This is a genomic window from Clostridioides sp. ES-S-0006-03, from assembly GCF_020662275.1.
In the GTDB taxonomy this organism is placed as follows: Bacteria; Bacillota; Clostridia; order Peptostreptococcales; family Peptostreptococcaceae; genus Clostridioides.
In genome coordinates, this window is sequence record NZ_JADGMM010000005.1 from 1 (window position 1) to 115,343 (window position 115,343).

102 protein-coding genes, 1 tRNA gene, 2 rRNA genes, 1 other RNA gene, 1 pseudogene and 1 riboswitch (1 of these 108 running past the window's edge) are annotated in these 115,343 nt (G+C 28.4%); of the genes and pseudogenes, 97 read left to right on the forward strand and 10 right to left on the reverse strand.

The features are described from left to right. The 15 genes from IR151_RS07975 to IR151_RS08045 form a co-directional block, all read left to right on the forward strand. Positions 1-92: ribosomal RNA gene (locus tag IR151_RS07975) — 23S ribosomal RNA — on the forward strand; the annotation flags it as partial. Between the two features lie 115 nt (positions 93-207). Further along, positions 208-324 (forward strand): 5S ribosomal RNA (gene rrf / locus IR151_RS07980). 267 nt (positions 325-591) lie between these two features. Then, positions 592-2,613, forward strand: a complete 2,022-nt coding sequence (locus IR151_RS07985) for an N-acetylmuramoyl-L-alanine amidase (RefSeq protein WP_227433998.1) — start codon at positions 592-594, stop codon at positions 2,611-2,613. Between the two features lie 581 nt (positions 2,614-3,194). Next, a complete protein-coding gene (locus tag IR151_RS07990; RefSeq protein WP_227433999.1) occupies positions 3,195-5,210 on the forward strand; it encodes an N-acetylmuramoyl-L-alanine amidase in 2,016 nt (671 codons plus the stop codon). Between the two features lie 246 nt (positions 5,211-5,456). Beyond that, positions 5,457-7,373 (forward strand): hypothetical protein, encoded by a 1,917-nt coding sequence (locus tag IR151_RS07995; RefSeq protein ID WP_227434000.1) that lies wholly within the window; start codon positions 5,457-5,459, stop codon positions 7,371-7,373. Further along, positions 7,366-9,585, forward strand: a complete 2,220-nt coding sequence (locus IR151_RS08000) for an ATP-dependent helicase (protein WP_227434001.1) — start codon at positions 7,366-7,368, stop codon at positions 9,583-9,585. The genes IR151_RS07995 and IR151_RS08000 overlap by 8 nt, the downstream gene beginning before the upstream one ends. Positions 9,586-9,730: 145 nt before the next feature. Beyond that, complete coding sequence (locus IR151_RS08005; protein ID WP_227434002.1) at positions 9,731-10,561, forward strand: PD-(D/E)XK nuclease family protein; 831 nt, start codon at positions 9,731-9,733, stop codon at positions 10,559-10,561. Continuing rightward, the gene (gene addB / locus IR151_RS08010; protein ID WP_227434003.1) at positions 10,551-14,021 is read left to right on the forward strand and encodes a helicase-exonuclease AddAB subunit AddB; all 3,471 of its coding nucleotides are present in this window, start codon (positions 10,551-10,553) and stop codon (positions 14,019-14,021) included. The genes IR151_RS08005 and addB overlap by 11 nt, the downstream gene beginning before the upstream one ends. Then, entirely contained in the window at positions 14,021-17,848 is a 3,828-nt protein-coding gene (gene addA / locus IR151_RS08015; RefSeq protein WP_227434004.1) for a helicase-exonuclease AddAB subunit AddA, read from the forward strand. The genes addB and addA overlap by 1 nt, the downstream gene beginning before the upstream one ends. A gap of 46 nt (positions 17,849-17,894) precedes the next feature. Beyond that, complete coding sequence (locus IR151_RS08020) at positions 17,895-19,106, forward strand: exonuclease SbcCD subunit D (protein ID WP_227434005.1); 1,212 nt, start codon at positions 17,895-17,897, stop codon at positions 19,104-19,106. Beyond that, positions 19,093-22,620 (forward strand): AAA family ATPase, encoded by a 3,528-nt coding sequence (locus IR151_RS08025; RefSeq protein WP_227434006.1) that lies wholly within the window; start codon positions 19,093-19,095, stop codon positions 22,618-22,620. Before IR151_RS08020 ends, IR151_RS08025 begins: the two co-directional genes overlap by 14 nt. A gap of 132 nt (positions 22,621-22,752) precedes the next feature. After that, positions 22,753-24,006: a hemolysin family protein gene (locus IR151_RS08030; RefSeq protein WP_227434007.1), complete on the forward strand. Its 1,254-nt coding sequence runs from the start codon at positions 22,753-22,755 to the stop codon at positions 24,004-24,006. Between the two features lie 150 nt (positions 24,007-24,156). Continuing rightward, entirely contained in the window at positions 24,157-25,209 is a 1,053-nt protein-coding gene (gene ytvI, locus IR151_RS08035; RefSeq protein ID WP_227434008.1) for a sporulation integral membrane protein YtvI, read from the forward strand. An 88-nt stretch (positions 25,210-25,297) separates the two neighbouring features. Further along, complete coding sequence (gene pepT, locus IR151_RS08040) at positions 25,298-26,524, forward strand: peptidase T (protein WP_227434009.1); 1,227 nt, start codon at positions 25,298-25,300, stop codon at positions 26,522-26,524. Positions 26,525-26,733: 209 nt separating this feature from the next. After that, entirely contained in the window at positions 26,734-27,786 is a 1,053-nt protein-coding gene (locus IR151_RS08045) for a cell wall-binding repeat-containing protein (protein WP_227434010.1), read from the forward strand. Between the two features lie 372 nt (positions 27,787-28,158). Here IR151_RS08045 and yfcE read toward each other — a convergent pair whose 3' ends face one another. Continuing rightward, positions 28,159-28,725, reverse strand: coding sequence for a phosphodiesterase (yfcE, locus tag IR151_RS08050; protein ID WP_227434011.1), 567 nt, complete (start codon positions 28,723-28,725; stop codon positions 28,159-28,161). A gap of 23 nt (positions 28,726-28,748) precedes the next feature. Next, positions 28,749-29,549, reverse strand: a complete 801-nt coding sequence (locus tag IR151_RS08055) for an NAD(+)/NADH kinase (RefSeq protein WP_227434012.1) — start codon at positions 29,547-29,549, stop codon at positions 28,749-28,751. Positions 29,550-29,685: 136 nt separating this feature from the next. Between IR151_RS08055 and IR151_RS08060 the strand changes: the two genes are divergently transcribed. The 12 genes from IR151_RS08060 (at position 29,686) to IR151_RS08115 (ending at position 41,200) form a co-directional block, all read left to right on the forward strand. Further along, positions 29,686-30,546, forward strand: a complete 861-nt coding sequence (locus tag IR151_RS08060) for an ABC transporter ATP-binding protein (RefSeq protein ID WP_227434013.1) — start codon at positions 29,686-29,688, stop codon at positions 30,544-30,546. Continuing rightward, positions 30,546-31,241 carry an ABC-2 transporter permease gene (locus tag IR151_RS08065; protein WP_227434014.1) on the forward strand — a complete coding sequence of 232 codons (696 nt, stop codon included), beginning with the start codon at positions 30,546-30,548 and terminating at the stop codon, positions 31,239-31,241. The genes IR151_RS08060 and IR151_RS08065 overlap by 1 nt, the downstream gene beginning before the upstream one ends. Before the next feature lie 35 nt (positions 31,242-31,276). Then, positions 31,277-31,819 carry a hypothetical protein gene (locus IR151_RS08070; RefSeq protein ID WP_227434015.1) on the forward strand — a complete coding sequence of 181 codons (543 nt, stop codon included), beginning with the start codon at positions 31,277-31,279 and terminating at the stop codon, positions 31,817-31,819. A gap of 85 nt (positions 31,820-31,904) precedes the next feature. After that, a complete protein-coding gene (locus IR151_RS08075) occupies positions 31,905-32,372 on the forward strand; it encodes a YbaK/EbsC family protein (RefSeq protein ID WP_227434016.1) in 468 nt (155 codons plus the stop codon). Between the two features lie 695 nt (positions 32,373-33,067). Next, a complete protein-coding gene (locus tag IR151_RS08080; RefSeq protein WP_227434017.1) occupies positions 33,068-34,204 on the forward strand; it encodes an acyl-CoA dehydrogenase in 1,137 nt (378 codons plus the stop codon). Between the two features lie 56 nt (positions 34,205-34,260). Then, positions 34,261-35,043, forward strand: coding sequence for an electron transfer flavoprotein subunit beta/FixA family protein (locus tag IR151_RS08085; RefSeq protein WP_227434018.1), 783 nt, complete (start codon positions 34,261-34,263; stop codon positions 35,041-35,043). A gap of 17 nt (positions 35,044-35,060) precedes the next feature. After that, positions 35,061-36,071, forward strand: coding sequence for an electron transfer flavoprotein subunit alpha/FixB family protein (locus tag IR151_RS08090; RefSeq protein WP_227434019.1), 1,011 nt, complete (start codon positions 35,061-35,063; stop codon positions 36,069-36,071). 18 nt (positions 36,072-36,089) lie between these two features. Next, a complete protein-coding gene (locus IR151_RS08095; protein WP_227434020.1) occupies positions 36,090-36,887 on the forward strand; it encodes an enoyl-CoA hydratase-related protein in 798 nt (265 codons plus the stop codon). A 100-nt stretch (positions 36,888-36,987) separates the two neighbouring features. Next, a complete protein-coding gene (locus IR151_RS08100; RefSeq protein ID WP_227434021.1) occupies positions 36,988-37,833 on the forward strand; it encodes a 3-hydroxybutyryl-CoA dehydrogenase in 846 nt (281 codons plus the stop codon). A 91-nt stretch (positions 37,834-37,924) separates the two neighbouring features. Beyond that, the gene (locus IR151_RS08105; RefSeq protein ID WP_227434022.1) at positions 37,925-39,100 is read left to right on the forward strand and encodes an acetyl-CoA C-acetyltransferase; all 1,176 of its coding nucleotides are present in this window, start codon (positions 37,925-37,927) and stop codon (positions 39,098-39,100) included. Positions 39,101-39,278: 178 nt separating this feature from the next. After that, complete coding sequence (locus IR151_RS08110; protein ID WP_227434023.1) at positions 39,279-40,181, forward strand: RluA family pseudouridine synthase; 903 nt, start codon at positions 39,279-39,281, stop codon at positions 40,179-40,181. Between the two features lie 14 nt (positions 40,182-40,195). Then, positions 40,196-41,200 (forward strand): nucleoid-associated protein, encoded by a 1,005-nt coding sequence (locus IR151_RS08115; RefSeq protein ID WP_227434024.1) that lies wholly within the window; start codon positions 40,196-40,198, stop codon positions 41,198-41,200. Positions 41,201-41,361: 161 nt separating this feature from the next. Here the strand turns inward: IR151_RS08115 and acpP are convergent, their stop codons facing one another. Beyond that, the gene (gene acpP / locus IR151_RS08120) at positions 41,362-41,589 is read right to left on the reverse strand and encodes an acyl carrier protein (protein ID WP_227434025.1); all 228 of its coding nucleotides are present in this window, start codon (positions 41,587-41,589) and stop codon (positions 41,362-41,364) included. 171 nt (positions 41,590-41,760) lie between these two features. On the opposite strand from acpP, the gene IR151_RS08125 reads away from it, so the two are divergent. From IR151_RS08125 to ccpA, 5 genes are all read left to right on the forward strand, one after another. Further along, entirely contained in the window at positions 41,761-42,186 is a 426-nt protein-coding gene (locus tag IR151_RS08125) for a hypothetical protein (RefSeq protein WP_227434026.1), read from the forward strand. 47 nt (positions 42,187-42,233) lie between these two features. Continuing rightward, the gene (locus IR151_RS08130) at positions 42,234-42,440 is read left to right on the forward strand and encodes a hypothetical protein (protein WP_227434027.1); all 207 of its coding nucleotides are present in this window, start codon (positions 42,234-42,236) and stop codon (positions 42,438-42,440) included. A gap of 180 nt (positions 42,441-42,620) precedes the next feature. Next, positions 42,621-42,800: a hypothetical protein gene (locus IR151_RS08135; protein ID WP_227434028.1), complete on the forward strand. Its 180-nt coding sequence runs from the start codon at positions 42,621-42,623 to the stop codon at positions 42,798-42,800. Between the two features lie 33 nt (positions 42,801-42,833). Further along, positions 42,834-43,040, forward strand: coding sequence for a hypothetical protein (locus IR151_RS08140; protein ID WP_227434029.1), 207 nt, complete (start codon positions 42,834-42,836; stop codon positions 43,038-43,040). Positions 43,041-43,287: 247 nt separating this feature from the next. Next, on the forward strand, positions 43,288-44,310 hold the full coding sequence (gene ccpA / locus IR151_RS08145; protein ID WP_413926669.1) for a LacI family transcriptional regulator CcpA: 1,023 nt from the start codon (positions 43,288-43,290) through the stop codon (positions 44,308-44,310). Between the two features lie 122 nt (positions 44,311-44,432). On the opposite strand, the gene IR151_RS08150 is transcribed toward ccpA, so the two are convergent. Next, positions 44,433-44,834: a hypothetical protein gene (locus IR151_RS08150; RefSeq protein WP_227434031.1), complete on the reverse strand. Its 402-nt coding sequence runs from the start codon at positions 44,832-44,834 to the stop codon at positions 44,433-44,435. A gap of 211 nt (positions 44,835-45,045) precedes the next feature. Here IR151_RS08150 and IR151_RS08155 point away from each other — a divergent pair, with 211 nt between their 5' ends. The 3 genes from IR151_RS08155 to IR151_RS08165 all read left to right on the forward strand — a co-directional run bounded on the left by IR151_RS08155 (position 45,046) and on the right by IR151_RS08165 (position 47,603). Beyond that, positions 45,046-45,930, forward strand: coding sequence for a hypothetical protein (locus IR151_RS08155; RefSeq protein ID WP_227434032.1), 885 nt, complete (start codon positions 45,046-45,048; stop codon positions 45,928-45,930). 117 nt (positions 45,931-46,047) lie between these two features. Then, positions 46,048-46,228: non-coding RNA, 6S RNA (ssrS, locus tag IR151_RS08160), on the forward strand. A 184-nt stretch (positions 46,229-46,412) separates the two neighbouring features. Beyond that, on the forward strand, positions 46,413-47,603 hold the full coding sequence (locus IR151_RS08165) for a hypothetical protein (RefSeq protein WP_227434033.1): 1,191 nt from the start codon (positions 46,413-46,415) through the stop codon (positions 47,601-47,603). Between the two features lie 101 nt (positions 47,604-47,704). Here IR151_RS08165 and IR151_RS08170 read toward each other — a convergent pair whose 3' ends face one another. Then, positions 47,705-49,027, reverse strand: a complete 1,323-nt coding sequence (locus IR151_RS08170) for a polysaccharide biosynthesis protein (RefSeq protein WP_227434034.1) — start codon at positions 49,025-49,027, stop codon at positions 47,705-47,707. A 51-nt stretch (positions 49,028-49,078) separates the two neighbouring features. Next, positions 49,079-49,873 carry a histidinol-phosphatase HisJ family protein gene (locus tag IR151_RS08175; RefSeq protein ID WP_227434035.1) on the reverse strand — a complete coding sequence of 265 codons (795 nt, stop codon included), beginning with the start codon at positions 49,871-49,873 and terminating at the stop codon, positions 49,079-49,081. A 109-nt stretch (positions 49,874-49,982) separates the two neighbouring features. Between IR151_RS08175 and IR151_RS08180 the strand changes: the two genes are divergently transcribed. Genes IR151_RS08180 through IR151_RS08190 form a run of 3 tightly spaced genes read left to right on the forward strand, consistent with a single transcriptional unit; the run spans position 49,983 to position 53,079 of the window. Further along, the gene (locus IR151_RS08180) at positions 49,983-51,428 is read left to right on the forward strand and encodes a PLP-dependent aminotransferase family protein (RefSeq protein ID WP_227434036.1); all 1,446 of its coding nucleotides are present in this window, start codon (positions 49,983-49,985) and stop codon (positions 51,426-51,428) included. A gap of 27 nt (positions 51,429-51,455) precedes the next feature. Next, positions 51,456-51,665, forward strand: coding sequence for a DUF896 domain-containing protein (locus IR151_RS08185; protein ID WP_021383914.1), 210 nt, complete (start codon positions 51,456-51,458; stop codon positions 51,663-51,665). A 19-nt stretch (positions 51,666-51,684) separates the two neighbouring features. Then, complete coding sequence (locus IR151_RS08190) at positions 51,685-53,079, forward strand: aminopeptidase (protein ID WP_227434037.1); 1,395 nt, start codon at positions 51,685-51,687, stop codon at positions 53,077-53,079. Positions 53,080-53,236: 157 nt separating this feature from the next. On the opposite strand, the gene IR151_RS08195 is transcribed toward IR151_RS08190, so the two are convergent. Beyond that, positions 53,237-54,142, reverse strand: a complete 906-nt coding sequence (locus tag IR151_RS08195) for a selenium metabolism-associated LysR family transcriptional regulator (protein WP_227434038.1) — start codon at positions 54,140-54,142, stop codon at positions 53,237-53,239. Between the two features lie 363 nt (positions 54,143-54,505). Here IR151_RS08195 and IR151_RS08200 point away from each other — a divergent pair, with 363 nt between their 5' ends. The 24 genes and pseudogenes from IR151_RS08200 (at position 54,506) to IR151_RS08310 (ending at position 78,494) form a co-directional block, all read left to right on the forward strand. Next, the gene (locus tag IR151_RS08200; RefSeq protein ID WP_227434039.1) at positions 54,506-55,240 is read left to right on the forward strand and encodes a hypothetical protein; all 735 of its coding nucleotides are present in this window, start codon (positions 54,506-54,508) and stop codon (positions 55,238-55,240) included. Between the two features lie 253 nt (positions 55,241-55,493). After that, positions 55,494-56,675: a molybdopterin molybdotransferase MoeA gene (locus tag IR151_RS08205; RefSeq protein ID WP_227434040.1), complete on the forward strand. Its 1,182-nt coding sequence runs from the start codon at positions 55,494-55,496 to the stop codon at positions 56,673-56,675. 23 nt (positions 56,676-56,698) lie between these two features. Then, positions 56,699-57,232, forward strand: a complete 534-nt coding sequence (gene mobB / locus IR151_RS08210) for a molybdopterin-guanine dinucleotide biosynthesis protein B (protein WP_227434041.1) — start codon at positions 56,699-56,701, stop codon at positions 57,230-57,232. 128 nt (positions 57,233-57,360) lie between these two features. Further along, positions 57,361-57,636, forward strand: coding sequence for a PTS sugar transporter subunit IIB (locus IR151_RS08215; protein WP_227434042.1), 276 nt, complete (start codon positions 57,361-57,363; stop codon positions 57,634-57,636). A gap of 248 nt (positions 57,637-57,884) precedes the next feature. Then, a complete protein-coding gene (locus IR151_RS08220; protein WP_227434043.1) occupies positions 57,885-59,585 on the forward strand; it encodes an ABC transporter ATP-binding protein in 1,701 nt (566 codons plus the stop codon). Between the two features lie 336 nt (positions 59,586-59,921). Further along, a complete protein-coding gene (locus IR151_RS08225) occupies positions 59,922-61,109 on the forward strand; it encodes a hypothetical protein (protein WP_227434044.1) in 1,188 nt (395 codons plus the stop codon). A gap of 63 nt (positions 61,110-61,172) precedes the next feature. After that, a complete protein-coding gene (locus IR151_RS08230; protein ID WP_227434045.1) occupies positions 61,173-62,336 on the forward strand; it encodes a M20 family metallopeptidase in 1,164 nt (387 codons plus the stop codon). A gap of 162 nt (positions 62,337-62,498) precedes the next feature. Further along, a complete protein-coding gene (gene zupT, locus IR151_RS08235; protein ID WP_413926946.1) occupies positions 62,499-63,290 on the forward strand; it encodes a zinc transporter ZupT in 792 nt (263 codons plus the stop codon). Positions 63,291-63,403: 113 nt separating this feature from the next. After that, positions 63,404-63,946, forward strand: a complete 543-nt coding sequence (locus IR151_RS08240; protein ID WP_227434047.1) for a DUF2812 domain-containing protein — start codon at positions 63,404-63,406, stop codon at positions 63,944-63,946. A gap of 416 nt (positions 63,947-64,362) precedes the next feature. After that, positions 64,363-64,854, forward strand: coding sequence for an RNA-guided endonuclease TnpB family protein (locus tag IR151_RS08245; protein WP_413927356.1), 492 nt, complete (start codon positions 64,363-64,365; stop codon positions 64,852-64,854). Between the two features lie 22 nt (positions 64,855-64,876). After that, a pseudogene (locus IR151_RS20445) lies at positions 64,877-64,945 on the forward strand (hypothetical protein); the annotation flags it as partial. 183 nt (positions 64,946-65,128) lie between these two features. Continuing rightward, positions 65,129-65,842 carry a LytR/AlgR family response regulator transcription factor gene (locus tag IR151_RS08250; protein ID WP_227434048.1) on the forward strand — a complete coding sequence of 238 codons (714 nt, stop codon included), beginning with the start codon at positions 65,129-65,131 and terminating at the stop codon, positions 65,840-65,842. Continuing rightward, a complete protein-coding gene (locus IR151_RS08255; protein WP_227434049.1) occupies positions 65,836-67,218 on the forward strand; it encodes a sensor histidine kinase in 1,383 nt (460 codons plus the stop codon). Before IR151_RS08250 ends, IR151_RS08255 begins: the two co-directional genes overlap by 7 nt. Positions 67,219-67,472: 254 nt before the next feature. Beyond that, positions 67,473-68,156: a hypothetical protein gene (locus IR151_RS08260; protein ID WP_227434050.1), complete on the forward strand. Its 684-nt coding sequence runs from the start codon at positions 67,473-67,475 to the stop codon at positions 68,154-68,156. A 189-nt stretch (positions 68,157-68,345) separates the two neighbouring features. Next, entirely contained in the window at positions 68,346-70,718 is a 2,373-nt protein-coding gene (locus tag IR151_RS08265; RefSeq protein ID WP_227434051.1) for a glycyl radical protein, read from the forward strand. Between the two features lie 14 nt (positions 70,719-70,732). Beyond that, the gene (locus IR151_RS08270; RefSeq protein WP_227434052.1) at positions 70,733-71,635 is read left to right on the forward strand and encodes a glycyl-radical enzyme activating protein; all 903 of its coding nucleotides are present in this window, start codon (positions 70,733-70,735) and stop codon (positions 71,633-71,635) included. A gap of 20 nt (positions 71,636-71,655) precedes the next feature. Then, positions 71,656-72,207 carry a helix-turn-helix domain-containing protein gene (locus IR151_RS08275; RefSeq protein ID WP_227434053.1) on the forward strand — a complete coding sequence of 184 codons (552 nt, stop codon included), beginning with the start codon at positions 71,656-71,658 and terminating at the stop codon, positions 72,205-72,207. Between the two features lie 163 nt (positions 72,208-72,370). Next, positions 72,371-73,243: a metallophosphoesterase gene (locus tag IR151_RS08280; RefSeq protein ID WP_227434054.1), complete on the forward strand. Its 873-nt coding sequence runs from the start codon at positions 72,371-72,373 to the stop codon at positions 73,241-73,243. A gap of 163 nt (positions 73,244-73,406) precedes the next feature. Beyond that, entirely contained in the window at positions 73,407-74,387 is a 981-nt protein-coding gene (locus tag IR151_RS08285) for an SPASM domain-containing protein (protein ID WP_227434055.1), read from the forward strand. Between the two features lie 505 nt (positions 74,388-74,892). Next, positions 74,893-75,114 carry a hypothetical protein gene (locus IR151_RS08290; RefSeq protein ID WP_227434056.1) on the forward strand — a complete coding sequence of 74 codons (222 nt, stop codon included), beginning with the start codon at positions 74,893-74,895 and terminating at the stop codon, positions 75,112-75,114. Positions 75,115-75,618: 504 nt separating this feature from the next. After that, complete coding sequence (locus tag IR151_RS08295; RefSeq protein ID WP_227434057.1) at positions 75,619-76,488, forward strand: nitroreductase family protein; 870 nt, start codon at positions 75,619-75,621, stop codon at positions 76,486-76,488. 339 nt (positions 76,489-76,827) lie between these two features. Then, a complete protein-coding gene (locus IR151_RS08300) occupies positions 76,828-77,700 on the forward strand; it encodes an AraC family transcriptional regulator (protein WP_227434058.1) in 873 nt (290 codons plus the stop codon). A gap of 150 nt (positions 77,701-77,850) precedes the next feature. Further along, positions 77,851-78,048: a helix-turn-helix transcriptional regulator gene (locus IR151_RS08305; protein WP_227434059.1), complete on the forward strand. Its 198-nt coding sequence runs from the start codon at positions 77,851-77,853 to the stop codon at positions 78,046-78,048. A gap of 2 nt (positions 78,049-78,050) precedes the next feature. After that, on the forward strand, positions 78,051-78,494 hold the full coding sequence (locus tag IR151_RS08310; RefSeq protein ID WP_227434060.1) for a hypothetical protein: 444 nt from the start codon (positions 78,051-78,053) through the stop codon (positions 78,492-78,494). Positions 78,495-78,694: 200 nt separating this feature from the next. Here IR151_RS08310 and IR151_RS08315 read toward each other — a convergent pair. Further along, positions 78,695-78,777 (reverse strand) — tRNA-Leu (locus IR151_RS08315). Positions 78,778-79,116: 339 nt separating this feature from the next. Here IR151_RS08315 and polA point away from each other — a divergent pair. From polA to IR151_RS08445, 26 genes are all read left to right on the forward strand, one after another. Then, complete coding sequence (gene polA, locus IR151_RS08320; protein WP_227434061.1) at positions 79,117-81,765, forward strand: DNA polymerase I; 2,649 nt, start codon at positions 79,117-79,119, stop codon at positions 81,763-81,765. An 8-nt stretch (positions 81,766-81,773) separates the two neighbouring features. Beyond that, complete coding sequence (coaE, locus tag IR151_RS08325; protein WP_227434062.1) at positions 81,774-82,376, forward strand: dephospho-CoA kinase; 603 nt, start codon at positions 81,774-81,776, stop codon at positions 82,374-82,376. Further along, positions 82,369-82,923, forward strand: a complete 555-nt coding sequence (locus IR151_RS08330) for a lytic transglycosylase domain-containing protein (RefSeq protein WP_227434063.1) — start codon at positions 82,369-82,371, stop codon at positions 82,921-82,923. The genes coaE and IR151_RS08330 overlap by 8 nt, the downstream gene beginning before the upstream one ends. Next, positions 82,923-84,641, forward strand: coding sequence for an ABC transporter substrate-binding protein (locus tag IR151_RS08335; protein WP_227434064.1), 1,719 nt, complete (start codon positions 82,923-82,925; stop codon positions 84,639-84,641). Before IR151_RS08330 ends, IR151_RS08335 begins: the two co-directional genes overlap by 1 nt. A 78-nt stretch (positions 84,642-84,719) precedes the next feature. After that, on the forward strand, positions 84,720-84,932 hold the full coding sequence (locus IR151_RS08340) for a heavy-metal-associated domain-containing protein (RefSeq protein ID WP_227434065.1): 213 nt from the start codon (positions 84,720-84,722) through the stop codon (positions 84,930-84,932). Between the two features lie 200 nt (positions 84,933-85,132). Then, positions 85,133-85,732: a hypothetical protein gene (locus IR151_RS08345; RefSeq protein ID WP_227434066.1), complete on the forward strand. Its 600-nt coding sequence runs from the start codon at positions 85,133-85,135 to the stop codon at positions 85,730-85,732. Between the two features lie 232 nt (positions 85,733-85,964). Next, a complete protein-coding gene (locus IR151_RS08350; RefSeq protein ID WP_227434067.1) occupies positions 85,965-86,336 on the forward strand; it encodes a VOC family protein in 372 nt (123 codons plus the stop codon). 131 nt (positions 86,337-86,467) lie between these two features. Next, entirely contained in the window at positions 86,468-87,751 is a 1,284-nt protein-coding gene (locus IR151_RS08355; RefSeq protein WP_227434068.1) for a C40 family peptidase, read from the forward strand. Positions 87,752-87,857: 106 nt separating this feature from the next. Then, positions 87,858-88,802 carry a hypothetical protein gene (locus tag IR151_RS08360; RefSeq protein WP_227434069.1) on the forward strand — a complete coding sequence of 315 codons (945 nt, stop codon included), beginning with the start codon at positions 87,858-87,860 and terminating at the stop codon, positions 88,800-88,802. Positions 88,803-89,017: 215 nt separating this feature from the next. After that, positions 89,018-90,355: an electron transport complex subunit RsxC gene (rsxC, locus tag IR151_RS08365; RefSeq protein WP_227434070.1), complete on the forward strand. Its 1,338-nt coding sequence runs from the start codon at positions 89,018-89,020 to the stop codon at positions 90,353-90,355. A 22-nt stretch (positions 90,356-90,377) separates the two neighbouring features. After that, complete coding sequence (locus tag IR151_RS08370) at positions 90,378-91,355, forward strand: RnfABCDGE type electron transport complex subunit D (RefSeq protein ID WP_227434071.1); 978 nt, start codon at positions 90,378-90,380, stop codon at positions 91,353-91,355. Further along, positions 91,355-91,924 carry an RnfABCDGE type electron transport complex subunit G gene (locus tag IR151_RS08375; protein WP_227434072.1) on the forward strand — a complete coding sequence of 190 codons (570 nt, stop codon included), beginning with the start codon at positions 91,355-91,357 and terminating at the stop codon, positions 91,922-91,924. The genes IR151_RS08370 and IR151_RS08375 overlap by 1 nt, the downstream gene beginning before the upstream one ends. Before the next feature lie 12 nt (positions 91,925-91,936). Then, entirely contained in the window at positions 91,937-92,530 is a 594-nt protein-coding gene (rsxE, locus tag IR151_RS08380; RefSeq protein ID WP_227434073.1) for an electron transport complex subunit RsxE, read from the forward strand. A gap of 14 nt (positions 92,531-92,544) precedes the next feature. Next, positions 92,545-93,120 (forward strand): electron transport complex subunit RsxA, encoded by a 576-nt coding sequence (rsxA, locus tag IR151_RS08385; RefSeq protein ID WP_054269663.1) that lies wholly within the window; start codon positions 92,545-92,547, stop codon positions 93,118-93,120. 15 nt (positions 93,121-93,135) lie between these two features. Beyond that, positions 93,136-94,107 carry an RnfABCDGE type electron transport complex subunit B gene (locus tag IR151_RS08390; RefSeq protein ID WP_227434326.1) on the forward strand — a complete coding sequence of 324 codons (972 nt, stop codon included), beginning with the start codon at positions 93,136-93,138 and terminating at the stop codon, positions 94,105-94,107. A gap of 219 nt (positions 94,108-94,326) precedes the next feature. Next, positions 94,327-94,911 (forward strand): Maf family protein, encoded by a 585-nt coding sequence (locus IR151_RS08395; protein WP_227434074.1) that lies wholly within the window; start codon positions 94,327-94,329, stop codon positions 94,909-94,911. Between the two features lie 44 nt (positions 94,912-94,955). Further along, on the forward strand, positions 94,956-95,615 hold the full coding sequence (radC, locus tag IR151_RS08400) for a RadC family protein (RefSeq protein ID WP_227434327.1): 660 nt from the start codon (positions 94,956-94,958) through the stop codon (positions 95,613-95,615). A 70-nt stretch (positions 95,616-95,685) separates the two neighbouring features. Beyond that, entirely contained in the window at positions 95,686-96,747 is a 1,062-nt protein-coding gene (locus IR151_RS08405; RefSeq protein ID WP_269469188.1) for a rod shape-determining protein, read from the forward strand. 9 nt (positions 96,748-96,756) lie between these two features. Continuing rightward, positions 96,757-97,650, forward strand: a complete 894-nt coding sequence (gene mreC / locus IR151_RS08410) for a rod shape-determining protein MreC (protein ID WP_227434075.1) — start codon at positions 96,757-96,759, stop codon at positions 97,648-97,650. Between the two features lie 15 nt (positions 97,651-97,665). Next, a complete protein-coding gene (gene mreD / locus IR151_RS08415) occupies positions 97,666-98,154 on the forward strand; it encodes a rod shape-determining protein MreD (protein ID WP_227434076.1) in 489 nt (162 codons plus the stop codon). An 11-nt stretch (positions 98,155-98,165) separates the two neighbouring features. Next, positions 98,166-101,144, forward strand: a complete 2,979-nt coding sequence (locus tag IR151_RS08420) for a penicillin-binding transpeptidase domain-containing protein (RefSeq protein WP_227434077.1) — start codon at positions 98,166-98,168, stop codon at positions 101,142-101,144. Between the two features lie 98 nt (positions 101,145-101,242). Then, on the forward strand, positions 101,243-101,926 hold the full coding sequence (gene minC / locus IR151_RS08425; protein ID WP_227434078.1) for a septum site-determining protein MinC: 684 nt from the start codon (positions 101,243-101,245) through the stop codon (positions 101,924-101,926). Positions 101,927-101,949: 23 nt separating this feature from the next. Further along, positions 101,950-102,747 (forward strand): septum site-determining protein MinD, encoded by a 798-nt coding sequence (minD, locus tag IR151_RS08430; protein WP_227434079.1) that lies wholly within the window; start codon positions 101,950-101,952, stop codon positions 102,745-102,747. A 17-nt stretch (positions 102,748-102,764) separates the two neighbouring features. After that, a complete protein-coding gene (minE, locus tag IR151_RS08435) occupies positions 102,765-103,049 on the forward strand; it encodes a cell division topological specificity factor MinE (RefSeq protein WP_054273171.1) in 285 nt (94 codons plus the stop codon). 84 nt (positions 103,050-103,133) lie between these two features. Beyond that, positions 103,134-104,264: a rod shape-determining protein RodA gene (gene rodA, locus IR151_RS08440; RefSeq protein ID WP_227434080.1), complete on the forward strand. Its 1,131-nt coding sequence runs from the start codon at positions 103,134-103,136 to the stop codon at positions 104,262-104,264. Positions 104,265-104,304: 40 nt separating this feature from the next. Next, positions 104,305-104,718 carry a methylglyoxal synthase gene (locus IR151_RS08445; protein ID WP_227434081.1) on the forward strand — a complete coding sequence of 138 codons (414 nt, stop codon included), beginning with the start codon at positions 104,305-104,307 and terminating at the stop codon, positions 104,716-104,718. Positions 104,719-104,863: 145 nt separating this feature from the next. On the opposite strand, the gene IR151_RS08450 is transcribed toward IR151_RS08445, so the two are convergent. After that, positions 104,864-106,057 (reverse strand): FprA family A-type flavoprotein, encoded by a 1,194-nt coding sequence (locus IR151_RS08450; protein ID WP_227434082.1) that lies wholly within the window; start codon positions 106,055-106,057, stop codon positions 104,864-104,866. Between the two features lie 307 nt (positions 106,058-106,364). Here IR151_RS08450 and IR151_RS08455 point away from each other — a divergent pair, with 307 nt between their 5' ends. From IR151_RS08455 to IR151_RS08495, 9 genes are all read left to right on the forward strand, one after another. Continuing rightward, positions 106,365-108,209, forward strand: coding sequence for a TIGR03960 family B12-binding radical SAM protein (locus tag IR151_RS08455; protein ID WP_227434083.1), 1,845 nt, complete (start codon positions 106,365-106,367; stop codon positions 108,207-108,209). Position 108,210: 1 nt separating this feature from the next. Next, a complete protein-coding gene (locus tag IR151_RS08460; protein WP_227434084.1) occupies positions 108,211-108,909 on the forward strand; it encodes a TIGR03936 family radical SAM-associated protein in 699 nt (232 codons plus the stop codon). Positions 108,910-108,928: 19 nt separating this feature from the next. Continuing rightward, positions 108,929-110,350: an Rne/Rng family ribonuclease gene (locus IR151_RS08465; RefSeq protein ID WP_227434085.1), complete on the forward strand. Its 1,422-nt coding sequence runs from the start codon at positions 108,929-108,931 to the stop codon at positions 110,348-110,350. Positions 110,351-110,450: 100 nt separating this feature from the next. Continuing rightward, a complete protein-coding gene (gene rplU, locus IR151_RS08470) occupies positions 110,451-110,762 on the forward strand; it encodes a 50S ribosomal protein L21 (RefSeq protein ID WP_003419082.1) in 312 nt (103 codons plus the stop codon). A 14-nt stretch (positions 110,763-110,776) separates the two neighbouring features. Further along, positions 110,777-111,094, forward strand: a complete 318-nt coding sequence (locus tag IR151_RS08475; protein ID WP_227434086.1) for a ribosomal-processing cysteine protease Prp — start codon at positions 110,777-110,779, stop codon at positions 111,092-111,094. 13 nt (positions 111,095-111,107) lie between these two features. Next, on the forward strand, positions 111,108-111,398 hold the full coding sequence (rpmA, locus tag IR151_RS08480; protein WP_003419086.1) for a 50S ribosomal protein L27: 291 nt from the start codon (positions 111,108-111,110) through the stop codon (positions 111,396-111,398). A gap of 110 nt (positions 111,399-111,508) precedes the next feature. Then, positions 111,509-112,786 (forward strand): GTPase ObgE, encoded by a 1,278-nt coding sequence (gene obgE, locus IR151_RS08485; RefSeq protein ID WP_227434087.1) that lies wholly within the window; start codon positions 111,509-111,511, stop codon positions 112,784-112,786. Between the two features lie 29 nt (positions 112,787-112,815). Further along, complete coding sequence (locus IR151_RS08490) at positions 112,816-113,184, forward strand: YhbY family RNA-binding protein (protein ID WP_227434088.1); 369 nt, start codon at positions 112,816-112,818, stop codon at positions 113,182-113,184. A 93-nt stretch (positions 113,185-113,277) separates the two neighbouring features. Further along, a riboswitch (SAM riboswitch) is annotated at positions 113,278-113,384 on the forward strand. A gap of 103 nt (positions 113,385-113,487) precedes the next feature. Beyond that, positions 113,488-114,690 (forward strand): homoserine dehydrogenase, encoded by a 1,203-nt coding sequence (locus tag IR151_RS08495; protein WP_227434089.1) that lies wholly within the window; start codon positions 113,488-113,490, stop codon positions 114,688-114,690. Between the two features lie 131 nt (positions 114,691-114,821). Here IR151_RS08495 and IR151_RS08500 read toward each other — a convergent pair whose 3' ends face one another. After that, positions 114,822-115,343: the 3' portion of a tyrosine-type recombinase/integrase gene (locus IR151_RS08500; RefSeq protein ID WP_227434090.1), read on the reverse strand. Its footprint extends 45 nt past the window's final position; the window shows 522 of its 567 coding nt (coding positions 46-567); its start codon lies off the right edge, out of view — the gene reads right to left on this strand; its stop codon occupies positions 114,822-114,824.

The following is a 115,343-nucleotide window of genomic DNA, read 5'->3' on the forward strand; positions in this document are numbered from 1 at the left end:
ACCCCAGAAAGACTATCTGGTTGATAGGTCGAAGGTGTAAGTGCAGCAATGTATTTAGCTTATCGATACTAATAGGTCGAGGACTTGACCAATATTTATTTGATGTTCATTAATTAAAATATATATGTAGTTTTTAGAGTGCTAACTCTAAAGAATCTAGTTTTACTAGTTTCAATAACTTAATAGTAATATTAAGCATAAAGATTATGTGGTTACAATAGCAGAGAGGATACACCTGTTCCCATTCCGAACACAGAAGTTAAGCTCTCTAGCGCTGATGGTACTTGGTGGGAAACTGCCTGGGAGAGTAGGACGTAGCCACGTAATTTTTTTTGCATAAAATTTTATAAAAATCTAATTATTATATGTTTTTATTTGTCTTTTATAGATTTTTTTGGCAATAAATGATATAGTGAATATAATTAAATATTTAAATATTTAATTTTTTTTGTTTTTTTGTAAGTTTATTTTTATAACTTTCTTTAAAATTTTTGGGAGATACACTTTGACATATGTTTTAAAAGTAATTTTAACAGTAAGTAGGATAAAAAATAAATAAAATAGAAATTTGTGTTAAATAAGGAGATTAATATGAAAAAAGATGCAAGATTGATAACAACAGGAATTCTTTCAATGGCAATTGTTGCACCTACAATGGCATTTGCTACTGAGTCTAATGCTATGGAAAATAATGCTAACTTAAATATAAATTTGGAGAAAAAAAGTATAGTTTTAGGAAGTACATCAAAAGTAAGTGTGAAGTTTAAAGAAAAGCCAGATGCTGATAGCATTACTTTAAAATATAAATGTTATGACATGCCACTAGATACAACTCTGAACTACAATCAATCAACTGGATTATATGAAGGAACAATCAACTACAATAAAGACCCAGAATATTTAAATGTATGGGAATTACAGGGTATAACAATAAATAGCACAACTAATCCTAAGACTTTAGATAAACAAGAATTAGAAGCTATGGGATTAAATTTAAAAGATTATGATGTAACACAGGAATGTATAATTGAAGACATAACTTCAAGAAAAGATGTAAGTAAATATATGAGAAAAACTTCTGCTCCTATAACAGAACTTACAGGAAGTGATAGATATGAAACAGCAGTTAAGATAAGTAAAGAAGGCTGGAAAAATGGTTCAGATAAAGTAATTATAATAAGTGGAGATGTAAGCATCGACGGTATTATATCAACTCCATTAGCTACTACATATAATGCACCAATACTTTTAGTTGAAAAAAACAGTGTACCAGCCAGTGTAAAAGCAGAATTAAAGCGTCTAAATCCTAAAGATATAATTATAATTGGAGATGATAATTCTATTTCTAAAACTACTGCTAATCAAATAAAATCAACTGTAAGTGCTAGTCAAACACGTTTGAATGGTTCTAATAGATATGAGACATCTTTATTGATAGCAAAAGAAATAGATAAAAATCATGATGTAGATAAAGTATATATAACAAATGCAAATGGTGGAGAAGTAGATGCACTTACTATTGCAGCAAAAGCAGGTCAAGATAAGCAACCAATTATATTAAGTGATAAAGACAGTCTTACAAATGATACATATAAGTGGCTACAAAGTGAGGATTTACAAAGTGCTTACTTTATAGGTGGTCCTCAAATGTTATCAACAAATGTTATCAATAAAATAAATGATATAACTAAAGATAGTGTTACTAAAAATAGAGTATATGGAGCAGATAGACATGAAACAAATGCAAATGTAATAAAAACATTCTATACAGAGGATGAATTAGAAGCTGTTCTAGTTGCTAAGTCAGATGTACTTGTTGATGCTTTAGCAGCAGGGCCATTGGCTGCTAGTTTAAAATCTCCAATACTTATAACACCAAAAACATATGTATCTGCATATCATAAGGATAATTTAGAAGCTAAATCTGCTAATAAAGTGTATAAGATAGGAGGCGGATTAACTTCTAAGGTAATGAATTCTATAGCATCATCATTATCTAAGCATAATACAACACCAACAGACCCAGGAACTAGTAATGGAGCAAAAACAGTTATGATTGACCCAGGTCATGGTGGCTCGGATACTGGAACAACAGGTAAACCATTAGGTGGAATTAGAGAAAAAGATTATACTTTAAATACTTCACTTGCAACAACTGAGTATTTACGTTCAAAAGGAATAAATGTAATTATGACAAGAGATACAGATAAGACTTTATCACTTGGAAATAGAACTGCCCTATCTAACTCTTTAAGACCAGATTTATTTACAAGTATACACTATAATGCATCTGATACAACTGGAAATGGAGTAGAAGTATTTTATAAACTTGCAGACAAAAATGGTGGAACTACTAAAACTGTAGCTACAAACATATTAAATAGAATTTTAGAGAAGTTTAATCTTAAAAATAGAGGTATAAAAACAAGAACACTATCAACTGACCCTACAAAGGATTACTTGTATGTTTTAAGAACTAATGATATGCCAGCTGTACTTGTAGAATGTGCATTTTTAGATAATGAGAAGGATATGAGTTTATTGAATTCATCATCAAAAGTAAAGGACATGGGTACACAAATAGGTAAAGGTATAGAAGAGTCATTAAAATAGTACATAATGAAAATACTTAAAAAACTCAGCATAAATTAATTTATGACTTTAGATTTAGTTTAAATCCATAAAATAAAAATATAATTCTGTTAGTAATAAAGACTATGTATAAGTTGTTGCAGATATAAGTGCAAATAGTGTATACATAGTCTTTTTGTGTTGAAGTTTTGGTTGCTAAGTCTCAGGTGTAATTATAGAGATGTATTTAACTTCTAGGTATTAATAGGTCGAGGACTTGAATAATATTTATATGATGTTTATTTATTAAAATATATATGTAACATTTAGAATGCAACTTTGAAAAATTAATTTTATTGACTTATAAAAATTTGATATAAAACTCTACAAAATATAATCATTATATGTTTTTATTTGTCATTTATAGATTTTTTTAGTAATAAATGATATAGTGGAAATGAGCAAATATATTTAATTATGTTTATTTTTTGTAATTGTTTATTTTTTGTAATTTAATTTTTAATAAATTTTTGCAAATTTAGATAAGCACACTTTGCTGTGTTTTAAAAAATTAAAAGATAAAAAAAGCAAGGTGAAAATCTATGTTAAGTAAGGAGATTAATATGAAAAAAAATACGAGATTAATAACAACAGGAGTTCTTTCAATGGCAATTGTTGCACCTACAATGGCATTTGCTACTGAGTCTAATGCTATGGAAAATAATGCTAACTTAAACATAAATTTGGAGAAAAAAAGTATAGTTTTAGGAAGTACATCAAAAGTAAGTATAAAATTTAAAGAAAAACCAGATGCTGATAGCATTACATTAAAATATAAATGTTATGATATGCCACTAGATACAACTCTGAACTACAATCAATCAACTGGGGTATATGAAGGAACTATAAATTATAATAAAGACCCAGAGTATCTAAATGTTTGGGAGTTACAAGGGATAACAATAAATAGCGCAACTAATCCTAAGACTTTAGACAAACAAGAATTAGAAGCTATGGGATTAAATCTAAAAGACTACAATGTAACACAGGAATGTATAATTGAAGATATAACTTCGAGAAAAGATGTAAATAAATATTTGAGAAAGACTTCTGCACCTATCACAGAACTTACAGGAAGTGATAGATATGAAACAGCTGTTAAAATAAGTAAAGAGGGATGGAAAAATGGTTCAGATAAAGTAGTTATAATAAATGGAGATGTAAGCATAGATGGTATTATATCAACTCCACTAGCAACTACATATAATGCACCAATACTTTTGGTTGAAAAAAATAATGTGTCTGATAGTGTAAAAGCAGAATTAAAGCGTCTAAATCCTAAAGATATAATTATAATTGGAGATGAGAATTCTATTTCTAAAACTACTGCTAATCAAATAAAATCAACTGTAAGTGCTAGTCAAACACGTTTGAATGGTTCTAATAGATATGAGACATCTTTATTGATAGCAAAAGAAATAGATAAAAATCATGATGTAGATAAAGTATATATAACAAATGCAAATGGTGGAGAAGTAGATGCACTTACTATTGCAGCAAAAGCAGGTCAAGATAAGCAACCAATTATATTAAGTGATAAAGACAGTCTTACAAACGATACGTATAAGTGGTTACAAAGTGAGGATTTACAAAATGCTTACTTTATAGGTGGTCCTCAAATGTTATCAACAAATGTTATCAATAAAATAAATGATATAACTAAAGATAGTGTTACTAAAAATAGAGTATATGGAGCAGATAGACATGAAACAAATGCAAATGTAATAAAAACATTCTATACAGAGGATGAATTAGAAGCTGTTCTAGTAGCTAAGTCAGATGTACTTGTTGATGCTTTAGCAGCAGGACCATTGGCTGCTAGTTTAAAATCTCCAATACTTATAACACCAAAAACATATGTATCTGCATATCATAAGGATAATTTAGAAGCTAAATCTGCTAATAAAGTGTATAAGATAGGAGGCGGATTAACTTCTAAGGTAATGAATTCTATAGCATCATCATTATCTAAGCATAATACAACACCGACAGACCCAGGAGCTAGTAATGGAGCAAAGACAGTTATGATTGACCCAGGACATGGTGGTTCAGCACCTGGAAATTCATTTGGAGGAATGATTGAAAAAGATTACAATTTAAATACTTCACTTGCAACTACTGAATATTTACGTTCAAAAGGAATAAATGTAATTATGACTAGAGATACAGATAAGACTTTATCACTTGGAAGTAGAACTGCTTTATCTAACTCACTTAAACCAGACTTATTTACAAGTATACATTACAATGGTGATAATAATAGAAAAGGTCATGGAGTAGAAGTGTTTTACAAGCTTAAAGATAAAAATGGAGGAACTTCTAAGACTGTGGCTACAAACATATTAAATCGAATTTTAGAGAAATTTAAACTTACAAATAGAGGTATAAAAACAAGAGTACTTACTAGTGACCCTACAAAAGATTATTTATACGTTTTAAGGACCAATGACATGCCAGCTGTACTTGTAGAATGTGCATTTTTGGATAATGAGAGTGATATGAAGTTAATAAATTCACCTGCAAAAGTAAAAGAAATGGGCACACAAATAGCTAAAGGAATAGAAGAATCATTAAAGTAATTAAAAATAGAGTGATTAAAGTTTAATATAAATTTATGATTGTGAGTTTATATTAAAGCTATAATTTGAAGTATGGGTGTGTAAATATATAAAGACTATATATACATTGTTGCATATACAAATGCATAACAGTGTATATATGGTCTTTTTTGTAGTTAAATGCAATAATTTGATTGTATTTTGAAAAATGCACAATATGATATAATTATATAATATACACTTAATTTAATTAAGGAAGGTGATTATGTGGAATATTTATTAAAAAAAAGCAGTCTAAAAAAAGATGAAAATGAATCCTTAGGTAAATATAAGGAATTATTGAATAGAACTGAAAATAACTCAAGAAGTATTATTTTATTAGTACCAAATAACAATACTAGAATAAGATATGAGAGGTCATTAGAATTAGATTATAGTGAAGAATTAAAAATAACAACATATATAGGATTTGTAAAAAAAGAATTATTAAAATATTGGGCACTTATAATAGAGAAATGTGAAGGAATAAATAAAAAATCTATATCTCCAACATTTATATCAAATAGTTTAAGTGAATATTTAATAATTAAAAAAGTTAAGGAAAAAAGAGTGAAAGAAGGATATTTCGAAGATATCACAGGAACGAATAAATCAATCGCAAAAAGTATAATTACAAATATAAGTAAGTCCGCATTTAATTTAATTGACTTTGATTTTATTGGAGAAAAAATATATTCATCAAAGAAAAATAGAAATAGTATATATAGATTTTCATATACTCAGATGGATGAAATTATATCATATTATATAAATACACTACTTTCAAATTCAATGTTAGATAATGCACTGAGTGTATATCTATATAATAATTACCTTCTTAATGATGAGTTTTATTTAAAAAATTTACTTAAAGAATTGAGATATATAGTAGTTGATAGTCTTGAAAATTCAAGTAATGCAGAAGTAGATTTTATTGAAAAGGTGTCAAGCAATGCATTAGAAAGCTATATATTCTTTGATTTTAGTAAAGATTATTCTGTATTTAATAATATTGACATGGGTTATATAAATGAAAAGATAATATCTAAAATTAAATTTAAAGAAGAAATTAACTTTGAAAAAAGTAATATAAAAATAGAAGATTTATATTTATTACCCTCAAGTATAGAATTAAATCAATCAAGTCAACTATATAATGAAATGTTAGATTTAGTGAGCGAAAAGGTTGTAACACTTATAGAAAGTGGAGTATCTCCAAAAGATATAGCAATTATATCACCTATAAACAATACAATATTGGAGTATCAAATTAGAGATTCTTTGAAAGAAAAAAATATAGATGTTTTTAACACTAAAAAAGATAAAAAAGCTATAGATTACCCATATGGAAATGCTTTAGTGGTTGCAACTTGCATATTTTATGGATATTTAGACTTTATAAAAGATGAAGAATATATAAGTTTTTTAGAGACTCTTTTAGACATAAACAGAATAAAAGCATTTAAGATTTTTAAAGAAACAAGGTATTTAGAAGTTGATAAAATAGGAGGATATAATCAATATCGTGATATTTTACAGTATATTGAAGAAAAAAAGAAAAGTGATATAAAAATACATGAATTTTTAATTCAATTTTATATAGATAAAATGTTAAATTTAAAAGATGGTAAAAAGAATGTTGGTCTATGTAAACAGATAATAACTGAAAGTGAATCATTTAGTGAAAGTGCAAACCTACTTGGATTGAAAGAAGAAAAGATTTTTATAGAAGCTTTAAAAACGACAATAAATGATTATTATTCTGTTATTGATATAGAAGAGTTAAAAAGCAAAGATAAAATAGTAATAACAACTCCTTATTCATATATATCATCAAATATAGATAGAAGTGTCCAGATATTGGTAGATATAGGAAGTAATTCTTGGAATATGAAAATAGAAAAAGATATAAGTAATTTAATTGTACTTAGAAAATCTTTTGAAGAGAAAAAAATTTATACAAATGAAATGGAAGAGTACTACAAGAAATATTATCTATATAATACAATATATAATTTATTGTTAAGTGCAAAGAAAGTTTATGCATATAAGAGTGAATACACAATTAATGGTTATATTCAAGAAAGTATGCTATATAGTATACTTTTGAAACTCTCACATAAAGGAGATAAAATTTATGATTAATATAAACTATAGAGAAGACCAAATACCAATAATAAATTATGAGGATGGAACTATGGCAGTTCCAGCAGTTCCTGGGGCTGGCAAGACATTTATAATAACCAATTTAGTAGCTAAACTACTCCTTGAACAGAAACATAAAGGTGGTAAAATATTAGTTCTTACATATATGAATAGTGCTGTAAATAATTTTAAAGGTAGAATAAAAAAAATACTTGAAGAAAACAAAATAGACGATATTAACTCATATGAAGTAATGACTATACATAGTCTAGCTGTAAAAATAATAAAGGAAAAACCCGAAATAGTAATGCTAAGTGAAGATTTTAATATAGCTGATGATTTACAAAAAAGTATTATATTAAATGAATGTATAAATAAATTTAGATTTGATGGAGGAGAAAGAGCATTTAGATGGTTTCTAAAGGAGCAAAAAGATGAGAGATGGAAAGAGATAACTCTTGAAGCTTGGGAGAGAGGTTTTTTTGAATTTGTAGGAAATGCTATAAGTGAACTTAAATACAAGGGAATTTCTCCAGATAAGCTTGAAGAGATACTATCAAGAGGACACAAAGGCATGCTTAAAGTGATTTTGCCAATATACAAATTGTATGATAGAAAATTAAAGCAAAATGGCTTACTAGATTATGATGATATATTAATTTTAGCAGAAAAAACCTTATGCTTAGATGAAGGACTTAGAAAAAAATTCCAAACTAGATATAAATATATTTTTGAAGATGAATGTCAAGATTCAAATGAAATACAAGGGAATATAATAAAAATTATATCAAGTGAAAATAATAATTTAGTTAGAGTGGGAGATATAAATCAGAGTATAACAGGTACATTTTCATCATCAGACCCCAGGTTTTTTAAAGAATTTATAAAAAATGCAAAGTGTTGTTATAGGATGGATATGTCAAATAGAAGTTCAAAAGATATACTAGATTTAGCAAATTCACTTGTAGAATATGTCACAAAAGAATTTAAACAAGAGGAATGCAGATATGCTCTTGAGGATATGCAAATAAAAACTGTTCCAACTGGAGTTGGATATAAAGAAAACCCTAAGCCAGAGCATTATAATATAAATGTAAAATGGTATAATAGTTGGAAAAATGAAATAGAACAAACTGCTAAATATGTTAAAGGTATAAAAAAGAAATATCCAGATAAGAGTATAGGAATACTAGTTCCATTTAATGAACAAGTTACACAAGTTGCTAAGGAACTTAGAGAGTATAGTCTAACCTTTGAAGAATTGGGTCCAAATTCTTTAAGTAAAAGAAAGGTTATAAATAGCATAGCTTCTATTATAGATTTTATGCTAAACTGCGATGATATAGAAAAGTTAATAATCGTACTTGATAAGGTTTTTATAAATACAGACAATGAAATAGAAGAAAAGAATTTTTTAGACAGATTAAAAAAATATACAACAGAAGAAATTATATATGATTTGAAATTTAATAAAGATAAATTTGAATCACTAGAAATTAATGAAGAAAGCGATATATATACAAGTTTTAAATATGGTATAGATATTATAAAACAGATATTAGAATACCCAATAATAAGGTTAGACCTGCTGATACTGTTTATTGGTAAAAAGCTCAACTTAGAAAAAGAGGATAAAGCAGTATTAGATTATATATCTTTTTATATAAAGTATTTAGTTTCGGAAAATATATATATGGACTTAGAAGATGTTTACAATGTTCTATTTGATGTTAAAAATAAGGTGTTTAATCATATAATAGATGTAGTTTATGAGATAAATGGATATGAGCCAGAACCTGGTAGCATAACACTATGTAATTATCATAAATCAAAGGGGATGGAATGGGATTGTGTGTTTTTATTAGGTCTTGTTGAATATAATTTCCCTGACAATATTACTCAGAAATTTCAGAGTGATAAATGGTACTTAAAAGAAAAATACAAAAATCCAATGGCTATTATTAAGTCAGAAATTGAATCTATATTAAAAGGTAGTATTTCAACTGATTACGCTTATCAAACTAAAATTGATTCTATAAATGAGAAGATTAGACTTTTATATGTAGGAATCACTAGGGCAAAGGAGATGTTAGTACTTTCAGGGAGTGCTTATAGAGATGAAAATGATATAGGTAATAAAAGAAAAGAACAGAATCCTTGTGTTTATTTAAGAAGGTTGAATCAATATATTATTGAGAAAAGGTCAAATTAACATATAGATGAGTTAAGTTGATATATTATTGAAAGAAATATAAGTTAATATATGATGAGTTTAGCTTATATACTGTTGAAAGAATGCCAAATTAATATATAATAAATAGTTATTAAAAAATAAAGTTAAGAGAGAAGTGATATGATTGAATGATAAATTAAAATATTTTTCTTATAGTCAAAATTCAATTAACACATATAAATCGTGCCCACTAAAATTTAAATATAAGTATATTGATAAAATAAATTGGAAAAATGATGATATAGGTAGTAGAGAATATTATGATAGTTTAAAAACTGGAAGAGACTTTCATTTAATTTGTGAAAGATACTTTAGTAATATACCACTTGGAATCTATTTTAATGAAGATGATAAAAATAGTAAAAGATTTTCAAAATGGATTGAGAATATAAAAAAAATTGTTCCTATAGAAAAAGAAAAAATGTATTTACCAGAATATGAAGTAAGGATGAATTTAAATGGGGACATATTACAAGCAAAGTATGATTTAATTGTAGTTGGAAAAGGCAATATAGAGATATGGGACTGGAAAACTGAGTCTAAAAAGATTAACTATAAAAATGTGGAAAGTAGGATTCAAACAATAGTTTATATGTTTTTGGCAAAAGAAGTTATACCAAAAGTTTTAAAAATAGAAGTAAATGTTAAAGATATAAGTATGAAATATTACCAACCTGAATTTGATGATTTGCCAATTAATATCTCATATGATGAAGAAAAACATGAAGCAAATAGAAATAAGATTCAAAACTATATAAACATGATAAAAAGTACTAATTATGAAGAACATACATACGAACACAATCTATACAATGATATAGAAAAGGTATATAATAAAGAAGAACGTATGTGCTATAGAAATAAAAGTCATTGTAAGTATTGTGAGTTTAATAAATTATGCAATGACAAAGAAATAGATTATAGTATTTTGGAGGCGGAAATTTATGGGACTTAGGTTTATATTAGGTAGATGTGGAAGTGGAAAATCTACATATATATTAGATGAAATTAAAAAAGAATCTCAAAAAAATGAAATGACATCTGTTATACTTTTAGTTCCAGAACAGTATACATTTGAAGCTGAAAATAGAGTAAGCAAACTATTTTTAGGAAGAGAAAAGGACAAGTACTTAAGAGTTAGAGTGCTTAGTTTTAAAACACTGAGTAACATAGTTTTTTCTCAAACAGGAGGATTAACAGATGTAAATATAAATTCTAGTGGAAAAGCAATGATGGTGTATCGAGCGATAGAAGATGTAAGTGAAGAGTTAAATGTATTTTCAAAATCAAAGTCGCAATCTGGTTTTGTAAGTTCAATTACAGATATGATATCAGAAATGAAACAGTACAATATAAGTCCTGAAATGTTAGAAAATATATCTGGAGAATTAGAAAATGAGACATTAAGTTTAAAGTTAAAAGATATAAGTAAGATATATAATTCTTTTGAAGGAAAATTACATGAAAATTATATAGATGCTCAAGATATGTTGACTTCATTATCAGGTAAAATAGAATTGAGTAACTATTTAGAAGGAGCTTATGTTTATATAGATGAGTTTACAGGTTTTACACCAAATCAATACAATGTTATAAAAAGTATATTAAATAAAGCTAAAGATGTTAATATATCTTTGACTGTAGATAATGTTAATTATATTGGATATAGCAAAGCAGATGTATTTTCTAGAACTAAGTTTACTTATTCAAAATTAACTCAATTATGTAATGAAGAAGGAATAAAAATATTACCACAAGTAAATTTAAATACAGGCACTATAAAAAGATTTGAAGGAATTCAAGAGTTACAACATTTAGAAAAGTTTTATAATGCTTATCCATATAAAACATATATAAATCCAACTAAAAATATAAAAATAAAAGAATTTAATAATCTATATTCAGAGGTAGAAGAAATAGCTAAAGAAATTGTACATTTGGTTAGAGACAAAAATGTTAGATATAGAGATATAACTCTTGCTACAAGAGACTTAAATAGATATGATTTTTTGGTACATTCTATATTTAATGAGTATAACATACCTAACTTTATAGATAAAAAGAGAGAAGCAAAAAGTAATCCAATAGTTATATTAATTATTTCGGCTCTAGAAATGAAAAACAGACGATATGGATATGAAACTATGTTTAGGTATTTAAAGAGTGGTCTTATAGGAATTGATAATGATGATATAAATTTACTAGAAAATTATGTACTAGCCAATGGGATTAAAGGTAAGAAATGGTTTGATGAAAAGTGGGATTATAGAATAACACAAAGTCTTACTAATGAAGAAAGTGAATTTGAGGTAGAATTAAAAGATAAAATAAATAAAATAAAAAATAGAGTATTAGAGCCAATAATAAATTTACAAGAAAAATTAAAGGGAAAAAACAGAGTAAAAGAAATTTGCAAGTATATATATGAGTTTTTACTAGATATAAATATGCCAGAAACTATAGAGAGTTTAATAGTAAATTTTAAGGATAAAGGAGAACTCGATGTTGCTAATCAGTATTCACAAGTTTGGGATATAGTAGTAGATGTTTTAGACCAAATGGTGGAACTTATGGGTGAAGAAATAATATCCTTAGAAAAATTTATAAAATTAATAACTCTTGGTTTTGATGAGTATGAGTTAGGGCTAGTTCCTCCTAGTATAGACCAAGTACTTGTAAGTAGTGTGGACAGAATGAAAAATCCAAATACAAAATACTTATACTTAATAGGAACTACAGATGGTGTATTTCCTTTAATTACAAAAGATAGTGGAATATTAAGTGATAATGATAGGGAGAGTCTTGGAAATAAAGGTATTGAAGTTGACATAGATAGTAGAACTAGAAGTTTTGAAGAACAATTTTTAGTATATAAAGCCCTTACTTCAACATCTGAAAATCTAATTATAACATATCCTATATCTGACCATGAGGGTAAGACACTTAGACCTTCAATAATTGTATCAAGATTGAAGAAAATATTCCCAAATGTAGAAAATAAAAGTTATTTGATAGAAGAAGATAAAAGAACTAATGAAGATATACTTAAAAAAATAACTGTAAAATCACCTACATTTAACGAGCTTATAAGTGTAATAAAAAACTACGATAGTGATGAGTATAGCAAAGAAGAAATGAATAGTATCTGGTTAGATATATATAGATACTATCTAAAGGATGAACTATATAGTTCTATAACAAAAAAAGTTATAAAAGGTCTTAGTTATACCAATCAAGTTCATAGGATTGAAGAGAAAAAAATAAGGTCATTATATAAAAGTAATTCTCTTAGTGTGTCTAGGCTTGAAAAATATGCAGAGTGTCCATTTGCTTATTTTATACAATATGGCCTTAAAGCCAGAAAGCGTAAAGAGTATTCATTTACACCACCAGATTTAGGAACCTTTGTTCATAATATTTTAGATAGATTTTCAAAAGAACTATCACAAGATAATTTATTGTGGAAAGATATTGATGAAGAATATATAGAATTAAAGGTAGGTATTATAGTTGATGAAATAATCTCAAAGATACCAGGATATATATTAAATAGTTCTGAAAGATATAAATATCTTGCGTATAGATTGAAGAATATGCTTACAACAGCTATAAATATAATTAGCCAACAGATAAAACAAGGTTCATTTGAACCTGTAGATTATGAAGTTAAATTTGGTAAAGACGGTAAATACCCTCCTATAAAAATAGTTTTGAATAATGGAGAAGAAGTAAATTTAATCGGTCAAATAGATAGAGTAGATGAGTTTGAAGAAGGTGAAAACAAATATATAAGAATAGTAGATTATAAATCAGGTAATAAAGCTATAAGTTTAACAGAGATATACTATGGTCTACAATTACAATTACTTGTATATCTTGATGCAATCCTTGAAAGTGTAAAAGAAGAAGAAGATATAAATTTAAATCCAGCAGCAATATTATATTGTAGAATAAATAATCCAATAGCAAAGTTTAATGAAGATAAAGATGACGCTGAAATTCAAGAAGCAATATTAAAAGAGCTTAGAATGAAAGGACTTGTGGTAAAAGATTCTCATATAATAAAAGAGATGGATAAGTCATTGATAGATGGAAAAAGAAAAAATTCATTAGTAATACCAGTAGGTCTTACAAAGGATGGAAATGTAGGTAAAAGCACATCTACAGTAAGTTATGAAGATTTTAGGTTACTTAGAAAATATGTAAAACATGCGATAAAGGATTTATGTGAAGAAATGTTGAGTGGTGAAATAAAGATATCTCCATATAAACATAAAGAGGGAACATCATGTGATTTTTGTGATTATTCAGCTATATGTCAATTTGATTCCACTATGAAAGATAATAAATATAAAATTTTAAATAATAAGAGCAATGAAGAGATAATAAAAATGATGGAAGGAGATGTTGATTGATGAGTTCTCCTAAATGGACAAAAGAGCAAACAGAAGTTATAGAAAGTAGAGACTGTAACTTACTTGTTGCAGCTGCTGCTGGGTCGGGAAAAACAGCAGTACTGGTTGAACGTATAATTCAAATGATAACAAGTAGAGAAAATCCAATTGATATAGATAAATTATTAGTAGTTACATTTACTAATGCGGCTGCATCAGAAATGAGAGAGAGAATAGGTGATGCTATAGGAAAAGCATTAGATGAAAATCCAGAAAATAAACATTTACAAAATCAACTTGTCTTATTAAATAAGTCAAGTATTACAACAATACACTCATTTTGTTTAGATGTTATAAAATCAAACTTCCATAGAATAAACCTAGACCCTAATTTTAGAATAGGAGACCAAACTGAATGCGCTATTTTGAAACAAGAGGCAATAGAAGAAGTATTTGAAAAATTATATGAAGAAAGAGAAGAGGGTTTTTTAAATTTAGTTGAAAGTTATGCAGAAAGAGGCGGAGATAAAGAGGTTCAGGATATTATTTTAGGAATATATTCATTTGCAATGGCTTCTCCTGAGCCTAAAAAATGGCTTGTTGATTCAGCAGAGAGATTTAACATTGATGAGGACTTTGATTTTTCAGAATCTATTTGGGCTAGAGCTATATTAGACACTGTAAAAATAGAAATTGATGGAATTTGCTCAAATATGGAAAAGGCCTTAAAAGAAGTTAAGTCAATAGAAGAGCTAGAAACTTTTACAGAGAAGCTTTCGATTGAGTATAAGAGAGTGGTCGATATTTCAGAAGCATGTAATAAATCATGGAATGAGGCATATAAGAAGATGTCAAGTATATCTTTTGAAAACTATGTAAAAGGTATAAAAAGGATACCAAAAGATGCTCCTTCATATATAAAAGAATCAAAAGAAAAAGCAAAAGCAATAAGAGATAAAATTAAAAAATCTTTAGAAAGTATAATAAATGCTACATTTAATAAAGATAGCGAATCTATTAAAGACGAAATTAAGTATCTTTATAATATAGTTAAACCAATATCCAATATTGTTCTAAGATTTGAAGAAGAATACAGCAATAAAAAAAGTGAAAAAGGAATAATAGATTTTAATGATATAGAGCATTTTGCCTTAAATATACTTACGAATATAGATGAGAATGGAAATATCGTACCTTCTGATATAGCTATGGGGTATAGAGATAATTTCTATGAAATATTTATAGATGAATATCAAGATAGCAATCTTGTACAAGAAGTACTGCTCAAAACTGTAGCAAACATAGATATTCCAAATAGATTTATGGTTGGTGACGTAAAGCAGAGTATCTATAGATTTAGACAAGCAAAACCAGAGTTGTTTTTACAAAAGTACAATAACTATAAAGATGAAAAAGGAAGTTCTCACAGAAAAATAATGCTTTATAAAAACTTTAGAAGTAGAGAAGAAGTTGTAGACTCTGTAAATTATATATTTGAAAATATAATGAATGAGAATATAGGAGAGATTGAATATACAGAAAAAGAAAGACTTAATTTGGGTGCAGATTTTAAATCAGATTTAGATGAGAACTCTATTGTTGGCGGAGCAACAGAAATACACCTTATACAAAAAAATACTAAACCTAGTAATGATATTATAAATAATAAAGATAATAATGTTAATAATGAAGAAAATGAAGTAGAAGAAGATGAAGAACTAGACAATATACAACTTGAAGCTAGAATGGTTGGAAAGATTATTAAGGATTTAATGAGAGCCAATGAAGACGGAAAGATTCAAAAAGTTTATGATAAAGGAATTGATGCCTATAGACCTGTGGAATTTAAGGATATAGTGATTCTTTTAAGAGCTACATCTGCATGGGCACCTGTGTTTGCAGATGAGTTGATGAATATGGATATACCTACTTATGCTGATGTTGGAGTTGGATATTTTGATACAATTGAAATAAAAACAATACTATCATTACTTCAGATAATAGATAATCCAATGCAAGATATACCACTTATAGCTGTGTTAAAGTCACCTATATTTGGATTTACACCAGAAGATTTAATTGATATTAGAATTCAAAATAAAGATAAAACTTTTTATGAAGTTTTAGAAAGTACATCAGAGTATGATGAATTTACAGAATCACAGAATGAAAATAAGTCGGATTTTGTACCAAGTGAAGAATGTATAAATAAAAGCAAAGACTTTCTGATTAAACTAAAAGAATTCAAAGAAAAATCAATGTACATGAGTACAGATGAATTTATATGGTATTTATATACAAAAACTGGATACTATGCTTATGTTGGAGCATTACCAGGTGGAAGTCAAAGACAAGCCAACTTGAAAGTACTTTTTGAGAGAGCAAAACAATTTGAAGAGACTAGCTTTAAGGGAATATTCAACTTTGTAAATTTTATAGAGAAATTAAAAAAATCTAGTTCTGATATGGGGAGTGCAAAAACACTTGGAGAAAATGCAAATGTTGTTAGAATAATGAGTATCCATAAGAGTAAAGGTCTAGAATTTCCAATAGTTATATGTTCTGCTATGGGAAAAAATTTCAATACTCAAGATTTTAAAAAGAGTATTTTATATCATCATAACTTAGGATATGGACCTCAGTTTGTGGATTATGAGAGACGAATTTCTTTTCCAAGTATAGCTAAAGAAGCACTAAAAAGCAAAATAAATATAGAAAATTTATCAGAAGAGATGAGAGTCTTATATGTTGCATTTACGAGAGCAAAAGAGAAGCTGATTATAACAGGCTCTACTAGAAATGTACAAGATAGCATGAAAAAATGGTCCAATGGAATTGAAAATTTAGATACAATATCACAATATGAAATACTAAAAAGTAAGAATTTCTTAGATTGGATAATGCCTTGTGTATTAAAACATAAAGATTTATCTAATTTATTGGAAGATATGGGATTAGATGTGCCATTTAATGTTGAACATAATTCAAAATGGTATGGAAAGTTATGGAATAAGGATGATATTTTAATACAAAAGAAAAATGATGAAGAAAAAGAAAGTATTGAAGAAATTCTTGAAAAAATAGATGTAGATGAGCCTGATAGCGATTATTATGCTGAAATAGAAGAAAAGTTAAACTATATATATCCATATGAATTTAGTACAAAAAAACCTGCTAGTATATCAGTTACAGAAATAAAAAAGATACAAAATAATTATGAAGAAGAGTTGATAAATACTATATTCGAACAAAAAATAACCTTAAAAAAACCTCTATTTATTCAAAATGATGAAGAAAAAGAAAAAATAAATGGAGCAGAAAGAGGTACAATAATTCACTTAGTTATGGAAGTTTTAGATTTAAAGAAGGTAAACAACATAAGTGATATAAAGATGCAAATAAAAAGTTTTATTTCAAAGGGTATAATAACAGAAAAGCAAGCTAGTATAGTAAATCCTTATAAAATATATAAATTTTTTACATCTAATATAGGAAAAAGGATGTTAAATGCTGAACTTATAAATAGAGAAAAGGCAATTTATGCACAAGTAAATATGAAAGATATATATCTTTATGAAGAATTGATAAAAAATGATGATAAGAAAATTTATGACAAAGAAAGTGTCATGTTAAGAGGTATAGTTGATGCTTATTTTGAAGAAGATAATCAGATAGTTTTAGTAGATTATAAAACAGATTTTGTAAATGAAGAAAATATAAATCAGATAATAGAGAAATATAAGAGACAATTAGATTTATATGCAGATGTTATTGAAACTTTAACTGGAAAATCAGTAAAAGAAAAATGTATATATTTATTTGGAATTGATGAGGCTGTTTGTTATTAATTATTTTGATATAAATTAGACATAAATATAAATGGGGAGGGAAAAAATGAGATTCATTCATACATCAGATTGGCATTTAGGGAAATACCTAGAAGGCCACTCTAGAATTGAAGAGCAGGCAAAATTTTGTGAGGACTTCATACAAATAGTAGAATCAAATGAAGTTGATATGGTAATAATTGCTGGTGATATATATGATAATTCTAATCCACCAGCTCAAGCAGAAAAACTGTTTTATAGAACTGTTTCAAGACTTGCTAATAATGGACAAAGATGTGTAATAATAATTTCTGGGAATCATGATAATCCAGAGAGACTTTCTGCAATAACACCTTTAGCACATGAACAGGGTATACTTATATTTGGTTATCCATCAAGTTCTACAGAAAGAGCTAAGTATGAAAAGTTTGAAATAATAGAGGCTGTACAAGGATGCACAACACTAAATATAAATGGAGAAAGTATTGTAATTGCTACATTACCTTATCCAAGTGAAAAAAGATTAAATGAGGTTTTTTCAAGTGAAGATGATTTGGAAAAGCAAAAGACTTACTCTGAAAAAGTAGGTGATATATTTAGAAGTTTAGGAGAAAATTTTAGAAGCGATACTATAAATATAGCAGTATCACATATATTTGTAATAGGTGGAGAGAGTACAGAATCAGAGAGACCAATACAACTAGGGGGAAGCTTTCTGGTTGAAAAAAAAGACTTACCAGAAAAAGCTCAATATACTGCATTAGGACATTTGCACAAACAACAAAAAGCTTCTGAACGTTTAAATGCATATTATTCTGGTTCTCCGCTTCAATACAGCAAAGATGAAAGAGCATATACTAAAGGTGCGTATATAGTGGATATAAAAGCAGGAGAAAAACCAAATATCGAGGAAATTTATTTTAATAATTACAAGCCAATAGAAGTATTTAAATGTAATGGTATAGATGAAGCTTTAGATATATGTGAGAAAAATCAAGGTAGAGATATTTGGTCATACTTTGAAATAAATACTGATGAGATAATATCTCAAAGTGAAATTAAAAAAATGAAAGAATTATTAAAAGACATAATAGAGATAAAACCGATAATAACATCTTGTTATGAACAAGAAAGTGTAGATATAAAAGAAAAGTCTATGGCAGAATTATTCAAAGAATTTTATTCCTTTAGTAGAGGAGTAGAACCAAAAGGAGAACTTATGGATTTATTTCTAGATATAATAAGTGAAGAAGGTGAATCAACAGATGAGACCAATTAGATTAGAACTGACTGGACTTAATAGTTATATTGATAAACAAGTTATAGACTTTGAAAAGCTAATTGAAAGAGGTTTGTTTGGAATATTTGGGACTACTGGAAGTGGGAAATCTACAATTTTAGATGCCATAACCATTGCTATGTATGGAAATATATCTAGAAATACAAAAGAATATATAAACAGTGTATGTGACAAAGCAATTATATCATATGAATTTGAGATAGGAAGCAAAAATACAAGAAGAAGATACATTGTAGATAGAACTATTGTAAGAAGTAAAACAGGAACAAAAACTTCTGGCGCTAGATTAGTAGAGGTGTTAAATGATAATACAAAAAATGTTTTGGCTGATAAAGTTGTTGAAGTAAATGAAAAAGTGGCTCAAGTTGTAGGACTAACATCAAACGATTTTACGAGGTCAGTAGTTTTACCACAAGACAAATTCAATGAGTTTTTGAGATTATCACGTGCAGATAGAAGAGACATGTTAGAGAGAATTTTCAATCTTGAAAAGTATGGAAGAAGTCTTGGAGATAAGGTAAAAAAGAGAAAAAATTTACATTTGCAAAAGTTAAAAGACTTGAAATCAAAATTAAGTCAATACGATGGAATTACAGAAGAAGTGTATAATAATATCAATCAAGAACTAATAGAGTTAAAAAAACTAGAAAAAGATAAAAATAAAACTTTAGATTTAGCTCAAAAATCTTATGAAGAGAGTAAAGTAATATATGAGGAACAATTGAAACTAGAGAAAAATGAGCTTAGAAAAAATGAACTTAATCTAAAAAGCAATGAGATAAAAGAAAAAACTAATCTTGTAGAAAATGATAATAATGCAAGAAGAGTGGACCCATATATAGGCACAGTTCAAAATTTAGAAAAAAGAATAAAAGAGGACAGTTTCACAGTAGATAATTTAGATAAAAAATTAGTAATTTTAAATCAAGAACTTGAAGTTACAAAGCATAGATATGAAAAAATAAGTCGAATTAAAAATGAAGAAGTTCCTAAGTTAAGTGAGGAAAAAATAAAGTTACAACAAGCAATAAAACTAGAAGAAGAATTAGTTTTACTAGATAAGGAATTAAAAGAATTAAAAGAAAATGGCCTTGATTTAAGTAAAAACAAAATGGAGTTAGAAAAACTAAAAAAAGATTCTGAATCTAGAAAAGAAGCAGTTATTAAGTCTGTAAAAGAAGTTGAAGGAAAAATAGATAAAGTAAATATAAGTGCAGAATTAAAACAAAAAATATTTTTAGCATATGAATATGAGAAAGATTATAATAAAGTACTAGAAGAGAAAACTCAAAAAATAAATAAGCTAGGAGAAATATTTAAGGATACAGAAGATATAAATTTAAAAGTTAGATATATTGATAGAGATAAAAATGATATCAACCATAACCTAGAAAGTTTGTCTCTTCATTTAGATGTTCTTCTTAAGAAATGTCCTGGTAAAAGTGAAGATTTGCTTTTAAAATCTGAATATGTAACTGAATTAAGAAATAAGGCAAATAATACCAAAGAAAATGAAAGTAAGAAAAATAATATACAAGATGAATTAAAGGTAGTTTTAGAAAAGAAATTTAATATTGAGAGAGAGCTAAGTCTAGTAAATGAAAAGCTTGAGAATAATAGAAAAAATAGAGAAGACCTTGAGAAAGAGTTGGAAGAACTGAAATACTTGAATTTGGCTTCTGAACTTAGACGTGAATTAAAAGAAAATGTGCCATGCCCAGTTTGTGGTTCAAAGCACCATGAAAATCATAATATAACTAATTATGATGAAAATATAGTTTTTGTCAAAGACAAATTGGATAAATTGGAAAAAGAAAAAGTAAGCATAAGACACAATATTGAAGAATTAAATTCTAAAGTAAGTGGTTATGTGTCTGTAGAAAAAATGAAAACTAAAGAATTGGAAGATGTAAAAGGAAAGCTTGGGGAAATTCCATCAAGTCAATTATTTAAAAGACTTGATGATGAACAAAGAAAATTAGCTGTACTTAAGTCTAATATTCAAGAATGGGAAAAAGAGAAGGAAAGCACCGAAAATAAAATAACATTGGCAAAAGAAGAAAAAAATAGAATTGAAAAAGAAGAATTAAAGATAAATGAAAGTCTGAATAACTATAAGAAATTAATAAAAGACTTAAATATCGAAATTGAAAACCTGGAACATAAATGTAAGAAATTAAAACAAGAGTATTTAGGATTAAAAACAATTACTAAAGTTTCAAATCTATCATCAAAAGTAGAAGAAATAAGAGAAAATGAAAAAAAATTAGAATTATTAAATACTGGATATTCAAACTTATTAAAAAACAGAGATTTATTAGATATTAAAATAAGAGAACAAGAAAGTAAGCTACATGAAATAGAATTAGAGTTAATAAAAGCTAGAGAGTTATATGTAGAAAAAAAAGTGCATAGAGACAGTAAGTATAAAGAAGTAATTAACATAACAAAAGGTGATTTAGCTGAAAATCTTTTACATAGTGTTGAAGAACGTATATGCAAGATACTAGAACAAGAAGAGTCTAGTAAAGTAAAGCTAGAAGAACAAAGGTCAGAATATGAAAAAAATCTTGCTGAAAAGCACAATATAGATGGAAGACTTAAAACTGCTAAAGAACAATATAAAGAACAAAAAATAATATTAAATAAACTGCTAGCAGAAAACAAGTTTGAAAGTATATACGCAGTAAAAAGAGCGTTATTAGAAAGTGAAGAAGTAAAAAAATTGATTGAAGAAATATTAGAATATGAAGAAGAACAAAAGTTATTATCATTTAAAATAAAATCATCAAAAGAAAAATTAAATGGAAGAATTATTAAAAAAGAATACTTTGAACAATTAAAAGATAATATTTATAATATGAAAGTAGAAATAGGAAATATATCCAAAGACATTGGAGCTAATCAAAATAGGTTGCTAACATTAAAAGATTCTTTAGATAAGATAAATGATTTTAATAAGGAACTTAGATTGGTTGAACATAAAGTAGATTTGTTAGAAGAATTAGATAAATGTATACAAGGAAATAAATTTGTAGAATATGTCTCTACAAATCAACTAAAGTATATAGCTTTAGAAGCATCAAAAAGACTAGAAGGAATAACTAAAGGAAGATATGCACTTGAAATTGACTCAACACTCAATTTTGTAATGAGAGATAATTTTAATGGAGGAGAAAGAAGAAGTATTGATACTCTATCTGGAGGAGAGACATTTTTAACTTCACTATCATTAGCACTTGCTCTTTCATCTCAAATACAATTAAAAGGAAGTGCACCGCTTGAATTCTTCTTCTTAGATGAAGGATTTGGTTCATTGGACAGTGAACTTTTGGAGATTGTTATAGAATCATTGGAAAGATTGCATAGTAATAATCTAAGTGTGGGTATAATAAGTCATGTCGAAGAACTTAAAAATAGGGTTCCTGTTAAGTTATTGGTTTCATCAAGTGAAGCTGGTGTAGGTTCAAAAGTAAAAATTGAATATAGTTAGAAACAATATGTTAATTGAATATATTATCTAACATTTCCAAAAAATATATAATTGTGATATAATTAAAACTAATATTAAATTTATTTATAATTAATGTCAATATAAAAAAACAAGTAAGTAGGAGTGTGGTAAGTGTTGGAATCGCCCAATAGTTTGGTCCAGATTATAATTTTAGTAGTATTACTTATGGGGTCTGCATTTTTCTCAGCATCAGAGACAGCTTTAATGTCTTTAAGTAAAATCAGAATAAGATATATGCAAGATGAAGGAGTCAAAGGAGCTAAGTTAGTAAGTTCATTAATAGAAAACCCAAATAAACTTTTAAGTTCTATATTAGTTGGAAATAATGTTGTAAATATAGCAGCAACATCCATATCAACGTCACTGTTTATAGGGTTGATGGGAGAAAAAGGAGTAGCAATTGCTACAGCTGTTATGACAGTACTAGTGTTAATATTTGGTGAAATTACTCCAAAGACGATAGCAGCAAGTAACTCAGAAAAGGTTTCTCTTTTGGTATCTAAGCCTATAAGAGTAATTATATTTGTATTAAGACCAGTAGTATGGGTATTTAATATAATTACGAATGTTATATTTAAATTGTTTGGTATAACACATAAAGGAGCCAAGTCATTTATAACTGAAGAGGAATTAAAAACTATGGTAAATGTAAGCCATGAAGAAGGCGTCCTTGAAATGGAAGAAAGAGAAATCATAAATAATGTATTTGAATTTGGAGATATGCAAGCTAAAAATGCAATGATACAGAGAATAGATATGGTAGCTATAGATATGGAAGATAGTTACGATGAAATCATACAAGTATTTAAAGAAGAAAAACTAAGTAGAATGCCTGTATATGAAGAAACTGTAGATGATATTATAGGAATACTTAATATAAAAGATATTATATTTTTATCAGATGAGGAAATAGAGTCATTTGATATTAAAAATTATATGAGAGAACCATTTTTCACATATGAGTTTAAAAAGATAACACAGCTTCTTGAAGAGATGAAACTTGAAAAAAGTCAAATGGCTATAGTCGTAGATGAATATGGTGGGACATCTGGGCTTTTGACTATAGAAGATTTAGTAGAAGTAATTGTTGGTGATATAGAAGATGAATATGATGAAGAAGAAGATGAAATACAAGTTATAAAAGAAGATGAGTATATTGTAGATGGAAGTACTAAAATTGGTGATGTCAATGAACTTATAGGTGTAAACTTAGAATCTGAAGAATTTGATTCTATAGGTGGGTTTATAATTGGACATTTAAGCAGACTGCCAGAAGAAAATGAAGTAATTGAAGTTGATAATATAAGATTTTGTATAGAAAGTATAGAAAAAAACAGAATAAAAAAAATAAGAATATATACATGATGTAATAATGTTCTTAAATTTATTATAAGTGCATTGAATGTAGAATTTAAATTCTATATTTAATGCACTTATTTTTATTTTATATTCAAATAAAACTAGTATTAAATGGACAAAATAGAAATATAAATTAGAAGGAAGGAGATTTTTAAGATGAATATATTAGAAAATGATTTTTTATACAAATTAAAAAATAACACTATCTTTTTTTGTATATACACATTGTTGTTTATCTTTATTTATAAAGCGTTTCCATACATAGCTCCATTTTTTTTAGGTGGAATAATAGCTCTTATGATTAATCCTATATCCCAAAAATTAGAAAATAAGTTTAGCATCAATAAGGGTGTATCCACATTAGTTTTGAGTTTTCTTGCAGTAGCAGTAGTAAGTACAGTTACTACAATAATAGCAATAAATTCAGTGAAAGAATTAATGAGATTCTTAAATAATATATCTGCCAACCCTGAAGATATAAGCAATACAATTATGTATTTTTTAAATAAAGTAAATAACTATATGAAATCATTTCAAGAAATAGCTAACTTTGATATAGAACAATTAGTAAGTAAGTTTAGTAATGAAGTAATGCATATTACAAAAAATCTCCTTACAAGTATAATTGGACTGGCTACTTCTATTCCATATATTATAATATTTATAATTACTTTGTTTATTGCTACATATTTTATAGCAAAAGATTTAGATAAAATTGAAAATAATTTTTATAATATGTTTACTAGTGATGTAAGAAAAAAGGTAAAGAATGTAAAGAAGGAAGCAGGTCTTTCTCTTGTAGGGTATATAAGAGCTTATACAATACTTATGGCTATAACTTTTTTTACTATATGGGGAAGTTTTGCTATATTTGGATTGAAATATGGTCTTATAGTAGCTTTTGTAGGAGCTTTAATGGACTTAATTCCATTTTTAGGAATAATAACAATATACCTTCCAATAATCGTGTACTATTTTCTTATAAAAAATTATTTTATAGCTGTAAGTATGACTATAATATTTTTTGTTTTGTCTCTAATAAGAGAAATACTTGAACCTAAATTAGTATCAGTAAATGTTGGGTTAAATCCATTAGCAACACTAGCTGCAATTTTTATTGGAATTCAGGTAAAGGGAATAATAGGAGTAATTTTTTGTTTGGGTTTGGTATGTATGCATGATATACTTAAGAAGGTGGATATCTTTTAGCTATAAATAATTAATATATTTTTGTAGTAAAATTTTATTCACTAATAAATAAAAATTCCATTAATATTGTAAGAAAGAAGGTATATGCATGAAGCAAAAAGTAGTAGAAAGATTTTTAAAATATGTATCATTTGATACAACATCGAATTCTCAATGTGAAAATTGTCCATCTTCAGAAGGTCAAAGAGTTTTAGCTGAATATATAGTTGAAGAGTTAAAATCAATTGGTATTGATGAAGTAAGTTTAGATGAAAACAGTTATGTAATGGCTACTTTAAAAGGAAATGTTGAAGGTGTAGATACTATAGGGTTTATATCACACTTGGATACAATTGAAGATATAAGTGGAAAAGATATTAAACCAAGAATAATAAAAAATTATGATGGAAAAGATATAGTTTTAAATGAAGAATTAAATGTTGTTACCTATATAAAAGATTCTCCAGAATTAGTAGAATTTAAAGGAGATGATTTAATAGTTACTGATGGAACAACTTTGCTTGGTTCTGATGATAAAGCTGGAATAGCCGAAATAGTAACTGCAATAGAATATTTAATCAATCATCCTGAAATTAAGCATGGAGATATAAAAATAGGATTTACACCTGATGAGGAAATTGGAAGAGGTGCAAATCTATTTGATGTTAAAAAATTTGGAGCAAAATATGCATATACTTTAGACGGAGGAGTAGTTGGAGAACTTGAATGTGAAAACTTCAATGCAGCAAATGCAACTATTACCATACATGGTAGAAACGTTCATCCAGGTTCAGCTAAGAATAAAATGGTCAATGCTATACATATAGCAGCTGAAATATCAGAAATGTTCCCAGCGGATGAAAGACCAGAAACAACAGAAGGTTATGAAGGCTTTTGGCATCTAAATACTATAAATGGAAATGTTGAAACTGTAAGCATGGCTTATATTATTAGAGACCATTGTAGAGAAAAATTTGAACAAAGAAAATCTATATTGATAGAAAATATAGAAAAAATAAATAAGAAATATGATAATAGAGTGGAACTAGACTTAAAAGATTCTTATTATAATATGAAAGAAAAGATTGAGCCAGTTATGTTCATCGTTGATATAGCCAAAGAGGCAATGGAAGAAGTAGGCATAAAGCCACGTTTAGTTCCTGTAAGAGGTGGTACTGATGGTGCAAGACTATCATTTGAAGGACTACCTTGTCCAAATATATTTACGGGAGGATTAAACTTCCATGGTAAAAATGAATGTATTCCAGTTAGTTCTATGGAGAAAGCTACTAAATTAATTATAAGAATAGCTGAAAAATATGCTGAAAGAGTTTAGTTAAAAAGTATTCAAAAATTAAGAGTTTAAAGTTATAATAGCTATATCATTCTTTATGAAACAAATGGATTATAAGTTTGTTTTGTATTTAAGATGATGTAGCTATTTTATAATTATCTTGATAAAAGGTAATTATATTTACTTTGGGGTATAAATAAGTATTGCAGAGTGTCTATAAGTATTAATATTTTAAATAAGGGGGAATTATATTGAAAATTAAATCTAAAAAAATAATGGTATTTGCACTTGTATTAGGGCTTGTAATGCCTAGCTGTGTATATGCAGATACAACTAGCAAGAATCAAAATTCTCAGGAAAATATGAATAGCTATATTCAAAACAGAAAATCTCCAAAGGGAGAAAAGTTAATTGGGGAAGATAGATTTGATACAGCTATAAAAATATCTCAAAGTGGATGGAATAATGGCTCAGAGAGGGTTTTTCTAGTAAATTCAAATTCATTACCAGATGCACTCGCTTCAACTCCTTTGGCAAGCAAATTGGATGCTCCAATACTACTTACTAATAAAAATAATGTACCAGAAAATGTAGCAGATGAGATAACAAGACTTAATCCTGAAGAAATTATTTTAATTGGAAGTGAAGGAGCAATTTCATCAAATGTAAAAAAATATCTTGAAGATATAGGTGTTTTAGTAAGCAGAATTGGAGGAGCAGATAGAGAAGAAACTTCTTTGCTTCTTACTAAACAATTGGATGATACAGGAGATTTAGGCGTTTCAAAAATAGCAGTAGTTAATGGCTATAATGGTCTAGCAGATGCAACTTCTATATCAAGTCCAGCTGCAAGTGATAATATGGCTATAATATATGCAAGTAAAGATAGTATACGAAGTGAGGCTAAAAGTTTTATAACACAAAATTCAAATGAGACATACATAATAGGTGGAGAATATAATATAAGCAAAAAACTTGAGGGACAACTAGTAAATTCAGAAAGACTAGCTGGAACAGATAGAAAAGACACAAATGCTAAAGTTTTAGAAAAATTTTATGGAAAATTAAGTAAGGTTAGTAATATGTATTTTGCAAAGGATGGAAGTGGTAGAGAAGCTGATTTAGTTGATGGGCTTGCTGCTGGAGTATTGGCAGCAAAAACAAAATCGCCTGTCATTCTTGCAAGTGGAAGTTTAAGTAATGGGCAACAAAGTTTTATAAAGAAAGTAAAAGCAAATAAGTTTGTACAAGTTGGTGGAGGAAAAAATAGTAATCCTTATACAGAAGCATTAGGATTACAGTAGTTTTATCAATTGGCAATATTATATAATAGAGACAAGTAAACTAAGTTATGTTTAATTAGAAGTTTGAATTAATGTATTTGAAATTCTAATTAAGTTGCAAATAGCCTAGTTTACTTGTTTTTGTGCAAATATACACTTTATAATATTGTAGGTTATACAGATGAAGTTATTTAAAACATAATTAGTAGAAATTTTGTGATACTTTACAATATCGTATGTTGTTATACAGTTTTCTGATGATATAGAATAGAAAAGACACTTTAGTGTAAAGTGTCTTTTTATAATATATTTTACTTTTGTAATTAAATTTACTCTATATGTTTTAAGTATTAGCCTTTAACGTTTTTAATACATTCTTATGGAATACTACATTTAGTTAATATTGATTATATTTCCAGTATTAATATCGATTAAATTGATATCAAGTTCAAGTTCATCTTCATCATCAGTTTTTATAATATCTATAATTGCTACAGAATGGCTTCCATCTTTGGGGATAGAAGTACTTCCAGGGTTTATAACTATTAAATTGTCATCCATATATAGTTTCTTTACATGAGTATGTCCTAAAACTAATATGTCAGCACCCATTTTCTTTGATTTATCAATAATTTCTTCTTCTGTTTCTGTATAACCATGATTTAATATAATCCTAATTTCTCCAAATTGGCTCATGACATAAGGACTTTGAATAGGATGTTCTATTACCATCTGGTCGACATCTGCATCACAGTTACCTTTAACAATTATAATATTTTCTAATTTGTTTAATACTTCAATAAATTTTTTAGGGTTATATCCTTCTGGAATATCATTTCTAGGACCATGATATAATACATCTCCTCCATGTAAAAGAATATCACAATCAGATAATACATTTAATGCTTTTTCAAAGTAAAGTAAACTACCATGAGTATCACTCATTATTCCTATTTTCATATTAAAATCCTCCTAAGTGCAGTCTATAAAAATTTTTCAGATACTCTATGCCAAAATTCGTAATTTGACATCCTAAGTAATTTTATTTTTGCATCAGACATGCTAACTTTTATATTTTCAATTTGTCTAAATCTGTGTTCAACCCCATCAACAACAATCAATAATGAATCTTCAAATCTGTATTCTGGTGCAATTTTTATAACAGATTCATTTGAACATATTATACTTGATGTAAAACATCTATATGCATTAGTGTTTATTGGATGTAAAGGTGTAATCTGCATAAGTTCAAGTTTTATATCAACAATACTACCACCAGCAGAATAGTTGTAGGCGGTTGAACCTGTGGAAGTAGAAATAATCATACCATCTCCACTAAAATTTTGTATATGTTTATCATCAAGGCTTAGATTAAGATGTATAGTTCTAGACTTGTCTCCTCTTATAACAACTTCATTTACAGCAAGCATGTTAGAGCCGCTAGTAGTTGTATATACTTCAGCATTAAGAAGTGACATTTCTTGAATAATATAATCCTTTTTTATATAAGCTTCAATAAAGCTATCAATCTTATCTGGTAAAATATCAGGAAAAAATCCCAGATGTCCCGTATTTATACCCATTATGGGAATTTCAGGAAAATCGAAATCTCTAACTGTTCTTAAAAAAGAGCCATCACCGCCAATTGATATAATAAGTTCTGTATCTGGATAAATATCTGAATACACCTCAAAGCCAGCGTTGACAAGTTTTCTAGTTAAGAGTTCTTTAGTCTCAAGGGACTTATTTAATTGGTTTGCATTTATAGTTATAATTCTTTTCATATATTCACCTCTTCATACTTTGTATTATAACATAGTTTTATAACTCTTAATTTATAAATTTATAAATGACCTAGCTTGTTGTGAATGTGTTAAAATATGTATAGGGGGTATAAAAAATTACATAAGAGGTGAAGACGTGTTTAAGGTAAAAAATATCACAAAAAAATTAGGTAAATTTAAATTAAATAATATAAACTTGGAATTAAAAGAAGGAGAGATTATTGGAGTTATAGGACCAAATGGTTCTGGAAAGACAACTTTAATAAAAATTATAATGGGGATTATTGATGCTGATGAAGGTGAAATTGAACTTTGTAATGAAACAATTGACAACTCTCCAGTAAGTTTTAAAAACAATATTGGTTTTGTATATGATTCTTTACAATTTTATCCGCATTTAAAGGTGAAAGAGTTTAGAAGAATAGTATCTTTATTTTATAGTAATTTTGATAGAGAAAGATTTGATGAATATCTTGAAAAATTTGAAATAGAAGAAAATATACATATTAAGAATTTATCCAAAGGACAATCTGAGAAGCTTATGCTAGCAAATGCACTTAGCCATAATGCAAAACTACTTATTTTGGATGAACCAACCGCTGGAATAGACCCAATTGTAAGAAAAGAAATAATGCAGTATCTAAAAGATTTTGTGAAAAATGGAAGTAGTAGTGTAATAATTTCAACTCACAATACTGATAATTTAATTAGGATTGCGGATTATCTTATTTTTGTAAATAAAGGAAATCAAATTTTTACAATAAAGAAAGATATGATAGAGCAGGAATATAAAATAATTAGGGCAAATAAAGCAGAATTAGACGAAATTAAAGAAAATATAGTGGGTGTAAAAGAGTATAAATATTATAGTGAAGCACTACTAAAAGTTGGAGATAGCTTAAAAGTAAAAAGCTTATTGATAGAAATTGATAAACATAAAGTTAAAAATCCTACTATAGAAGAACTAATGTATTATTATGTAAATGAGGTGAAATAATGTTCAATTTGATAAGAAAAGATTTAATAGTAGGAGTTAGTTCAGATGGGATTCGTAATTTGAAGTACATATTGCTATTTTTTATTTTTTATTTTTTCCTTAATTCAATTTCGTATTATACTGTAAGTGTTGTCATAAGTTATTTGATTTTTGTAAATACATTTGAATGTGATTATGAAAGTGATTCAAGAATATTTATAAGAAGTATGCCAGTTAGTATTGAAGATATAGTGTATTCAAAGTATTTATTAGGTGTGGGATTAATAATTTTTATAACAACAATTGCATCTTTAATAAGTAAATTGACATCATTAGTGTTTTTTAGAAGCATGGTTTTAAATGATGTGTTCTTTTCTATAAATATATTTTTAGCAATTTTATCAATAGTACTTCCTTTATTTTTTAAATTTGGATATGGCAAAATGAAAATTTGTGGATTAATAATAAGTATTTTAGTTTATTTTGTATATGGGAGTATTTTAAGAATGGTTAGTATGATAGTATATCAAGTAAAGCATGTTAATTATAGTAAGGTAGGAGGCGTATACCTTTCAAATTATATTACTGATATGACTAATACTAGATATATAAATCTATATAGTATTACATTTTTGACTATAATGATTTTTATAATATCTATGTATTTTTCTATTAAGATTTCAAAAAAAAATAAGTTTAATTATAAAAGTTTTTAATTAATATTATAGCGTAAAATATAAGGAGATTAGAAATGAATAAGTTTATAAAAGTTTCAATTTTTATTTTGGGAGTTTTTACACTATTCATAGCTATAAATAAATTAGCATATAGAGATATGGTAAGTGTCAAAGATTATGAAATAAATCATTTAGAGGAAATTGTTTTTGATTTTGATAGCAGAAGAAGCGAAGAAATTGGTACTGTTATAAGATTCAAAATAAGTAATAATAGTAAATACAGATATAGATTAAACAGTGCAAAAATGAGATTTGAGAATTGTATTGAGAGTAAAAAAGGAGAGAATAAATGCTCTTATTATGTAAATATAGATTTGTTTAATGAAAAAAATTCTATAACTGAAAAAACCTTAAACTATGGGATAAAGTCGAATAATCAAGGTTATGTCGATTTTGTGATTCCAAAGGGGTTAAACTTTGACTACAGGTATTTTAATGACTCTGGTATGAGTGTAGAATATAAGGGCGAATTTACTGTGGAAATGCCTATCGCAAAAGGTTTATATCTAGTAGTTAGAAAAAATAATGATGTATGGAATTCTAATGTTATGGAGTAATTTGAAAAAATTGAAAAATAAAGTTATTGCATATATAATTAAAATAGTATGAAATTTATAAATATTCAGGCTAGGAGGGTGTTCAATGTCAATAAGCAATGTAAGAGAGTATTTTAAAGAATTTGGAAGGGAAGATAGCATACTAGAGTTTGAACAATCTAGTGCTACTGTAGAACTTGCGGCAGAAGCAGCAGGAGTTATTCCAGCTAGAATCGCTAAGACTCTTTCATTTAAAATAGGAGAGGATGCAATTTTAATTGTTACAGCTGGAGATGCTAAGATTGATAATAAAAAATACAAGGATGAGTTTAGTTGTAAAGCTAAAATGTTAGCACCAGAAGAAGTTCTAGATTTTACTGGACATGCTATTGGTGGTGTTTGTCCATTTGGTTTAAAAAATCCTTTAAAAGTATATCTAGATGATTCAATGAAGAGATTTGATACAGTATTTCCTGCATGTGGTAGCAGTAATTCAGCAATAGAACTTACATGTGATGAAATGGAGAAATTTTCTAAGTGTGAGAAATGGGTAGATGTTTGTAAAAATTGGTAAAAAATATAGTGAAAATTAGTAAAAAAATATCCCTGTATACAGTCTGTGTGGGGATATTTTTATGTGGAAAATATTTATAAATCTAAGAGAAAAATCTAATTTAAACTAATAATCCAAAAAAAAGTTAAAAAATTCTGATTTTTCTTCAAAATAATAAAAAAATGACAAAAAAATGGAAAAAATGTAGTAAATATTGTTAAAAAAATAATTAGAAATTATTGAAAAATTATCCTTTGAGTGATACTATTATAAATGTAAGATATTTAAAAAACAAAAATAATCACGAAAAAATATGATTATTTAGCTCTATTAAAATAATTTTGATATGATAGAAAAAATTTATATATGGGTTGAAATACTAATATACATAACATTTACTATTGATATACCCTAGAATGAACATCATAAACAAATTATTTTATCTATAACCATTGTGAGAGAAGTCTTATTCTAGCTTGAAATTTCACAAAATTCCAAAAAGCGAGATTTTTTTTAAGAACAGTTGACTTTAAATTAACAATTTATAATTAAATTAATGTCATAATCGGTTAATATAATTGCATATAAATATAGGGCGGACTTTAATTAAGGTTATAAATTTCTCGACGTATACTCAAATACTTTATTATAGATGTTGCCGAGATTTTAATTAATAAATGAAAATAAAATATTTATAAAATACTGAGGAGGCTATTATGGATTTAAATTCTAAAAAATATCAGATGCTTAAAGAGTTATATGTAAGCTTCGCTGAAAATGAAGTTAAACCTTTAGCAACAGAGCTTGATGAAGAAGAAAGATTTCCTTATGAAACAGTGGAAAAAATGGCAAAGGCAGGAATGATGGGTATACCGTATCCAAAAGAGTATGGTGGAGAAGGTGGAGACACTGTAGGTTATATAATGGCTGTTGAAGAATTGTCTAGAGTTTGTGGAACTACAGGAGTTATATTATCAGCTCATACATCTCTTGGTTCATGGCCTATATATCAATATGGTAATGAAGAACAAAAACAAAAATTCTTAAGACCATTAGCAAGTGGTGAAAAATTAGGAGCATTTGGTCTTACTGAACCTAATGCTGGTACAGATGCGTCTGGACAACAAACTACTGCTGTTTTAGATGGAGATGAATACATACTTAATGGCTCAAAAATATTTATAACAAATGCAATAGCTGGTGACATATATGTAGTAATGGCAATGACTGATAAATCTAAGGGTAATAGAGGAATTTCAGCATTTATAGTTGAAAAAGGAACTCCTGGATTTAGCTTTGGTGTTAAAGAAAAGAAAATGGGTATAAGAGGTTCAGCTACTAGTGAATTAATATTTGAAGATTGTAGAATACCTAAAGAAAATTTACTTGGAAAAGAAGGCCAAGGATTTAAGATAGCAATGTCTACTCTTGATGGTGGTAGAATTGGTATTGCAGCACAAGCTTTAGGTTTAGCACAAGGTGCTCTTGATGAAACAGTTAAATATGTAAAAGAAAGAGTACAGTTTGGTAGACCACTATCAAAATTCCAAAATACACAATTCCAATTAGCTGATATGGAAGTTAGAATACAAGCGGCTAGACATCTTGTATATCAAGCAGCTATAAATAAAGACTTAGGAAAACCTTATGGAGTAGAAGCAGCAATGGCAAAATTATTTGCAGCAGAAACAGCTATGGAAGTTACTACAAAAGCTGTACAACTTCATGGTGGATATGGATACACTCGTGATTATCCAGTAGAAAGAATGATGAGAGATGCTAAGATAACTGAAATATATGAAGGAACTAGTGAAGTTCAAAGAATGGTTATTTCAGGAAAATTATTAAAATAGAGATATTAAAATATACACAATAGGTCGATATTAAAATAGATATGGAGGAAGGATTTATGAAGATAGTCGTTTGTATAAAACAAGTTCCAGATACAACAGAAGTTAAACTAGATCCTAATACAGGTACTTTAATTAGAGATGGAGTACCAAGTATAATAAACCCTGATGATAAAGCAGGTTTAGAAGAAGCGATAAGATTAAAAGAAGAAATGGGAGCTCATGTAACTGTAATAACAATGGGACCTCCTCAAGCAGATATGGCTTTAAAAGAAGCTTTAGCAATGGGTGCAGATAGAGGAATATTATTAACAGATAGAGCCTTTGCAGGTGCTGATACTTGGGCAACTTCATCAGCATTAGCAGGAGCATTAAAAAATATAGATTTTGATATTATAATAGCTGGAAGACAGGCTATAGATGGTGATACTGCACAAGTTGGACCTCAAATAGCTGAACATTTAAAACTTCCATCAATAACATATGCTGAAGAAATAAAAACTGAAGGCGAATATGTTTTAGTAAAAAGACAATTTGAAGATTGTTGTCATGACTTAAAAGTTAAAATGCCATGCCTTATAACAACTCTTAAAGATATGAACACACCAAGATACATGAAGGTTGGAAGAATATATGATTCTTTTGAAAATGATGTAGTAGAAACTTGGACTGTAAAAGATATAGAAGTTGACCCTTCTAACTTAGGTCTAAAAGGTTCTCCAACTAGCGTATTTAAATCATTTACGAAATCAGTTAAACCAGCTGGTACAATATACAACGAAGATGCAAAAGCATCAGCTGGAATTATTATAGATAAATTAAAAGAAAAATATATCATATAATTAAGGGGGGATAAAGAATGGGTAATGTTTTAGTAGTAATAGAACAAAGAGAAAATGTAATTCAAACTGTTTCTTTAGAATTATTAGGAAAGGCAACAGAAATAGCCAAAGATTATGATACAAAAGTTTCTGCATTACTTTTAGGTAGTAAGGTAGAAGATTTAATAGATACATTAGCACATTATGGAGCTGATGAAGTAATAGTAGTAGATGATGAAGCTTTAGCAGTGTATACGACTGAACCATATACAAAGGCTGCATATGAAGCAATAAAAGCAGCGGACCCAATAGTTGTATTATTTGGAGCAACTTCAATAGGTAGAGATTTAGCACCTAGAGTATCTGCTAGAGTACATACAGGACTTACTGCTGACTGTACAGGACTTGCAGTAGCTGAAGATACAAAATTATTATTAATGACAAGACCTGCTTTTGGTGGAAATATAATGGCAACAATAGTTTGTAAAGATTTCAGACCTCAAATGTCTACAGTTAGACCAGGCGTTATGAAGAAAAATGAAGTTGATGAAACTAGAGAAGCTGTAATTAATCGTTTTAAAGTAGAATTTACTGAGGCTGACAAATTAGTTCAAGTTGTAGAAATAATAAAAGAAGCTAAAAAACAAGTTAAAATAGAAGATGCTAAAATATTAGTTTCTGCTGGACGTGGAATGGGCGGAAAAGAAAATTTAGATATACTTTATGAATTAGCTGAAGTTATAGGTGGAGAAGTTTCTGGTTCTCGTGCAACTATAGATGCAGGATGGTTAGATAAAGCAAGACAAGTTGGTCAAACTGGTAAAACTGTAAGACCAGACCTTTATATAGCATGTGGTATATCTGGAGCAATACAACATATAGCTGGTATGGAAGATGCTGAGTTTATAGTTGCTATAAACAAAAATCCAGAAGCTCCAATATTTAAATATGCTGATGTTGGTATAGTTGGAGATGTTCACAAAGTACTTCCAGAACTTATAAGTCAATTAAGTGTTGCAAAAGAAAAAGGTGAAGTTTTAGCTAACTAATTTCTTGGGGAGGGTATTATGAGTACAAGCGATGTTAAAGTTTATGAGAATATAGCTGTTGAAGTAAATGAAAATATATGTACAGTGAAAATGAATAGACCTAAAGCCCTTAATGCAATAAATTCAAAAACTTTAGAAGAACTTTATGAAGTATTTGCTGATATTAATAATGATGAAACTATTGATGTAGTAATACTGACAGGGGAAGGAAAAGCATTTGTAGCTGGAGCAGATATTGCATATATGAAAGATTTAGATGCTGTAGCTGCTAAAGATTTTAGTCTTCTAGGAGCTAAAGCTTTTAGAGAAATAGAAGATAGTAAAAAAGTAATAATAGCAGCTGTAAATGGATTTGCTTTAGGTGGAGGATGCGAACTAGCAATGGCTTGTGATATAAGAATTGCATCTGCTAAAGCTAAATTTGGGCAACCAGAAGTAACTCTTGGAATAACTCCAGGGTATGGAGGAACTCAAAGACTTACAAGACTGGTTGGACTGGCAAAAGCAAAAGAATTAATCTTTACAGGTCAAGTTATAAAAGCTGATGAAGCTGAAAAAATAGGGCTAGTAAATAAAGTTGTCGAGCCAGAAGCTTTAATGGAAGAAGTTGAAAAACTAGCTAAAACAATAGCTAAAAATGCTCAACTTGCAGTTAGATACTCTAAAGAAGCTATACAACTTGGTGCTCAAACTGATATAGATACTGGAATAGATATAGAATCTAATTTCTTTGGACTTTGTTTTTCAACTAAAGACCAAAAAGAAGGAATGTCAGCTTTTATTGAAAAAAGAGAAGCTAACTTTATAAAAGGATAAACAAATCTAATTAAAAATATATTTGCTGTTAACTAGATTGAATAAATACTTTAATCTAGTTAACAGAATATAAATACTAAAATAACAGGAGGTTATAACTATGAAATTAGCTGTAATAGGTAGTGGAACTATGGGAAGTGGTATTGTACAAACTTTTGCAAGTTGTGGTCATGATGTATGTTTAAAGAGTAGAACTCAAGGTGCTATAGATAAATGTTTAGGCTTATTAGATAAAAATTTAACTAAATTGGTTACTAAAGGAAAAATGGACGAAGCTACAAAAGCAGAAATATTAAGTCATGTTAGTTCAACTACTAACTATGAAGATTTGAAAGACATGGACTTAATAATAGAAGCATCTGTAGAAGATATGAACATAAAGAAAGAAGTTTTTAAATTATTAGATGAGTTATGTAAAGACGATACTATTTTAGCAACAAATACTTCATCATTATCTATAACAGAAATAGCTTCTTCTACTAATAGAGCAGATAAAGTTATAGGAATGCATTTCTTCAATCCAGTTCCTATGATGAAATTAGTTGAAGTTATAAGCGGTCAATTAACATCAAAAGTTACTTTTGATACAGTATTTGAATTATCTAAGAGTATCAATAAAGTACCAGTAGATGTATCTGAATCTCCTGGATTTGTAGTAAACAGAATACTTATACCTATGATAAATGAAGCTGTTGGTATATATGCAGATGGCGTTGCAAGTAAAGAAGAAATAGATGAGGCTATGAAACTAGGTGCAAACCATCCAATGGGACCTTTAGCATTAGGTGATTTAATAGGATTAGATGTTGTTTTAGCTATAATGAACGTTTTATACACTGAATTTGGAGACACTAAATATAGACCTCATCCACTTTTAGCTAAAATGGTTAGAGCTAATCAATTAGGAAGAAAAACTAAAATAGGATTCTATGATTATAATAAATAAGAACTGAAATCTAAAAAATTTAACTGATATTGTCTAAAAAAAAACAATCTCAAAAATCTGATAAAAATCTAATTTAATGGGGGTAATGAATATGAGAGAAGTAGTAATTGCCAGTGCAGCTAGAACAGCAGTAGGAAGTTTTGGAGGAGCATTTAAATCAGTTTCAGCAGTAGACTTAGGTATAACAGCAGCTAAAGAAGCTATAAAAAGAGCTAATATAACTCCAGATATGATAGATGAATCACTTTTAGGAGGAGTACTTACAGCAGGTCTTGGTCAAAATATAGCAAGACAAATAGCATTAGGTGCAGGAATACCAGTAGAAAAACCAGCTATGACTATAAATATAGTTTGTGGTTCTGGATTAAGATCTGTTTCAATGGCATCTCAACTTATAGCATTAGGGGACGCTGATATAATGCTAGTTGGTGGAGCTGAAAACATGAGTATGTCTCCTTATTTAGTACCAAGTGCTAGATATGGTGCAAGAATGGGTGATACTGCTTTTGTTGATTCAATGATAAAAGATGGATTATCAGACATATTCAATAACTATCACATGGGTATAACTGCTGAAAATATAGCAGAGCAATGGAATATAACTAGAGAAGAACAAGATGAATTAGCCCTTGCAAGTCAAAATAAAGCTGAAAAAGCTCAAGCTGAAGGAAAATTTGACGAAGAAATAGTTCCAGTGGTTATAAAAGGAAGAAAAGGTGACACTGTAGTAGACAAAGATGAGTATATTAAACCTGGTACTACAATAGAAAAACTTGCTAAATTAAGACCTGCATTTAAAAAAGATGGAACAGTTACTGCTGGTAATGCATCAGGAATCAATGATGGTGCTGCTATGTTAGTAGTAATGGCTAAAGAAAAAGCTGAAGAATTAGGAATAGAACCTCTTGCAACTATAGTTTCTTATGGAACAGCTGGTGTTGACCCTACAATAATGGGTTATGGACCAGTTCCAGCAACTAAAAAAGCTTTAGAAGCTGCTAATATGACTATTGAAGATATAGATTTAGTTGAAGCTAATGAAGCATTTGCTGCTCAATCTATAGCCGTAGTAAAAGATTTAAACATAGATATGGCTAAAGTTAATGTTAACGGTGGAGCAATAGCTATAGGACATCCAATAGGATGCTCAGGAGCAAGAATACTTACTACACTTTTATATGAAATGAAGAGAAGAGATGCTAAAACTGGTTTAGCTACACTTTGTATAGGTGGTGGAATGGGAACTACTTTAATAGTTAAAAGATAGTTTTAGATTATAATTTTTAAAAATTAAACATTTAACCATGAACTTAACCTGTAAGAGTAACTATTTGTTATTCTTACAGGTTTTTATGGTTAAAAAATAATTATTATCTATTAAACAAAAATAGTGTAAAATATATAATATCATGGTTTTGAAGATATAAAAGAAAGTAGGTAAAAGTTTGTTTAAAAAAGAAAATCAAAAATATAATCTTATATCCTATACAAATGAAGAAGAAATGACTCTAAAAGAAGTTTTGCTGGACAAGCTAAATTTTTCGGTTAGGTCACTATCAAAAATGAAAAGAGAAAAAAGTGTATTAGTAAATGGTGTATATAAAAAGCCAAGTTTAAAAGTGTCTCGTGGGGATTTAATAGAGGTAAAAATAGAAGAAGAAAAAGCAAATTTTGAGCCACAAGATTTAAATTTACAAATAATATATGATGATTTTGATATAATTATGGTAAATAAGCCACCATTTATGGTAGTTCATCCAACTAAAAGTCACTATGATAATACAATAGCAAATGGTATTAGTTATTATATAGAGAAGCATAAAGAAAATGTAAAAATACGATTTGTAAATAGACTTGATATGAACACTTCAGGACTTGTTATAGTAGCAAAAAATGCTTATGCACACCATACTTTGTCTATATCAATGAGTGAAAACAAAGTTGAAAAAACATATATAACAGTAGTGAATGGGATTATAGATGAAGATGAGGGAACTATAAATGAACCAATTTATAGACCTGAAGAGGATTCAATAAAGAGAGTAATAGATGAAAGAGGGCAAGCATCTGTTACTCATTATAAAGTAGTAGAAAGATTAAAAAATGCAACTGTACTAGAAGTAAAGCTAGAAACTGGTAGAACACATCAAATAAGGGTTCATATGGCTCATATAGGTCATGGAATAATAGGTGATGAGTTATATGGTTATATAGATGGAAATCTTATAAATAGGCAAGCTCTTCATGCATATAGCTTAGAGTTTGAACAACCAAGAACAAAAGAAATTTTAAAATTTAAAACAGATATACCAAAGGATATGCAAGAGTTAATATCGAAATTAAGATAGATGGGGTGATATATATGATAATACATAAATTTATAATACATGTTTTGGATAAGAATAGTGATGTTCCAATATTAAATGATTTTGAAGGTAAAGTTAATCAAGAAGTAGATGGATTTTTTCAAAAAGCAATAAAGAGAATTTCAAAGGATGAAGATTTAAGAAAAGGGATTTTTAAAGATTATAATGACAATTTAATTAAAAATTGTTGTGAACAAATAATATATGATGAAAGTTCATTTTTAAAAAACTCTAAAGAAATAGCATCTTATCTGTTTGATGTTATGAAGATTAATGCAGCATTAGAATCTTGTGATTTGGCAATTTGCTTGTATACTGTAAAAGATGAAAAGAGTGTTGCTATATTGAAATTAGATTATAAAAAATTGTATACTCATTCAATTGAGTTTGTAGATGATAAATTTAATATTCAAATGGTATCAAATGAAATTGGTATTCCAGAAACTTTAAGACAAAAACAAGGAGCTTTAATTGGATTAAGTGGAATGAATGATGAGTTTCATCTAAGACTCTTAGACAAAGATGCAGAAAAAGAGGGTTCAGAATCAAAGTTTGTAACAGAATTTTTGCATGCTAAAAAAATAGATGATGATAAGTATAAGACAAAAGTATTTAAAAATACAGCCGAAAATTGGATAACTAATGCTCTTAGTAATGATATAAAACAAGCAGAAGATGTAAGAAGTATATTAAATTATACATTAAAAGAAAAACATGAAATTGATATAAATGATTTTGTTGATAATTCAATTAAGGATGAAGAATTAAAAGGTAGTTTTAAAGAGCATATGGAAGAAAAAGGTCTTGATGAAGGTTTTAGCATAGATAAAAAATGGGTTGAGAAAAAGCTCAAAAAGAGAAGTATAAAAACTGATAATGGTTTTGATATAAAAGGGAACCTAACTGATTTTGAAGACCCAATGAAATATACTGTAAAGCAAAATCAAGATGGAACTATAGATATAGTAATAAAGAATGTAACATTTTATGAAGAAAAGTAATCTTAATTTGAGTAATTTATAGGATTGGATATAAATTAAGTTAGAAGAAATGTATAGTTAATATAGTTATAAATAAAATGTAGATTAGTCTGTGTAAACTTCTAATAGAAATATTAAGTAGAAGTAGACACAGACTATTTATATTTGTAGACAAAATGATGTTATTTATTTTCTTCGATATATTTACATATATCACCAATACATTTAAAGTTTTCAGCTTCCTCATCTGGTATTTCTATACCAAATTCATCTTCAAGAGCCATTATAATCTCAACAGCATCTAATGAATCAGCTTCTAAATCTTCCATTAAAGATGCTTCCATAGTTATTTCATCTAAATTGTCTAACCCTAATTGTTCTGCTATTATTTCTTTTATTTTTTCAAACATTTTAAGCCTCCTACAGCAGTTTTAATTAATTTTAATGTTAGTTTAATATAATATCAAAAATTTTTCAATATGCAATTAGTAAAAAAAAATAAAATTTTATAAAGGTAGTAATAAAGTCTTATTTGATGAATAAACTTTATTGATAACAAATATAACTTAGGAGGAAATGCTATGAAATATGTAGGCTTATTACTAACATCTGTAGGAATATTTTTACTTATAGCAGTAAATTTTTATTATAATTCAATAACTTTAGATATGCAACGAATAGAGGACTATGTAATGGAAACCAATTTAATTCTTGAAGATGTAGCAGAGAAGGAAAGCTATGTATCTAATGAAAAGGACGATTATATATCAAGATTAATGCATGTAAAGAAAGGCATAGAAAATTCAAAAACATCCTTCTTGATAGAAAGATATAAAGAATACAAAGTAAAATCAATAGAAAGTTTAATTTATACTATATCAGAAGAAAAAAAGGATTATTTAGATGAAGTTGATAGATACAATAAACTAGGAGAAAAAGAAATAAATAAATTAATCAATAAAAACTTTTTAGAAGTAACTTATCTGTCTATTACTACATATATTTAATTAAAGAGACAAAAGTTAGTCTCTTAATGATTCAAGGAGGATTAGTTATGACAAAATTAGAAGACAATATGGAACGTTTCTTTGGAGGATGCGAAGGATTTTTTAGTAATAAAATGTTGATAATAATAGTTATAGTATTCTTATTATTATGTACAGACATTTTAGAAGACTTATTATGCGATGACAATATATGGATATGGGTTATATTAATAGTATTGTTGTTATTTAACTTCGATGATGGTTGTTGTTGCTAAAAAATATTGATTATTAAATAGGCAGAGCCAGTAACTTATACAAGTTATGGTTTTGCCTTTTTTAGTTAAGATAAAAAAAATAAAAAAATAATAAAAATACATTAGCAAAATGGAAACCAAATGCATAGTATATGTTAGGAGCGAAAAGCTCAACAAAATATCAACAGGAGGTAACGTGGAATGTTAGATAGATTCTTTGGAGAAGATGGATGTTTTGGTGGAGGAGGATGGTGGATAATCGTACTATTCTTCCTATTTTTAGCTTTTGGAGAGAGCTGGGCAGAATTTGACATAATGGCATGGATTCCATTCTTAATAGTTTTATTAATACTTTGCTGCTGTAGTGGATGCTTAGAATAAGAGTAGTAATTATTAAAAAAGGAGGAGTTTATTATGTTAGATAGATTTTTTGGAAACGATGGATGTTTTGGTGGGGGAGGATGGTGGATAATCGTATTATTCTTCCTATTCTTAGCTTTTGAAGATTGTTGGAGAGATATCGATATAATGTCATGGATACCATTCTTAATACTATTATTAATAACTTGTTCATGTGGTGGATTCTTTGATGGTGATGATGGTTGTGGCTGCGGCTGCTAAAACTAAACTGTTAAAGTGAAAAAATGCTGGTATGTTTTATACCAGCATTTTTTTATTTTATTTTTTAATGTAATTTAAATTAAGAATGAATATTATTAAAATTGTTGAATATAGGGTATAATATAAAATATAATGTATTTAAATGTACTTGCTTTTATGGTAAAATAAGAACTTATATAAATATAGTTAAAATAAGAACCTGTATAAATTTGGTTCAGATTTAGATAAATTTAGCAAAATTAGGAGGATGAAAATGAAAAGTAATATAACGATAAAAGATGTTGCTAAACAAGCAGGCGTGTCAATATCTACAGTATCTAGAGTTATAAATGATTCAAAACCTGTGACTGATGAAGTCAAACAAAAAGTTTTAGAGGTTATAAAAGAAACTGGATATATTCCAAATCCACTTGCAAGAAGCTTAGTAACTAAAAAGAGTCAATTAATAGGGGTAATAGTTCCAGAAGTTTCAGATTCTTTTGTTAATGAGATATTAAATGGAATAGAAGAAGTTGCTAAAATGTATGATTATGATATTCTTTTAGCTAATACATACTCTGATAAAGAACAAGAGTTAAAGAGTATAAATCTATTAAGAGCAAAACAAGTAGAAGGTATAGTTATGATTTCATGGGTAGTTGAACAAGAGCATATCAACTATATACAAAATTGTGGTATACCAGCAACATATATAAGTAAAACTGCTAGAAATTATGATATATACACAGTGAGCACTAGTAATAAAGAAGCTACTTTTGATATGACAGAACATCTTATAAAGAAAGGTCATGAAAAGATAGCTTTTATAATGACAAGTAAAGATGATACTGTTTTAGAAATGGAAAGACTTTCAGGCTACGAAGAAGCACTTTCAAGTAATAATATAGAGTTGGACAAGAGTTTAATCAAATATGGTGGAACTGATTATGAAAGTGGATACCATAGTATGAAAGAATTATTGGATGAAGGAATAATACCTCATGCAGCCTTTGTTACGGGTGATGAGGCTGCTATAGGAGCTATAAATGCTATCTGTGATGCTGGATATAAGGTTCCAGAAGACATATCAGTTGCAGGATTTAATGATGTTAAGATAGCTAAGATGTATAGGCCTAAGCTTACTACAGTTTATCAGCCTTTATATGATATGGGAGCAGTAGCAATAAGAATGGTTATTAAATTAATCAATAAAGAATTAATTGAAAACAAGAAAATAGAATTACCTTATCAAATTGTTGATAGAGAAAGTGTTATAGAGAGAAAGAAATAAAGTTATTAAAGTCAATCAGGTAGTGTTTAAAACACTACCTGATTTTTAGTTTAAATAATATGCAATTAAAATATTTTAGTTAAAAATAATAACTTTAAACCTTAAAAGTAGTTTATTTTTGTTTATTCATGAGGGTTGGATTTTTTAGTTTTCTTAAATATACTCTTAGATTTTTTTTGTTGATTATTTGGTGTATTTTTTGGTGCAGGTGTATTTGATTTACCTTTAGTTGGTTGCTTAGTCTTTTTAGTTTTAGCAGGTTTAGTATCTCTTTGAGTCTCTGCATCTGATATTTTATCCATTATAGTATCTAATTTTTTACGTTGATTGTCATCTAAAAATGCTTTGAATTTTGATACTACTTCCTCTCTTCCATCTAGGTTCTTACCTATCTTTATAAGTTCCTCCATAAGTTCACTTTCTGATTTCCCTTTGTAATTATCAGCAATCTTTTCTATCTTATCCTTGTCAATATTTTTTTGCTTAGCCATCTTTTCTAATGAATCTGTATCTATTTTTTTCATAAAAAAACCCCTTTCTATAAATATATATTGAATTATATTCATACTATTTATATATAGAAATAATATTGAAGTGGTGAATTGTGAGTGATATATAATATAAATAAAAATTCTTATAGATAATATATATGCACTGAGCTTTAAAAATGGAACATTAAAATATGAAAAACATACTTTAATATAGGGCAATTATATAATATAAGGGGGAATTGTCTTGAATAACTTACTATTTTTGATTGGAGTGATTGCATTGAGTAATGGTAATATCTCTATATTTGATGATAAAGATAAATCAAAGAAAAATAATAGAGCCAGAAAAAACAAAAAAAATTCAAATGAGAAATTATCAAAAGCTATACATGAAACTTTAAGGTTTGATGCAAATGATATAAAAAGAGGTCTAAGACTTATGGATTTGAGTGAAGAAGACCTAGAAATGGGAATGGAAATAATAACAAGAACTAAAAAATACATGTCAAGAGATGAAAGGAAAATACTAGTAAAAATAGAAAGTATTTTAGACTTAGTTAGAGGCATAAAGAAACTTAACAATATAGATGTGGTAGATGTTGAAGAGGAAACAGATTTTTTTAGAAAAATGGATAGTGAAGACAAAAAAAATATGATGATAAAAGAAATTATAGATGTATTTCCAGAAAAGAGAAAAAATTCTGTTGAAAAGGCTATAGGAATGAAAAAAAAGATAGATTTATTTGCAGAATTGTTTTTACCTGATGATTTTGGTGAAGGTGGATTTAGTTTAAGTTCTTTGGCAAATATAAATAATCTAGGTAGTATGAATAATCTTAAACTGCTAGGAAATCTTTTAAGAGGTGATGATAGTAATAATGATGATGATGAATATGAAGATAATAATGAAGAAGATGAAGAGTCAACATATGAAGATGAAGAATTAGATTATGAAGATGAGATAGATGATAATGAAGAAGAATTAACAGAAGATGAAGAAACAGACCATGAGTATGCAGAAAATGATGAAAATATAGTATATGATGAAGAATTATATGATGTTAATGAACAAAAGCATGAACATAATCGTAATGAAAAAAATACTAGAAGTAAAGCTAAGAGAAAGTAATAATTAACTAAATACATAAAGAGAAAAGGAAGAAAAAGTAATACTAGAATAAGATTATCTTAATTACTATATAAAACCACTTTAAAAAATTCAAAATTTATTATATAATAATAATATGAAATCCTGAAACATACGATAAGGCTTTTTTAAATTCAACCTACAAATGAAATACGGGAGACCGTGTCTAGTAAATTATAACATGCCTGTTTAGTTTGGACGTTAAAGGTTACTGGCAAGTCACCCACCTGGGAGTGCCTAGGGTGTGAATTTACTTAGCCACCGGTGTTTCGGGACAAAAAAAGTGCTACTGTTTTAAATAGTAGTACTTTTTTTTATTAAAATGCATTTTTCTACCAAATATACCTAATTATTGATAAATTTAAAAAGCTAAGTAACAATTAGGATTATAAGTGCATAGTATTAATTAGGCTATAAAAAGCCGAAGACTTAATAAGAATCGCTTACAGGGAGGGCAATGAAAAATGCAAGATTACAAAAAAAATAAAAGAAGAATGCTAAATCAGCCAATGTCTACAATGAATGAAGAAGAAGTGTATACAGATGAAATAAGTTCAGATGAGATGAGAGGATTCAAAAAATCACATCATCATAATGGATGTAACAATGATAATAATTGTGATTGTCATGATGATTGTAAACCTAATCCATGCAATCCATGTAAACCTAATCCATGTGATGACAATTGTGGATGCCATGATAATTGTAAATGTGATTGTGAACCATGCCAAATGGATTCAGATGAATGTTTTGAAAACAAATGTGGACCAAACTGCTGTAATCCTATATCTCCAAGAAACTTTTCTGTAGCAAATGCAGTTCCATTTGCAATAGAAGCTAATAGAATTTTTGATACTATGCAATTCCAAACATTTACAGATGCAACTGGACCAAATGGAGAACCATTAACTTTTGAAACAGAAGTAGTAGAAGTATTTGGTTCAGTTCCAAGTGCAGGTAGAGCAAGTGTAACTATAGATAAAATATGCTTAAGTAATGATGGAATAGTTATAGACACAGGAATGACAACTTTAGAAGATTTCGATTTAGATCCATTAGGAGATATAATAGGAAGAAACTGTGAAACAACTTTTGAATATGCAGTATGTGGAGAAAGAAACGCTGAATGTTGTAGACAAGGAAAAGGCAAATCAGTAGCTTATAAACAAAGAGGCTTAACTGTAGCAGTTCGTAATCTAGTATTAGAACTAAGAGGTAGATGTGGATGTACAGAATTCGTTGCATTAGCTTTCCCAGCAGTTAGAGCAGGAGGTGGATGTAAGAGAAGAGTTGATTTTGTAGAATTTACTTTTAACACACTTTCAGCACCAATATGCTTGCCAGCTGACGGAAGAGCTGTCACTTTAAGACAAGAATACCAAACTAACTTAACTGTAGATTGTATAGGAAAATCTATATTAAAATTAGAATGTAATGAATGTTGTGAACCTATGTATGAATTAATTATACCAAATGATATAGATTTAGTACTTTGCTTACAAGAAACAGTTAGCACATTAATAAGTGAACAAATAGTAGTTTTAGCATCACCAAACCCAATCCAACCAAGACTTGTTGATACTTTCTCTAAAGTATGTGATTTTTCGCAATGTGGACCTAATCATGGAAGTGGAAATTCAGGTTGCCACAGATAGATAGGTAGATATATAGACAGTTTAAATTATAAATAAAAATCATTTAAGGAAGGCTACCAATAGTAGATGATTTACATTGGTAGCCTTCACGTTATTTATAACTAATGTATAGATTTTATAGATTTAAAAAGTACTATAGTATGTAATAAACAGGTAAATATTGATACTATTGTCATTGTGTATATGTATGCATAAATATTAAGTCCTGGAATGGGAAGAAATACATATAGAGCTACTAGCTGAATTAACATACCAATGATAGTGTTTATACTTGAAGCTAATTCTTTTCTTATTGAATGTAAAATACCAGATAGTGTTTGATTTAGTGACATAAATAGTGGTACTAAAAACATAGCTTTTAAATATTCTCCAGCAAGTTTATTTTTAAATACTAGTATACATAAATCTTTTCCAAAGAAATAAAAAAACACTGATGATAGTATACCTACAAATAAAGTTAGGAGTACAGAATACTTTATTTTTTTTAGGACACTTTTACGTTTTCTTAAGGCCATTTCTTGTGATATAGTAGGTATCAAATTTACAATAAGTGCTGAGCCAACAGTAAATGGTAAAAATATAAATGGCATTACCATCCCGCTGACGACACCATACATACTTAATGATTGTTGATAAGTCATGCCTGATAATGCTAATCTTGATGGTATCATCATAGAGCTAATAGATTGTAAAAGTATATTTGACATTCTATTGCAAGTTATAGGTATGGACATTTTCAATGTTTCCATAGAGGAATTATAAAAATCTTTTATACTTATAATATATTTATTGTCAAATGAAGAATCTCGACATAAACATATGAGCATAAATATGATATTACTCAATTCACCAATAGATATACCTAAAAGAGCAATATAACAATTCATAGACTTATCATTTACATACATAACGAGTAAAAAAACAAATAGAATTTTACCCATCTGTTCAATAATTTGTCCAATAGCAGGAACTTTTACGTTCTTTATGCCGTAGTAATACCCCCTAAGTACATTTGAAAGTGTTATTATAACTATGGCAGGACAAACTGCTAGTATAAATAAGTTCAATTTAGGGTCTTTTAGAAACTTAAGTGATAAAAAAGAACTATTGAAAGATGCAACTATAGATATAATTAATGCTACAAAAAATGATATGTATAAAGTTGATATAAACAAAGCATTAGTGTTGTGCTTATCATTTAAAGCTTTTCTTTTTGCAACTAGACAACTAAGTGCAGTAGGTATTCCAGTTGTTGTAACAGCTAAACAAATCATTAAAAAGTTAAAAATCATATGATATATACCTAGACCTGTTTCGCCTAAAGCTCTTGATAAGAATATTTTATATAAAAATCCAAATATTCTTACGACAAAGTTAGACATAAATAAAATAACTGTTGATAGTACTAAATAAGGTACTTTCAAAAAAAATCACCTCCTTATCTTTTAAATATATTCATAAGGAGGTGTAAAAATTTATAATTTTATAAATTCTGGTTTCATTTTATTAAATTTAGATACATACTTAAATCCCATGTTTTTTAGTAATGAATATATGTAATCAAATTCATATGCAACTTGACTTACATGATGTGAATCTGAGCCTGTGGTTATGATTTCTCCTCCTAAATCTTTATACATCTGAAGGATATATCTAGATGGAGTTAAATCTGGCAGGTTGTATCTGTAGCAAGATGTGTTTATTTCGATACCTTTACCATCATAGATAGCTTGCTTGAGAGTTTCTTCAATTATATCTGAAAATAGTCTGTCATCTAGGATGGTATCATAAGGTGCATATCTTTTAATTAAATCTAAATGACCTAAAACAGAGTAATCCTTGTAGTTTTTAACAATATTATACAAATAAAGGTAGTAGTTCTCATAGACCTCATGTTGAGTCTTACCTTCAAAATAGCTACCAAGGTATAAATCCATTTTATCTATAGCATGAATAGAGCATATTATAAAATCTAATGGATATTGATGAGCTTCTTTTCTATATGTATCTATTAATTGAGTTTGAACTCCAAATTCAATCCCTTTTTTTATTGATATTTTATCTTTATATCTATTTTTAAGAGTTTCTAGACTTTTAAAATAATCTTCGTAAACAATCGAAAAAGAATCATCCGCATAAACATCATAATCGACATGGTCTGTGAAACAAATTTCATTTATACCAAGGTCTATAGATTTTTTTATCATTTCTTCCATTGTAGATTTTCCATCAGTAGAGAAACTTGAGTGCATGTGATAGTCGTAAAACATAAATATTTCCCCTTTTTATAAAAATTTTGGTATTATATATACATACTAAATAATATCAAATATATGCTAAGGCATCAATAAAATATAAAAACAATAAGCGGTGATAAATGTGGAAAAATACAAAATAGATTTAAGTGAAAGGAAGTCAACTAAATATATACAAATATTTAATCATATAAAGCAGTTAATAATAAACAAAGAACTAGTTGAGCATGAAAAACTTCCACCAATAAGAAAGTTATCAGATTATTTACATGTAAATAATACTACTATAGTTAAAGTATATGAGCTTTTGGAAAATGAAGGATATGTATATAAAATTATAGGAAGTGGAACTTTTGTATCAAATTCAAATTCTTATAAAAATGGTATAGATAAAGGGAAAAATAAGAATATTAGACAAAGAGATGATTTAATTCATTTCGATAATGGAAATCCATCTAATGATATGTTTCCTATAGATTCATTTAAAAATGCTGTAAACATGGCATTATCTAAAGATGGAAGTTCAATATTTGATTACGATGAAGGGCTAGGCTCTGAGGAGTTAAGAGAAAAGATGGTAGAGTATTTAAGTGATGAAAATATAAATACTACTAAAGAAAACATTCAAATAATCTCAGGAGCACAGCAAGGTATAGATATAGTTTGTAAAGGGCTTATAAGTTATTCTGATGTTGTTTTTATGGAAGAACCCTCTTACAATGGAGCAATTGAAGTATTTAAAAGTAGAGGTGCAAAAATAATATCTATACCTATGTTAGATGATGGAATTGATATAGGTATTTTAAAATTAAAATTGGAAAAAATAAAACCAAGACTTATATATATTATGCCTAATTTTCAAAATCCAACAGGTATATCTTATTCTACATATAAAAAAAAGAAGCTAATAGAATTGGCAGAAGAGCATGATTTTTATATAATTGAAGATGATTTTATCAGTGATTTTATATTTGATTCAGAGGATAATAGGACAGTCAGGAGCTATGATGATAAAAATAGGGTAGTATATATAAAGAGTTTTTCAAAAATACTTATGCCAGGCTTAAGAATAGGAATTGTAGAAATGCCAAATGAATTATTAAAAAAAGTTTTGTGGGCTAAATATTCATCAGACATATCAACACCAGGTCTTATTCAAAAATCAATGTATTACTATATGGAGAATTTCAATTGGAAGAATTATCTAAGTCATATAGAGAAGATATATACTGATAAGTACAAGTTAGCAAAAAACTTGATTAATGATAAATTGAGTGGTAAATTAAAAGTTAGAAAATCTTGTGGAGGTATAAACTTTTTTTTAGAATTGCCAAGAGGGTATACATCACAAAGCTTTACAAGTTTTATGTTAAATAAAGGAGTATCCATGCTTCCAGGGACTTATTTTTTTGATAATCTAGTGGATGATAGATTTTTTAGAATAAATATAGCTCGTCCAAGTATGGAAGAGTTAGAAAAGGGAATATCTATAATAAGTGATAATATAGAAGAGTTTTTCTGTGAATATAAAAATAAGTTAGATATAAAAAGTAATAAATTATTTTATTAATAAATAGAAGTTTTTTAGGAGGAAAAAATGTTTGACAAGAAGAAATTAGATAGGATTAATGAATTAGCAAAGAAAAATAAAGAGGGAGTTCTTTCTGATGATGAAATCAAAGAAAGGGAGATTTTAAGAAAGGAATATTTAGAAAATTTTAGAGCTCATTTTAAATCAAGACTTGATAGTGTTAAAGTAGTCTCACCAGAAGAATATGAACAATATATGAAAAATAATAAAAATTAAAACTTAATAGGAGGAAAACATGGACTTAAAGCATAAATTTAAGAATGCATGGGAAATTGAAAAAAAAGAGAATGCTATTGAACAGGTTATGGAATATGCTCGCAATTATATGGATTTTTTAAGTAAATCAAAAACTGAAAGACTTTCAGTAAAAGAAATTATAAAATTGGCTAAAGAAAATGGTTATATTTCAATAGATGAAGCTATGGAAAATGGAAGTGTAAGTCATGGGGACAAGATTTATGCTATAAATAAAGAAAAAGCAGTGGCACTTTTTGTAATAGGTAAAAACTATATAGAAAAAGGTATGAAGATTATAGGTAGTCATATAGATTCTCCAAGATTAGATTTAAAACCAAACCCATTGTATCAAGAAGCTAATCTAGGTTTTTTTAAGACTCACTACTATGGAGGAATTAAAAAATATCAATGGACAGCTATTCCTCTTGCTTTACATGGAGTAGTTATATTAAATGATGGTACAAAGGTGGATGTATCTATTGGTGAAGAAGACAGTGACCCAGTGTTTTGTGTAACTGACCTATTAGTTCATTTAGCTGGAAACCAAATGCAAAAGAAATTGTCAGAAGGAATCAGTGGTGAAGCTTTAAATGTATTAATTGGAAATATGCCTTTGGATGGCGAAGAAAAAGAACCTATAACAGCAAATATATTAAAAATTTTAAATGAAAAATATAGTATAGTTGAAGAAGATTTATTAAGCGCTGAGATTGAAGTAGTTCCAGCTGGGAAGGCAAGAGATTTGGGGTTTGATAGGTCAATGGTATTAGGATATGGTCATGATGATAGAGTATGTTCATATGCTGCTGTAAAAGCTATACTAGAGACTAGACAACCAGAATTTACTTCAGTTACATTATGTGTAGACAAAGAAGAAGTTGGCTCCCAAGGAAATACAGGTATGCATTCAAAGTTTTTTGAAAATACTGTGGCTGAGTTAATAGCTTTAGAAGGCGATTACTGTGATATTAAGGTAAGAAGAGCTTTAGCAAATAGTAAAGTATTATCAGCTGATGTTGCAGCTGGATATGACCCAAATTTTGATGAGGCATATGAAAAAAGAAACTCTGCATATATGGGAAATGGAATAGTTTTAAATAAGTATACTGGTTCGAGAGGTAAGAGTGGATGTAATGATGCTAATGCTGAGTTTATATCAGAAGTAAAAAGAATTTTTAACGAGGGTAATGTAGTATGGCAAACTGCTGAACTTGGTAAAGTGGACCAAGGTGGAGGTGGAACAATAGCCTATATCTTAGCAAATCAAGGTGCAGAGGTTATAGATTGTGGTGTTGGTGTTTTAAATATGCATGCACCGCATGAGATTGTTTCTAAAGTAGATATATATGAAATGTACAAAGGATATAAATCGTTTTTTAATATAAATTTATAAGTTTAATATACAATATTATAAGTAATAAGTAATAAGCAAATAGAGTAGTATTATACTATGCTCATTAATTAAATGAACATAGTATAATACTACTCTATTTATTATTTTATTATTTAACAGCTTATAATTTAAATTTGAGTGTCGTGTATTAAAATTATTATATTATGATTTCAAAGTACTCACATAGTCTGTTTAGAAATTTATCTTCCAATGGAGAAAAAGTTTTCTTTTTAGAATAAATAAAGAAAAATTTTCTTGTAAAATCAACATCTTTTACTTTGTAGCATTTTATTTTGCCTACATTTAGATAATCAATAGCTGAAATATATGATATAAAAGATACACCAAGGCCTAATCTAACCATTTCTTTAATGGCTTCATTTGATTCTACATGAGCTATTACATTTAATTTGTTTACCGGAAAGTTATTTTTGCTAAGGGTGTTTAGTATTAAGTTTCTAGTACCAGAGCCTTCTTTTCTCATAATAAAATTGACAGAAGCCAATTCTTCTATATCAATGTAATTGTTATTGTTATCAATTTTAAAATCTGAAGGAGTAATAAGTACAAGTTCATCATCTAATAAGTCTAGATATTCGATTTGAGGATTGTTAATTTTAGAACCAACTAATCCAAAGCTTATCCGTTCATTTAAAATTTCTGATATAGCATATTGAGAATCATAATGGCTTATGGAAAATTTTACATCTGGATAACTCATAGAAAAATTCTTCATAAAATCAGGTAGAATATAAGTTTCAGGTATAGAACTACATGCTATATCTATAATACCTTCTATTTTACCTGAATATTCTTTTATATCATAAATTGCACGTTTGCAGTTATTTAATATATATATGGCATGCTCATAAAGAATTTCACCAGATTTTGTGAGTGTAATAACTTTGTTGCTTCTGTTTATAAGTACAGTTTCTAACTCTCTTTCTAAATTTTGTATGTGTGCACTTACAGTAGGTTGAGTTAAAAAAAGTTCTCTTGCAGCTTTTGAAAAACTTTGATGTTTTGCAACAGCAACAAATACTTCAAGTTGTTTAAAATCCATTATTTAATCCTCCTTAAATTATCTAAAACTATTATAACATATTTGATAAATTAATAGTTAAAGGTGATTTTTTGAAATAGAAAACCTTAAAATGTTTATGGAGTTTTTGATTGTTTAGGAATAATTTGGTATAATGTTATAAGGATATTTACCACAAGTATCTTGTAAATTGAATTTTCAAAATTCAACTTTAAAATGTGTTTTGTTACAAAAAAATTACAGATAGCTTCTTAATCTTATTAAATTTAAATAAATATTATATAATTATTTTATAAAATAATAAACGTAATTATTGAAAAAAAAGATAATCACACAATGAGATATAGATAAATATTATAAAATTTAAGAAAGGAGGATTGATTTATGAAGTTAAAAAGGTCATTAGTTTGTGTAACTATTTTAGGGATTGTACTTGTTGGATGTCATAAAGAAACTACTAAAGAGAAAAATCAAGTAGCAAGTAAAGCAACACAGCAAAAAACTATGACAAAAGTTCAAAATGATGTTAATGAAATGATGGATAAAGATTATAAATATGTTATAAAAAATATGGGAATACCTTATAACACAATTTATTATATAAAAAATAAGAATTTAAAAAAATCAAATACAATGCAAGATATAAATACATCAAGTTATATGACATTAGTTTACCCTAAATATACTGGAAACAATGAATTAGATGGAAGTGCTTTATACATTAACATTAATAAAAATAAAGTTGTTAATGTTGAAACAAATTCCTTTTCATCACAAAGTATAACAGCTATAGATGAAAGTTATGGTATTATGATTGAAACAAATGATAATGAAAAATCAGCTGTATCCTTGGAGGAATATAAAAACATTGACTTGGGAGAGTATATTGGAGTTGAAGAATCTAGGATAAATGAAATCGTGGGTAATGCCAATTATAATTTAACAGCATATAACCATGAAGGAAATAGGGTAGTGAAGAGTTATAGATTAAAAGAAGATAATAAATTATTAGACAAAGAAATACTTACAATAAGTATAGTAGATAATAAAATAAAGTCTATAAAAACTATTGAGAGTGATAAAGTTGTAAAAATAATAAAAGGAGCTTTATTAGAATAATGAATTTTAAAGCATACAAGTCTGTTTTAAGGTAGAAGTAAATTTCTAACTTGAAGCAGTTTTTTTTTATAAAATGTATAAAATTGAAATTAATACAATTAATGATAATTTTATAAGATTTATTAAATTTAAACTGCAATTATAGATAACAATTAGTTATAATTAAATATAAGCTAAAATGATTTATTGCAATTTACAATTATACTACATTAAGAATGTTTTTAAATAAAAAATATATTGGGGTGTATTTAAAATGATAGGATTAGCAGATGCCATAAAAATTATTGAAGAAAATGTTATACCAATAAGTAGGATTAAGAGAGTTAATCTTATAGAAGCAGTAAATAAAGTAGTTGCAGAAGATATATATTCAACAATTGATAGTCCTCCATTTGACAGGTCACCATATGATGGTTATGCATATGATGCAAATTCTGAAAATAAAAATTTAAAGGTTATAGGAACATTATATGCAGGAGAAGTGTTTGATGGTATATTAAATAAAAATGAAGCAGTGAAGATAATGACTGGTGGAAAAATTCCAAAGGGAGCAAACTGTGTAGTAAAGAAAGAAGATGTGACAACTAGAGAAGACATGATAACTTTAAATATAAAACTAAAGGAATATGACAATTATATATTTAAAGGTGAGGATATAAAAAAAGGTCAATTAATTATTAGTAAAAATCAAAATATAGGGTATGATGGTATAGGAGTATTAGCGAGTCTTGGAATATCTAAATTAACTGTATATGATGATTTAAAAGTTGGTATTTTAAATACAGGAACAGAATTACAAGATATAAATGAAACTTTGGAGGATGGCAAAATATATGATAGCAATAGATATACATTATATTCAAAGCTTTTAAAGCTTGGAATACAAGCAGATACAATATGTAATTGTACTGATGATATACAAGAATTAGAAAAAAAAGTAAAGGATATGCTAGAAACTGTAGATTTTTTAATTACTACAGGTGGTGTATCTGTTGGAGATAAAGATTTAATACCAGATGTATTTAGAAACATAGGAGCAAAAGAATTGTTTTGGAAGATAAATATTAAACCTGGAGGAGCTTGTTATGTAGCTACATTGGGAGAAAAAATATTGTTTGGGCTTTCTGGCAATCCACATGCGGCAATTGTGGTATTTGATAATGTAGTTGTTCCTGTGATTGAGTATTTAACATATAAAGACAGCAATCATTATATAAAAGCTATATTTAAAGGAGAATTTAACAAAGTCTCAAATAACGATAGATTTGTAAGTGGAAAATTATATACAGATGAAGGTAAATTATATGTTACATTAAATGATAAAAAAGATGCCAAGGCTAGATTATCTGCAACATTGAGAAGCAATTGCATGATTAAGATAAAAAAGAGAGAAATAATAAAAGAAAATCAATTAGTAGATGTTGTTGTTATATAGTTTTATGAAGGGGATATGGTTTTATGTATAATGTATTATCAATTGTCTCTTATTCAGGAGTAGGTAAAACTACGTTGATTGAAGGTATAGTAAGAGAATTAAGTAAAGAAGGGTATAATGTTGGAGTTATCAAACACACATGCCATGATTTTGAGATAGATGAGGAAGGGAAAGATACTTATAAACATAGAAAATCAGGTGCGAGGAAAGTTTGTATAATATCAAATAAGAGGTTAGCATATATTGAAGAATTAAAAGATAAAAATCCACTATATAAAATGATTAAGTTTTATGAAGATATGGACTTGATTATTATAGAAGGATATAAAAATTATAGATTTAAAAGATTAGAGGTAACTAGAAAGGATAAGTATAAGGATATTTTATCAAATAAATCTGATTTGATAGGTATTATAAGTGACATAGAATATGATTTAAATATTAAGCAGTTTAGTTTGAATGACTATAAAAATGTATCAAAGTACATAGAATATTGTATAAAAAATAATACTTTAAAATTAAATGATAGTGAAATAAAAAACATATTAAAAGAATAATTTTAAGATATTATTTTGATATAAAATGGTATAATTATTTATATATAAACAAAGATATGAGAAATTTATTTAATTATAAAAATCGTATTTTGAATTATAAAATATTATAGAAATCGTAGGAGGATAATATGAAAAAAATATTAGTAGCATGTGGAGCAGGAATTGCAACATCAACAGTAGTTTGCGATAAAGTAGAAAGATTGGTTAAAGAAAATAACATACAAGCAGAAGTTATACAATGTAAAATTGCTGAATGTGCAACAAAACAAGAAGGTGCTGATTTGATAGTATCTACTACTATATTGCCAACAACTTATGATATACCTGCAATAAAAGCAACAGCATACATAACAGGTATAAATACTGCTGCATTAGATAAGAAAATATTGGATGCTTTAAAATAAGTTTTTGAGTTTACAGTTATAAAAAATATTTAGTACTAAATATAGAGTTGTATCTTGTAAAATTTTATTTACATAGATATGGCTCTTTTTAGGTGTATTTTAAATATATGATTATATAAAATAAGTATTCAATTTTATGAAACATATTCTTTTGAATTGCAATTTTATAAAAGATTTAAAATTAGTGTTATGTTATACTAATTTAAGGGTATTTTTTAGACGTATTGATAAAGGAGGATTTAAAACTTATGATAAAACAATTTGTCAAATATTATAAACCATATAAGAAAATCTTTACATTAGACCTTATAGCTGCGTTCTTATTTTCTTTATGTGATTTAGTTTATCCTATGATAACTAGAAATATAATGGATGACATTGTTCCAAATAAAAATTTAAGAATGCTAGTAGTTTTTGCAGTTGTACTTATACTTATATTTATAGCAAAAGCAGGGCTTAATTATTTTATGCAATATTGGGGACATGTCATTGGTGTAGATATGCAAGCTGATATGAGAAATGAGGTATTTACACACTTACAGAGGCTTCCAAATACTTATTTTGATAATAATAAATCTGGTGTAACTATGTCTAGAATAGTAAATGACTTAATGGATATAACAGAACTTGCACATCATGGTCCTGAAGATTTATTCATTTCTATAGTAATGCTAGTTGGTTCATTCTTTATACTTATAGATATAAATATTCCTCTTACTCTTATAATTTTTGCTATATTGCCATTTATAATTTGGTTTGCTATAACAAAAAAAGATAAGATGAATATAGCCTTTATGAAAAGTAGAGTTACTATAGGTGATGTAAATGCAACTTTAGAAAATAGCATAGCTGGAATGAAAGTAACTAAGTCTTTTTGTACTGAAAAAGAAGAATTAAATAAGTTTGTAAGAAGTAATAAATTATTTAGGAGAGCACGACAAGATTCTTATAAAGTAATGGCAGAATATTATTCTGGTATGAATTTATATATGGATATTTTGGAATGGGTAGTTGTTATAGCTGGTGGATACTTTACTTATCTTGGGAAAATTACTTTAGGTGATTTTGCTGCATATATATTATATGTAAAGATGTTTATACAACCTATGAAGAAATTGATAAACTTTACAGAACAATATCAAAATGGTATGACAGGTTTTAAAAGATTCATAGAGATAATGGAACAGGACCATCAAAAAGAAGCTAAAAACCCTGTTGAACTTGAACATGTAAAAGGTAACATCGAGATAGAAAATATATCTTTTACATATGAAGATGATACCCAAGTATTAGATAATCTAAGTTTATCTATAGAAGCTGGTAAAACTATAGCTTTAGTAGGTCCTTCTGGTGGAGGAAAGACTACATTGTGTAATTTATTGCCAAGATTTTATGAGTTTGATAAAGGTGACATAAAAATTGATGGAAAAAGTATCAGGGATGTAAGTTTAAAATCTTTGAGAAAAAATATAGGTATAGTTCAACAAGATGTATTTTTATTTACAGGAACTATAAGAGATAATATTCTTTGTGGAAATCCTAGTGCTACAGATGAAGAGATGATTGAGGCTGCAAAAAAAGCTAGAATACACGATTTCGTAGAAACTTTGCCAGATGGATATGATACTTATATAGGAGAAAGAGGAGTAAAATTATCTGGGGGACAAAAACAAAGAATTTCAATCTCAAGAATCTTTTTAAAGAATCCTCCAATAATAATATTGGATGAAGCTACTTCCGCTTTAGATAATGTAACAGAAAGAGAAATTCAAGAGTCCTTAGAAGAGTTAAGTAAAGATAGAACAAATTTAGTTGTTGCACATAGGTTGACTACTATAAAAAATGCTGATGAAATCATAGTACTGACAGATAAAGGAATTGAAGAAAGAGGTACTCATGAAGAGTTAGTAAATAAAAATGGAGTATATAGTAGATTACACAATAACTAACATATACATTAAATTTATAAACATAGAATATATTAAGATTCATAAAGCAAATTCATTTTATATTAATGAGATGTTTTATGAAAAATGTATTCTATGTTTTATTTTTTGCAAATTATATTTAATTCTATTTATAAAAGTAGTGTTAAATAGCCAATTTACAGGATAACGTTTTTACAAAAAGAATAATTTAGAAAACTAACTTTAATTTATAGAATTTATAGAATTTTATGAAAAAAATCGAATTTTGACTTGAAATGTTTTTCAAAAGTAGTAAAATAATGGATAACTATACATACATTGTATACAAATATATTTATTTATGAGGGGGGATTTTGTATGGAGGCAATAACAGCTTTTTGTCTAGTTTTAGTATCACTGACGATAGGAGATGTAGTTTCAGCAAAAACTAAAGCTTTTGTTCCATCAGTTTTTGTATCAGCAATTATATTTATAGTAGGATTTTGGACTTTTTTCCCAGAAAATATCGTGGATTTAGCAGCTTTAGGGACACCATTAGCACAATTAGGCATGCTTTTATTAATAACTCATATGGGAACTATGATGAGTATTAAAGAGCTAGCAGGTCAATGGAAAACAATTGTAATAGCGTTAGCAGGAATAGTAGGAATATGTGTAGGAGCTTTGGCATTAGGAACTCTAGTGTTTGGATGGGATACAGCTGTAATCGCTACACCTCCTCTTACAGGAGGATTAGTTGCATCTATAATGATGGCAGATGCGGCTACAGCAAAAGGTCTTGCGAGTTTGGCAGTTTTAGCGATTTTAATGTATGTGGCACAAGGATTTGCAGGTTATCCTATCACAGCATTGATGCTTAAAAAAGAAGGAAAAAGACTTTTATCAGATTTTAGAAGTGGAAAAGTAACTGTAACTAAAGCTGAAGAAGAAACTGAAAAAGTACCTGAACAAAAGAGTAAGTTTAAGATAATTCCAGATTTACCTGAAAAGTACGACACAACATATATGATAATACTTAGATTAGGACTTGTAGCATGGTTAGCAGTACAATTTACAAATCTTACAAATGAAGTTGTATCAAGATATGTTATCTGTTTAATATTTGGTGTAATAGCATCAGAACTTGGAATAGTTGACAGAAAGCCACTTAATAAATCTGGTTCATTTGGATGGTTAATGACATCATTGATGGCTTTTATATTTGCAGGATTAGCAAAAGCTACACCAGCAATGCTTGCTGAAATGGCTGTTCCTCTTGTAGGAATTATAATATTTGGTGTAATAGGTATGGGAATATTCTCTATTATAGTAGGTAAATTTTTGGGTGAAAGTAAGGAAATGGCGTTTTCAGTTTCACTTACAGCACTTTATGGTTTCCCACCAAATTATATATTAACTGAAGAAGCAGTAAAGGCTCTAGCTGAAACTCCAGAAGAAAAAGAATTTCTGATGGATAAAATGCTTCCAAAGATGCTTGTTGGTGGATTTACTACAGTAACAATAGCTTCTGTAGTAATAGCAGGTATTTTTGTAAATCTTATATAAACTTTAATTAATAAATAAGGCATTTAAAAAATAAGAAGAATATGTTACACTTGGAGGTCTGGAATGAATATTAAAGAAATAACAAATGGATATAAAGATTATGTAATCAAACTTAGAAGGGAATTTCATGAAAATCCTGAAAAAAGTATGGAAGAATTTAGAACATCAAAGAGAATTAAAGAAGAACTTGATAAAATAGGAGTACCATATGTATCATCTGGAGGGACAGGTGTAGTCGCAACTATAAAAGGAAATAATCCAGGAAAAACTGTAGCACTTAGAGGAGATATGGATGCACTTCAAGTTGTTGAGTGTACAGAAGTAGAATACAAATCAAAAAATGAGGGGCTTATGCATGCTTGTGCACATGATGGTCACACATCAATGCTTTTAGGAGCAGCTAAGGTTTTGAATGATATTAAAGATGATATTAATGGAACTGTGAAATTATTTTTTCAACCAGGAGAAGAAGTAGGTAAAGGTGCAAGAGCTATGATTAAAGATGGCGCTATGGAAGGTGTAGATGGTGTATTTGGAATTCATCTTTGGAGTGATGTAGAGTGTGGGACTGTGTCAGTTGAAGAAGGTCCAAGAATGGCTTCTGCTGATTTCTTCAAAATTACTGTAAAAGGTAAGGGTGGTCATGGTTCACTTCCTCATCAAGGTGTTGATGCGGTACTTGCAAGTTCTGCATTAGTTATGAACTTACAATCCATGGTTAGTAGAGAAGTCAGTCCTTTAGAGCCGCTAGTTGTAAGTGTTGGAATTTTAAATTCTGGAACAAGATTTAATGTAATAGCAAGTGAAGCTGTTCTAGAAGGTACAATAAGATTATTTAATCCAGAACTTAGAAAACAAATTCCTACGATTTTAGAACGTATAGCAAAATCTACAGCAGAAGCATATAGAGCAGAGGCTGAGTTAGAGTATGGATATTTAACACCAGCTGTTATAAATGACAGGGAATGTTCAAAGATAGCTACAGAAGCAGTAATTAAGCTATTTGGAAAAGAAAGTATAGCACTATTTGAAAAAGTAACAGGAGCAGAGGATTTTGCTGAGTTTATGAATATTGCACCTGGTGCATTGGCATTTGTAGGGGCTAGAAATGAAGCTAAAGGAGCTTGTTATCCTCATCATCATGGGTGTTTTAATATAGATGAGGATGCTTTAGAGATTGGAACTGCCTTATATGTTCAATATGCAGTAGACTTTTTAAATAAATAAATTTAATATACTATAAAGAAAAAGCAGAGATTAAGTTTATACTCTGCTTTTTTATTGTCTATAATTACTATAAATATTGACTATAAAAAAAAGATATGATACTATAAAAGAAAATGATAATCAATATCAATTAATAAGAAGGTGATTTAATTGAGTAATATAATGTTTGCGTTTTTAATAACTTTGTTTGCAGGTTTGTCTACTGGAATAGGAAGTTGTATAGCGTTTTTTGCTAAAAAGACCAATACTAAATTTCTTTCTGTAAGTTTAGGATTTTCTGCTGGTGTTATGATTTATGTATCTATGATAGAAATATTTCCTAAGGCACAAGAAGCTCTAACAAAGTCTATGGGAGAAAAATTAGGAAACTGGTCAACTGTAATAGCTTTTTTTGCAGGAATGGCTATCATTGCAATTATTGATAAGTTAATTCCTCAAGAAGAAAATCCTCATGAGATAAAGAAAATGGAAAATTTGGATGAAAAAAATATACAAAAAAATAAATCTCTCTTAAGAACTGGGATATTTACAGCAATGGCTATAGCAATTCATAATTTTCCAGAAGGGTTAGCTACATTTATATCGGCGCTTGATGATGCTACAATAGCGATACCAATAGCTATAGCAATAGCTATACACAATATACCAGAAGGAATATCTGTATCTGTACCAGTGTATTACGCTACAGGAGATAAAAAGAAAGCTTTCTATTATTCTTTTTTATCTGGAATGTCAGAACCTTTAGGGGCCATTATTGGGTATGTACTTCTTAGAAATTTTCTAAATGACACTACACTTGGAATTGTGTTTGCTCTTGTGGGAGGTATTATGGTATTTATATCACTTGATGAACTATTACCATCAGCTAGAGAATATGGTGAGCATCATCTATCAATTTACGGATTAATTGCAGGAATGGTTGTTATGGCTATTAGTTTATTGCTATTTAAATAGATTTTTAGATATCCAATTGTAACCTAAAATTAATATCAAAATGATATAATTATTAAAACAGATTATCATATGTCAAAAATATCATTTTGGAGGTGAATTTTATAGAAAAGAAAATGAAGTTTAAATTTGATTGGTATAGTTCACCTGATAGGATAGAAGAATGGTTAGAAGATATGGAAGAACAAGGATATAACTTATATAAGATAAGTAAATTTGGAGGAATATTTTATTTTTATAAAGGAACTCCAAGAAAAATAAAATATGCCATTGATTATTATTATGATGCTGAGGAAGATTATTTTAATAAACATAAGTATAGAGGGTGGAATCTTATATTTAGAAGCATTGGTAGTTTTATAGGTACATCTTCATGGTATGTATGGAGTAAAATATATGAAGATGTACCTCCTAAATTATATAGTGATTTGGATAAAAAAGATAAAGTAAAATCAATTTTATTCATGAATGTATTTTTATTTACTATTTTAGTAGTTATTTTTATATATTTATTGTTCACTGAAATAAGAAATTTATTTAATGGTTATGGAGTAGATATTTGTACTATCGCATTGCAAATTATGTTATTAATTTTGTATTTGGTACAATTATATAGAAGAATAATGTATTACTTAAGGATTAAAAAATTAACTAAATAAAGATGGAGAGTGTCTCAAAATGACTTTGAGACACTTTTTTTATCAATAAATGTTATTCTTTATATATATTTGTATCAGTTATAACCTTTTAGATTTTATTTAAATCTTGAGTATTGATAAGAATAATTTAAAAATGTTATTCTAAGGTATCGGATATTTAAAATCACATTTAAATATATCAATTAAAAAATTTCAATAGTGTGTAATAAGAAAGTGTATAAGGCGTTGTAATTAGAAAATAAAAATATATTTAAATATAATCAAATATAGTATAATACAATCACAGAAAAGTGTGATTGTATGAGTAAACACTATAAACATTTATACAAGGGTTTCAACTTCTAATCAAAAAGATGATTTAAAAATCAGGTTGAATTTCTCAGACAGTAATGCTAGTGCTAAAGGAATGATAATAGATGATTAGTTGTCGCATATATGGATTAAGAAAATACAAGAAAAAGATTAGAGAGGATGAGGAAGTTGAAAAGAAGTTAAAAAGAGAACAGATAAAACTTTCAAGGAAATATGAAAGTTTAAAAATAAGAAATAAAATAGAAGAAGGGAGAGCTACTAGTCAAAATATTCAAAAACAAGTAGTCAAAGTACAAAAACTTCATCAAAGATTAGCTAATATAAGAACTGATTATATAAATAAAACTATAAGCGAGATAGCGAAAAACAAGCCATCTTATATAGTAATTGAAGATTTAGCTGTTTCTAACTTGATGAAAAATAAGCATTTATCAAAAGCTATTGTGAGTCAAAAACTCTATGGATTTAGAACCAAACTAACATCTAAATGTAAGGATAATTGCATAGAACTTAGAGTTGCAGATAGATTTTATCCATCATCAAAGACTTGTAGTAAGTGTGGAGAGATTAAAAGAAACTTAAAAACTCAAAGATAGAGTTTACAAATGTGAATGTGGATTATCTATAGATAGGGATTTAAATGCAAGTATTAATCTTAAAAATACTAAAAAATATAAGTTAGCTTAAAATCAAATTGATTCGCACACACGTGGTTCAAGAGTGCTTATATATGTACGGAGGGCTAACTTCGGAATTTAAGCCTTTGGAGAACTATACAAAATCGTAGTCGCTTAGGTAAGGCGAGGTTCAGTGAAGAAGGAAAAATCTCTATATGGATATATTTGACCATATTTTGAGTAGCAGGAACTTATGATTAGGATAGCAATTTGTGAAGATGAAAAAGAAACACAATGTTTAATAGAAGAATATCTTTATAATATATTAAAAATTATTAATGTAGAGTATGAAATACAAAAATATAGTTCTGGAGAAGATTTACTCAAAGTGAGTTTAAAAGATATAGATATACTGCTTCTTGATATACTAATGGAGCAAATGAATGGAATGGATACTGCAAGAAAGATTAGAGAAGTAGATAATAAAATGGAGATAATATTTATAACCTCTTTAATAGATTATGTGCAAGAAGGATATGAAGTAAGAGCTTATAGATATTTGTTAAAACCCATAGAATTAGAAGAATTAAAAAAACATATATTAACTTGTATTAAAGATATTGAAACAAATAAAAGTAATTACATTGTAATAAAGAACAAGTCTAATACATACAAGATTTATTTAAATGAAATAAAATATATAGAAATTCAAAAAAAAGATATGTTAATACACACAATAAATAAGGGTTTTGGAGTAAAGTATAGTCTAGGAAAAATAGAAAAAGATTTAAAACTAGATAAATTTGTAAGATGTCATAAAAGCTTTATAGTTAATCTAAGTTATGTAGAAAATATAAAGCCCAATATTGCTATTTTAGAAAGTGGAGAAGAAGTACCTATTAGTAGATATAGATATAAAGAGGTTAAGGAAAAATTTTTGAAATTTCTTGGTGATACAATATGTTAAATTTTATGTCTGATTTATTATTAATTGTATCTATATGTGTACGATTTATTATTCTGAAAAGGATATTAATTTATAAAGAAGATAATAAAAAAGACAAACAAATAGTATTTTATACTTTATTGGGATTAATTTATATTATAGTTAAAATAACTAGATTATTTAATATAGAAGAAAATTATATTAATAATATGTATTATTTGATTGATATTGTAGTATTTATTGTATGGGCGATATATTATAATTATTTTTACAACATAGGATATATTAAATTTATAATTTTCTTTTTCCTATTTAATATTTATTATGATTGTTTTAAAGATGTTGTAGATAGAATTTTATTTTTTGTAGTTACAGGTAATTTTGTTTCATCTAAAGAGTGGCTTTTGGCATCTGATTCTGATAATATAAAGGTTTACATATACAGTAACCTACTTATTATATTTGTATATATGATACTTAGTTTTCTGTATAATCGATTTAAATTGCTTAGCCAAGATAAAAGGAATTATGTATATTTGTTATTTGCTCTAATGGCTAACACCATGAATATAATTGGAGTCTATATATCAAGAATATTAGAACGGTTTAGATGGTTACATTCAGAACCATATTATTTTGAGAATTTTGTAAATCCAAAGATAATAGGAGCTAGCACCATTGTTCTTATATTATTGTTTAGGCAAATAATAAAAGATAATAAATTAAAATCTCAGAATGAATTAATAAAAAATAAGTTAGATATGCAATATGCTCATTATTTAAGTATTCAAGAATCTCATATGAGGGTTAAGAAGCTTTATCATGACATAAACAATCATATTTGCTGTATAGATAATCTTAAAAATGATGGCAAAGAAATTAATGAATATATAAATAATTTAAAAGATGAAATTAGAGAGTTCAAATCTATTTATAATACAGGAAACATGATATTAGACATTATAATCAATGAGAAGAGTGAAATATCTGCAAAAAAGGGAATTAAATTTATTTGTGACATAAACTTTTCAAAAGTTGATTTTATAAAACCCATAGATGTGTCAAGCATATTTGCCAATATTTTAGATAATGCAATAGAAGCATGTGAGAAAATATCAGATGAAAATATTGATAGATATATTAGAATTAAAGGAACTATAACAAAATCATTTTTTGTACTTAAATGTGAGAATAGTAAAGCAAATAATATTATTTCTAATAAAAATATACTGTTAACAGATAAGATGGATAAATTTGTACATGGAATAGGAATTCAAAGTATTAAATCGTCTTTACAAGAGTATAATGGAGAATTATTATTTGAAAATCAGAAAGACAAATTTATACTAAATATATGCATACCATTGAATCAAGATGCTGACAGTTGGGTCGATTAAGTTACTAGTTGGGGCATCTATATTGATACTTAAAAATAAGGATGTTATCTTTTTAATAATAAAAGATAACATCCTTATTTTTAAGCATAAAGAAATTTATAATTTTACTAATCTTAATTATAAGAATTAGTTACAAAGAAAGGTGATATATATTGAAAAACTAACCATAAAAATAATAAAAATACAAGATATTGTAATACAGGATGTAATTAATAAAAACTTGAAAAGTAGAAATACAATGGAGGAAAATATATATGAAGGCGAAAAAATATATTTTAGCTATGATAGTAATTTTAAGTATAAGTTCAAGCTTAATGGTAGGATGCACAACAACTGTATCCAATGAAGATTTAAATAACTCAGAGCAAGCTAGTGAAAATTCATCAAACAACTCAATTGAAGCTAAAAAAAATGACTCTATTAAATTATTTGAGGATTACTCAAAAAAAGCTAGTACTGTAGAAGGATTGGAAGAAGTTAAAAAAGATTTATCTCAAAAATTTTCAAAGGCTATAACGGATAGTGGTTATAAGGTAGTTAATTCAAATTCAGATGGAAGTTTTGTAGTTTCTATAAATGGATTTGAAAAGCCACCTGAAAAAGATATTAGAAGTTTATTTTACTCTATGTCTGAAGATAACAAAAAAGGAAAATCAGTAGTAGATATTCTCTGTGCTAAAGAATATCCTGAGAATAAAAAGTTAGCTGAAAGTGATAAATATATTAAATTTATGTACAACATATTTAAGTCATTAACTAATACTGATTTAACTGAGAAAGATTTTTCAAATAAAGTTATAAAAATATTTAATGAAGGTGTAGGCTCTGTAGAACTTCCCTATATGAATGATATACATGTTGAAGTTAACAAAGTTAAAAAATCTACTAAAGTACTAAAATTGAGTTTAGAATATGAATTTGATATTTCAAGTCATTAATGTAATAAATAAATTATGACAGGTTAGAAATAAATTATAAAATAAAATTCATATTTATCTTTAGTAATGTTTTTTATTCAAAAATATATTATTTGTGGTTGCCATTTTATGTTAAAGGACAGTATAATATAATTAAAGTATGTTATAACATACAAAAGTTAATATATATTATCCAAAGGGGGATTTTAAATGAGTCAAACTGATAGAATAGAAGCATTTAGACAAGAATACGTTAATTCTAAACCTATGATATGTTGTGAAAGGGCTAGAATTTTTACAGAATCACATAAAAAGACTGAGGGAGAAGCCATATGTATAAGAAGAGCGAAAGCCTTTTTAGATGCATGCAAAGAACTTCCTATAAAAATATTTGAGAATGAATTAATTGTAGGTACAGCTGGTAAATTTAGAAGAACAGGTATATTAACACCAGAATTTTCTTGGCAATGGGTAGATAAGGAAATGGATACTTTTGATGAAAGAACTCAAGACCCATATGTCATATCAAAAGAGCAAATAGAATTTATAAGAAAAGAGATATTTCCATATTGGAAGGGTAAATCTTTGGAAGAAGTTTTTTTAGCAAGAATTCCAGAAGATACAGCTAAGATATTGGTAGATACAGGAATAATAGATAATGATTCTAAGTGGAGACAGGCAGTAGGGGAAGTAACTCCAGATTATCAAGATATACTATTTGTAAAAGGATATAAGGGGATAAAGAAAGAAGCAGATAAGAAGATAAAAGAATTAGATATATCAATTTCAGAAAATATTGAAAAAATAGATTTCTATAAGTCTATTTCTATTGTTGCAGATGGTATCATGACATTGGCAAATAGATATTCAAAACTTGCAAAAGAAATGAGTGAATCAGAGAAAGATTCAAAAAGAAAGTTAGAACTTATAAAAATATCAGAAGTATGTGAGAATGTACCAGCAAATCCTCCCACTAGTTTTTATGAAGCGATACAATTTGTATGGTTTGTGCAATTAGGTGGTGTTTTATCTGAAAATCCATTAGCATTGAACTTAGGTAGATTTGACCAATATATGTATCCATATTATGAAAAAGATACTAAAAAAGGAAATATAACTAAATCAGAGGCTCAAGAGTTGATAGAGGCTCTATGGATTAAGCTATCAGAGTGGGTATGGACAATATCAGCAAATACAGCAAATTATTTTGCAGGATACAACCAATTTCAAAACCTTACTGTTGGTGGCAAAAAGAGAAATGGAACTGATGGAACGAATGATATTTCATATATGTGTTTAAAGGCAACAGAAAGTGTAAAAACTCATCAACCAGGTTTAAGTGTTAGAATAAGTCAGGGAGCACCAGATGATTTTGTTATGGCAGTTGCGAAATTAGTAAAACAAGGTACTGGTTTTCCTGCTATACACAGTGATAGTGCAGGGGCACAAATGTTACTTCAAGATGGATATGATGCAGAAGATGCAAGAGATTGGAGCAATTGTGGTTGTGTAGTTCCTCACTTTAGAAAGACAGGTCAATGGACTTCAGCAGTAAATATTAATTTTGCAGCAGCACTAGAATATGCTATGAATGAAGGGAAGAGTAGATTAACTGGAGAAAAAATGGGGTTAGATGTAAAAAATATCAATGAATTTGCATCTTTTGAAGAAGTTAAAGAAGAGTTTTTAAAGCAACTAGCATATCTTATCAAGAATTCTGTTATAGGAACTACTGTTGCTCAACAAATTCATAAAGAAATAGTACCAAGACCATTTTTATCTACCTGTGTAGATGGTTGTTTGGATAAAGGTATTGATTTAAGTAAAGGTGGGGCAAAATACAATATAGGACCTGTTTTAACAGGCATAGGTCTAGGTGTAGTTTCAAACTCATTGGCAGCTATAAAAAAATTAGTATTTGAAGATAAGGTGACTACATTAGAAGAGTTAACAAAAGCATTAAATAATGACTGGGAAGGCTATGAAGAATTAAGAAAACTTGCCTTAGATGTTCCTAAATATGGAAATGACAATGATTATGTAGATTCATTGGCTATTGAAGTTTCTGATTTTTATTACAGTGAAACTAGAAAATATAAGGATATTTTTGGTTCTAAATTTAATAGTGCATTTATGGGTATATCAAACTATGTTCCAACTGGAAAAATAGTAGGTGCAACTCCATGTGGAAGAAAAGCTACAAAACCTTTGACAGAAGGAGTTTCTCCATTTGTTGGAACTGATACAACAAGTCCATTGGCAGCTATGAAATCTGCATCAAAAATAAATCATGATGTTCACACTGGAGGAACACTTCTAAATTTGAGATTTAATCAAGATTTGGTTGAAACAGAAAGAGGGCTTAGAAATCTAACTTCTATGGTAAAATCATATTTTGCACTAGGTGGATTCCACGTACAATTTAATACAATATCAAATGATGTCTTATTAAAAGCTCAAGAAAATCCAGAAGAATATAAAGATTTATTAGTTAGAGTTGCTGGATATAGTACTCAATTTGTTAATTTATCAAGAGAGATGCAAGATGCTATAATAGCCAGAAACTCACACAGTAAATTTTAATTATGAGGTAGATTATGAGTAAAAAAGGTAAAGTTGTAAAGGTACAACATTTTTCAGTAAATGATGGTGATGGAATAAGGACTACTATATTTTTAGAAGGATGCAAATTAAAATGTAAGTGGTGTTCTAATCCAGATTCATGGAGCAATATAGTAAAGCTAGGAGTCATGAAGGATAAGTGTATATCTTGTAATAGGTGTACAGATGTTTGTCCTCAAAATATAAGTTCATTATTTGACAGAAGTCAAATAAATGATAAGTGTGATTTGTGTGGAAAATGTGTTAAAACATGTCTTAATGATGCTATCTGTATAATGACTGAAGAAATGACTGTTGAAGAGATTGTAAAGGAAGTTGAAAAAGATTTTATATTTTTCTTTGAGTCTAACGGAGGAGTAACTTTTTCTGGAGGAGAACCCACACTTCAAATTGAATTTTTAAGAGAATTAGTTGATGCTTTTTATAATAAAGGTATAAACATAGCAATTGAGACTTGTGGATATTTTGAGTGGGATAAAGTGAAGGATGTCTTTGAAAAAATAGACCATATATTTGTAGATATAAAATCTATGGATGATAATGTTCACAGAGCATATACAGGAGTAAGTAACGAGATAATATTAGAAAATATATGTAGACTTTCAAAATTAAACAAATCTATGGTTATAAGAGTACCAATTATTTCTGGAGTGAATGATAGTGAAGAAAATATAAGAAACACTGCATTATTTGTAAAGCAAAATGTTTTAGGTGGAAAGATGGAATTACTTCCATATCATAAATTTGGACTTGATAAATATAAAGCATTAGGGCTTGAAGATTATATGTATGAATTTGATGAAATTTGCAATAGCCATATGTTAAAATTAAAAGAGATAGTAGAGCTTACAGGAGTAAAAATCATAGAATACAAATAGGCTATCAGGAGGATTTTAACATGGATAATAAATTTCCTAATGTAGGAGAAAACTTAAGGTTATTAAGACAAGATATGGGTATAAGTTTAGATAAAGCTTCAAAGATGACAGGAGTTAGTAAAGCAATGCTGGGGCAGATTGAAAGAGGTGAATCTAGCCCCACTGTATCTACCTTATGGAAAATTTCATCTGGATTCAAAATAAACTTTACGACACTGTTAAATGAAAATACAAACACTTATGAGGTTATAAAAAAAGAGGATGTAGAACCTATTATTGAACAACAAGGCAATATGAAGTTGTATCCTATATATCCTTTTAGCCCTCAAAGGAGGTTTGAACTTTTTATAATTGAGCTTGAAGCAAATTGTACTCATGTTTCATCTACACATAGTCATGTTCTGGAAGAGTATGTACTTGTAATAGAAGGTAAACTTGAACTTAATGTAGATGGAAAAACTTATATTTTAGAGTCTGGACATTCAATTAGATTTGATGGAACACTAGAACATTTATATAAAAATTTAAATAACGGAAGAACTGTATTTCATAATATAGAAGTTTATAGATAATTTTATAGTTATCTATTTTGGGAATAAATATTTATTACCAAAATGGATAACTTATTTTTATAATGTCGAAAAGATTTGTATGCATGTACTAACATTATTGTTTTAAAATAAACATAAAAGCATTATAATAATATTAATAAAATATAATAAAAAGGAAGAATATATGATTATGAAAGTTATATTGACAGTATTAGTATTAGCAATCTTATATATTCTGTATAAGTATGAGACTCAACATATAGAAACAACAGAATATACCATATTTAATGAAAAAATTCCAAAAGAATTTAATGATTTTAAAATAGTTCAAGTAAGTGATTTACATAATAAGGTATTTGATAAAAATAATAATAAAACATTGATAGATAAAATTGAATCCTTAAATCCAGATGTTATATTTATAACAGGAGACTTAGTTGATGGAGAAAATAAAAATTTTCAAATTGCATTAGATTTAATTGATAATTTAGTAAAAAAATATGAAGTGTACCATATAATTGGAAATCATGAACAAAAATCTTTAATAAAAAAATACAAACATCTATATAGGGATTATTTTAAGGAATTGTATTCAAAAAAAATAATAAATATGGAAAATGAATCTGTAAGAATATATAAAGGAGATAGTTATATTAATCTATATGGTTTAATCATACCATTGGAATGCTATCCATATTTTTTTGCTAATAATAAAAAGTTAGAATTGCGTGACAGTTTTGTACAAGATAAGTTAGGTAAAATAAACGAAAATGAGTATAATATACTTTTAGCTCATACACCATTTTTCTTTGAAAAATATGTAAAATGGGGAGCTGATTTAGTTCTGGCTGGTCATGTTCATGGTGGTATAATAAGAATACCTTTTATTGGAGGTGTACTATCTCCAAATAGAGAGTTTTTTCCTAAGTATGATTGGGGAAAATATGAAAAAGGTAGTAGCACTATGGTTTTAAATAAAGGCTTAGGAGGTTCAAAAGTTCTCATTAGACTTAATTGTAAACCAGAAGTAGTAAGAATTACATTAAAGTCTAATTAATAAGGTTTTTTGTGTATATAAACATCAATGACATATATATAAAATTGGTGTAAAACCCTATTAAATAGATACAATTATTAATTTTTAATAATTATTTAATTAATGTAAATAAATTGTTATTTTTAGCATGTAATATTTAAAATATAGGGGGTAGTTAAAAATCATGGGTGATATAATTAGATTTTATGAATCTGTAAAAAACAAATATCCGAAATTAAAAGATGGAACTAGAGTTCATATGTGGCCAAAAGAAAATATCATAATTGGATCTATTTATGATGAGGCAAATGGATATGAAAAAAGTATAGGAAGTGTGGATAGTTTAAGTTGGAAGCAAGTTGTTGTACTAGCAGAATGTGATGGGAAAAATACTACTAAAGATATATTAGATATATTATCCAACAGATATAGAAATATCCCTGACATGAGAGATAAGGTTATGGAATTTTTTATGTTTTATGATAATGAATATTTAACCTTTGAAGATGAGGAACAAACATTATCAAGTGTTTTTGAGATAACAGGAAATAAAGTATATCTTACACCTTTATACTTTACAATAGAGATAGATGGTAATGACAATAGGGTTCAATATTTTTCTGAAGTTATAAGTTTATTAAAGTGTATGTATGAAAAAGGGTGTAGGTTTATAGAAGTTATTGGTGAAGGTATTCTAAAAAACAAAGATATGAAAGAAGTATTTCAATATATGTTAGACCATTTTGATTTAATTATAGTAACTAAAGATAGTTTTACTATTGAAAGAAGTTTGATAAGAGAATTAGATGATTATCGTCATAAAGTAATATGGAATGTATATTCAGAGAATGATAACATACATGTTAAATTAAAAGAAGATATAAAAATAACTAGTTTGATAAAAAGAGGGCATACAGTAGTAAGGGGAGCTAGAGGAAGAGCAATAAAAATAGAAGATATGAGGTTTAAAGATATAAGAGAAAGATTTTCAAAATATGGTGCAGAATGGAGCCATGTATATATTTCTTCTGATGGCAGTGTAAAATCTTATTCCATTCAAAAAGAAAAAAGAGTCTATTTAGGCAATATATTTGACAATTCAGTTGAAGAAATTTTATTAGAAATGCAAAATAAGATTGATAATCAAGAGATTGTATATCAATAATTATCAAAATTAAGTTTTAGGAATAATTTATGATTGATTGTTTAGTTTTGTGTTAATAATCGTTAATGAGGTGATGTAACTTGTTAAGATTATTGAACAAATTTTTTTATGATGTTTTACTTAAATGTTGGATTTTTATGATGTTATGGATTTTTAGAGAACTTTTTACAGATACAAAATTAGTCAAAAAATTTAAACTTCATAAAATATTTATGTAAAAATCATATAAAATTCATATAACAGATGTATTATATAGAGTATAGAAAGACTAGCTTAAAAACCATAATATAATACCCTATTGTAATGATAACCCTCCCTCACATCCTCAAATAGAGTTATCATTACAAGAATTAATCCATAAATTTAAAATTTATGGTTTTTTTTTATTTAATTTGTTTTATTATCTAGGAATATGATTTATTATAGAATATATAATAAGTAATATAAAATACATTTGATTAAGTTTTTGACATGTTTTTAACTATACTAATAAGGAGGAGTATTTATGAATGTAAATAATCGCAAGTGCCCAGAGTGTGGTGAACATAGTAAAAAATTTGAAGTAATAGAAGAGTGTGAGGAGTGTGTGACATTTGAATGTTACACTTGTGGAACTATATCTATATTAAAGTATTGCGACAACTGTAAAGAATTTGTATTTGTAAATATTCCAAATAATGTAGAGACCTATGAGTATTGTTGCAGTAAATGTAATAATAAGATTTAATATAATTAAAATATATAATTTCATATGTTGTTTATACAAATATCATATAAAATTCATATATGTAATGTATTATAGAAATATAGAAAGAACTAGCTTAAAACATAATATAATTACCCTAAATTTATAATGGCAACTCTCCCTCACATCCTCAAATATAGTTGTCATTATAAAATACTTTGGCTGTTTCAAAAATGTAAAATCATTTTAGAAGCAGTCTATTTTTTTATAAAAAATAAAGAAGGCAACGGGAAGCCTTCTTTCGTGTAAAAAAAGTTTAATTTTTTGTTAAGATTTGTTTGTTTATTTTATATTATCTTTATAATATGTTTTTATTTGAAGGTTGGCAATGGATTTTGCACAACTGGTCATTATGAATGTAAAAGTGGAATATTATTAATAAATAATAATTACAAAATTGTAATTATTATTTATTAAGCAAATGCGTAAAATATCACATTAATGGGTATATAATTAATAATATACTAGTTTGGGGAGGATAAAATTATGAATTATAAAACAATCATATTAAATAGAAAGTCTGTTAGAGAATATAAAAAGACAGATATTAAAAAAGAGTATCTTAGTGAGATTAAGAAATACTCAGAATCTTGTAAGAAACTAGTTCCAGAGATAGACGTTGATATAAGAGTAATGAATAGAAGTGAAGTTTTTGACAATTTAGATAAAATAGCAGGATATAAAGGAAACATGATAGATGCTCCAAGTTATATTATAATATTATCTGAAGTAAAAGATAATTACATCGAAAATTCAGGATACATAGGAGAAAATATAATTTTTAAGGTAACAGACCTTGGAATAGGTTCTTGTTGGGTTACTTTTGAGGATAGTAAAAAGGTATTAGATAAACTTGGAATTGACTCAGACAAAGAGGTAACAGGAATTATTGCCATTGGATATGGAGAAAATGCAAGCAATACTAAAGTACTAAATGCTACAAAGACTGGTGATAATTATTCAAAATCTGATATGCAAGTTGTTTCAGACAATAGTTCTTCTCGTTTAGGTGTAGAAGAAGTAGTTTATATGGATGAGTGGGGAAATAATGCAAATACAAATATATTAGAAGAGAGAGCGCTTCTTGATGCATTCCATTATGCAAGATTAGCTCCATCTACATTAAATAGACAACCATGGAGATTTATAGTTGATGGAGGAGTTGTAGTTTTAGCAGTTAGAAAAGATGGTCATACTAATTTGTATGAAGAAAAAATAGATGTTGGTATAGTTATGCTTTATTTTGCAACAATAATAAGTGCAACTATGTTTGAGTTAAAATGGAATTTAGGCACTCCAGACAAAGATTATAAAATACCAGAAGACTATAAAATAGTTGGATATTGTAATATATAAAACAGTTTAATATTTAATTTAGTTTTACTTAAATTAATTTCTATAAAGAGTTCAATGCATTATATGGAATAATGTATTGAACTCTTTTGTTGTATAGTTGTATAATCTAATTTCAGCATTATTAGTTGATAAATTTTATGTAAAAGAGGATTATTAATGTAAATTATTGGACTTGATATAAAGCCAATATAAAATTGATAGCTAAATGAGTAAATGTTATACTTTAAACTGAATCTGTATCTATTGTTGAAATAGTATTTTAAATCTTACAATTTTGTGCATAGATTGAGAGGTATATTATTTTATTAAACTGTATAATTTGCTTGGAGGGAATGTTAAATGGAATGGATAAATAAATTAAATCAAGCTATTACTTATATTGAAGACAATCTTGAAAGTGGAGTGGATTATGCAGAAGCAGCAAAAATTGCATGTTGTTCAACCTTCCATTTTCAAAGAATGTTCTCATATATTGCAGAAGTACCTTTGTCTGAATATATTAGACGTAGACGTATGACTAAGGCAGCATTTGAACTACAAAATAGTAATATTAAAATTTTAGAGCTGTCTGAGAAATATGGTTATGATTCACCTACATCTTTTAATAGGGCTTTTCAAAACATACATAGTATTTCTCCGTCTGCTGCTAGAGCAAAAGGTGTTGTTTTAAAAGCATATCCTAGGATAACCTTAACTATTTATGTAAAGGGAAATGTAGAAATGCAATATCGTATTGTGGAAAAACAGGGATTTCGTATTGTTGGAGTAAAAGAGCATATGAATATGATTGTAGAGGAATGTTTTGATAAGGTTCCAAAGTTATGGGCTAAATCTATACAAAGTGGAATGATTGAAAAACTTTTGGAATTAATAAATCATGAACCTCATGGATTACTTGGAGTAAGTACATGTATGAATGGAAAGGACTTAGACTATTATATTGCTGCACCAACAGATAGACATACTTTAGAAAATACTTATGAATATTTTATACCATCGGGTACATGGGCAGTATTTGAATGTGTTTCTCCCATGCCAAATGCTACTGCTATACAGGAATTGCAAAAAAGAATTATTACTGAATGGTTACCAAGTTCTGGGTATGAGTATGCTAGTTTACCAGATATGGAACTTTATCCTAAAGGTGATATTAATGCTCCTGATTATACAGTAGAAGTTTGGATTCCAATTAAGAAACAAATTCAAAACTAGAGAAATAAGATGAAATTTTGAAATAGCAGACTAAAAATAGTCTGTTATTTTTTGTGAAATATGGAAAGTAAGCTTTACATAAAACATATCTGGGTGTATAATTATGGAAAGCAAGCTTTACATAAAATGAAATGATTTAAGGAGAAAAATGTGAAAAATAGATTAGAAGAAATAAGAAAAAAGAAAGGGATAAAGCAGGAAGAGCTTGCCATTGCCTTACAAGTCTCAAGACAAACGATTGGTTCATTAGAAAATGGCAGATATAATCCATCAATTATTTTAGCATTTAAAATAGCAAGATATTTTGATATGAGTATTGAAGAAATATTTATTTATGAGGAGGAGTAAAAATGAAAAAGAATAGATTATATATGGGTATTGTTTATCTTGTTTTTGGAGTTTTATTTATTTTATTGGCTACATTAACAGAATTTTCATTTGAAGCTTTTATATGGGGGCTTGCTGGAGCATCTTTAGGACCTGGAATATGTATGATATGTCAATATATCTATTGGAGTAAGCCTGAAAAGGCTAAAGAGTATGAAAAAAAGCTAGAAAATCAAAAAATAGAGATGAATGATGAGAGAAGAATTATGTTACGCGATAAATCTGGACGTATTACTAACCAAATTATGTCTTATGTTTTAGTGATTATTATATTTATTGTATCTGCATTGAGTGTATTTTCAATAATGATAATAAGTAAATGGGTTTTAATTGGGCTTGGATTACTTCTTTTATTTCAATTTATTTGTATGGTAGTTGTATATAATAAGTTGGATAAAAAGTTGTAGTGAAAAAATTAAAATCACAATAAAAATATTAAGGTTTTAAGTTTTATATTCTTAAGAGAATTTTAGATGTTATCTTTAATATACAATTATATAAATTTATAAAAAGCCACAGTTGAAAGTAAAAGAAAAAGTGTTAGTGAATATTTAGGGAATGTGACAATAAAAAACTCTTTAGTTTAAACTAAAGAGTTTTAATTTATTGGTGCCGCTGATGGGACTCGAACCCATATGGTTTCCCGTACGATTTTGAGTCGTATGCGTCTGCCAGTTCCGCCACAGCGGCTTATATTTTAAATCCGAACTACTAGTATATCCTACCAGATTTTCCAAGAATATGCAAGAGGAATATTGAATACAAAGCACTCATCAAACTGTCAAAATATCATAAATACTAGCTTTTCCTCATGAAAACTTATGAATCAACACAGTTGATTTTGAGTTAATTGCATCTACCAATTCCACCACTCGGTCATGTCATGTTTATTATTATAGCAAAAAAATATATTGTTTGCAACATATTTAATTTTAATATACTATTATTATTATGGGAATATTAAATAATAGCATATTGGTATATAATATATATGTTACAAAAATAGAGAATCTTTAGGAGTGATATAATTTGGAAAAAAAATTAATTATAATAGATGGAAATTCAATAATAAATAGAGCATTTTACGCTTTGCCAGAAATGAATAATAAAGAAGGCTTAAAAACTAATGCTATATATGGCTTTACGACAATGTTGTTTAAAATAATAGATATATATAAACCAACACATATAAGTGTAGCTTTTGATAGAAAAGCACCTACATTTAGACACTTAGAGTATAAAGATTATAAAGCAGGAAGAAAGGGAATGCCAGATGAATTAGCAGAGCAATTACAGCCACTAAAAGACCTTTTAGATAAATTTAAAATAAATAGATTAGAAATAGATGGTTATGAAGCAGATGATATTATAGGAACTGTTTCTAAAAAAGCAGAGGATAATGGATATAAAGTATACATAGTAACTGGAGACAAAGATGCCATTCAACTTGCTTCAGATAAGACGACTACTCTTATAACAAAAAAAGGTGTAGGAGAAGTTGAAGAATATGACTTTAACTCTGTAATTGAAAAATATGAAATGACTCCAACTCAGTTTATTGACTTAAAAGGACTTATGGGAGATAAATCAGACAACATACCAGGAGTACCTGGAATAGGGGAAAAAACAGGAATAAAACTTATAAAAGAGTTTTCTAGTATAGAGAATTTAATAGAAAATACAGATAAACTTAAAGGAAGCGTAAAAAAGAAGATAGAAGAAAATAAAGAAATAGCTATTCAAAGCAAAAGACTTGCAACAATTATAAGGGATGTACCAATTGAAGTAAATTTGGATAGTATGATTTTTGGCGATTATGATAAAGATGAACTTTTAGATAAGTTTAGATATTTTGGATTTACAAGCCTTTTATCAAGATTAGTTGACTTGGTTGACTCAGATGATAATGAACAAGTAGAAGAAAAAATAGAAATATTAAAATTAAAAGATATAGATAAATTTATAGATGAAGTAAATAAAAAAGGACAAGTTATTTTAAAAACTGTTAGAGGACAAGGTAATATACTTGAAAAAAATATAATATATATCTTTATAAGTGTAGATGGAGAAAAAATATATTATATAGATTCAGATGAAGTAACAAAATTAGATGGTATACTTTCAAATAAAGAAATAAAGAAGTTTGGATATAATTTAAAGGATGATTATATATCTTTAAAGCCATATAATATAAACTTGGAAAATATAAATTTTGATATAACAATAGCGGAGTATTTAATAGATTCTACCTCATCTACATCATATGACTGTAGTGCTATAGCTATGAAATACTTATCAAAAAAAGTTAAATCAAAAGAAGAATTACTAGGTAAAGGTGTTAAATCTAAGAACTACGAAGATTTAGAATTTGAAGATTTGGCAGAGTATATGGGGCAAATAATCTGCACAGTTAAAGAAACAATTCCTATGATGGAAAGAAGTTTAATCGATATGAGTATGGATGGTCTTTTTTACCATGTAGAGATGCCCTTGGTGGAAGTTTTAGGACATATGGAGTATGAAGGTATAAAAGTAGATAAGAGTATACTAGATGACCTAAGTATTGAGTTTAAAGAAATAATTTCTACACTAGAAAAGGAAATTTATGAATTATCAGGAGAGCCATTTAATATAAATTCACCAAAACAGTTAGGTGTTATATTGTTTGAAAAATTAGAACTTCCAATAATCAAAAAAACCAAGACTGGATACTCAACTAATGCGGATGTCTTAGAAAAATTAAGGGATAAACATCCAATAATAGACAAAATAACTGAGTATAGACAAATAGTAAAGCTGAATTCTACTTATGTTGAAGGTCTTCTAAACATAATAAATCCAGAAAGTAATAGAATTCATTCATCATTTAATCAAACTATAACAACTACTGGAAGGATTTCATCTACAGAACCAAATCTTCAAAATATACCTATAAAAATGGAAATGGGTAGAAAAATAAGAAAGGTGTTTATTGCAGATGAAAATTGTAAGCTAGTTGATGCCGATTACTCACAAGTAGAACTTAGAGTTCTTGCACATATGAGTCAAGATGAAAATATGATAGAAGCATTTAAACATAATGAAGATATTCATACTAAAACAGCTTCACAAGTTTTCAATGTTTCTATGGAAGATGTAACTAGTGAATTAAGAGGTGCAGCTAAGGCAGTAAACTTTGGTATTATATATGGTAAAAGTGATTTTGGATTGGCTGATGATTTAAATATACCTGTGCCAAAAGCAAAAGAGTATATAGAAAGTTATTTTGCTAAGTATCATAAGATAAAAGAGTTTATGGACACTACAGTAGAAAAGGCCAGTGAAGATGGTTATGCTGTGACTATCTTAAACAGAAGGAGATATATACCAGAAATAAAATCTAGCAATTTTATGGAGAGAAATAGAGGAAAGAGATTTGCAATGAATGCACCAATACAAGGAAGTGCAGCAGATATAATAAAGATTGCTATGATAAATGTTCACAAAAAGTTAGAAGAAAATGATTTGAAATCAAAGCTTATACTACAAGTTCATGATGAATTGATAGTTGAAGCAATTGACGATGAAATAGATATAGTTAAAAAGATTGTAAAAGATGAAATGGAAAATGCTGTAAATATGGATGTTCACTTAGATGTAGACTTAAATGTTGGTAGTTCTTGGTATGAGACAAAGTAGGTGATTTTATGTTGATATTAGGACTTACAGGAGGAATAGGCTGTGGAAAAAGCAGCCTATCGAATATATTTAGAAAATTTAACATTACTATAGTGGATGCAGATATTATATCTAGACAAATCTTTGAGGATGAGTTGTTATTAGAAAAAGTATTTAAACATTTTGGTCGAAATATAAAAAAGGATGATGGAACTTTAGATAGAAAAGCTCTTGGGAAAATAGTTTTTAATGATGAAGAAAAACTTAATGAGTTAAATAATCTGACACATCCAATAATAAGAGAAAAAATAATAAGTGATATAGAAGAAGCTAGAAAAAAAGACGAAAAGATAGTAATATTAGATGCAGCAATATTAGTAGAAAGTGGATTTTTGGAAATAGTAGATAAGCTATTAGTGGTTACTTGTAAACAAGAAGTACAAATTAGCCGAATACAAAAGAGAGATAATTGTAGTAAACAAGAAGCACTTAGCAGAATAAATTCACAAATGAGTCAGGAAGAAAAATCCAAATATGGTGATTATATAATAGATAATTCGGGAACAATAACTGAATTAGAGAATAAAGTATACAAATTTATTGAATACATGAAGGAGAATTGGCGTGAATAATAAGAAAGTATTGGTTCTATCTATTTTTATAATCTTATTTGGGGCACTATTAATGGAAAGCAAAATAATACATAAGTTTTTGTATCCTAAAAAATACTCAGAGTATGTAGAAAAATATTCTAAAGAATTTAATTTAGATGAAAATATAGTTTACAGTGTCATAAAAGCAGAAAGTAAGTTTAATAGCTCTGCTGTTTCAAAAAAAGAGGCCAAAGGGTTAATGCAAATATTAGACATAACTAGAGATTGGGGAGCGGAAGAACTGAATCTAGAAAATATTGATATTTTTGACCCAGAAACCAACATAAGAATTGGTTGTTGGTATTTAAATAAATTATATAAAGAATTTGGTTCATTGGATTTAGTAATAGCTGCATATAATGGTGGCTCAGGTAATGTAAAGAAATGGTTAGAAAATAATGAATATAGTAAAGATGGAAAGAATCTACATGATATACCCTTTGAACAAACTTCAAAGTATGTAGAAAAAGTAAAAAATAATTATAAAAATTATAATAAGATATATGGCGAGAAGGGGAAAAACTAATGAAGAAAATAAAAGTCTTAACAGTAATTTTAGCTATAACTCTTATGATAGTTGGTTGTAGTAATACTAAAACAAAAGAAAGTAGCAGTGAATCAGGTATTAAAAGTCAGAGCTCTATAGATGCCAAGTATATAAACTTAACGATGGTGACTCCTAAGACTATAAACCCTATAACAAATACTGATAAGTCTGTTGGCTACATAATGAACTTAATCTATGATGGCTTGTTTACAATAGATGAAAACTATAATGTAACTCCTCAATTAGTGAAGGAGTACAATATAGCTCAAGATGGAATGAGTATAGATATAAAATTAAACGATGCAAAATGGCATGATGGAAAAGAAGTTACTTCAAATGATGTAAATTATACAATTGGTTTAATTCAAAAAAGTGCAGAAAGTCCATATAATGAATTTACAAAAAATATAGCTTCTGTAAATATTAAATCAGATAAAGATTTTACAATAAAATTTAAAGCTAAGTATGCTTTTTCTATTGATAGTTTAATATTTCCAATAGTATCTCAAAATCATTTAGATTCAAAAGATGTAAATGACAAAAATAATAATATGATAGGAAATGGGAAATATAAAATAGAATCATATACAGAAAGAGAAGGAATGATTTTATCTGTGAATAAGGATTACTATGAAGAAGTTCCTAAAGCTATGAAAAATGTAAAAGTAGGAATGGTTCCTAACGAAGATGCTAGAACATCTATGGTTATGGCTCTTGATAGTGATATAACAAATGTTACGCTGAATGATTTGAGCAAATTTCAAGAAAAAGAGTTTAATATAACAAAATATCAAGGTAGAGATTATGAATGTGTATTATTTAATTACAATAATTCTTTTTTTAAGGATGTCAATTTTAGAAAAGCAATTGCACATTCTATAAATAAAAGTAGAATTATTAGTGAAGGTTATATGGATGATGCAACTCCTGTTAATTTTCCACTTAACTCAAAATCAAAATATTATAGCAGTGATGTGAAAGATTTAGAGTACAATAAAGATAAAGCGATTGAGTATCTTAATAAAGTAGAATATGCAAATATAAATGCAGTGAATCCAAAAAATGATAAGGTAGATAAAAAACAAAAAAAATCAACTAAAAAAAATACAAAGAAACTTACTGCAGAAGAACAAAAAAAGGCTGAACAAGAAGAAGCTGAGAGAGTAAAAAAAGAAGCTGAAGATAAAAAAAATAAAGAAAAAGAGGAAGTAAAGAAAAGACTTTCTGAAATGAATTTAAAAATAATAGTAAATAAAGATAATAGTGAGAGGTTAAAAACATCACATATAATAAGTGAAAACCTAAAAGCTATAGGAATAAACAATACAATAAATCAGTTATCAGACAAAGAAATGGAAAGTGCCCTTAATTCTAAAAATTACGATTTGGCATTGGTAGGATGGAAATTATCTATTGTACCAGATGTAAGTAGTATAATAGCAAGCAGCGGATATACTGATGATAAGTTAAATGGATACATGTCTGCACTGACAAGTTCTGCATCTGAAATTGAAACAAAGAAAGCTTATAAAGATGTACAAAAATATGTTGAGGATAATGCAACATTTATAAGTTTAGCTATTAGAAACAACTATATTGTAAGCAATAGTAGACTAAAAGGAAAGATTACTCCAAATGAATTTGATGTATATGAGGGAATCTCTAACTTAGATATAAGCTCAAATGAATCGAAATAAATTAAATGACTAATTTATATTTAAAAAATTTAAACTGTGTGATAAAATACCCTTATAGGGTATAAGGAGGTAATTGATATGAAAAAGAAACTATTAGTAGAAGGTATGAGTTGTGGACACTGTGTAAATCACCTTAAAACTGCATTAACAGAAGATATAGATGGTGTTGAAGTTTTAGATGTAGATTTGGAAAATAAATGTGCATCTGTAGATATGAAAGATGATGTATCAGTTGATAAGTTAAAAGAAGTAATAGCAGAGTTAGGTTTTGAATTAAAAGGAATTGAATAAAAAATAATAAAATAAAAAAAGACCTCTATTGGGGGAGTAATAGAGGTCTAAAAATGGGGGAGATTGAGTATGTTTGATTTTACATTACTATTATCTCCCCTTTTAAATTAATATATACATAAAAAGTAAAAAATTTCGAGAAAGATTCACATTTCGTAAACTTTTTGAATATACTATAAATAGCTAAGGGAGGGAGTATCATGGAGTCTAGGGGATATAAAGAAGATTTAAAAAAAATGATACTTGATATGGCCCACAAAGAACTTGAGAGTTATGTATCACAAAAAGGAGCAAAAAAATACTTTGAAGGTAATTTGGATAAAGTTATTAATAATAATATAAAAAAATTCAATCAAAGTATTGGTCTTAATAGAGTATATTTAAAAATGTTAAAAAAGTGTGCATATCAAGAAAGTGTAACTTCGATATCAAGAACTATCAAAAAAGAAACATTATTTAAATCAAAAAAAGAGCTATTTGCTTTTTCAGAGTACTTAAAGCTTAATGTTAATAAGCGACTTTCATATAATCAGATTTTAAGAAAAATATCAAGGTATATATACTATAATAGAAATTCATATGCTCAAAAATATGTTACTTTCAAAAGAGGAGATGAAGAATATCTTTTAGAACCTGAGAAAATAAAAGATGAACTGATATCAAGCTATAGGTCAAAAACTAGGGAAGATATGAAATCAATAGCAAAACTTTTAGATATAGAAATAGAGGATGATTATAGTGCTGAAGATATTAGAAAAAAAGTAATAAACTATATTATAAAAGAAAAAATTAAAAATTAAATATAAAAATTAAAAAAATAAGTTCTATTATTTTACACAATCAAGATAACTTGAGTACAATTTTTTCATGTGTTTAATAGAACTTATTCTTTTTTTGACATATTCTTTTAAATAATTTAATGCTACTTAAGTATTACGTAGTATTATTCAAATTTTTAACTTAATTTGATTTAAATAAAGTTATAATAATGATATAATATAAAAAAAGTAAAAATTGGAGAGTGATTTCAAAATGAAGTTTAGTTTTTGCCATAACAATTTTAATGTTACTAACTTAGAAAAAAGTTTGAATTTTTATGATAAAGCTTTAGGTCTAAAAGAAGTAAAGCGTAAAGAAGCAGAAGATGGAAGTTTTATACTAGTTTATTTAGGAGATGGGATTACTAGCCATACATTAGAGTTAACTTGGCTTAGAGATTGGGATAGACCATATAATTTAGGGGATAATGAGTTCCATTTGGCTTTAGAAGTTGAAGAGTTTGATGAGGCAAAAAAACTTCATAAAGACTTAGATTGTATATGTTTTGAAAATGAAAGTATGGGAATTTATTTTATAGCGGACCCAGATAATTATTGGATTGAAATACTTCCTAAGAATCATTAATTTTAATAATATAATTATAATTTCTTTACAATTAATAATAGAATAAGTTATCATTAAAATATAGTTGTTAAAAATGGATAATAGTGGTACAAATTTATGATTATAAAAATATGTTGGGGGGAGTGATAGTAGTGAAGAAAGCTATAACGGCTTTAGGGATTGGAGCAGTAGCAGTATCTGTTAGTTCCATACATGCAAGTGCTCTTGAAAAGGGAGTTGTGACAGCTAGTGCTTTAAATATAAGAAGCGGGCCAAGTGCTGATTGTGACAAAGTAGCAAAGTTATATAAGGGAAAAACTGTAGAAATTTTAGAAAAATCTAATGGTTGGTATAAAGTAAGAGTGTCAAGTTCTGTTGTTGGCTGGGGAAGTTCAAAATACATATCAACGAGTGGTTCATCTGGAAGTACTTCGAATCAAAATAATTCAACATCAAGTGGAACATCTATTAGTGGGAATGGAAAAGTAAATGTCAGTTCTAGATTAAATATAAGAAGTGGTGCAGGTACAAACTACTCATTAGTTGGTAAAGCAAATAATGGAGATGTAGTAAAGTTATTAGAACAAAGTAATGGATGGTATAAAATAAAGCTATCAAATGGAGTTACTGGATGGGCTAGTAGTCAGTATATCTCAAAAACATCAGAAGATGTTGGAACAAATGATTCTAATTCAAGTAATACTACTAATAATAACAACACTGATAAAAATCAATCTAGTGAAGTATCACTTGAAGGCAAGAAGGGAAAAGTAACATCTACTGTAAGTTTAAATGTAAGAAGTGGTCCTGGGACAAGCTATTCTGTAATCGGAAAATTAAATGGTGGAGATGTTGTTGAGTTAAAAGCTAAAAGTAATGGATGGTATAAAGTAAAATTATCAAATGGGACAACTGGATGGGTAAGTTCTAGTTATATTTCTGAGACTACTGAAGGATTAAAAGAAAACTCTAATTCATCATCTAATAATAATTCCCAATCTAATAGTAATTCAAATTCTTCATCTATTGGAAATTCAGATAAATCGACTGTAAATGGTTCAAAAGTAGTAGATTTTGCATATACACTTATTGGAATACCATATCAATGGGGAGCATCTGGTCCAGATAAGTTTGATTGTTCTGGATTTACACAGTATGTTTTTAAACACTCAGTTGGACTTTCTATACCAAGAGTTTCTAGAGAGCAAGCTCAATTTGGAAGTGCAGTTTCTATGGGTAACTATGCACCAGGAGATTTAGTTTACTTTGATACTGACGGAGATGGAGCAACGAACCATGTAGGTATATATGTAGGCAATAGTAAGTTTATACATTGTAGTGGAACTCAAACTAATCCTAATAAGGTTAAAGTAGACAATTTGACTACTTCATATTGGTCTAAAGCATTGCTTGGAGCAAGAAGATTTGCTTCGTAGATATAATTTTTATTAAAAAATTAAAATAAATAAGTTTTCTATTCATAAATTGAGACTCTTAAAAATATACTTTATTAATAATATAATTTTGGGAGGGGACAAACTAATGAATAGAAGAAAGACGATATACAGAGGATTTAATAATAATAGACATAAGATAGATGTGCGTAAGTATATAATAACTATTGCTTGTTTATGTTTGATTGGCTATTATTCTTATACAAAAATAAAAGATAGCAAGATGTTAGAGTATATATCAGCTAAAATACCATTTCTAAATAGTTCATCAGATATAACTTATAAAGATATATCTGATGAACTAAATGCCATAAAAAATGGAAAAAAATCTAAATCACAAACCAATTCAAATAATAATCAAAATAATAATTCAGAAAAAGCAGTAAATAATACCAAGGAACCAGAAGAAGTAAAATTAGCTACTATTGAAGGATGGGATATATATACTATCCAAGTTGCTGCAATAGATAATGATGACGATTTGAAAAAAATACAAACATCATTAGTTAGTAGTGATATACCTTTTTCAGTTATGGAGAAGGATGGAGTAAAAAAAATACAAACATACTCTTCTTTTGATGAAAATGAAGTTAGAAAACATATGAGTTCTATAAGAAAAGTATTTCCAGATGCGTTTTTATCTCATTTAGATGCACCTATGCTATCTTTAGAATATACAAGTAATTATGCTTATATAGATAGTATATCCAAAGAATTAAATAAATTAATAACAAACTTTAAAGAAGAATCAAGTTTTTGGTCGAATGATGAAAATAATGTAGATATGGAAAAATATAATACTATTTTGACAAATAGAAAGGCAATATCACAAAATATATCAAAAGAAGCTGAAAAGATTGATTATTCTGAAATGAGTTTATTTAAAGATAATTTGATTGACTATGTAAAGAACATAAACGAAAAAATTGATACTGCCTCAAAAGCAGCAAATGAAGAAAAATATAGTGTAAGTAAAAGTCTACTTTTATCATCTATGCAAGAGTATTCTTTGTTCATAAATTCCATAAAATAAAATACAGAAAATTTAGACTTTAGAAAGCTATAGGAAAAGGATTGTTTAATAAGACAATCCTTTTCCTCGTTTTAACTTAATAAAGAGGCGTTGATTTATAAAATAAATTATAAAAATAGGGATATTTTTTTAACAATTGTTAAGATTTTTTAATATATATAGTATACTTATAGAAGGCAGAAAAAATGTTTTTTTATAGATAAGGGGGTAAAACAATGAAACTCTTAACTTTTAAGGGAGGGATACATCCTCCATATAGAAAAGAGTACTCTAACACAAAGGCACTTGAAAAAGCTCAAGCTCCAAAGATAGTTTACATTCCTCTTCAACAACATATAGGGGCACCAGCTAAACCTATTGTTGAAGTTGGTGATGAAGTAAAGTTTGGGCAAAAAATAGGTGAACAGCAAGGTTTCGTTTCATGTAACGTTCATTCTTCAGTATCAGGTAAAGTTATTGCTATTGAACAACATGAAGTACCAGGTGGTTCAGCTCAATGTGTAGTTATCGAAAATGACTTTAAGGAAGAATTACATGAAAGTGTTCAACCAAAAGGTCAGTTAGAGGATTTGAGCAAAGAAGATATAGTAGGTATCATAAAAGAGGCAGGAATAGTAGGTATGGGTGGAGCTACATTCCCTAACCATGTAAAAGTATCTCCTCCACCAGACAGTAAAGCAGAAGTAGTTATATTAAATGGGGCAGAATGTGAACCATATTTAACTGCAGACCACAGATTAATGGTGGAAAATCCAGAAGATGTTGTATTTGGTTTAAGAGCATTAATGAAAGTATTAGATGTTAAAAAAGGATTTATAGGAATTGAAACAAATAAACCAGATGCTATAGAAGCCATTCAAAATGTAGCTAAAGATTATAGTGAAATCGAAGTTGTTGGCCTTCAAGTGAAATATCCACAAGGAGCAGAAAAACAACTTATTTATGCGTGTACAGGTAAGGAAGTTCCATCAGGCGGATTGCCAATAGCAGCAGGTGCAGTTGTTGACAACGTTGCCACAGCAGCTCAAATAGCTAAATCTATTAAAACAGGTATGCCTTTGGTAGAAAGAATTACTACAATAACAGGTAGCTGTATCAAAGAACCTAAAAACCTAATAACAAAAGTTGGGACATTAGTCTCAGAAATAATAGACCAATGTGGTGGTTTTAAAGAAGATAAAAAAGTTGGTAAAGTGATAATGGGTGGACCTATGATGGGGATAGCTCAATATACTACTGAAATAGCAACTAATAAAGGTTCTTCAGGGATTTTATGTTTAGATGAAGAAGAATCACGTACACCAGATGTTCAAAATTGTTTAAGATGTGGAAGATGTACAGATGTATGTCCATCATTCTTACAACCACTTTTCATAAGTGCATATTCTTTGAAGGAAGATTATGACACAGCTGAATATCATAGAGCTATGGATTGTATAGAATGTGGGTCTTGTTCATTTATTTGTCCAGCAAGAAGACCATTACTTCAATCTATAAGATCAGCAAAAAGAGAAATAGGAGCAAAGAGAAGAAAGCAAGCTGCTCAGAAATAAAGAAAGTTAAGGGGGAAAAACGATGGAAAATAAGTTGATAGTATCATCTTCTCCTCATGTGAGAAGTAATGAAGATACTTCATATATAATGAAACAAGTTATTATAGCACTCCTTCCAGCAGCAGTAGCAGGAGTATACTTCTTTAGACTTAATGCATTGAGTGCTATGTTTTTTTGTATACTTGGTACAGTAGGTACTGAATTTTTATATCAAAAACTTATGAAGCATAAAAGTACTATAGGAGATTTTTCAGCTGTTGTAACAGGATTATTATTAGCATTTAACGTACCAGCATCACTTCCTTGGTGGATGTGTCTAGTAGGAGGAATATTTGCAATATTAGTAGTTAAAATGGTATTTGGTGGAATTGGATGTAACTTTGTCAATCCAGCACTTGCTGCAAGAGCATTTTTATTAGCATCATTTCCAGTAGCAATGACTGCTTGGACTCAACCAGGTGTTAACTGGATAGGTAAAAATTTAGATGCAGTTACTACTGCAACACCATTAAGCTTTTTGAAAAATGGAGCAGCAGGATTAGCAGACCTTTCTAGCAATGGAATTAGTCTCGCTGATATGATGATTGGTAATATTGGTGGATGTATAGGTGAGACATCAGCAATATTATTATTATTAGGTGGAGTATACCTAATGTATAAAGGCATAATAAATTATGTTATCCCAGTATTTTACATAGCAACTGTATTTATATTAACATTCCTTTTAGGTGGATTTAATATAAATTTTGCAATATATCAACTGTTTGCTGGAGGACTTATGTTAGGTGGATTCTTCATGCTTACGGATTATACAACTTCGCCTATGACTAAGAAAGGTCAAATAATATACGCTGTATTAGCTGGTCTTATAACAACTGTTATAAGAATGTATGGTGGATATCCAGAAGGTGTATCTTACTCAATACTACTAGTAAACTGTCTTGCACCACTTATAGATAAGTTTGTTAGAAACAGAGTGTTTGGGGAGGTGGCTAAATAATGAATAGTATGGTAAGACTAGGTGGAACTTTACTTGCTATAAGTGCAATAGCCTCATTAGCACTTGGAGCTACAAATCAAGTTACAGCTCCAGTAATAGAACAAAGAAATATACAAGCAAACAATGAACTTAGAAAAGCAGTACTTCCAGAAGCAAAAGAATTTAAAGAAATGAAGGAAAGTACTTATAAAGACCTTGGAGATGGTCTTATAGCTGAAGTATATGAAGGGCTAGATGGTTCTGAGGTAGTAGGATATACTTTAAAAGCTAAACCAAGTGGCTATGGTGGAGAAATTGAAGTTATGGTAGGTATATCAGCTGATGGCCAAGTTACAGGTGTTGATATTGGTAATATGTCAGAGACAGCAGGACTTGGAGCAAAAGCTAAAGATGATGCATTTAAAGGTCAATACAAAGGAAAAACTGCTGAACCTCTTGAAGTAGCAAAAGGAAGCACAACAGCAGAAAATCAAATATTAGCAATATCAGGTGCAACTATTACATCTACAGCAGTTACTACAGGAGTAAATGCTGCAATAGATGTCTTCAATAGTGCTCTTAATAAATAAGGAGGGTTAATTATGAATTTAGCTAAAGTATTTAAAAATGGGCTAATAGATGAGAACCCAACATTTGTGCAAGTTATAGGTATGTGTCCAACACTAGCCGTTACAACTTCAGCAATAAATGGAATCGGTATGGGTCTTTCAACAGCAGCAGTTTTAATATGTGCAAATTTAGTTATATCATTACTAAGAAAAATCACACCAGATAAGATAAGAATACCTATATTTGTAGTCATTATAGCTACATTTGTTACAATAGTAGGAATGGTTTTAAAAGCATATGTTCCTGCTCTTGATAAGGCTCTTGGTATATATATACCATTAATAGTTGTTAACTGTTTAATACTAGCTCGTGCAGAAAGTTTTGCTTTTAAAACTGGTCCACTAGCTTCAATTGTTGATGGTGTAGGTCAAGGTCTTGGATTTACTGTTGCTCTTACAGTAATAGGTGCAGTAAGAGAATTACTTGGAAATGGTAGTTTATTTGGAATGACACTATTTGGAGCATCTTTCCAACCAGTATTAATATTTATATTACCACCAGGTGCATTCTTAACATTAGGATTCTTATTTGCAGGATTTAATAAATTAAGAAGTAAAAAAGCGTAGTGGAGGTGTAATAAATGAATTTAATACTTTTATTTTTAAGTATCGTTCTTGTTAATAACGTTATAACATCTCAGTTCTTGGGTATATGTCCTTTCTTAGGAGTTTCTAAGAAAGTTGATACAGCAGTAGGGATGGGAGTTGCAGTTACATTCGTTCTAACTCTAGCTTCAATTATAACTTATTTTATACAAATTTTATTAGTAAAGACTGGAACTGAATTTTTACAAACAATAGCTTTTATATTGGTTATAGCTTCTATAGTTCAGTTCGTTGAAATGGTAATTCAAAAGATGAGTCCATCTTTATATCAAGCATTAGGAGTTTATCTACCTCTTATAACTACAAACTGTGCAGTTCTTGGTATAGCTCTAGTTAATGTTCAAAAAAGTTATAATTTAGTAGAAACAATAATAAACGGATTTGGAGCAGGAGCTGGATTTACTTTAGCAATAGTAATATTCGCAGGTATAAGAGAAAGACTAGAATTAGCTGATATACCAGAAGCGTTTAAAGGTTTCCCTATAACACTTATATCAGCAAGTTTAATGTCAATAGCTTTCTTAGGATTTACAGGACTTATAAAGCTATAAAAAAGAGGGGTGAAAATAGTGATACTTACAGCTGTATTAGTTTTAGGAGTTATGGGCTTAATCTTCGGGATAGTATTAGATTTTGCATCTAAAAAGTTTGCTGTAGAAGTAGACGAAAGAGTGGAAGCTATACTAGGAGTACTTCCAGGTGCTAACTGTGGTGGTTGTGGATTCCCAGGATGTGGAGGTCTTGCAAGTGCGATAGTTGAAGGAAAAGCACCAGTTAATGGTTGCCCTGTAGGTGGAGCAGATGTTGGTGCAAAAGTTGGAGAAATAATGGGCGTAAGTGCTGAAGCAGGTGAAAAACAAGTAGCAAAAGTTATTTGCAAAGGAACTTGCTCAAGTGCAAAAGATAAATATGAGTATGAAGGAATATCTGATTGTAGAGCAGCAAATGTTTTAAATTCAGGAGCTAAAATGTGTAAGTTTGGATGTTTAGGTCTTGGAACATGTAAGACTGTTTGTAAATTTGATGCTATTTCTATAGTTGATGGAGTAGCAGTAATAGATGAAGAAAAATGTGTTAACTGTGGAAAATGTAAAGAAGCATGCCCTAAGGGTATAATAATTACAAAACCAGAAAGCCAATCAATAGTTGTAGAATGTAATAGCAAAGAATTTGGTAAAGCTGTTAAAGAAAAATGTACTGCTGGATGTATTGGTTGTGGAATGTGTGTAAAAGCTTGTAAATTTGATGCAATAATATTTGAAAACAAAATAGCTAAAATAGACCCTAGTAAGTGTGTAGGTTGTATGCAATGTGTAGAAAAATGCCCTACAAAAGTAATATCAGGTGATATAGCTAAAAGAAAGAAAGTTACTATTGACCAAGAACTTTGTGTGGGATGTACAGTGTGCAAAAAACAATGTAAGTTTGATGCAATAGAAGGTGAATTAAAAGAAAAACATAAGGTAGATGCAGACAAATGTGTAGGATGCCATTTATGTATGGAAAAATGTCCAAAGAAAGCTATTAAAATTTTGTAATATGGACAAAATAAAGATATGGAATAATTTCCATATCTCTAATGAGTACATAAAACAGAGGTATGGAATAATTTCCATACCTCTATTTTATGTATATTTATTTTATTGGTAATAAATATAACAATAGTGTAACAAAAAAGGTTCGACATTTCTGTTGAATTTTTTACAATATAGTGATAGACTAAATAGGTACAAATTACGTACAAATGAGGTGAATAAATGAATATAATCTTGGCATCAGCCTCTCCAAGAAGGAAAGAAATTCTAGAGAATACAAATGTAAGATTTGATATAATTAAAAGTGAAATTGATGAGATTATATTGGAAGGTGAAGCACCAAAACATTTAGTTATGAGATTAGCTTTTGAAAAAAGTATGTTTGTAGCATCTAAACATAAGAAAGATGTTGTTATTGGAGCTGATACTGTTGTTGTTTTAGATAATGCTATTTTAGGAAAGCCTAAAGATGAGTCTTGTGCAAGAGACATGCTAAGTAGACTATCTGGAAGAGAGCATCAAGTCATAACAGGTATTAGCTTAATAAACTTGTGCAAAGATAAAAAAATAATTGACTATGTAATCAGCAATGTAAAATTTAAAACGTTATCAGAAAAAGATATTGAGGATTATCTGAAAACTAAAGAGTCATTTGACAAAGCAGGAGCTTATGGAATACAAGGATATGGAGCTTTGCTAGTTGAAGAGATTAGAGGCGATTATTTTAATATAGTTGGACTTCCAATTTCAAAGTTAGGTGACTTGTTAAAGGAACATTTTAATATAAATCTTTTTTATGGAGTGTGATTTATCTGAAAAAGTCATTTAATTCAACCATTAAGGTAAAAGAAATGGCACTAGAGGAAAGACCCAGAGAAAAGATGCTTGCTGAAGGAGTAGAAAGCTTATCAAATGCTGAATTGTTGGCTATACTTTTAAGAACTGGTAACAAACATAAAAATGCAATCGAGTTAGCCAACTATATAATAAATAAAGATATTCAGGGTATTAGACATTTAGAGGAAATGACAATAGAGGAGCTGTGTAATATAGATGGAATTGGATTGTCAAAATCAGCCCAAATTAAAGCAGCTTTAGAACTAGGCTTTAGAGTAGCTAGTTTTAAACCTATGAAGTATAAAATAAAAAATCCTTGGGATATACATAAATATTATATGAATAGTCTGAGGTATTTGAAAAAAGAGGTTTTTAAGGCAGTTCTTTTAAATACAAAAAATGAGATAATATCTGATGTAGATATATCTGTAGGGACTTTAAACTCATCATTAGTCCATCCTAGAGAAGTTTTTAAAGAAGCTATAAAGAGAAGTGCAAGTAAAATAATAGTGATGCATAATCACCCCTCAGGAAGTGTAGAACCATCAAAGGAAGATAAAAATATTACATCAAGACTTATTAAATGTGGAGAAATAATTGGGATTGAAATAATTGACCATATAATAATTGGAGATGGATTATACTTTAGCTTTAAAGAAAATATGATAATTTGACTTTATATGTGATAAAATAGTAGGAGAATGTTTTAAACATGATTCTTAATTAGTAGGAAGGAGTAAAATCATGGCTAAGGAAAAAAAGAAAGAAAAAAGAGGTTTTTTTAGTTTTAACAAGATGACAAAGGATATGGGAATAGATTTAGGGACTGCAAATACATTAGTTTACATAAAAGGACAAGGTATTGTTGTTAGAGAACCCTCAGTTGTTGCAATAAGAGATGACAGTAAAGAAGTTTTAGCAGTAGGTGAAGAAGCTAAAAAAATGATAGGTAGAACACCAGGAAATATAGTAGCTATAAGACCAATGAAAGATGGAGTAATAGCTGACTTTGATATAACTCAATCAATGATTAGTTACTTTATACAAAAAGCAGCTGATAAAAAAGGTGTTGTAAGTCCAAGAATAGCTATATGTGTTCCTTTTGGAGTTACAGAAGTTGAAAAGAGAGCTATAGAAGAGGCTGCAAGACAAGCTGGTGCTAAAGATGCATTTCTTATAGAGGAACCAATGGCAGCGGCTATAGGAGCTGGATTAAAGGTTGAAGAGCCAGAAGGTAATATGGTAGTTGATATCGGTGGAGGTACTTCAGAAATAGCTGTAATATCTCTAGGAGGAATTGTTACTGCTAAATCTATAAGAATTGGTGGAGACGAATTTGACGAGTCTATAGTTGCCTATGTAAAAAAAGAATATAATCTTATGATAGGTGAAAGAACTGCTGAAAATGTTAAAATTAGCATAGGTTCTACATTTAAAGATGATGAAGAAATAAATATGCAAATAAGAGGTAGAGATTTAATATCAGGGTTACCTAAAACAATAGAAATATGTTCTACAGAAGTTAGAGAAGCATTAAAAGAGCCTGTGAGTTCAATAGTAGATGCTATAAAATCTACATTAGAAAAGACTCCACCAGAATTAGCATCAGACATAATGGAAAACGGAATAATGCTAACAGGAGGAGGAGCTTTACTTAGAGGTCTTGATAAACTTATTACACAAGAAACAGGAATGTCTGTTCAAATAGCAGAAGCTCCTCTTGATTGTGTTGCACTTGGAACAGGAAAATCTGTTGAAGACCAAGAAATTTTTGAAAAAGTATTAATGATGAATGCTAAAAATTAGAAGTTGGTGATGGCCTTGAGATTTGACAAGAATAAAAATGAGAAAAAAAGGATTAATGTTAAAGTGATAGCAACGGGCGTAGTTGCTATCACTTTAATTGGAATTGTGGGTATATCAATTGGTAAGTTTTCAAGTGGAAGCCCAGTAAACTTAGGTGTAGCATCAGATGCTATTACAAGTGTAGGAAAAGGAATAAATGATGGATTTTCATTTATAAAAAATGGTTTTAAAGATATCTTAAATTATAGAGATAACTCTGAAAAGGTAAAAAAATTAGAATCAGAAAATGAAAAGCTTAAAAAAGATGTTATAGCTTTAAATACCAAATTAGACAAGACAGAATCATTAGAAGAATTAAAGAAGACACTTAGCTTTGTAGAAGAAAAATATAAAGCAACAAGTATTTCTACAAGTGTTGTAGGTAAAAATGATGGAAACTGGTATGAGAGTTTTATAATAGGTGCGGGAAAAAATTCAGGTGTAAAAAAAGAAAGTATAGTTATGAATGGCAGTGGTCTAGTTGGTATAGTTTATGAAGTTTCCAACGATTATAGTAAGGCAATTTCACTATTAGATTCTAAATCATCTGTAAGTTTTAAATTAGCAAAAAATGCTAGTGCTAAAGGAGCAATTACTCAAAATACTACTTTAGACAATAAGGATAGTTATAATAGTAAAGGTTATTTACAAGGTTATATGTTTGACTCATCATATAATGTAATTCAAGGAGATATAATAACAACATCTGGTCTTGGATTTTTCCCAGAAGGCATACCAATTGGTGAGGTTGAAAAGGTAATTGATGATAAAGATAAATCACTAAAATATGTAGTTGTAAAACCTTATGTTGATTTTAAGAATATAGATGACGTTGTAGTCATAGAACCAAGAAATATAGGATAAAGGGGATAAAAAACAATGAAAAAAGTTTTACTTTGTCTATTGGGTATTGTGGTTATGACTATAGAAAATAGTATAACAAATTATATAAATATTTTTGGAATAAGCTTTAACTTAGTTCTTATATATGTAACTATAATTTCTCTTTATTTGGATGAATTAGAAGGTGGGATTATAGCAGCCATAATAGGGCTTATTAAGGACATAACCATTGGTGGAATTCTTGGTGTAAATGCATTAGTTTTGTTTGTTATTGCATATGCGATTGGACACATGAGGGATCAACTATATAAAGGTAGCTATATTATTACTTTCGTTTTGGTTTTAATAGGAAGTTTAATTGATTCAATTGTCAATATAGGTACATCTAGTATAATCTATCAAAGCTATAGCATATCAACACTTTTAGTAAAGGGTCTACTAGTAGCACCAATAGTGAATAGTTTAATTGGTTTAATAATATATCGCTTGTCTAAAAGAGCAGTTTTAAAACTTAAAGAAGATTAGTTGGTGATTTCATGGAAGAAAATAAACAAGTTGATAGATTTAAAATAATGAAAATAGTCATAAGCGTGATATTTTTAGCTATTTTAGTAAAAATAGTCTACATGACTACATTTAAATATGAATACTACAATGAGTTAGCTGAAAATAAAACATATAAAAAATTGGCAATAGAGGCTCCAAGAGGAGAAATAAAAGATAGATATGGAAGATTGCTAGCAGGAAATAAAAATTTATTTACTGTTCAAGTTTCAGGTAACGATATTAATAAAAAAGATGCTAATAAGCGTTCAAGAGCAAATGAAATATCATTGAAGCTTATAAATTTACTTGAGAAAAATGGTGAAGAATATGTAGATGAATTTCCTATATATGTAGAAAATGGAAAGTACTATTATACATATGACAGAGAGATTAGAGAATATAAATCAGAAAATGGAATACCAAGTGATTATAATGCTAAAGAGAGTTTTTATTACTTGGTAGATAAACTTATATCAGCAGGAATCTTGTCTCAAGAAGATAAAAGGTTAGATGCAACAAAATTACAAGCAAAACTAAATGAAAATGGATACTATCCTCCTATTTTAGTTAGTAAATGGATGTTTACAGCAGAGAGAGATAAGAGAGATTGGTTGGCCAGTTATAAAATAAAAGAGACTAATTTAAGTGCTGAAAAAGCGTTTGAAAAAGTAAGAAATAGCGATGCATTTAAGATTGATAAAAGTTTAAGTAATGAAGATGCAAGAAAAATAATGGTTGTAAGAGATTTAATAAAATCAAAAGGATATTCTCAATATAATCCAGTAACAATTGCAAAAGATGTAGGAGAAACTACCATTGCACAGATTGAGGAAAGTGCTATGGACCTTGTTGGTGTTTCAGTAGCAGTTGAACCAGTAAGATATTATCCTAATGGAACTTTAGCTTCACATATGTTAGGATATGTAGGAAAAATGCCATCAACTCAAATAGAATCATATCTACAAAAAGGATATAAAACAGGAGATATGGTAGGTCTTGCAGGAGTAGAAAAAAGTAATGAAAGCAAGCTAAGAGGAACTGATGGTTATAAAATGGTTAAAGTTGATGCATTGGGTAGAATCAGTAAAGAGATTGAATCCAAAAAACCTAAATCAGGAGATACTGTATACCTTACATTAGATAAAGATTTACAAGAAGTTTCAGATAATGCATTAAAACAGATAATAGAAGTTGCTTCAAAAGGAGGTACTTTTAAAAGTAAGTTTGGGGATAAGCCAATTAGTGCATATGCAGGAAAGGCACAATCAGCAGCTCTTATAGCTATTGATGTTAAAAATGGAGAGGTTTTAGCTTCATCAAGTTATCCTGACTATGACCCAAATAAATTTGCAAAGGGTATTTCTACAGAAGACTATAAAGCACTACAACCAAAGAATCCAAATGACTTACTAGCAGGAAGTCCACTATTAAACTTAGTTACACAAGGGGAATTCCAGCCAGGTTCTTCATTTAAGATGGTAACCTCAATGGCAGCTTTAGAAAATGGTCTAAATCCAAATTTCACTATAAATGACCCTGGAGTTATTATGCTAGGGAAAAAATCATTTGGGGACTATGTGTGGAACCATGGTAGAGGAAATCATGGTATGACAAATTTATATAAAGCTATACAAGAGTCTTGTAACATATATATGGCAACTATTGGTACAGGTAAGACATGGCCAGATGGAAAAAGTATTGGTATAGATATGAATGCAAATAAGATACTTGAGTATGCAAAACTATTTGGATTAGATGAAAATACTGGGCTTGAAGACGAAGTAGAAGAAAGAGCAGGTAAGGTGCCTAGCACAGAGGATAAATTAAAATCAACACAAGCATTGTTAAAATCAGCTTTAGATAGAGAAATGGCCAATGACTTTGTTGATATAACTAGAGATAAAAATCCTAAAGAATACGAAAAAAGAATTGATGAAATTGTAAGTTGGGCAGCTGAAAAGAAAACTCCTGGTAGAGTAGAAACGATGAATAGATTGAAAAAATTGGATGTTAAAGAAAATAGAGTGGAAGATGTAGCGGATATGGCGGTATTTAGTTACTTTAACTTTGCAAAATGGAGTACTGCTGATACATTCAACTTAGCTATAGGGCAAGGTGAAAATGCCTATACACCAGCTCAAATATCAAGATACGTAGCTGCTATAGCAAATGGAGGTAATTTAGTAGAATTATCTGTAGTTGATAGAGCTGTTTCAAGTGATTATTCATCAGTAAAAATTAATGACCAAAAGAAAGTGGAAAAAATACCTTTCAAAAATCCAGACAATCTAAAGGAACTAACAAAAGGTATGAAATTGGTTGCTAGACAAGGTACAGCAAAAAGTGCTTTTGCTGATTTCCCAATAGATGTAGCAGCAAAGACTGGTACAGCTGAGAAAAGTGGTAAAATACCTACAGATAATGAATATGAATATTTAAAGAGTCATATGTCATCTTATAATGTTAATCTAAATGATGCAATTAAAATGGCTGATAAGATGAAGGCAGAAAAAGAAAAAGAACTTTCATTAGCTAAAGAAAAAGAAATAAAGAAAAAACTAGAAAATAAAGATTTAAAAGACGAAGAAAGAAAGAAATTAGAAGAAGAATTAGAAGATGGAGTAAAAGTTAAATTAGAGGATACTGATAAAGTGAATTCTTCATATTTAAGAAAAGCTATAAAAGAATTAAATCCAAAAATAACAGATGACCAAATAGATAAGTTTAAAGCAGATTATGGTTCTTTTACATGGACTGTTGCATTTGCACCAGCAGATGACCCAGAAATAGCTGTTGTATGTGTAATTCCTCAAGGTGATTCAAGTGTATTCTCACTTTTACCAACTAGAGAAGTTATTGGAACATATATGGGATTAGAGCCAACTAATGGCAAAAAAGACAACAAGACGGATGATGTTAATAATTCTTCTGACGAAAATATAAATTTCGAGTCACAAATCAATAGATAAGTTAAATCCATTTATAAACTTTAGCTTTATGTAGAAAAAATAAAAGGGTTTAAAGCGCATTTGAAGAATATAAATGATATATCACTCTGGAGGTTGTTATGTCTTTAAGAGAAATTTGTAGTCAAGAACTAGTAGAGTTCAAGGGTAATAAAAGAGGGATAATAGTAAATATAAAAAGAGAAGCTCCATTTGAAGAAATACAAGAAAATATAATAAACAAATTGGAAGCGTATGTTGGTTTTTTTAATGGTGCTAAAATTAGTAAAATTAACAGTGATTATTTAACTGACATGGAGATTCTAGAATTAAAAGAAGGAATTACTTCTAGATTTGATGTGGAATTTGTTGAAGATCAAAAAATTGAAGAAAATAATAATTTTCAAACAAAATATGTCAATACCCTAAGATCTGGCGAAAATATTGAATTTGAAGGCGATGTAGTCATATTAAATGATATGAGACCTGGTTCAAAGGTCATTTCAAAATCAAATACAGTTGTTATGGGAGATATAAATGCTGGCGCTAAGGTTGTAGCAGGAGGAAATGTTTTTGTAATGGGGAAAATAGAAGGTTTTGTGCATGCAGGTTCAGAGGGCAATGAGTTTGCCTATGTTGTTGCTGGAAATCTTAATCCAAAAATATTGCAAATAGCAGATAATATTGCAGAAGCTCCAGATGATGAAGAAAATTATGAAATTGAATCAGAAATTAGCCCAGAAATAGCCTTTGTGAGTAATGGAAGAATTGTAATCGAAAGCTATTTGTCAAAGTTGGACAAATAGAAAGAAAAATAGGGGGTAGTATTATGAGCGAAGTTATAGTTATAACATCCGGTAAAGGTGGAGTTGGAAAAACTACTACCGCAGCAAACTTAGGAACTGCGCTAAGCCTAGAAAATAAAAAAACTGTAGTTGTAGATGCAGATATTGGACTTAGAAATTTAGATGTAGTAATGGGTCTTGAAAATCGAATAGTTTATGACATAGTAGACGTTGTTGAAGGAACTTGTAGGCTTAAGCAAGCTCTAATAAAAGACAAAAGATTTGATAATCTATATTTATTACCAGCAGCACAAACTAGGGATAAAAACGCTGTATCAGTTGAGCAAATGGTTGACCTATGTGAAAAATTGAAAGAATCTTTCGAGTATGTAATAATAGACTGCCCAGCAGGTATTGAACAAGGATTTAAAAATGCAATAGCAGGTGCAGATAGAGCTATTGTGGTTACAAATCCAGAGATATCAGCAGTAAGAGATGCAGATAGAATAATAGGTCTATTAGAAGCAAATGAAATAAAAGAAATAAGATTAGTTATAAATAGAATTAGAAATGATATGGTTAAGCGTGGAGACATGATGGACAAACAAGATATAATAGAGATACTAGCAATAGATTTATTAGGTCTTGTTCCTGATGATGAAAGTATAATTATATCAACAAATAAAGGTGAACCAGCAATACTTGATTCAAAATCTCTTGCTGGTCAAGCATACAAAAATATCGCAAAAAGGATACTAAATGAAGAAGTTCCTCTACTTGAACTTGAAGTTGAAGATGGATTCTTTGGTAGACTAAAAAAAATGTTTAGCATGGCTAAGTAGCAAAGGAGGATACATCTGTGTTAGATTTATTTAGAGTTTTTTCTAACGAAGCTAAAACTAGTAAATCTGTTGCTAAAGAGAGGTTAAAACTAGTTTTAGTTCATGATAGAGTAGATTGTTCACCACAACTTTTAGAGATGATAAAAACAGATATTTTAAAAGTAATAGCCAACTATGCAGAAATAGAAGAAGATGGCCTTGAAATCAAAATGTCTAAATGCAGAGGTGAACATGATGACAAACCTGTATCTGCATTAGTTGCTAATATACCATTAAAGAATATTAAAGATAGATGTATGTAATTAGTGCTTAAAAGGGGGATATCCTTATTGGTATATGCCCCTTTTATTTAATTATATGTTTAAAGATAGAAAGACGGTGATTCTTTGAAAAAAATCAATATTAATTATAAGTCGACAATTAAGTTGATAAAACAGTTAGACTGGAAACTTATAGTTACAGTATTAGCTATCTTTATTTTTGGGCTTGTTATACTTAGTAGTGCAACACATGCTAATTCTACAGGTTCATATAATCAATTAGTTAAGCAAGGACTAGCTTTTGTGCTTGGAATAGGAATGATTATAGTAATACTATTTTTTGATTATAATCTTCTAGGAAGGTACTATAAGGCTCTTTATATAATAAGCCTTGTTTTATTAGCTGTAGTTTTATTACCTGGAATTGGTACTGAAAAAGGCGGTGCGAGGTCTTGGATTAACTTAGGTCCACTTGATTTGCAGACTTCTGAAATAGTAAAATTAACATTTATACTTAGTTATGCAAAGATACTTGAGACAAAGAAGGATAAATTAAATACATTAAAAGAGGTTATACCTGTTGTAGTTTATTCTCTCCCATTCATTGGATTACTACTTGCTCAACCAGACTTAGGAACAGGAATTGTATTTTGTTGTATGGTATTTGCAATGCTGTTTACAGCAGGTCTTAGTTCTAAGCTAATAAAAAGAGGAATAATAATACTCTTGGTATCAATGCCATTGATGTATTTAATGATGGCAGACCATCAAAAAGTAAGAATAGAAGCCTTCCTAAATCCAGAAGATGTAACCTTAAAAGGAAACTATCAGGTTATGCAATCTTTGATAGCAATAGGCTCTGGTGGTATGACTGGAAAAGGTCTGTATAATGGAAGTCAAAACCAAGAAGATTTCTTACCAGTACAAGATAGTGACTTTATATTTGCTGTTGTGGGTGAAGAACTTGGTGTAATAGGAATGACAGTGCTTATAATCTTATTTGCAATATTTTTATTACGGATTTTAGCAATTGCAAGAGATGCTAAGGATTTTTATGGGACCCTCATTGTAGTTGGTGTTATGGGTATGTTTGCTTACCAGATAATTCAAAATATTGCTATGACTGTTGCGTTAATTCCAGTAACAGGAGTAACATTACCTTTTGTAAGTTATGGAGGAAGTTCACTATTAACATCTTTAGCCAATCTAGGATTAGTACTAAATGTGTGTATGAGAAGAAAGAAAATAAATTTCTAAGTGTAAGAGTTCTAAACATAAATTGAGGAGATTGAGTATAATGAATATAGCATTAGTAGCACATGACCAAATGAAAAATACCATAGTAGGATTTTGTATAGGTTATGAATCAATTTTAAAAAAATATGGACTATATGCAACTGGAACTACAGGAAAAAGAATAATGGATGAAACTGAATTAAAGATTACTAGATTGGCATCTGGACCTTTAGGTGGAGACCAGCAAATAGGTTCTTTAATCGTAACACAAGAAATAGATTTAGTTATCTTTTTAAGAGACCCACTTACATCTCAACCTCATGAGACAGATATACAAGCTTTGATAAGACTTTGTGATGTGTACCATGTTCCAATAGCTACAAATCTAGCTTCTGCAGAAATATTTATAAAAGCTCTTGATAGGGGAGAACTATCATGGAGAGAAGTTAGGAAGAGCAAAAGTCAACGTGTTTAATAAAAGTAAATAATATATAAAATTAAGAGGTAGCTAAAATAGCTACCTCATTTTAATTTGTTCTATAAGATAAAAACTCTAATGTGAGTTTTTTTATATAATTTAAATGATGGACTATAGATATATGTCATTTAAATAAAAATAACTATTTAACTAATTTTGCAAATTCTGCACCAAACTCCATACATTCTTTTAATGTTTCCTCACTAGGGAAGAATTTTTTCTTAAGAGATTCTACAGGCATTTTGAATGTCATAGCTTTAAGTAAAGTTTCAGCCATAGTTATACCTTCACCACTCCAACCAAATGAACCAAATACTCCTGCTATCTTACCTTGGTTAGCCATTGGGTCTATAACAGAGAATAAATCCCACATAGGTTTAACCATTGTTTTATTTATAGTTGGAGAACCTAATAGTATTACTTTTGATACTACTAATGTATCATGCATTTCTGTTAATGTCATATTTTCTAAATCATATAATTCAGCTTTTGCACCTTCTTTATCAAGTCCCTCTTTTATCTTTTTAGCCATTTCTAAAGTATTGCTATAAGCTGATAAGTAGAATATAGAAACTTGATTTTGATTAGTTGTATTAATAGCTTCTGTAGACCACTCAACATATCTCTTTACAGCAGCCATTGGGTCTTTAGTAAGCATTGGACCATGAGAAGTTAATATAGTATCAAATTCTAAGTTTAGCCCTACAACCTTGTCTACAGCACTCAACACGTGCTTAGCAAATGGCTTAACTATGCAATCATAGTAATGTTTAGCTGATTTTAGATAATCTTCACTGTTTACTACTTCTGAATCAACACTTGCAAAATGACAACCAAATGCGTCACAAGTTAAAAGAGTCTTGTCCTCTTCAATGTAAGTAAACATTGTATCAACCCAATGTAAGAATGGAGCAGTTATAAATTTAAGATTTCTCTTACCGATATTTAAAACTTCACCATCTTTTATTACATGACAATTAAAAGGTCTATTTATTTGACCATCTAAGTATAATTTAGCAGCTTTAGTACAATAAACTTCTATATTAGGATTTAAATCTAATAAGTATTTTAAACTACCAGCATGGTCTGGCTCTGTGTGATGGACTACAACATAGTCAATTTTAGCTATATCAGTAACTTCTGATAAATTACTTAAAAATTCATCCTTAAAATTTGCTTTTACTGTATCAAATAAAACCGTTTTTTCGTCCTTTATTAAGTAAGAATTATAAGTTGTCCCAAACTCTGTTTCCATTATTATGTCGAATACTTTTAAACCTTCATCTACTACGCCAGTAAAGTAGATATCTTTTTTTACTTCGAAAACTTTACTCATTTTTAACCCTCCTAAAAATTATCATTATATAAATAACATACCCCATTTTGAGGTCAGTGAAACAAAAGATGTCATTATAAGTCATCAAAAACATAGTTTTATGTTTATAATATATCATATTTGGTAAAAAATCTGTATTTTAATAAAAATTTAATAGAAAATATTTTTAGATATACTATTTTGTGAATAATATAGATTTTAAATTCAATATTTTAGTTATATTTTTGATAGAAAATATTTTATCGTGTATAATATTACTTATAAATAAGAATAAAAATAAAGAACTTGTTTGGAGGAATTTTAATAAATGAATAAAGTAGACTTGAAAAAAATCTTAAAAAAAGTAGAAAAGCCTGCTAGATATCTTGGGAATGAAATAAATTCAATTCATAAAGATACTAGCAATAGTGAATTGATAAGATATGCACATTGTTTTCCAGACCTGTATGAAGTTGGGATGAGTCACTTAGGAAGTCATATATTATACGATGTAATAAACAAAGATGAAGATGTATTTTGTGAGAGAGTATATTCTCCTGCTGTTGACATGGAAAATATAATGAGAGAAAAAAATATACCATTATTTGCATTAGAGTCAAGAGAGCCTATAACAAACTTTGATTTTGTTACTTTTACACTTCAATATGAACTTTCATACACTAATATCTTAAATATATTAGATTTAGCCAATATACCAATATTAAAAGAAGAAAGAAAATTGGAAGACCCATTTATAATGGTTGGAGGTCCTTGTGCTTATAATTCGGAACCTTTAGCAGATTTTGTAGATATAGTAATATTAGGTGAAGGTGAAGAAGTTAACTTAGAAGTAGTAAATGAGTATAAAGAGTGGAAGAAAAATAAAACAACTAGAGGTGATTTTTTATACAGAATATCAAGTATAGAAGGAGTATACATACCAAGTTTTTATGATGTTAAATACAATGAAGATGGTACAGTTCAAAGTGTAACTCCTAATAGAGAAGGGGTTACTAAGAGTCCTACTAAGAGGATAATAAAAAATGTTGAAACTGTAGATTATCCAGAAAAATTAATAGTACCTTATATAGATACTGTTCATGATAGAATAGTGTTAGAATTGTTTAGAGGCTGTACAAGAGGATGCAGATTTTGTCAAGCTGGTATGATATACAGACCAATAAGAGAAAAGAGTGTTGAAAGACTTAAAGAGATACTTGACAAATTAGTTAAGAATACTGGATATGATGAAATATCATTATCATCACTTAGTACAAGTGACTATAGTAAGTTGTCTGAGCTTACTGATTATTTAGTAGATGAATATGCATCTAATAATATAGGAATTTCACTTCCATCGCTTAGACTAGACAATTTCTCAATGGAGATTGCTGATAAAATACAACAAGTAAGAAAATCTGGACTTACTTTTGCTCCAGAGGCAGGAACTCAGAGACTTAGAGACGTTATAAATAAAGGTGTTACAGAAGAAGACTTAGAAAATGCAACAAAAAGAGCTTTCGAAATGGGATGGAATAGTGTTAAACTATACTTTATGATTGGTTTGCCAACTGAAACTTATGATGATTTGGATGGAATAGCCAAATTAGCTTATAAAGTTATTGATATTTATAGAAAAGTAAATGGAGGTAAGCTAAAAAGAAGTTTTAGTGTTACAGTAAGTACATCTACATTTGTACCAAAACCATTTACACCGTTCCAATGGCATGGTCAAGATACAACAGAGGAAGTAGTTGATAAGCAAAGACATTTAGTCAATAAATTGAGAAATAACAACATAAAATATAACTATCACGATTCAAAGACTAGCTTGATGGAAGCTGTAGTAGCTAGAGGAGATAGAAAGATAGGAAAAGTTATATATGATGCATTTAAATTAGGTGCAAAATTTGATGGCTGGGCAGAACACTTCAGTTTAGATATATGGAAGGAAGCTATGGAAAAAAACAATCTTTCTATAGACTTCTATGCACATAGAAATAGAGGATATGAAGAGGTATTCCCTTGGGACCATATAGATGTAGGTGTAAGTAAAAAATTCTTGATTAGAGAAGATGAAAATGCTAAAAAAGAAAAAATCACTTCTGATTGCAGACATAATTGTAATGGTTGTGGAATAAATATACATGATATAGGAAGGGGGCTTTGTTAATATGAGTAAAATAATTAGAGTCAAATTTAAAAAAGAAGGTGATATGATATATATATCACATCTTGACCTTCAAAGATTATTACAAAGAGCATTTAGGAGAGCTGAAATAAATTTATCACATTCTCAAGGGTTTAACCCTCATCCTAAGATGAGTTATGGTAATGCTTTAGCATTAGGGACAGAAAGCCAAGGCGAGTATGTGGATATTGAGATAGAAGATGATTTATTGGTAGATGAGTTTTTAGATAAAGTGTCAGTTCAGCTTCCAGAGGGGATAGAATTTATTAAAGCAAAGGAAATTGATAGACAGACATCTTCTCTTTCTTCCGTAATAGATTATGGAGAGTATCTGTTTAATATAGATTTAAAAAGGCCTTTGACTAAAGAGTTTGTAAAAAGAAAAGTAATTGACTTTATGAATAATAAAGAGATAATCATAACAAAAAAGAATAAAAAAGGAAAATTGGTTGAAGTTGATATAAGACCCATGATAAGAACTTTTGATGTTTTAAATTTAGAAGATGAGCATATCACTCTTACTGCTACTATAGCTACAGGTTCAAAAACTAATTTAAATACTAATATACTTATTCCTAAAATGTTAGAGATGTTTGAACTGGATATTGACCCATTAGAAGTTGATATATTGAGAAGAGATTTATATGTATTAGAAGATGGGGAATTAGTGACTCCTATGTAAGTTCGTGAGAGGTGAAGTTGTGAAGAAGATAGTTATTGAGTCCTTAATAGGGTCTCAGAAAACAGCAGTGCTTGAAGAGGGAAAGTTAGTAGAACTTTTTGTTGAAGATAACTTAAATAAAAAAACTGTATCCAATATATATCGTGGAATTGTAAAAAAAGTTATACCAGGAATAGAAGCATGTTTTGTAGATATTGGATTTAAGAAACTTGCTTATTTACAGTTAAAAAAAGAAAGTACCATAAAATCTGGGCAAGAGATTTTGGTTCAAGTAAATAAAGAAGAAATTGGTACTAAGGGTGCAAAATTAAATACTGAAATTAGTATATCTGGAAGGTATATTGTCTATATACCTTCCAACGACAGAACTACTATATCAAATAAGATTACTGATGAAAGAGAAAGATTTAGATTAAAAAAAATCACAAAAGCAGTGAATAAAGAAAACTTGGGATTAATAATAAGAACTGAAGCTCAAGGCTGTACTCATGATGAAATAAAAAAAGATATAGAAGAGTTAAAATTAAAGTATGATAATATTTTAAAAGAATATAAACTTGGTATGGGACCAAAGCTATTATATAAGTCCTTAGATTTTGCAACTAAATATGTAAAAGATAATGTAAATGATGAGATTGAGTCTATAATTATCAATAATTATGATAAATATCATGAATTAAAACCTATTTTGAAGCTTATAAATAATGATTATATTGATAAATTATACCTTGAAGAAAATAAAGATGTATTTGATTTATATAGAATAGAATCTCAAATAGAAAAATTATTAAATGAAAAAGTATGGTTAAAGAGTGGTGGTTATTTAATAATAGAAAAAACAGAAGCTCTTACTGTTATAGATGTAAATACAGGTAAGTTTGTTGGAACTGGTAAACTTGATGAGACTGTTTATAAAACAAATATTGAAGCTGCAAAGGAAATTGTGAGACAGCTTAGAATTAGAGATATAGCTGGAATAATAATAATTGATTTTATTGATATGTATAAAAAGAAATATCAAAATGAGGTATTACACATACTAGAGGAAGAGTTTAGTAAAGATAAGAGAAAAGCTGAAGTGTTAGGAATGACAAAACTTGGCTTAGTAGAAGTTGCAAGACGAAGAGAAAAAGAGTCTATTGATAAGTATTATTTAATGGCTTGCCCATGCTGTGATGGAACGAAAACTATAAAATCTATACATCATATAGTGGATAGTGTCGAAAAAGAAATTATGAGAATAAGTGAGCATACAGTTTATAAAAACGTAATAATAGAATTCAATGATTTTGTTTTTAAACAAATAAAAGAAGATTATATGGATATAATTGATAAAATTGGTGAAAAATATAATATGAAAATTTCTTTAAACGCAAACTGCGCATTAAAACACAACAAAACAAATGTTATTTTTGATAAAATAGTTGACAATAAAATGTAAATATTTTATAATTAATAATTGTAATGCCGCACAGTAAAGGTCTAAATCTTCTAATGAAGTACCTTGTACTGGCGAGTTTGAGACCGAGGAGGTGTATTTAATGTACGCTATAGTAAAGACTGGTGGAAAGCAATATAAAGTTTCTGAAGGTGATGTATTATTCGTTGAAAAGTTAGAAGCTAACGCAGGTGATGTTGTTACTTTAAACGAAGTATTAGCTTGCTCTAAAGATGGAGAATTAAAATTAGGTTCTCCAGTAGTAGAAGGAGCATCTGTTCAAGCAAAAGTTGTTGAACAAGGTAAAGCTAAGAAAGTTATAGTTTTCAAGTATAAAGCAAAAAAAGATTACAGAAGAAAACAAGGACATCGTCAATCATATACTAAGATAGTTGTAGAGAAAATCAACGCTTAATTATTGGACTAGTTATGATAAAGGTTAAATATTATTATAATGATGATTTCTTGTTGCAAGGTTTTTGTTTAAAGGGACATGCTGATTTTGCTGAAATAGGCTATGATATAGTCTGTTCTGCAGTTACGTCTAATGCTATTGCAGTTATAAACTCTTTAGACAAGTTACAAAAGATTGAATTTGAAAAGGTAGTAGGAGAAGAAGGGCATATAGAATGTATAGTTAAAGATGCATATCTAAAAGATGCACAGTTATTACTAAATCACTTTCAATTAGCGGTTGAAGAAATTAAACGGGAATACCCAAAAAATATAAAAATTTTAAAAAAGTAGGGGGTGACTCCATATGTTAAACATGAATTTACAATTATTAGCATCTAAAAAAGGGGTAGGTTCTTCTAAAAATGGTAGAGATTCTATATCTAAAAGATTAGGTGTTAAGAGATTCGATGGGCAATTAGTAACTGCTGGAAGTATAATAGTTAGACAAAGAGGAACTAAAATACATCCAGGAACTAATGTTGGAAAAGGTAGCGATGATACTTTATTTGCATTAGTTGATGGTACTGTTAAATTCGAAAGAAAAGACAAGAAGAGAAAAAAAGTTAGTATATATCCAGTAGCAATAGCTGAGTAATATACATAAAAGGAGTGTTGATGCACTCCTTTTTCTTATAATACTGATGAATTTATAATAGTATTTTTGGTAAAGCTAATTAAAAGTTTTTAATTAAGTAGGTGAAGAATTTGTTTATAGATAAAGCGAGAATATTTGTAAAAGCTGGAAATGGTGGAAATGGTTCGGTAGCATTTAGAAAAGAAAAATATGTTCCAGCTGGTGGGCCAGATGGTGGAGATGGTGGTCGTGGAGCGAGCATCATATTTGAAGTTGATTTAGGTCTTAGAACATTAATGGACTTTAAATACCAGAAAAAATATCAAGCTCAACACGGTGGCGACGGTAGCAAAGGTAAAAGGGCTGGTAAAAATGGAGAAAGCTTAATATTAAAAGTACCAGCAGGTACAGTAATAAGAGATGAAGCTACAGGTCTTGTACTAGCAGATTTAAAGAAAGAAGGAGATACAGCAGTAGTTGCAAAAGGTGGTATAGGTGGTAAAGGTAATCAACACTTTGCAAATGCAGTAAGACAAGCTCCAGCTTTTGCAAAGTCTGGTACAGATGGAGAAGAAAGATGGATAACTCTTGAACTTAAAATGATAGCAGATGTAGGTCTTTTAGGATTTCCAAATGTAGGTAAGTCAACATTTTTATCAGTTGTAACCAAAGCTAAGCCCAAAATTGCAAACTATCATTTTACAACATTGACACCAAATTTAGGTGTTGTTCAAACTAAGTTTGGAGATAGTTTTGTACTTGCTGATATACCTGGAATTATAGAGGGTGCTTCTGAAGGTATAGGATTAGGTCATGAATTCTTAAGACATGTTGAGAGAACTAAGGTATTGATACATATTGTAGATATATCTGGACTGGAAGGTAGAGACCCAATTGAGGATTTTGACAAAATAAATGATGAACTTAAATTATATAATGAGAAGCTTTCAACAAGACCTCAGGTTGTAGTTGCAAATAAATTTGATATATTGGAAGATGAAAGCCAATTTGAAAAATTTAAGGACGAATTAGAAGGTAGAGGATATACAGTATTTAAGATGTCTGCAGCAACTCGTCAAGGAATAGATGATGTAATTGCCTACGTTTCTAAAATGTTAAAAGAAGTAGAAGATGTGGAATTAGTTTCAGAAGAAGAAATGTATAGACCAGAACTTGATATTGGAACAGAAGAAGGATTGAACATAGATGTTGAAGATGGTGTATATGTAGTTACAGGTAAGGCACTTAGAAGAATAATGTATTCTGTAAATTTTGATGATATGGAATCACTTCAATATTTCCAAAAAGCTATGGAAAGTCAAGGTGTATTTGATAGGCTTAGAGAGATGGGAATTGAAGATGGGGATGTAGTTAGAATTTACGAATTGGAATTTGAATTTTACAATTAATTTTGATATAGAATTATAGAGGTGATAATATGTTAAAAGGAAAGCAAAGAGCATATTTAAGATCTTTAGCAAATACTTTAAAGCCTACTACACAAATTGGTAAGGAAGGCGTTACAGAAAGCTTTTTAGAGCAATTAGAGGATATGCTAAGAGTTAGAGAACTAGTAAAGGTTACTATACTAGAAAATGCAGGTCTTGATGCTAAAGAAACTGCTAATGCAGTATGTGAAGCTTTAAGAGCAGAGTTTGTTCAAGCTATTGGTTTTAAGTTTACTATTTACAAGAGAAATATTGATGAGCCCAAGATACTTTTTCCAGGTCATGAACAGGCAAAAGCTAAGGTAAAAAATAACAATGTTACAAAAAAAGGTAAACCAACTAAAAGAGCAGTTAGATAATTAATTAGATTATTTTAGAAGAAATAAGTTAAAAAATATAGTGACAATTGGGAAAAATTGTATTATACTATTAACAATAAATTTAAATTAGCAATCTTATCAAGAGAGGCAGAGGGACTGGCCCTATGAAGCCCGGCAACCAGTATATTTTAATATACATTGGTGCTAAATCCTGCAGCAATTACGCTGAAAGATGAGTATAAACCCGTCATATGGCTTGAGTTTATACTCAAGCTTTTTTAATTGGCATATTTATATATATAAATAAATTAATATAATCAAAAGTGATGGGGGTATGTAACAGTGAAGATAGGAATACTAGGGTATGGAACAGTAGGAAGTGGATTAATAGATTTAATAGAGAATAATACTTTAAAAAGAGAAATAGAAATAGCTGGAATTTTAGTTAAAAATAAAGAGAAACATAAATCAAAGAGATATTTTGATAAGGTAACAACAGATATAGAAGATATATTTAACAAAGATGTTGATATATTAGTTGAAGTAATTGGAGGACTAAATCCAGCTCTTGATTATGTAACAAGAGCTCTAAATAAAAAAATACATGTAGTAACAGCAAATAAAGATTTATTAGCTGAAAGAGGTAGTGACCTTATAGAGCTGGCTAACTTAAATGATGTTAGCATTAAATTTGAAGCATCAGTAGCAGGTGGTATTCCAGTTTTAAAGCCATTAATAGAATCATTAGAAGGTAATAATATAAAAAGTATAAATGCTATTTTAAATGGAACATGCAACTTTATATTATCAAAGATGTATGATGAAAATTTACCATATGATGTAGCTTTAAAACAAGCACAAGAACTAGGATTTGCAGAAGTTAATCCAGATGCAGATGTATTAGGATATGATAGTGCTAGAAAACTATCTATATTATCTACTTTATCTTATGGGAAAATAGTGTATTGGAAAGATTTGTTATTAGAAGGAATAACTTCAATAGATGAAAAGGATATAGAATATGCTAAGAAATTAAATTGTAAGATAAAATTAGTTGCTAGAAGTAAATATGAATTGGGAGAAGTAAGTGGATTTGTTAGACCTGCATTGGTGGATAATGATAATATGCTGTCTAAAATAGATAATGAGTTTAATGTAGTAATTATAGTGGGAGATTCTGTAGGAGAACTTTCTTTTGTAGGTAAGGGTGCTGGAAGAGGTGCAACAGGAAGTGCTGTTTATGCTGATATCATAGATATAATAGATAATAGGAGTTCAAATATAAAGTCTTTTTCAAAAGGTAAATTGGATTTGAGTGGGCTTATAGAAGATGAATGTAGTGCAGTAGTTAGATTTAGTGAATATAATAAAGATGGAATTTTAAAATGTTTAGATAAATATGTAGATAGCTATAATATTATAGATGAAGAAGAATTTGCTATTTTTATAAATGCAAAATCAGAACATGAAATTGATAGGTTCTTAGAAGATGTAAAGAGAAATGAATATAGTAAGTCAGTTAAAAAACTATTAAAAGTAGATTAAAATATCTATGTAATGACTGTAAAAATTTAAAGGTGAAGAAAAACAAAAAGTTTATTTTGTTTTTCTTCACCTTTTTAACAGCTGGTGACTTAATAAGATAATAGAAAAATAGATAGATTATAACATTTTACTTATTCAATAAAAAAATTTTCACTCGCCTCGTTAATAGCTTGCTGAGTTACCCTTATATATCGCTGTGTAGTGGCTACAGAGCTATGGTTTAAGAGTTCCTTAACTAATTCTAAGTTATTGTTACTCTTTTCAAATTGAGTAGTAGCATAGAGCTTTCTAAAGCTATGTGTGCTTATGTTATACAAATTTAAGTATTTACAAATTATTCTCAATTGTTTCTGGATAGCTTTTGTCTTTATATTTACTAAGTAGTCATCTGATTTAAGATTATACTTTCTTGCATGTTCATTTATAGATTCAATTATATTTTTGTTAACAGGTCTATACTGTAGTTTACCTGTCTTTTTTTCATTTATTTCCAACATATTACCTTTAAAATTACCTATTTTTAATCTTAAAATATCTGATATTCTTAGACCTAAATTAGCTTCTAACATTAGTGCTAATGCAACCTTAGGATTCTTTCTAAATCTTTTTTCAACGCCATTTTCACTATAAATAAAGCCCGTATGTAGTAGTTC

Coding starts and splice junctions, on each gene's coding strand:
- IR151_RS08250 (WP_227434048.1), top strand. CDS start 65,129: ATGATTAGGATAGCAATTTGTGAAGATGAAAAAGAAACACAATGTTTA.
- IR151_RS08190 (WP_227434037.1), top strand. CDS start 51,685: ATGGACTTAAAGCATAAATTTAAGAATGCATGGGAAATTGAAAAAAAA.
- IR151_RS08230 (WP_227434045.1), top strand. CDS start 61,173: ATGAATATTAAAGAAATAACAAATGGATATAAAGATTATGTAATCAAA.
- rsxC (WP_227434070.1), top strand. CDS start 89,018: ATGAAACTCTTAACTTTTAAGGGAGGGATACATCCTCCATATAGAAAA.
- IR151_RS08025 (WP_227434006.1), top strand. CDS start 19,093: ATGAGACCAATTAGATTAGAACTGACTGGACTTAATAGTTATATTGAT.
- IR151_RS08455 (WP_227434083.1), top strand. CDS start 106,365: ATGAATAAAGTAGACTTGAAAAAAATCTTAAAAAAAGTAGAAAAGCCT.
- IR151_RS08075 (WP_227434016.1), top strand. CDS start 31,905: ATGTCAATAAGCAATGTAAGAGAGTATTTTAAAGAATTTGGAAGGGAA.
- IR151_RS07990 (WP_227433999.1), top strand. CDS start 3,195: ATGAAAAAAAATACGAGATTAATAACAACAGGAGTTCTTTCAATGGCA.
- IR151_RS08195 (WP_227434038.1), bottom strand. CDS start 54,142: ATGGATTTTAAACAACTTGAAGTATTTGTTGCTGTTGCAAAACATCAA.
- coaE (WP_227434062.1), top strand. CDS start 81,774: ATGTTGATATTAGGACTTACAGGAGGAATAGGCTGTGGAAAAAGCAGC.
- IR151_RS08140 (WP_227434029.1), top strand. CDS start 42,834: ATGTTAGATAGATTTTTTGGAAACGATGGATGTTTTGGTGGGGGAGGA.
- IR151_RS08405 (WP_269469188.1), top strand. CDS start 95,686: ATGGCTAAGGAAAAAAAGAAAGAAAAAAGAGGTTTTTTTAGTTTTAAC.
- IR151_RS08185 (WP_021383914.1), top strand. CDS start 51,456: ATGTTTGACAAGAAGAAATTAGATAGGATTAATGAATTAGCAAAGAAA.
- IR151_RS08350 (WP_227434067.1), top strand. CDS start 85,965: ATGAAGTTTAGTTTTTGCCATAACAATTTTAATGTTACTAACTTAGAA.
- IR151_RS08000 (WP_227434001.1), top strand. CDS start 7,366: ATGATTAATATAAACTATAGAGAAGACCAAATACCAATAATAAATTAT.
- IR151_RS08220 (WP_227434043.1), top strand. CDS start 57,885: ATGATAAAACAATTTGTCAAATATTATAAACCATATAAGAAAATCTTT.
- IR151_RS08395 (WP_227434074.1), top strand. CDS start 94,327: ATGAATATAATCTTGGCATCAGCCTCTCCAAGAAGGAAAGAAATTCTA.
- ytvI (WP_227434008.1), top strand. CDS start 24,157: ATGAATATATTAGAAAATGATTTTTTATACAAATTAAAAAATAACACT.
- IR151_RS08335 (WP_227434064.1), top strand. CDS start 82,923: ATGAAGAAAATAAAAGTCTTAACAGTAATTTTAGCTATAACTCTTATG.
- IR151_RS08205 (WP_227434040.1), top strand. CDS start 55,494: ATGATAGGATTAGCAGATGCCATAAAAATTATTGAAGAAAATGTTATA.
- IR151_RS08055 (WP_227434012.1), bottom strand. CDS start 29,549: ATGAAAAGAATTATAACTATAAATGCAAACCAATTAAATAAGTCCCTT.
- IR151_RS08360 (WP_227434069.1), top strand. CDS start 87,858: ATGAATAGAAGAAAGACGATATACAGAGGATTTAATAATAATAGACAT.
- IR151_RS08270 (WP_227434052.1), top strand. CDS start 70,733: ATGAGTAAAAAAGGTAAAGTTGTAAAGGTACAACATTTTTCAGTAAAT.
- IR151_RS08450 (WP_227434082.1), bottom strand. CDS start 106,057: ATGAGTAAAGTTTTCGAAGTAAAAAAAGATATCTACTTTACTGGCGTA.
- IR151_RS08300 (WP_227434058.1), top strand. CDS start 76,828: ATGGAATGGATAAATAAATTAAATCAAGCTATTACTTATATTGAAGAC.
- rsxA (WP_054269663.1), top strand. CDS start 92,545: ATGAATTTAATACTTTTATTTTTAAGTATCGTTCTTGTTAATAACGTT.
- IR151_RS07985 (WP_227433998.1), top strand. CDS start 592: ATGAAAAAAGATGCAAGATTGATAACAACAGGAATTCTTTCAATGGCA.
- IR151_RS08445 (WP_227434081.1), top strand. CDS start 104,305: ATGAATATAGCATTAGTAGCACATGACCAAATGAAAAATACCATAGTA.
- IR151_RS08100 (WP_227434021.1), top strand. CDS start 36,988: ATGAAATTAGCTGTAATAGGTAGTGGAACTATGGGAAGTGGTATTGTA.
- IR151_RS08420 (WP_227434077.1), top strand. CDS start 98,166: ATGGAAGAAAATAAACAAGTTGATAGATTTAAAATAATGAAAATAGTC.
- IR151_RS08150 (WP_227434031.1), bottom strand. CDS start 44,834: ATGAAAAAAATAGATACAGATTCATTAGAAAAGATGGCTAAGCAAAAA.
- IR151_RS08340 (WP_227434065.1), top strand. CDS start 84,720: ATGAAAAAGAAACTATTAGTAGAAGGTATGAGTTGTGGACACTGTGTA.
- mreD (WP_227434076.1), top strand. CDS start 97,666: ATGAAAAAAGTTTTACTTTGTCTATTGGGTATTGTGGTTATGACTATA.
- rplU (WP_003419082.1), top strand. CDS start 110,451: ATGTACGCTATAGTAAAGACTGGTGGAAAGCAATATAAAGTTTCTGAA.
- IR151_RS08165 (WP_227434033.1), top strand. CDS start 46,413: ATGCAAGATTACAAAAAAAATAAAAGAAGAATGCTAAATCAGCCAATG.
- IR151_RS08080 (WP_227434017.1), top strand. CDS start 33,068: ATGGATTTAAATTCTAAAAAATATCAGATGCTTAAAGAGTTATATGTA.
- IR151_RS08020 (WP_227434005.1), top strand. CDS start 17,895: ATGAGATTCATTCATACATCAGATTGGCATTTAGGGAAATACCTAGAA.
- ccpA (WP_413926669.1), top strand. CDS start 43,288: ATGAAAATGAAAAGTAATATAACGATAAAAGATGTTGCTAAACAAGCA.
- IR151_RS08280 (WP_227434054.1), top strand. CDS start 72,371: ATGATTATGAAAGTTATATTGACAGTATTAGTATTAGCAATCTTATAT.
- pepT (WP_227434009.1), top strand. CDS start 25,298: ATGAAGCAAAAAGTAGTAGAAAGATTTTTAAAATATGTATCATTTGAT.
- addB (WP_227434003.1), top strand. CDS start 10,551: ATGGGACTTAGGTTTATATTAGGTAGATGTGGAAGTGGAAAATCTACA.
- IR151_RS08065 (WP_227434014.1), top strand. CDS start 30,546: ATGTTCAATTTGATAAGAAAAGATTTAATAGTAGGAGTTAGTTCAGAT.
- IR151_RS08295 (WP_227434057.1), top strand. CDS start 75,619: ATGAATTATAAAACAATCATATTAAATAGAAAGTCTGTTAGAGAATAT.
- addA (WP_227434004.1), top strand. CDS start 14,021: ATGAGTTCTCCTAAATGGACAAAAGAGCAAACAGAAGTTATAGAAAGT.
- rpmA (WP_003419086.1), top strand. CDS start 111,108: ATGTTAAACATGAATTTACAATTATTAGCATCTAAAAAAGGGGTAGGT.
- IR151_RS08130 (WP_227434027.1), top strand. CDS start 42,234: ATGACAAAATTAGAAGACAATATGGAACGTTTCTTTGGAGGATGCGAA.
- IR151_RS08095 (WP_227434020.1), top strand. CDS start 36,090: ATGAGTACAAGCGATGTTAAAGTTTATGAGAATATAGCTGTTGAAGTA.
- IR151_RS08375 (WP_227434072.1), top strand. CDS start 91,355: ATGAATAGTATGGTAAGACTAGGTGGAACTTTACTTGCTATAAGTGCA.
- minD (WP_227434079.1), top strand. CDS start 101,950: ATGAGCGAAGTTATAGTTATAACATCCGGTAAAGGTGGAGTTGGAAAA.
- IR151_RS08245 (WP_413927356.1), top strand. CDS start 64,363: ATGATTAGTTGTCGCATATATGGATTAAGAAAATACAAGAAAAAGATT.
- IR151_RS08475 (WP_227434086.1), top strand. CDS start 110,777: ATGATAAAGGTTAAATATTATTATAATGATGATTTCTTGTTGCAAGGT.
- mobB (WP_227434041.1), top strand. CDS start 56,699: ATGTATAATGTATTATCAATTGTCTCTTATTCAGGAGTAGGTAAAACT.
- IR151_RS08125 (WP_227434026.1), top strand. CDS start 41,761: ATGAAATATGTAGGCTTATTACTAACATCTGTAGGAATATTTTTACTT.
- zupT (WP_413926946.1), top strand. CDS start 62,499: ATGTTTGCGTTTTTAATAACTTTGTTTGCAGGTTTGTCTACTGGAATA.
- rsxE (WP_227434073.1), top strand. CDS start 91,937: ATGAATTTAGCTAAAGTATTTAAAAATGGGCTAATAGATGAGAACCCA.
- IR151_RS08240 (WP_227434047.1), top strand. CDS start 63,404: ATGAAGTTTAAATTTGATTGGTATAGTTCACCTGATAGGATAGAAGAA.
- IR151_RS08255 (WP_227434049.1), top strand. CDS start 65,836: ATGTTAAATTTTATGTCTGATTTATTATTAATTGTATCTATATGTGTA.
- IR151_RS08285 (WP_227434055.1), top strand. CDS start 73,407: ATGGGTGATATAATTAGATTTTATGAATCTGTAAAAAACAAATATCCG.
- yfcE (WP_227434011.1), bottom strand. CDS start 28,725: ATGAAAATAGGAATAATGAGTGATACTCATGGTAGTTTACTTTACTTT.
- IR151_RS08105 (WP_227434022.1), top strand. CDS start 37,925: ATGAGAGAAGTAGTAATTGCCAGTGCAGCTAGAACAGCAGTAGGAAGT.
- IR151_RS08275 (WP_227434053.1), top strand. CDS start 71,656: ATGGATAATAAATTTCCTAATGTAGGAGAAAACTTAAGGTTATTAAGA.
- IR151_RS08225 (WP_227434044.1), top strand. CDS start 59,922: ATGGAGGCAATAACAGCTTTTTGTCTAGTTTTAGTATCACTGACGATA.
- IR151_RS08090 (WP_227434019.1), top strand. CDS start 35,061: ATGGGTAATGTTTTAGTAGTAATAGAACAAAGAGAAAATGTAATTCAA.
- IR151_RS08490 (WP_227434088.1), top strand. CDS start 112,816: ATGTTAAAAGGAAAGCAAAGAGCATATTTAAGATCTTTAGCAAATACT.
- IR151_RS08290 (WP_227434056.1), top strand. CDS start 74,893: ATGAATGTAAATAATCGCAAGTGCCCAGAGTGTGGTGAACATAGTAAA.
- minC (WP_227434078.1), top strand. CDS start 101,243: ATGTCTTTAAGAGAAATTTGTAGTCAAGAACTAGTAGAGTTCAAGGGT.
- IR151_RS08135 (WP_227434028.1), top strand. CDS start 42,621: ATGTTAGATAGATTCTTTGGAGAAGATGGATGTTTTGGTGGAGGAGGA.
- IR151_RS08460 (WP_227434084.1), top strand. CDS start 108,211: ATGAGTAAAATAATTAGAGTCAAATTTAAAAAAGAAGGTGATATGATA.
- IR151_RS08265 (WP_227434051.1), top strand. CDS start 68,346: ATGAGTCAAACTGATAGAATAGAAGCATTTAGACAAGAATACGTTAAT.
- IR151_RS08070 (WP_227434015.1), top strand. CDS start 31,277: ATGAATAAGTTTATAAAAGTTTCAATTTTTATTTTGGGAGTTTTTACA.
- IR151_RS08215 (WP_227434042.1), top strand. CDS start 57,361: ATGAAAAAAATATTAGTAGCATGTGGAGCAGGAATTGCAACATCAACA.
- IR151_RS08200 (WP_227434039.1), top strand. CDS start 54,506: ATGAAGTTAAAAAGGTCATTAGTTTGTGTAACTATTTTAGGGATTGTA.
- IR151_RS08260 (WP_227434050.1), top strand. CDS start 67,473: ATGAAGGCGAAAAAATATATTTTAGCTATGATAGTAATTTTAAGTATA.
- IR151_RS08370 (WP_227434071.1), top strand. CDS start 90,378: ATGGAAAATAAGTTGATAGTATCATCTTCTCCTCATGTGAGAAGTAAT.
- mreC (WP_227434075.1), top strand. CDS start 96,757: ATGGCCTTGAGATTTGACAAGAATAAAAATGAGAAAAAAAGGATTAAT.
- acpP (WP_227434025.1), bottom strand. CDS start 41,589: ATGTTTGAAAAAATAAAAGAAATAATAGCAGAACAATTAGGGTTAGAC.
- IR151_RS08345 (WP_227434066.1), top strand. CDS start 85,133: ATGGAGTCTAGGGGATATAAAGAAGATTTAAAAAAAATGATACTTGAT.
- IR151_RS08115 (WP_227434024.1), top strand. CDS start 40,196: ATGATAATACATAAATTTATAATACATGTTTTGGATAAGAATAGTGAT.
- IR151_RS08085 (WP_227434018.1), top strand. CDS start 34,261: ATGAAGATAGTCGTTTGTATAAAACAAGTTCCAGATACAACAGAAGTT.
- IR151_RS08175 (WP_227434035.1), bottom strand. CDS start 49,873: ATGTTTTACGACTATCACATGCACTCAAGTTTCTCTACTGATGGAAAA.
- IR151_RS08310 (WP_227434060.1), top strand. CDS start 78,051: ATGAAAAAGAATAGATTATATATGGGTATTGTTTATCTTGTTTTTGGA.
- radC (WP_227434327.1), top strand. CDS start 94,956: ATGGCACTAGAGGAAAGACCCAGAGAAAAGATGCTTGCTGAAGGAGTA.